Below are 111590 nucleotides of genomic sequence, written 5' to 3'. Positions count from 1 at the left end.
CGAGATCACCCGCAGCGATCCGTCCGGCAGTTTCAGACGCAGCGAACCGTCCGCCTCCACCCCGTCGGCCACGCCAGTCAGGGTCTCATTGGTCAGCCGCGCCGTGCAGGGACCGTGCAGACCCGGCGTCCGCGCGGTCCAAGCGTCGAGAATGGGTTGGAAGCCCAGGGTCGTCCAGCGGTCCAGCCAGACGCCGAAGGTCTCGGCCAGGGCCTGGGCCGCCTCATCGACACTCGGGGCCGAGGCTACGCCCTGGTTCAGGTGTTCGGCGATGCAGGTGGCGGGCCGTTCGGTGTCGCCAGGCGTCTGGTTCAGGTTCACCCCGATGCCGATCGCCAGCCACAGGCCCCCGGCCGACATCCCGAAAGCGGGCGCCGGGCCGGACTCGATCAGGATGCCGGAGGTCTTGCGACCGTCCAGCAACACGTCATTGGGCCATTTGATCGTGACCAGGGCCGGCGGGACATAGCGGTCCAGCAGGTCGGCCACGGCCAGAGACGCGGCGAAGGTCAGCTGCGCCGCCTCGGCGGGAGATTTTTGCGTCAGCAGCAGCAGGGTGGAGGCGAGATTGCCGCTCTCGCTCTCCCATTTGCGTCCGCGACGGCCGCGACCGGCTGTCTGACGCCGCGCCGTGATCCACAGCGGCCCGCCCTCGCCCGCCTCGGCGCGTCGTCGCGCCTCGGCGTTGGTGGAGTCGGTTTCGTCGAGGATCAGGACCGGGGCGGTCAAAGACCCTTACCCGACCCCGACGCCCGAGGCGGCGGCGCGCGTCAGCGGCTCCAGCCAGGTCAGGGCCACGATCACCAGCGGGAAGCAGAAGGCGGCGGCCGCGAGGGCGATCCACTTGGCTTCCAGCGGCGACTTGTCGGTGGCGACATCGGTTTCAGGCGCGTCGAACCACATCACCTTGATGATGCGCAGGTAGTAGAAGCCGGCCACGACCGAGGCGACCAGACCGGCGGCGCCGGCCATCCAGTAGCCCGCGTCGGCGGCGGCGCCGAAGACGAAGAACTTGCCCCAGAAGCCCGACATCGGCGGGATGCCGACAGCCGACAGCGACAGGATGGTCAGGGCCACCGCCGTCAGCGGACGATCCTTCTTCAGACCCGCCAGGTCGGCGATCTTGCGGATCGGACGACCATTGCGGCTCAGCGACAGCAGGACGGCGAAGAAGCCGAACTGATCGATGACATAGAGGGTCATGAACATCAGCGTGGCCTGAACACCCGCCTGGGTGCCCGCCGCCACGCCCAGCAGGGCGTAGCCGATGTTGATGATCGACGAATAGGCCAGCAGGCGCTGGATGTCTTTCTGCATCAGACCGCCGAACGAACCGACGGCGAAGCTGATCAGCGAGATCAGAATGATAACCTGGGCCCACTGACCGTGGGCGACGCCGAAGCCTTCGACCAGGACGCGGATGATCAGCACCATGGCGGCGATCTTGGGCGCCGTGGCGAACAGGGCCACGACCGGGGTCGGGGCGCCTTCATAGACGTCGGGCGTCCACATATGGAACGGCGCGGCCGAAACCTTGAACGCCAGACCGCAGATCAGGAAGACCAGACCGAAGATCAGGCCCGGGCCCGGGTTGGCGGTGGCGAAGGCGGCGATGTCGACGAAGCGCATCGAACCGGCGAAGCCGTAGATCAGGCTGGCGCCGTAGAGCAGCAGGCCCGACGACAGGGCGCCCAGGACGAAATACTTCAGGCCGGCTTCCGAGGCCTTCAGGTTGTCGCGGTGATAGGCGGCCAGGACATAGAGGGCCAGCGAGTGCATCTCGATGCCGATATAGAGCGAGATCAGGTCGCCCGACGAAGCCATCATCGACATGCCGACCGAGGCCAACACGATCAGGACCGGATACTCGAACTTGGCGATGCCGTTGCGGTGGATCCAGCCGTCGCCCAGGACGATGGCGACCGCCGCCGACAGGAAGATGGCGACCTTGCCGTAAACGGCCAGCGGATCGGCCACATAGGCGCCGTTGAAGGCCGTGCCCAGCGGGCCGACCGCGGCCAGCACCGAGGCGACGGCCAGCAGCAGGATCGACAGGCCCGAGATCAGGCGCGTCGACTTCTCGCCGGTGAAGGCGCCGAGCATGAGCAGCACCAGCCCGCCGACCGCAAGGGTCAGCTCCGGGGCGGCGAGTTGAAGGGCGGAAGACAGATCAGTCATTATGCTCTCACCCGCCGATGGCTGCGCGATAGGCGGTCGTCAGGGCCTCAACAGTCGGCCCGGTGTAGTCGAGGACGGCGTTGGGATAGAGGCCCAGCCAGATGGTGCCGACGATCAGCGGCACGAAGATCAGCAGCTCGCGCTTGTCGATGTCCGTGATGGTCTGCAGGGCCGGGTTCTTGATCTCGCCATACATGACGTTGCGGAACAGCGTCAGGGCGTAGACCGCCGAGAAGATGACGCCCGAGGCCGCGATCAGGGCCGTCCAGGTCGAGACCTGATAGGCGCCGGTCATCGTCAGCACTTCGCCGATAAAGCCCGAGGTGCCCGGCAGGCCGACATTGGCCATGGTGAACATCAGGAAGATGGCGGCGTACCAGGGCATCCGCGCGGTCAGGCCGCCGTAGAAGGCGATCTCACGCGTGTGCATCCGGTCATAGACCACGCCGACGCAGAGGAAGAGCGCGCCCGAGATCAGGCCGTGGCTCAACATCTGGAAGACCGCGCCCTGCACCCCGGTGTCGTTGCCGGCGAAGATGCCCATGGTCACGAAGCCCATGTGAGCAACCGACGAATAGGCGATCAGCTTCTTGATGTCGGTCTGACGGAAGGCGACCAGCGAGGTGTAGACCACGGCGATCACCGACAGGGTGAAGACCAGGGGCGTGAACATCTGCGACGCCTGCGGGAACATCGGCAGGTTGAACAGGATGAAGCCGTAACCGCCGAGCTTCAGCAGGATGCCGGCCAGGATGACCGAACCGGCCGTCGGCGCCTGAACGTGGGCGTCGGGCAGCCAGGTGTGAACCGGCCACATCGGCATCTTCACTGCGAACGAGGCGAAGAAGGCCAGCCACAGGATCGGCTGAACAGCCGGATCGAAGGCGTATTTCTTCAGCTCGGGGATGCTGGTGGTGCCCGTCTCATGGGCCATCCACAGCATGGCCAGCAGCATCAGCACCGACCCCAGCAGGGTGTAGAGGAAGAACTTGTATGAGGCGTAGATCCGGTTCGCCCCGCCCCAGATGCCGATGATCAGGAACATCGGCACCAGGGTGCCTTCGAAGAAGATGTAGAAGAGGAAGAGGTCCAGCGAGGTGAAGACGCCGATGACCAGGGTCTCCAGCACCAGGAAGGCGACCATGTATTCGACGACGCGCGTCTCGATCGACTTCCAGCTGGCCACGATGCAGATCGGCATCAGGAAGGCGGTCAGCAGAACGAACAGGATCGAGATCCCGTCCACGCCCAGGTGATAACCGGCGCCGGCGAACCAGGCGTAGTTTTCAACGAACTGATAGGCCGGGTTCGACGGATCGAACTGGGCCACCAGCAGAACGGAAACCGCCAGCACCACCAGGGTGGTGCCCAGGGCGATCCAGCGCGCGGCCGGGGCCGCGGCGTCCTGGCCGCCCTTGTTCATCATGCCGGCCAGAAGCAGCAGGCCGGCGCCGACCAGCGGCAGGAAGGTGACGATGCTCAGAATGTGAGGCACGAGGCTCAGGCTCCCCACGTGAAGATGGCGAAGGCAAGGAACACAGCCACGCCGATCAGCATCACGAATGCATAGAAGTAGACGAAACCGGACTGGAAGCGCGACAGCCAGCCGCCCGATTTCAGCGAAGCCCAGGCCGCGCCATTGGGGCCGAGACCGTCGATGATCTTCACGTCGCCGATCTTCCAGAAGAAGTCGCCGAGGGCCTTGGCGCCCTTCACGAAGACGGCGTCATACAGCTCATCGAAGAACCACTTGTTGTAGAGGAAGGTCCACAGCGGTCCCTTGCGGTCGGCCCACTGCTTGGCGACGCCTTCCTTGAGGACGTAGATCCAGAAGGCGGCGAAGGTGCCCAGCAGGGTCACGACCAGCGGCGCCCACTTCACCCAGGTCGGGACGTTGTGGCTCTCGTGCAGGACGTGGTTGGCGCTGCCGACAAAGATGGCGCCGCGCCAGAACTCGGCCTCATGGTGACCGATGAAGTGCGGGGCGAAGATCATGCCCGCGAACACAGCGCCGATCGACAGCACCAGCAACGGCACGACCATGGGCAGCGGGCTCTCATGCGGCGACAGCGGACCATGGTGATGGTCGTCGTGCGCATGGTCGTCATGACCGTGGCCATCCAGAGGCTCGGAATGCGTTTCCAGCTGGGCATGCGAGGCGTGGTCATCGGCGTGATGCGCGCCCTCCTCTTCCTTCCACTTGGCCGTGCCGTGGAAGGTCATGAAGACCAGACGCCACGAATAGTAGGCCGTCAGCAGGGCCGCCGAGATGCCGATGACGAAGGCGAACATGCCCGCGGCCGAGTGGCCGGTCGTCGCCGCCGCATAGGCGCTCTCGAGAATGGAGTCCTTGGAATAGAAGCCCGACAGCCCCCAGACGCCAGGAATCCCCAAGCCGGTGATGGCGATGGTGCCGATCATCATCACGCCGTAGGTAATAGGCAGCAACCTAGCCAAACCGCCCATGTTCCGCATGTCCTGCTCATGGTGCATGCCGTGGATCACCGAACCGGCGCCCAGGAACAGCAGGGCCTTGAAGAAGGCGTGCGTGAACAGGTGGAACATGGCGGGCTGATAGGCGCCAACGCCGGCAGCGAAGAACATGTAGCCCAGTTGCGAGCAGGTCGAGTAGGCGATCACGCGCTTGATGTCGTTCTGCATCATGCCGACGGTGGCGGCGAAGATGGCCGTGATCCCGCCGATGATGGCGATGAACAGCGACGCCGTCGGGGCGTGCTCATAGAGCGGCGACAGCAGGCAGACCATGTAGACGCCGGCCGTGACCATGGTCGCCGCGTGGATCAGGGCCGACACGGGCGTCGGGCCCTCCATGGCGTCCGGAAGCCAGGTGTGCAGGAAGAACTGGGCCGACTTGCCCATGGCGCCGATGAAGAGCAGCAGACCGGCCAGATCCAGCGCCGACCAGGTGTAGCCGAGGAATTCCCAGCCCGTGCCGACCTTGCCGGCGATCAGCGGGAACAGCTTGGCGAACTCGATCGTGCCGAACATCCAGAACACGGTCATCATGCCGAGCAGGAAGCCGAAATCACCGACGCGGTTGACCACGAAGGCCTTGATGGCGGCGGCCGAGGCGGTGTCCTTCTTGTACCAGAAGCCGATCAGCAGATACGACGCCAGACCCACGCCTTCCCAGCCAAAGAACATCTGCAGGAAGTCGGCGGCCGTCACCAGCGCCAACATCATGAAGGTGAACAGCGACAGGTAGGCGAAGAAACGAGGACGACTGTCGTCCTCGGCCATATAGCCCCAGGAATAGAGGTGAACCAGCGACGACACCGTCGTCACCACGATCAGCATGGTGGCCGACATCGCGTCCACGCGGATCGACCAGTTCGACTGGAAGTCGCCGACGTGGATGAAGGGCGCGATGTGGACGGTGAAGGCGTCGAGCCCCCCCCAGGTCCACTGGCTGAACACGATCCACGAGACCGCGCACGAGAAGAACAGCAAGCCGGTCGTGACCGACTGCGAGGCGATGTTCCCGATCCGGCGACCGAAGAAGCCAGCGATCATCGCCCCCAGAAGGGGGGCGAAGACGCCGAGAGTGACGAGAGTCTGGATAGTCACGGTTCCGATCAGCCCTTCATCACGGAGGCGTCGTCAACCGCGATGTCGCCGCGGTTACGGAAGAAGGTCACCAGGATCGCCAGGCCGACGGCGGCTTCAGCCGCGGCGACGGTCAGGACGAACATGGCCATCAGCTGACCCGACACATCGTTGAGATAGGTCGAGAAGGCGACGAAGTTGATGTTCACCGCGAGCAGGATCAGCTCGACCGACATCAGGATGATGATGACGTTCTTGCGGTTCACGAAGATGCCGAACACGCCGATGGTGAACAGCATGGCGGCGACCGCCAGATAGTGCTGGAGCGAGATGTCCATCACAGAAGCTCCTCGGGGGTGACGCCCTGGCCGGTGGCGACCGACTTGACCTCGACGGCCTTGGCGCGTTCGCGGTTGGCCTGGGCGGCCAGGTCCTGACGGCGGACGCCGGGACGATGACGCAGGGTCAGGACGATGGCGCCGATCATGGCGATCAGCAGCACGATGCCCGCAGCCTGGAAGAAGTAGACGTAGTCCGTGTAGAGGACGCGGCCGATCACCTCGACGTTCGAGGCGTCAGGGCCGGCGACGACCGGCGCGATCGCGGCCTTGGCCGCCCCGCCCTGCACCACGGTGATCGACACCATGATCATCTCGGCCAGCAAGACGCCGGCGACGACCCCGGCCAGCGGCAGGTAGCGGGCGTAGCCTTCGCGGAGGCGGACGAAGTCGACGTCCAGCATCATGACCACGAACAGGAACAGCACCGCGACGGCGCCGACGTAGACGACCACCAGCAGCATGGCCAGGAACTCTGCGCCCAGCAGGACGAACAGGCCGGCGGCCGAGAAGAAGCTGAGGATCAGCCACAGGACGGAGTGCACGGGATTGCGCGCGGTCACGACCAGAAGGGCCGAAACCACGGCGACCGTCGCCAGTAGATAAAACGCTATGCCTTGCAGCATGGGTGGGACAAAGCCCCCTTCAAAGTCTTGCGCAGCGATCCCGTGGCGGAATCGCGGCTCGGTTTAGCGATACGGAGCGTCGAGTTCCAGATTCTTCGCGATCAGCCGTTCCCAGCGGTCGCCGTTGTCCAGCAGTCGGGCCTTGTCATAGAGCAGTTCTTCGCGCGTCTCGGTGGCGAACTCGCTGTTCGGTCCCTCGACGATGGCGTCCACCGGGCAGGCCTCCTGGCACAGGCCGCAGTAGATGCACTTGACCATGTCGATGTCGTAGCGCGTCGTGCGGCGGCTGCCGTCGGCGCGCGGTTCGGCCTCGATGGTGATGGCTTGCGCCGGGCAGATGGCCTCGCACAGCTTGCAGGCGATGCAGCGCTCTTCACCGTTCGGATAGCGACGCAGCGCGTGTTCGCCGCGGAAACGCGGCGACTGCGGGTTGCGCTCGAACGGATAGTTCACGGTGGCCTTGGGCTTGGCCATGTATTTCAGCGACAGGCCGACGGCGCCGAACACGTCGGTCAGCATCGCGCCCTTGGCCGCCTGAACGATACGGGTCAGCATTACGATTTCACTCCGGCGCACTCGCGTTGATAGCGCGCGCTTTCCTTGTCGAGGGTTCCACAGACGCGCTGGCGTTCGGCTTCCTGCCGCTGCACCTGCTCCATCTTGCGTTCCCACTGATAGACCGAGACCGGATCGGCCTCATACGGGGCACAGGCCGACGCCAGCAAGGGCGCGGCCAGGGCAATGATCATGACGACGGCCTGTTTCATCCGCCCACCTGCCGCTTGCAATCGTCGCGATCAAAACGCGGATCGTCGCGCGACAGACGCTGGCAATGGGCCCGCTTGTCCGCCTCGTCCCGACGTTCGCGCTCGACGCGATCCATCCGAGCCGCCGCGCCTTCAGGCGCAGCCGGCTCGATCGGCTTGAAGGTGCAGGCCGACAGGCCGGCGGCGAAGGCCAGCGCAAGCAGTGATGTGGCGCGAACGCCCATCACGCGCCCACCGCGAAGACGCGCCAGGCCGCCACGACCACCACGGCCACCAGCGAGGCCGGCAGGAAGATCTTCCAGCCCAGGCGCATCAGCTGGTCGTAGCGGTAGCGAGGCACGAAGGCCTTCACCAGGGCGATCATGAAGAACCAGAAGACGATCTTGGTCGCCAGGACCAGGAAGTAGAACAGGTTGGCCAGGAAGGTCGGCCAGCTGTCGAGGAAGTCGGTCGGGAAGCCCGGGTTCCAGCCGCCGCAGAACAGCAGGCTGATCATGGCGCACATGAAGACGATGTTGGCGTACTCGCCGATCATGAACAGCAGATAGGGCGTCGAGGAATATTCGACCTGATAACCGGCCACCAGTTCCGACTCCGCTTCGGGCAGGTCGAAGGGCGGACGGTTGGTCTCGGCCAGGGCCGAGATGAAGAAGACGATGGTCATGGGCAGCATGACCACGATGGTCGGCAGGGTGTCGAGGCCGCCGCCGAACATGTTCCACTCGTAGATCCAGCCCGACTGCGCCGTCACGATCTGCGTCAGGTTCATCGTCCCGGCCAGCAGGATGACGTTGATGATGACCAGGCCCATCGAGACCTCGTAGGACACCATCTGCGCCGCCGAACGCAGCGAGCCCAGGAAGGGATACTTCGAGTTCGAAGCCCAGCCCCCCATGATGATGCCGTAGACGCCCAGCGAGCTGATCGCGAGGATGTAGAGCACCCCGACGTTCAGGTCCGAGATCACCCAGCCCGGCGCGAACGGGATCACCGCCCAGGCGATGAAGGCCAGGATGAAGGTGATCAGCGGCGCGGCCAGGAAGACGACCTTGTCGGAGCCCGACGGGACGACGATTTCCTTGAGCACGAACTTGAAGAAGTCGGCGAAGGACTGCAGCAGGCCGAAGGGGCCGACCACGTTGGGGCCCTTGCGCAGTTGGACACCGGCCCAGATCTTGCGGTCAGCCAGCAGCAGGAAGGCCAGCGAGATCAGGATCCCGACCGTGACGATCAGGATGCCGCCGATGGTGGCGAGGGTCCAGCCGATGGGGGTGGCCCAGAAGGAGGTCGCAGCGTCCATGATTTACTCCGCCGCCAGAACGACCGGGGCCGTCCGCTCAGCGGACAGTTGGGCCATGGTTTCGCTGGCGCGCGCGATCGGGTTGGTCAGGTAGGGGTCGACAATGGTCGAGACGAAGGCGACGTCGCCCAGGTCGCCCTTGGCGCCCAGGGCCGCCACGTCGAACGACGCGGCCGGGGCCAGATAGTCGATGCGGCCGAAGGTCGGGTGATCGCCCATCAGCTTGGCGCGCAGTTGCTCCAGGGTGTCGAACGGCAGCTTGCAGCCGAGCCGTTCCGACAGGGCGCGGATGACGGCCCAGTCTTCCTTGGCCTCGCCCTTCGGGAAGACGACGCGTTCGGCCATCTGCACCCGGCCCTCGGTGTTCACGTACAGGCCCGACTTCTCGGTATAGGCGGCGCCCGGCAGGATGACGTCGGCGCCGTGCGCGCCGCGATCGCCGTGCGAACCCAGATAGACGCGGAAGGCGTCCGAGCCCGAGGCGTTCACTTCATCGGCGCCCAGCAGGAACAGAACGTCCAGCGCGCCCGGCTTCAGCATGCCGGCCACGTCCAGACCGCCCTCGGCGGGGACGAAGCCCATGTCCAGACCGCCGACGCGCGCCGCGGCGGTGTGCAGGACGTTGAAGCCGTTCCAGCCGTCCTTGACCACGCCGACCTTCTTGGCCAGCGCGCCTAGGGCGTTCAGCACGGCCGCGCCGGTTTCGCCGGTCAGGGCGCCCGCGCCGATGATGATCGCCGGGCGTTCAGCCTTGGTCAGGAAGTCGACGGCGGCCTTGGGCAGCTTGCCGACGGTCTTCGAACCGGCGCCCAGGTAGTTGTAGTCATAGGTCAGATCGACCTGTTCGCCGATGACGCCGATCTCGGCGGCGCCCTTCAGCCAGGTCTTGCGAATGCGGGCGTTGAGCAGCGGCGCCTCGACGCGCGGGTTGGCGCCCACGATCAGGATGGCGTCAGCGTTTTCAATGCCTTGCAGGCCGGAGTTGAACAGCCAGCCCTCGCGAGCCCCCTGCCCGATCGCCGCGCCGTCCTGACGGCAATCGGTGTTGGCCGAGCCCAGGGCGCGGAACAGGTCCAGCGCGGCCTTCATCGACTCGGCGTCCTGCAGGTCGCCGGCGATGACGCCGATGCGGTCGGCCGAGGCCTCCTTGATCTTGGTCGCGACAGCCGAGAGCGCCTCGTCCCACGAGGCGACGCGCAGCTTGCCGTTCTCACGCACCCACGGACGGTCCAGACGACGCGCCTGCAGGCCGTCAACGGCGTAGCGCGAGCGGTCCGACAGCCACTCTTCGTTGATGCCCTCGTTCACGCGCGGCAGAACGCGCATGACCTCGGCGCCGCGCGCGTCGGCGCGGATGTTCGAGCCCAGGGCGTCCATGACGTCGATGGTCTCGGTCTTCTTCAGCTCCCACGGACGATAGTGGTACTGCCAGGGACGGTGCGTCAGGGCGCCCACCGGGCACAGGTCGTTGACGTTGCCCGACAGCTCGCTGTCGATGTTCTTTTCCAGATAGGTCGTAATCTCGGCGCTTTCGCCGCGCGAGATCATGCCGATGTCCGGGACGCCGGCCACTTCGGTGATGAAGCGAACGCAACGCGTGCACTGGATGCAGCGCGTCATGAACGTCTTGACCGTCGGGCCCATGTTCTTTTCTTCGACCGCGCGCTTGTTCTCGCCATAGCGCGAACCGTCACGGCCGTAGCCGACAGCCTGGTCCTGCAGGTCGCACTCGCCGCCCTGGTCGCAGATCGGGCAGTCCAGCGGGTGGTTGATGAGCAGGAACTCCATCACCCCTTCACGGGCCTTCTTGACCATCGGCGTGTCGGTGAAGATTTCCTGGCCGTCCATGGCCGGAAGGGCGCACGAAGCCTGCGGCTTCGGCGGTCCGGGCTTCACTTCAACCAGGCACATCCGGCAGTTGCCGGCGATGGACAGACGCTCGTGGTAGCAGAAACGCGGGATCTCCTGACCGGCGCGCTCTGCGACCTGCAGAACCGTCATGCCGGGTTCGAACTCGGTTTCGACGCCGTTGACCTTGGCGATAGGCATTACGTTTACTCCGCCGCGATCGCGTGGCCGGCGAAGTTCGCGCGGCGGCTGCGGTAGGTGTTGATGCGGTCTTCAATCTCGTGACGGAAGTGGCGGATCAGGCCTTGAACAGGCCAGGCCGCGGCGTCGCCGAGGGCGCAGATGGTATGGCCTTCGACCTGACCGGCCACGTCGAGCAGCAGGTCGATTTCCGACGGATCAGCGTCGCCCACGGCCATGCGTTCCAGCACGCGCCACATCCAGCCGGTGCCTTCGCGGCATGGCGTGCACTGGCCGCAGCTCTCGTGCTTGAAGAAGTAGCTGATGCGGGCGATCGCCTTAACGATGTCGGTGGACTCGTCCATCACGGTCACGCCGGCCGTGCCCAGCGACGAACGCATTTCGCGCATGGAGTCGAAGTCCATCAGGACGGTTTCGGCCTGTTCGCGCGTGATGACCGGGCAGGACGCGCCGCCCGGAATGATGGCCTTCAGGTTGCCCCAGCCGCCGCGCACGCCGCCGCCGTGATCCTCGATCAGCTGGCGCAGCGGGATCGACATGGCTTCTTCGACCACGCACGGCGTATTGATGTGCCCCGACAGCGACATCAGCTTGGTGCCGGTGTTGTTCGGACGGCCGAAGCTGGCGAACCAGTCCGCGCCGCGGCGCAGGATGGTGCCGACCACGGCGATGGATTCCACGTTATTCACGGTCGTCGGGCAGCCATAGAGGCCGGCGCCGGCCGGGAACGGCGGCTTAAGGCGCGGCTGGCCCTTCTTGCCCTCCAGGCTTTCCAGCAGAGCCGTCTCTTCGCCGCAGATGTATGCGCCGGCGCCGTGGTGGATATAGACGTGGAAGTCCCAGCCGTGGACGTTGTTGTCGCCGATCAGCTTGGCCTCATAGGCCTGCTTGACGGCGGCCTCCATACGCTCGCGCTCCAGCACGTATTCGCCGCGCAGGTAGATGTAGCAAGCGTGGGCCTGCATGGCGAAGGAGGCGATCAGCGCGCCCTCGATCAGCAGTTGCGGATCATGACGCATGATCTCGCGGTCCTTGCAGGTCGCGGGCTCGGATTCGTCAGCGTTGATGACCAGGTAGTGAGGACGATCCTTCACTTCCTTGGGCATGAAGGACCACTTCAGGCCAGTCGAGAAACCGGCGCCGCCGCGTCCGCGCAGGCCCGAGTTCTTGACGTTGTTGATGATCCAGTCACGGCCAAGGTCCAGCATGTCCTTGGTGGCGTTCCACGCGCCGCGCTGCTTCGCCCCCTCCAGGCCCCAATCATGGAAACCATAGAGGTTGGTGAAGATGCGGTCCTTGTCTTCGAGGATTCCGACCATGAGCCCTTAAAGTCCTTCCGCCATGCGGCGTTTATGGTGGCGGGTGCGCATGAAGATCGAACCGATCACCAGCGCCCAACCCACGGCCAGGACGCCATAGGCGACCGTCACCGCATCTTCCGTAAGTCCGAACCGACCCTGACGAGCGAACAGCACCAGTCCCGCCGCCACCACGATCAGCGCCATCCCGCCCCAGCGGAACGGCCAGCCGACGCGGCGCAGCTCGGCCCGGTAAGCCGCCCTGCCTTCATCCGTGTCCAGGTTCGGTCGCGTCATCAGGCCGGAGCCTTCTCAGCCGCCGGCTTGGAGTTCGGCAGCGACTTGATCTTCTTGGCGCGCGAACCGTCGTACAGCGACGGGTCCGTCAGGACCCGGGCGCCGCCCTCGGGCTCGGACGTGTGGCGACCGACGCGCGAACCCGGCTTCGGCGACTTGCCGGCAGCGAAGTCGTCGATGATCTGGGCCATCGTCTCGGGCGTCAGGTCTTCGTAGTAGTAGTCGTTGATCTGGGCCATCGGCGCGTTGGCGCAGGCGCCCAGGCACTCGACTTCCTGCCAGGTGAAGCGGCCGTCGGCGGACAGCTCGTCCTTGGGCCCGATCTTCTCCTTGCAGACGCGCATCAGCTCATTGGCGCCGCGCAGCATGCACGGCGTGGTGCCGCAAACCTGGATCAGGGCGGCTTTCCCCACCGGCTCCAGCTGGAACATGGTGTAGAAGGTCGCGACCTCCAGCACCCGGATGAAAGGCATGCCCAGCAATTCGCCGATGGCGCGGATGGAGGGTTCCGAGACCCAGCCTTCCTGTTTCTGGACCAGCCACAGGATCGGGATCACCGCCGACTGACGGCGGTTCTCAGGGTACTTCTTGATCCACCACTCGGCCTTGGCCTGCGTGTCCTTTGAAAAGGCGAAGGATTCAGGCTGTTCCTTGGCGAGGCGACGAACGCTCATCGGTCCACTTCTCCGAACACCATGTCGAGCGAGCCGAGGATGGCCGACACGTCCGCCAGCATGTGGCCAGTGTTCATCCAGTCCATCGCCTGCAGGTGGCGGAACCCAGGGGCCGACAGCTTGACGCGGTAGGGTTTGTTGGTGCCGTCCGACACCAGATAGACGCCGAACTCGCCCTTGGGCGCTTCGACGGCCGCATAGACCTCACCCTCGGGCGTCTTGAAGCCCTCGGTGTAGAGCTTGAAGTGGTGGATCAGCGCTTCCATCGAACGCTTCATCTCACCGCGACGCGGCGGGGTGATCTTGTGGTCTTCGGCCAGGACAGGTTCGCCGGGGCAGTTGCGCAGCTTGTGGATGCACTGCTCCATGATGCGCACCGACTGCTTCATCTCTTCGACGCGGCAGAGGTAGCGGTCCCAGCAGTCGCCGTTCTTGCCGACGGCGATGTCGAACTCGAGGTCAGCGTAACAGTCGTAGGGCGTGGCCTTGCGCAGGTCCCAGGCGATGTCCGAGCCGCGCAGCATGACGCCCGAGAAGCCCCAGGCCAGGGCCTCTTCCTTGGACACCACGCCGATGTCGACATTGCGCTGCTTGAAGATGCGGTTCTCGGTGACCAGGCTCTCGATGTCCGCCAGCTTGGCCGGGAACTCGGCGCACCAGCGGCCGATGTCGTCGACCAGCTCCGGCGTCAGGTCCTGATGGACGCCGCCGGGACGGAAGTAGTTGGCGTGCAGACGGGCGCCGCAGGCGCGCTCGTAGAAGACCATCAGCTTCTCGCGCTCTTCGTGACCCCACAGCGGCGGGGTCAGGGCGCCCACGTCCATGGCTTGCATGGTCGTGTTCAGCAGGTGGTTCAGGATGCGGCCCATTTCCGAGTACAGGACCCGGATCAGCTGGCCGCGATACGGCACGTCGACTTCCAGCAGGCGCTCGATGGCCAGGCAGAAGGCGTGCTCCTGGTTCATCGGCGAGACATAGTCCAGCCGGTCCAGGTAGGGGATGTTCTGCAGATAGGTGCGCGACTCCATCAGCTTCTCGGTGCCGCGGTGCAGCAGACCGATGTGCGGGTCGACGCGGGTCACCAGCTCACCGTCCAACTCCAGCACCAGACGCAGCACGCCGTGCGCGGCCGGGTGTTGCGGGCCGAAGTTGATGGTGAACTTGCGGTCGTCCATCGCCCGCGCGTGCGGGGTCAGACCGTCTTCATAGTCCTCGAACGGGTCGATCGCCTTGGGAGCGGCCGTCGCGGGGGTGTTGTTGCCGTCAGCCATTACTTGGCTCCCGCCTTCTCGTCGCCCGGCAGGACGGTCGGATATTCAGCGCCTTCCCACGGAGAGAGGAAGTCGAAATTGCGGTATTCCTGGGCCAGCTTCACCGGCTCATAGACCACGCGCTTCTGTTCTTCGTCGTAGCGGACCTCGACATAGCCCGTCATCGGGAAGTCCTTGCGCAGCGGGTGCCCCTGGAAACCGTAGTCGGTCAGGATGCGGCGCATGTCGGGGTGATCCGAGAAGATCATGCCGTACATGTCGAAGGCTTCGCGCTCGAACCAGCCCGCCGACGGATAGACCGAAACCACGCTGGGCACCGGCTTCACCTCGTCGGTCGAGACCTTGACGCGCACCCGCGCGGCGCGGGTCAGCGACAGCAGGTGATAGACCACCTCGAAGCGCTCGGCGCGGTCCGGGTAGTCGGCGCCGCAGGCGTCCATCAGCAGTTGGAAGCCGAATTGATCGCGCAGGGCCGTCATGACGGCGACGATGTTCTCGCGCGGGGCGATCAGGGTCAGCTCGCCATAGGCGACGACGGCCTCGACACCGAGAGCCGCCACCATTTCGGTCCCCAGCGGGGTGAGGGCGGATTCGCGTTCCGCGACGCGCACCAGTTCGCTCATCGCTCGATCGTCCCCGTGCGGCGGATCTTCTTCTGCAGCTGCAGGATGCCGTACAGCAGGGCCTCGGCGGTCGGCGGGCAACCCGGGACATAGACGTCCACCGGCACCACGCGGTCGCAGCCGCGCACGACGCTGTAGCTGTAGTGATAATAGCCGCCGCCGTTTGCGCAGCTGCCCATGGAGATGACGTAGCGCGGGTCCGGCATCTGGTCATAGACCTTGCGCAGGGCCGGAGCCATCTTGTTGGTCAGGGTGCCAGCGACGATCATCAGGTCCGACTGGCGCGGCGAACCGCGCGGCGCGGTGCCGAAGCGCTCCAGGTCGAAGCGCGGCATCGACAGGTGGATCATTTCCACGGCGCAGCAGGCCAGGCCGAACGACATCCACATCAGCGAGCCGGTGCGGGCCCAGTTGATGACGTCGTCCAGCGACGTCGTCAGGAAGCCCTGCTCGCCGAGTTCGGTGTTCACCGCCTCGAAGAACTTGTCGTGAATCTTGGGATCGTAACCCTCGACGGTCGAGCGCGCGGCCGAGCCGGCGGGGACCAGGGGCGACGCCAAAGGCGACGATGGCGCGATTATTGCCATTCCAGCGCTCCCTTCTTCCATTCGTAGATAAAGCCGACCGTCAGCACGCCGAGAAAGACCATCATCGACCAGAAGGCGAAGACCATGCCGCCGGTCGACAGGTCGAACATCGACACCGCCCACGGGAACAGGAAGGCCACTTCAAGGTCGAAGATGATGAAGAGGATCGACACCAGATAGAAGCGGACGTCGAACTTCATGCGTGCGTCGTCAAAGGCGTTGAAGCCGCACTCATAGGCCGACAGCTTTTCAGTGTCGGGGTTTTTCGGCGCCAGAGCCCATGCGGCCAGCATGAAGCCGAGCCCCAGGACGGCGGCGATCGCCAGGAAAACGACGATCGGGAGGTATTCTAGAAGAAATGCGTTCATTCGAGCTGCCTCGCCCGCCGAGGGAGGGGGCGGATTCGGGGCTTCTTAGACCCAACCATCGACAGGTTCAAACCCATGTCGGCAAAGGTTTTTTGTTGAGAATGGTTCGCAAGCCCGCGCGCGTTTTGCCGCAGGCCGCGCCGTTGCCAGCCGCACCAACGATACGCGTAAATGGAGGCTTTCCAGTACCTCTGTAATCAAGGTCGCAGCATGAGCCTGGCAGCCCGCTTGCTGAACACCATCGAACGCGTCGGCAATCGCCTGCCCGATCCCGTATTTCTCTTTCTCTGGCTGATCCTGGGCCTGATCGTGCTCAGCCTGGTCGGCGCGGGTCTGGGCTGGTCGGCGGTCAATCCGGTGACCGGCGACGTGCTGCAAGCCGAGAGCCTGTTGTCGCCCGCCAATCTGGAGCGGCTCTTCATCGGCATGCCGCGCACCCTGGCCGATTTTCCGCCCCTGGGGATCGTGATCACAATTATTTACGGCGCCTCGGTCGCCGAGCGGACAGGCATGTTCTCGACCGCCATTCGGGGCGCCCTGCTGAACGCGCCGCGATTCATCCTGACGCCGATCGTGGTGGTGACCGGCATGGTGTCCCACCACGCCTCCGACGCCTCCTACGTCGTGGTCATTCCTCTGGCCGCCGTCATCTTCGCCGCGGCGGGCCGCCATCCCCTGGCCGGTCTGGCTGCTGGTTTCGCCGCCGTCTCGGGCGGATACGCGGGCAATCTGTTTCCCGGCGCCAGCGACGCGCTGATTCTGGGCATCACCGAACCCGCCGCCCACCTGATCGATCCGTCCTACGCCGTCAGCATCGCCGGCAACTGGTTCTTCATCGTCGGGGTCGTCATCGTCTTCACCCCCATTGTCTGGTTCCTGACCGACCGGGTCATCGAGCCCCGCCTCGGGCCCTGGATCCCGTCCTCGGCCGCGCCCGCCACCGCGGAAGAAAAGACGCCCCTGTCCAGCGCCGAAAAGCGCGGCCTGCTGTTCGCGGGCCTGACCATCCTGGCCATGATCGCCACCTGGACCCTGATCACCCTCCTGCCCGGCTCGCCCTTCGTCGATGCCGACGCCGAGCCCGCCCAGCGCTTCAACCCGCTGTATCGCTCGCTGGTCGCCTTCTTCGCCCTCACCTTCTTCGGCGCGGGCGCAGCCTTCGGCGTCGGCTCAGGCTCGATCAAGTCGCACCATGATCTGGTGCGAATGATGCGCGAGGGAATCAGCCAGCTGGCCCCCTATATCGTTCTGGCCTTCTTCGCCGCCCACTTCGTCGCCATGTTCAACTGGTCGGGCCTGGGCCCTATCCTGGCGGTCAACGCCGCCGCCTCCCTGCGCGAACTGGCCCTGCCGACGCCCCTGCTGCTGATCGTGGTGGTGCTGGTGTCCTGCGTCTTCGATCTCTTCATCGGCTCGGCCTCGGCCAAGTGGTCGGCGCTTGCCCCCATCGTCGTGCCCATGTTCATGCTGCTGGGCATCAGCCCGGAAATGACGACCGCCGCCTATCGCATGGGCGACAGCGTCACCAACATCGCCACCCCGTTGATGAGCTACTTCCCCCTGATCCTGACCTTCGCCCAGCGCTGGGACCCGCGCTTCGGTCTCGGCTCCCTGATGGCCACCATGCTGCCCTACGCCGGGGCCTTCCTGGTCGCGGGCCTCGTCATGGTGGCGGCCTGGGTGGCCCTGGACCTGCCGCTGGGACCAGGCGTCGGCGTCCACTATGAACCGCCCCCGCCCGCCGTCGCCTCGCACCTGCCGGCGGACGGCGGAATCGCCGGTCCCGTCGCCCCGCCGCAAGCCGCCGCAGCCGCCAAGTAACGGAGGTCTTGCGATATTTTCGCTTATCCACAGCAGGGCCGCTTGACGGGCGCGGCGGCCCCGCCTAAACGACGCCCCTCGCCGCGGCGCACAGCGCTTCGGTTCGGGAAACGCGGGTGTAGCTCAGTTGGTTAGAGTGCCGGCCTGTCACGCCGGAGGTCGCGGGTTCGAGCCCCGTCACTCGCGCCATTCCTTTCAGCGAAGGGAATGGCGCACACCGCCCCCCCCTTCTTTCATACATTATGAATTAGGCGCCGCTTAGCGATCGCTCCGCTTTGCGCAGTGGAAGCGACCTGGCCAATCGGCATTGCCGCTTCAAAGCGCCGACACGCCCACCGCCACCCTCGACAGCACTTTACCGCCCATTGGACACGCCGCCCCTTGGCGCCGACCAGAAACGTCAAAGGCCGCCGGAGCAGTCCAGCGGCCTTTTGCTTTTGACGTGGCGATTTCCGTCGCGACACAACAGCGATGGCGAACAGCCAGCCCGACTGGCTCACTATACTGTACAGATGAAGGAGAAGCTTGAGCCGGTCGATACTCGAACCCGAAAGGGCGGTGGCTGGGGAACTAGGACTCGAACCTAGAATGACGGTACCAAAAACCGTAGTGTTACCATTACACCATTCCCCAGCAGGACCAGTGCGCCGCCGCAGTTCGTTGCGGCGAGGAGCGGTGAGATACGCCAAGCTTTTCGGGGATGCAACACTGAAAACAAAAGAATTTTCATCGAGCAGCGACTTTTTAAAAACCGCAAATTCCCCGCTTGCGAGGTCCGAAACGGGTGGCTATAAGCCCCCTCCTCGACGCAACGACGGCCTCTGGCCCGCGCCGAGAAAAATGTCGGAGTGTGGCTCAGTCTGGTAGAGCACTGCGTTCGGGACGCAGGGGTCGGAGGTTCGAATCCTCTCACTCCGACCATTTTTCCTTACATCGTCAGATGATTTCCCCCTCGCGGGGTCGTGCACTTGCACGCGCGCAAGCTTAAGCTTTGCAGCATGAACACCCTGCTTACCCCCGCCCAGGTCATCGCCTTCTGGATCGAAGCCGGCCCCGAGAAATGGTTCGCCAAGGACGCCGCTTTCGACGCGGTCTTCACCGAACTGTGTCGCGAAACCCATTTCGCCGCCGCACGCCGCGAACTGGACGCCTGGTCCGGGACGCCCGAGGGCGCTCTGGCCCTGATCATCCTGCTGGATCAGCTGCCGCGAAACGCCTTCCGCGACACCGCGCATATGTTCGCCACCGATTCCCTGGCTCTGATGTTCGCCAAGGCCGCCATCGCGCGCGGCGACGACCGACAGGTGGCTCATGACCTGCGCCCCTTCGTGCTCATGCCGCTGATGCACTCCGAGTCCCTGGCGGATCAGGAGACTCTTCTGACCCTGCTGGACGAAGCCGATCAGCCCAACACCTACAAGTTCGCCGTGATCCACCGCGACATCATCGCCCGCTTCGGGCGATACCCGCACCGCAACGCCTGCCTTGGTCGCGAGACCACGGCGGACGAATCCGACTTCCTGGCAGGGGACGGATTCAAGGGCTGACTCGGCCCGTCGTCTTGGGCTTATTGCAAAGCTGGGTTAGGCAGACCCCCTTCAGCTTATCCGAAGGGGGATCTGTCTCGTGAAAATCGCCAACCTCATCGCGGTCGCCGTCGCGGCTTCCACCACTCTGGCCGCCGCCGCGCCCGCAGAAGCCCAGGCGCGCCGCAGCAGCGCCCAGCGCACCCAGGACGCGCAAATGGCCCAGATCCCGCGCTGCGCCCGCAGCCTGGGCACGGTCACCCTGGCCGACGGTCAGTCCGACTACTGGCGCGAGCTGCAGCTTTCGCCGCCGCAAAGCCTGCTGCGCGTGGTGATCCAGCGTTCTGGCTGCTTCACCCTGGTAGACCGCGGCACGGGCATGAGCGTCGCCCAGCGCGAGCGTGAACTGGCGTCCGGCGGAGACCTGCAACGCGGCTCCAACGTCGGCGGCGGCCAGATCCGCGCCGCCGACTTCGTCCTGGTCGGCGAAGTCGCCAGCCAGAACGCCAACTCGGGCGGCAATGCCCTGGCCGGTCTGGCCGGCGCCGCTCTCGGCGGTCGCGCCGGCGCCATCGTGGGCGGCATTCGCACGCGCAACATGGAAGCCAACACCGTCCTGTCGCTGACCAATGTCCGCACCTCGGAGACCCAGCTGGTCACCGAAGGCTACGCCTCCAAGCGCGACATGAGCTGGGGCCTGGGCGCCGGCGGCTTCGGCGCGGGCGCGCTGGGCGGCGGCAGCTATGAGAACACCGAGATCGGCCGCATCGTGGCCCAGTCCTTCATCCAGGCCTACACCGACATGGTGACCCAGATGGGCGGGCTGGAAGGCGGTTCGGCGGCCCAGGAAGCGCCGATCCAAACCTATACGGTTCAGCAGGCCGCCACGCTTCGCTCGCGCCCCAACGGCGGCTCGGTCGTGCGCGCCCTGCCCGCAGGCCTGCGCCTCTACCCGACCGGCAACCGCGAGGGCGTCTGGTGGGAGGTCATGGACGACAACGACAACCTGGGCTGGGTCCAGAACGAGCGCCTCGCGCCCGGTCGCTGATCTTGGCCGAAACGACTGAATGAAGCAGCGCCCGCCGATCGCATCGGCGGGCGCTTCTCTTTTCTGTGAGCAAGCGAATCAGGCGCCTGCCCCGCACCGCGAATCAGGGGCATCCTCACTTCCCATGAACGCCGCCGTCGCCCTCGCTGATCTCGAAGCCCGCACGGCGGCCGTCCCCGCCGACCATCCCGAATGGCAGTATCTCAATCTGCTGCGGGACATCCTCGACAACGGCGTGCGCCGCGACGACCGCACCGGCACCGGCACCCTGGGCGTTTTCGGCCGTCAGATCCGCTTCGACCTGTCCAAGGGCTTCCCTCTGCTGACGACGAAGAAGCTGCACACGCGCTCGATCTTCATCGAGCTGCTGTGGTTCCTGCGCGGCGAGACCAACATCGCCTGGCTCAAGGACAACGGCGTCAGCATCTGGGACGAATGGGCCGACGCCGAGGGCGACCTGGGCCCCGTCTACGGCAAGCAGTGGCGCTCCTGGGCCGCCCCGAACGGCGCGAGCATCGACCAGATCAGCAAGCTGGTCCACGGTCTGAAGACCAACCCCAACAGCCGCCGTCATATCGTCAGCGCCTGGAACCCGGCCGACGTGGACGACATGGCCCTGCCGCCCTGCCACTGCCTGTTCCAGTTCTTCGTCGCCGACGGCAAGCTCAGCTGCCAGCTGTACCAGCGCTCAGCCGACGTCTTCCTGGGCGTGCCGTTCAACATCGCCTCCTACGCCCTGCTGACGCACATGCTGGCCCAGGTGGTCGGGCTGGAGCCCGGCGACTTCGTCCACACCTTCGGCGACGCCCACCTCTATCTGAACCACCTGGAACAGGCCGAGCTGCAACTGACCCGCCAGCCCCTGCCCCTGCCGACCCTGACCGTCGCGCCCAAGTCCGACCTGTTCGCCTACGAGCTGTCGGACTTCGTCATCAGCGACTACGCGCCCTGGCCGCACATCAGGGCCGAAGTGTCGAAGTGATCCGCCGACCGCCCCTCTTCATCGGCTCCTCGGTCGAGGGGCTGGAGGTGGCCTACGCGCTGCAGGAAAATCTGGAGTTCGACTGCGAGCCGACCGTCTGGCCGCAGGGCGTGTTCCAGCCGTCTAGCGCCGCCCTGATCGACCTCTACGCCTGGAGCCGGAAGGTCGAGTTCGCCGTCTTCGTCTTCACGCCCGACGACGTGGTCCGCATCCGAGGCCGGACGGTTCAGACCGTGCGGGACAATGTCGTCTTTGAACTGGGCCTGTTCATCGGCGCCCTGGGGCCGCGTCGCTGCTTCTTCGTCATGCCCCACGGCGCCGAGCTTCACCTGCCGTCCGACCTGATCGGGGTCGAGCCGCTCCGCTACGTCGCCGACCGTCGCGACCAGAACTTGAGAGCCGCGCTCGGTCCCGCCTGCAACCGCGTTCGACAGGCCTTGCGGCTGGAACCCGCCGCCGTCCCCTCGGCCGCCAGCGAGGCGACCGCCCCGTCCGAAACGCCTCTGCAACTGGCCGCGCAACTGGTCGCCGCCTGGGACGACGAGCCGGTGCTGGGCGCCCGCCAGGTCCTTCGCGACGGCGTCCCCTTCTACATTGCCGACGACCACGACGGCGAGGCCACGGCCGCCCTATCCACGGTGTTCAACTTCCTGAACAGCATGGCGGACGGGGTCCTGAGCGGGCGTATCGACGCCGCCGTGGCGCGCGACGCCTTCCAGCAGCCGGTCATCGAGATCTGGACGCGCGCCTACGGCTATTTCGTGCCAGCCGGCGGCGATCCCGAGGAGGCTTGGTCGCCCGCCCCGCCTCTGGCCGTTCCCGCCAACCAATGGGCCTCGATCCGCACCTGATGAAACTGACCGACCTCAAGGCGGACGTCCTCCGCATCTCCGACATCTATGCCCGCGAGCACACCATCGACCGCGACCGCGACTGGGCCCTGCTGAAGCTGCAGGAGGAGCTGGGCGAACTGACCAAGGAACACCTGAACCTCACCGGCCGCGCGCGTGGCGCGCCCGACCCGATCGCCCTCGGCGACGAAGCCGCCGACGTTCTGGGCATGCTGCTCATCTACTGCGACCGCGCCGGCATCGATCTGGAAGCCGCCATGCAGCGCAAATGGCTGAAGTGGCTCAAGGCTGACGCGTAAACTCCCGTAACATCGTATGGCGAAGCGTCGGGACTCGGCGCACCCTCCCCTGATCCGCGTCTATGCGGGCGCATGAAATGGGAGGGTTGTCGTGTTGAAGAAGTTTGCGGCCGAACTGGTCGGGACGATGGTGCTGGTGCTGTTCGGGTGCGGTGCCGCCGTCCTGGGCGGGTTCGATCATGTGGGGCAGCTGGGCATCGCCCTGGCCTTCGGCTTCGCCATCATCGCCATGGCCTATGGCATCGGCCCGGTGTCGGGTTGTCACGTCAACCCGGCGGTCAGCCTGGGCGTCTTCGTCGCGGGACGGATGAGCGCCAGGGACATGCTGATCTACTGGGCCGCCCAGTTCATCGGCGCCATCGTCGGCGCCGCCATCCTCGGCATGATCGCCAAGACCGGCTTCGCCAACCTGGGCCAGAACGGCTTCGACGCCGGATCGCCGGGCGGATACGGCCTGCATGCCGCCCTGATCTTCGAGATCGTCGCCACCGCCATCTTCATCATCGCCATTCTGGGCGTGACCGGGGCCAAGGGGCACGGCGCCCTCGCCGGCGTCGCTATCGGCATCACCCTGGCCGTCATCCACATCGTCGGCATTCAGGTGACGGGCGTCTCGGTCAATCCGGCCCGCAGCTTCGGCCCGGCCCTGCTGGTCGGTGGCCAGGCCCTGAGCCAGGTCTGGGTCTTCTTTGTCGCCCCGGCCATCGGCGCAGTCATTGGCGCGGCCTTCTTCCGCTTGAAACTCCTCGAGCCAGAGGCCTAAGTCCGGATAAGGGGGCGGTGTTCAGCCGCCCCCGTCTTTCGGAGCCTGCCCTGTGTCCATTCCCAAGATCGCCCTCGTCGTCGCCCGCGCCCGCAACGGCGTCATCGGACGCGACGGCGACCTGCCCTGGCGGCTGCGGTCGGACCTGCAACGCTTCAAGGCCGTCACCGTCGGCAAGCCCTGCATCATGGGCCGGAAGACCTGGGAAAGCCTGCCGCTCAAGCCCCTGCCCGGCCGCCTGAACATCGTCCTGACCAAGGACGGCTCCTATGAATCCGAAGGCATGGCCAAGGGTGCCCTGGTCTGCTCGAACTTGAGCGAGGCCCTGTCTATCGCGCGCGAAACCGCCGTGGAGGACGGCGTGGACGAGGTCTGCGTCATCGGCGGCACCGCCCTGTTCGAAGCGATCCTGCCGCGCGCCCAGCGCCTCTACATCACCGAGGTCGAGGCCGAGCCCGAGGGCGACGCTCATTTCCCTGCCTTTGACGAGGCCGCCTTCGTCGAGACCCTGTCGGAACCTCATCCGGCGGGCGAGAAGGATGATCACGCCTTCACCTTCCGCACCCTGGACCGTCGCTAATTCGGAGACACGACCATGCTCGTCACGACCACCAACGACCTAGCCGGCCACCGCATCGTCCGCCATCTGGGCATGGTGCGCGGCGTCACCGTGCGCTCGCGCAATGTCGTTTCCGACGCCATCGGCGGGGTGCAGTCGATGATCGGCGGCCGCGTCGGGGCCTATGTGAAACTGGCCGAGGCCGCGCGTCAGGAAGCCTATGACGAACTGGTCGTCCATGCGCGCGACATGGGCGCCAACGCCATCCTGGCCATGCGGTACGACGCCAACGAGATCATGCCCGGCGTGACCGAGGTTCTGGCCTACGGAACCGCCGTCGTGGTCGAGCCGGCCTAGAGCCCCAGCCCTTCAGCCACCTTCGCCGCCACCGCAGCGAAGCGCTGCGCCACCTCGCCGTCGGGTTCAGCCGAGACCAGCGGTCGCCCAGCGTCGCCCGCCTGACGCAGAGCCGCATCCAGCGGCAGGTCGCCGAGGAAGGCCACGCCCAGCCGCTCAGCTTCGGCCTCGGCCCCGCCCTGACCGAAGACCGGGCCGCTCATGTTCTCGATCAGGCCCAGGGTCGGGACATTGACGCGCTGGAACAGGGTGTGGGCCCGGCGCGCATCGGCCAGCGCCACCTCCTGCGGGGTCGAGACGATGACCGCCCCGTCCAGCGGCGTCTTCTGGATCAGAGTCAATTGCACGTCGCCGGTGCCCGGCGGCAGGTCCACCACCAGCACGTCCAGCGGCGTGTCCTCCGTCCCCCAGCGCGTCTGGGTCAGCATCTGGGTGATGGCCTGCGACGCCATCGGTCCGCGCCAGATCATGGCGTCGTCGGCCTTGGTCAGCAGGCCGACCGACATGGCCTTCAGGCCGTGCGCGACATGAGGCACGATGGCCCCGTCCACATAGTCCGGCTGGCCCGCCAGCCCCAGCATGGTGGGCAGCGAGGGACCATAGACGTCCGCGTCCAGCACCCCGACCGACAGACCGCGCGCCGCCAGCGCTGCAGCCAGGTTCACCGCCACCGTCGACTTGCCGACCCCGCCCTTGCCGCTGGCCACCGCCAGGACACGCTTCACATGAGCCGGACGCTCGGTCGGCACCGGCGCCTTGGCCCGGCCTTGATCTGTGGCGGCCTTCGACAAACCCGCCGTTCGGCGCGGCGGGGCGGCGGGCGCCGTCTCGGCGGTCAGGACGACCGAGACCCGCGCCATGCCCGGCATGGCCTTCAGCGCCGCCTCGGCCGCGTCGCGCACCGGGGCGTAGATCGCCGTCTCGCCCGCCGGAACTTCCATGACGAAGCCCGCGCGGTCCTCGGCCACTGTCAGTCCCTGGACCAGACCGGCGGCGACCAGCCCCTGTCCCGATTTCGGGTCCACAATGGCGTCGAGGGCGGTGATTACGGCGGTGCGGTCGATCAAGGCTTTGCTCCTTGGCCCTTGCCGGGCCGGTCGCCGGCGTTCTATCGCCGTCCGGTCCTGTTCGCGAGCCTGTTCCTTTGACCAAAACGCCCCGTCTCACCCTGATCGCTGGCCCCACCGCCTCGGGCAAGTCGCGTCTGGCGCTGGAAATGGCCGAGAAAACGGGCGCCGTCGTCATCAACGCCGACAGCCAGCAGCTCTATGCCGACCTGCGCGTCCTCAGCGCCCGTCCGTCGCTTGAGGACGAGGCTCGCGCCGAGCACCGCCTTTACGGCGTGGCCGACGCGGCCGAATCCTGGTCGGTCGGCCGCTGGACCCGCGCCGTCATGCCGCTGCTGGAGGAACTGGCGGCGCAGGAGCGCCCGGCCCTGCTGGTCGGCGGCACCGGCCTCTATTTCAACGCCCTGACACGCGGCCTGGCCGACATTCCCGCCGTGCCTGAGGTCGTGCGCGACGCGGTCCAGGCCGACTATGACGCTGAAGGCGAAGTGGCCTTCCGCCGCCGTCTGGCCGAGGTCGATCCCGCATCCGCCGCCGCCATCACCCCCGGCGACCGCCAGCGTCTGATCCGCGCCCTGGCCGTGGCCCAGGCGACCGGCCGTTCGCTAAGCGCCTGGAAGGCCGACACCAAACCCCTGCTGGCGCCCGGCGACTGGAAGGGCCTGGTGCTGGAGCCGGATCGCAACCGGCTCTACGCCTCATGCGATCTCAGGGTCGCCCAGATGATCGAACAGGGCGCGCTGGACGAAGTGAAGGCTCTCGCCGACCGTCGTCTCGATCCGGACCTTCCCGCCATGAAGGCGGTCGGAGTGCGGGAACTGATGGCCCACCTAGGCGGCGAGGCCTCGCTGAAACAGGCCATGGAGCAGACGCGCCAGGCCACCCGCAACTACGCCAAGCGCCAACTGACCTGGTTCCGCAACCAGACGCCTGACTGGGCGCGCGCCTAGGCCAGTCGCGACGGGTCGAGAACTACGTGCCGGATGCGGGTCCGGTCGTGCGTATAGGTGACATGCACCAGCCCGTTCGAGGCTTGGACCACGGCCGGATAGGCATAGCCGTGCGTCAGGGGCTCGCTCTCCAGCGTCAGCACGTTGCGCCACGACAGACCGTCGGCTGACAGACCTACATTGAGCGGATACCGCGGCCCTCGCCCCGGTCGATCCGGCTCGTGCCCCGCGTGATTGTAGATCATCAGATGACGCCCATCCTTGAGGGTCGAGGCGTCCGTTCCCGAATTGGGATTGGGCAGATCAACAGCCCCTATGGCGCTCCACGTCCGTCCGCCGTCGCGTGACCAGCTGGACGCCAGCGCCCCCTGACGCGCGCGCGCCACGGCCTGCAAGGCGCCGTCCGGATGGATCAGGATGCTGGGCTGTATGGCGTCGATGTTCAGCGGCGAGGCGACCGGATCGGTCAGGGTCCAGCGACGTCCCTGATCCGTGCTGATCTCGAAGTGCAGCTGCCAGCCCGCGCCGGCCGCGGCGCCCATGCCTTCGCCCGCCTCGGTGCTCGAGGGGCACAACCAGGTTCCGTCGGCCAGCACGACCGGCTTGTTCTTGATCGGTCCGAGCACGCCGTCAGGCAAACGACGCGGCGACGACCATGTGCGGCCTCCGTCCGGCGAGGTCATCATCATGCCCCACCAGCTGAAGGGATCGGGACCGACCTTGTAGAACAGGATCAGATCACCCTGCGCCGGCTGGAACAGGACGGGATTCCAGGTCGGATGTCGCGAGCCGTCCGGTTGCACGCCGTCGGCGACCTGAACGCCCTCGCTCCAGACGCCGTTCTCGAAGCGCGCGAACCAGATGCAGACGTCAGGGTGCTTCTCATGCGTGCCGCCGAACCAGGCCGCCGCCATGACGCCGCCCGTGGTCTCCACGATGGTCGAGGCATGGCACTGCGGATAGGGCGCCTGGTCATAGATGAAGCTCGAGTGGACCACAGTGAGCGGCTCTTCGCGCGCCTTCTCCCCGGCGGCGACAGCCGTCGTCGCCAGACCTGCGCCCAGTCCGACGCCCAGGCCAAGCCCCAATCGTCTGCGTGTGATCTCACCCATGCGTCATCCTCCCGCGCTCCATGCTCACGGTCATGTCTACCGGTGTCAATCGACGTGGCCAGCGACATTTCGACTGGGAATCCAGACACTCCGCCGCCATCCCTCTTGGATACGGCCGCAGGAGGCCCTATATCGAAGCTGTTCGGGTTCGCCCGGACTATGGCGATAAACGCGCTTGTAATAAGCGGACCGGACCCGGGTGCGATTCCCGGCGGCTCCACCAACTTCTTCCCCGCGTTATCGGCGGAGGCAGCATGGGGCCGACTAGCATCGACGGACGTGTAAAGAAGATGCTTTCGCTCGTCCTGGCCCACCGTATCGGGCCATATTCTAACTGCGAACGATAACTTCGCTGGAGAAGTCCGCCTCGCCGCGTAATGCGGTTCGGTTGATTTCGAACACTTAAGTCCTGGGGGTTCAGATCCTCAGGCGGGGCCCGGAGGGCGCCTGGCAACAGAAGCCCTCCTCTTCCTCAGAGACATTGCAGGAGCCTCGAGCCAGAATCCCGGCGCTTTCCTCAATCGGTATCTTCCGTCACTCGCCTGTCGCGGGTAACAGTCGCCCGTTCCCAGTTTCGAGGCGCCTGATGACGGATCAATCTCCCCCGGTCGACGAGATGCACTATGAGCAACTCGCCCAGGACGCCCTGCGCGGCGTGATCCGTTCCGCGCTGGAACGCGCGGCCCAGCCGGCCGGCATTCCCGGTGCGCACCACTTTTACATCACGTTCAAGACTCGCGCGCCGGGCGTCTCGGTGCCGCCGGACGTCCTGGCCAAATACCCGGACGAGATGACCATCGTCCTGCAGCACCAATATTGGGACCTTGAGGTCCAGCACGACCGTTTCTCGGTCATGCTGAAATTCGGCGGCATGCCCAAGGTTCTGGCCATGCCCTATTCGGCCGTGACCCGCTTCTACGACCCCAGCGTCCAGTTCCTGCTGCAGTTCGAAGAGCCGGAAATCGTCGAGGCCGAGGTCGCGCCGCTCACGCCCCCTGCCCGCGATCCGAACGCCGCCCCGCCGCCCTCGGGCGACGACGACGGCCCCAAGGTCGTTTCGCTGGACCAGTTCCGGAAGAAGTAGGCGCGGAGGGCACCGCCCTCATAGCCGGACGCGTTGCGCGTCCGCTAAGGGTGGACAGCGGAAGGTCAGCGCCGCACGGTGAGGTATGCGGTCTTCAGCCATCACAACCCTCGCGGTCTCCATTGCAGCACTCGCTGCGTGTTCTGCTTCGGTTGCCAACGCGCAACCAGCTTTGGAGCAAGGCTTCTCTGGCGCCCTGCGTGGCTGTGAGGAATGGATTCTAAACCCAGAAAGCTGGATCAACGGCCCCGCTCCCTTCATCGCAACGGTAGGCCTGGGCGACACGATGGGGCTGGTTGCTAAAGTCGATGAGGCGTCGCTCCCGCCTCCGGCCTTGCGCCGCGGGAACCGCTACTGGCGCATCAACTCGACCGAGACCGCCGGCTATGTCCTAGTCGTCTCGGACCAAGCCCCCATGTGCCACATCACCGGCGGCGGGAATGTCGATCTGCAGCCCGTGGTGGAAGCCGTCCTGACGTCAGCAGCCTTCGCCAGCCGCTGGGAAACGGTTCGGCAGACCGAGCGGCGCGACATGGCGGCGACCACGTTCAGGAACCGGACCGATCCGTCCCTGTCAGCAGTCGTCAGTCGGGCGAAACGGCCGGGCGAGAGGCTAGACCGCGTCCAGGTCTTGGTGACGACGACGTACGAAACGCAGAACTAAGACTCTGCTTCGATGCCGCGTGCCAACGCCCGCGCTGCCCCCCCCTACCGCCTCGGGAAGACCCGGATCATGATGCGCTCCCGCTCGCCTTCATGGCGCTCGACCAGCAGGCGCGCGACCTGGCTGTCATCGTGGAACAGATAGCCCTTGATGGCGTCCAGCAGGGCCTTGGCCAGGTTGTCCAGGTCCATCCACGGCGCGTCCCCGACGTGCTCCATGGTGATCTCAACGACATAATCACCCCACGCCGGGCGGGCGCTCCACTCCTTGCGGAAGAACTCATAGGCCAGCGGCTTGTAGTATTTGGCCTGGGTGGTCAGGCCGTCGATGGTGATTTCCACCGTGTCGTCGACCTCGCGTCCGCGCACCTTTCCCGTGCCGATCCAGCCTTCCACGCGCGCCTCGTTCTCTTAGCCAATGGTCGGGCCGCCTTGCCCCGCCGTGTCCGCGTGCTACACCGCCCGGCATCTTCCCGCCACGTCTGAGAACGAGCCCGCGATGAGCAACGTCCGCATTGAAACCGACACCTTCGGCCCCATCGAGGTCGCCGCTGATCGCTATTGGGGCGCACAGGCCCAGCGCTCGCTCGGCAACTTCAAGATCGGCTGGGAAAAGCAGCCCCTGCCGGTCGTCCGCGCCCTGGGCGTCGTCAAGCGCGCCGCCGCCGAGACCAACCGCGATCTGGGCAAGCTGGACGCCAAGCTGGCCGACGCCATCATCGCCGCCGCCAATGAGGTGATCGAAGGCAAGCTGAACGACCACTTCCCCCTGGTCGTCTGGCAGACGGGGTCGGGCACCCAGTCGAACATGAACGCCAACGAGGTCATCTCGAACCGCGCCATCGAGATCCTGGGCGGCGAGATGGGCTCCAAGAAGCCGGTCCACCCCAACGACCACGTCAACATGAGCCAGTCGTCGAACGACACCTATCCGACGGCCATGCACGTCGCCTGCGCCGAGCAGGTGGTCAACGACCTGCTGCCCGCGCTGAAGCACCTGCACGCCGCCCTGGACGCCAAGTCCAAGGCCTGGGCCCACATCATCAAGATCGGCCGCACCCACACCCAGGACGCCACGCCCCTGACCCTGGGTCAGGAGTTCGGCGGCTATGCGCAACAGGTCGCCAACGGCATCGAGCGCATCGAGCAGACCCTGCCCAAGTTGATGGAGCTGGCCCAGGGCGGCACCGCCGTCGGCACCGGCCTGAACGCCCCCGTCGGCTTCGCTGAAAAGGTCGCCGAGCAGATCGCCGCCATCACCGGTCTGCCCTTCACCACCGCCCCGAACAAGTTCGAGGCCCTGGCCGCCCACGACGCCATGGTCTTCAGCCACGGCGCGATCAACACGGTCGCCGCCTCGCTGTTCAAGATCGCCAACGACATCCGCTTCCTGGGCTCCGGCCCGCGTTCGGGTCTGGGCGAACTGGCCCTGCCGGAAAACGAGCCGGGTTCGTCGATCATGCCGGGCAAGGTCAACCCGACCCAGTGCGAAGCCCTGACCCAGGTCTGCGCCCAGGTGTTCGGCAACAACGCCGCCCTGTCGTTCGCCGGCTCGCAAGGCCACTTCGAGCTGAACGTCTATAACCCGGTCATGGCCTACAACTTCCTGCAGTCGGTCCGTCTGGTCGCCGACGCGGCCATCAGCTTCACCGACAACTGCGTCGTCGGCATCGAAGCGCGTGAAGACAACATCGAGCGCGGCCTGAACAACTCGCTGATGCTGGTCACGGCCCTGAACGGCAAGCTGGGCTACGACACCTGCGCCAAGATCGCCAAGACCGCCCACAAGAACGGCACCACCCTGCGCCAGGAAACCGTCGGCGGCGGCTACCTGACCGACGCCGAGTTCGACGAAGCCGTCCGCCCCGAGAAGATGATCTCGCCGGGCTGAGGATCATGAGCATGCGCCACGTCCTTGTCGCAACTGTCGCCGCCATTGGCTTGGCTGGTTGCGAGGGGGCGTGGCAATCGCAAGACGACCAAACGCCGTGGCCGATGCTGCGAGATACCTGCGATTATGATCAGATCGCTGTTGCGGCCATTAAGGAACGCTATCCGTGGTTCGTCCCGCCCGGAAAGCTGGCTTCCGCTCAGTATCGGGACGTTATCATCGCCTTCTACCCGCTGCCCCAGGTGATGCCCGGCGGCACGGCTCACGCCACGATCGGTGTCCGCGACTGCAAGGTCAAAGAGGTCTGGATCACGCAGTAGCCGCGGCTACTTGTCCCTGATCGTCCGCCCCACCGGCGCCAGCGACAGCTTGGCCAGTTCGACATTCTTCAGCGCGAACGGGATGCCGATCAGACTGACGAACTGCGGCACGGCGATCAGGATATGGGCCAGGGCGATGTACCAGCCGGCCAGAACCAGCCAGATGACGTTTAGCCCGACGCCCAGACAGCCGACGCCCAGATCGGCGGGATTGGGCTCGCGCCAGACGATTTCTCGCCCGAACGGCCAGAAGGAATAGCTGGCGATCCGCCAGGCCGAAAACGCCCACGGCAGCCCCACCACCGTCAGGGCCAGCAGCAGCCCGCCGAACAGCCAGGCCAGGCCCGAGGCGAAGCCGCCCAGGACGAACCACAGCAGGTTCAGGATCAGTCGGATCAAGGTCGTCTCCCCATGCGCCACGCGGCGCAACGTCCCTGATATGGCCAAAGGCCCCGCCTGTGAAAGCGGGGCCCGAGTGAAATTCGCGGTAAGGCGGCGCCTAGTGCTTCACGACCCAGCGCGCCTTGGCCTCGTCCTTCGTCATGTTCAGGTGAACATGCTCATCGACATGATCGACCCAGCTGACCGGGATCATGTGGTGCTTCAGGCCGGAGCCGAGATCCATCTTGGCCAGCTCGATCTGATCGCCCATTACATGGTCCACACGGCCGACGTGCTTGCCGTCCGAACCGACGACTTCCAGATGTTCCTTGATCATCGAGGTGTCTATCATGACGCTCTCCATTGCTGTTCGAGGTCAGGGTGAAACGGCCCGCGCCACGAACGGGTTCATCACAATCGCCGTCCAAGGGAGTTCACGATGTCGCTGACCATCCATCACGCGCCCCAGTCCCGCTCCACGCGCCTGCTCTGGCTGCTGGAGGAATTGGGCGCCGACTATGACATCCACTACGTCGACATCGAGCGACAGGGCGGCCACGGCCACGCCGATCCGACCAACCCCCACCCGCTGAAGCAGGCGCCCGCCGTCAGCGTCGACGGCCAGTTGCTGATCGAGTCGGTGCTGATCTTCCTCTTCCTCACCGACCGCTTCCCCGAGGCGAAGATGGCGCCCGGCCCCGATGATCCCCGCCGCGCCGAGTATCTGTCGTGGCTGGGCCTTTACAACAATGTGCTGGAAAGCGTCCTGACCTCCGGCGCGCCCGATAGCTGGAATGATCTGAGAAAGGCCGGCTACGCGACGCTGGACCACCGCTGGCGCGCCGCCATCAAGGACGGCGGCTACATCCTGGGCGACTTCTCGGCGCTCGACATCCTGTTCGGCAGCCTGCTGCAGTGGTTCCGGGGCGCCATGCCGCCGGGAGAACCCTATGACGCCTATGCCCAGCGCATCGGCGGTCGTCCGGCCCTCAAGCGCGCCTGGGCCAAGGACAGCCCCGAGGGCCACGTCTGATGGGCGAGGTCGTCAATCTGAACAAGGCGCGCAAGGCCCGCGACAAGGCTGACGCCAAGCGCGCGGCAGAAGCCAACCGCCTGACCTTCGGCCGCACCAAGTCCGAACGCCAGATGACGCAAAAGGAGCGCGACCGCGACGCCGCGCGCCTGGACGGCCACAAGCTGGACGAGCTGGAGTAGACCCTCTCCCCCCGTCATCCCGGCCGTAGCGAGCGGAGAGCCGGGACCGCCGCAGACGCCGCGCTTGATGCGGCCCGGATAGCCCCCATGGGCTTCCGGGATGACGCTTCGCCTAGGCCGCCGACCGCTTCGGCGCCCGGATCAGGAACAACTGGCCCGCCAGCACCAGGGCCAGCCCGACAAAGGCGATCAGGCCGAACCTGGCCCCCTCGAACAGCACCGACACCAGCATGGCGATCGGCGGCGTCAGGGCCGAGATATAGCTGGCCAGCGCATAGCCGCGCGCCCGGGCGATAGTGAAATACAGGCCAAACGCGATCACCGAGCCGAACAGCGACAGATACAGCAGCGAGATCACATAGGCCGGGCTCCACGCCACGGACCACGACACCCCGGTCGCCAGGCCATAGAGAGCCAGCGCGCCCGTGCCGTAGGCCATGGCCCAGGCCGTGCCGGGAAGGACTTGCGCCCCCACCTGCTGCCCCTTCCAGGCGAACCAGTTGCCGAAGGCCGAAGCCACCACGGCGATGACGGCGAAGGTCACGCCCTCGACCGCGTGCAGGCCCAGGCCCGCGCCCATGACCTCGCCGCCCGACAGGACCGCCACCCCGATCACCCCCATGCCGGCCCCCAGCCAGGCCGCCGGCGCCGCCTTCTGCTTGGAGGCCACCCGGAACAGGATCAGGTTGAGGAAGGCCAGGGCCGCGAAGATCACCGCCACCACGGCCGAGGCGATCCTCTCCTCCGAGGCATAGACAAAGGCGTAGCTGATCGCGAACGAGAACAGCCCCTGCCCCATGGCCATCAGATGCTGCGGCCGCGTCATGGCCAGCTTTCCGCCCGTCGCCTTGACCACCAGGGCCAGCACCGCCGCCGCGATGGCGAAGCGCAGCACCACCGACACCACCGGATCGACCGCGCCGAGTTGAAAGGTGATGGCGTACCAGGTCGTGCCCCAGATCAGGGCGCAGACGCCGATCCCGCCCAGAGCCAGGGCGGCCGGGGACATCAGGGGCTTGGACGCGGGCTCGGTCACGGGCGGGGCCTCAAGTCGACTCAATGAAAACGAAAGCGGAACCTCCGTTAGCATCGGATCGCGACCGCTGCGCCTCACGTCTTGCAGCCTTATGTGACGCTCGCGCGTTTCTGCTAAGCTATCCCCCTCACAGGACTCCCGCCATGCGCTTCCTTCCGCTGATCGCCCCGCTTGCCCTTGTGGTCGCCGCCTGCTCCAGCATGCCGGGCGGCGAGGCCGCCTCCACCCAGGTCGATGTCACCGCCGCCTATCGCGAGCGCATCATGCTGCCGCCCGGCCATGTGCTGACGGTCAAGGTCGAGGATGTCAGCCTGATGGACGCGCCCGCCCGCGTTCTGGCCCAGACCACCCAGCCGCTGGACGGTCGCGGCCCGCCCTACGCCGTCACCCTGACGGTGCCGAACAGCCAGATTGACGCCCGTCACACCTATGCCGTTCGCGCCGAGATCCGCGACCCGGCCGGGGCCCTGCGCTTCACCACCGACACCCGCCATTCCGTCCTGACACAAGGCGCGCCGAACAAGGTCGATATCATGATGGTCGGCGTCCGCTAACCGTGAGCAGCCTCGCCAAGCGATCCGTCCTCCTGTCCGGCCACGCCACCTCGGTGGCGCTGGAGCCGGAGTTCTGGACCGTGCTGGACGCCATCGGGGCTGAGTTGAACCTGGGCCGCGCCGCCCTGTTGATCCGTATCGACGCCTGGCGCGGCCGTCGTCCCCTCGCCTCGGCCTGCCGGGTTCTGGCCTTGCAGTGGGCCGGCGGCGACCGCAGCTTCGCCGGAGAAGACGCATGACCACGGACAGCCGCCTGATCCCCGCCGCCGTAATCGGGGGCCTTCTAGCCGTCGGCCTGATCGGCGGCGGCGCCCTGATCGGTCAGGGCGTGGTCAACGCCCGCGCCGGCGACCGCTCCGTCACCGTGCGCGGTTTGGCGGAAAAGGACGTGAAGGCCGATCTGGCCGTCCTGCCGATCCGCTTCACCGCCTCGGGCGACGTCCTGTCCGAGGTCCAGGCTCGCATCGACGGCGACCTGGCTATCGTGCGCCAGTTCCTCAAGGCCCAGGGCTATCCCGACAGTTCGGTCGATCTGGGCCAACTCGGCGTCGCCGACACCCGCTCACGCGAATACGCCAGCCAGACCGGCGGTCCGCGCTTCATCCTGACCCAGACGGTCGTCGTGCGCACCAACGACGTTGACCGGGTCCAGACCACCACCCGCAACCTGAATGACCTGGTGCGTCAGGGCGTGGTGCTGCAGGACTTCCAGGGGCCGTCCTACATCTTCACCAAGCTCAACGACGTGCGTCCCGCCATGATCGCAGAGGCCACAGCCGCCGCCCGCACGGGCGCCGTCCAGTTCGCCAAGGACTCCGGCGCGCCGCTGGGGCCGATCAAGTCGGCGGGACAGGGCTCGTTCGAAATCCTGCCCCGCGACGGCTTCGGCGACGAGGCGACCTCGCTGAACAAGAAGGTCCGCGTCGTCACCACCATCAGCTACAGGCTGAAGTAGCCCCTAGAGATCAACCCTGCGGCTCAGGGTTGCCGGGGGCAGCGACGGTCGGCGGTTCGGCAGGACGCGGCACGTCCGGCAGCCTCGGCGCCTCCGGCAACTTCGGGGCCGGGACGTTGATGTCCAGGTTGACCTCAGGCGCTTCCGGCGCGGCAGGAACGCGACCACCCGAATAGACGAACCACGCGATCACAGCGACCGCGACGATCAATCCGCCGAGGATGAAGGCCATCATGCCGCCGCCGCTCCTTCTTTCGGGCGCAGCGGTATTGATGGTCGTTTGATGCACCACCCGTTCCGGCGGCGGGATGTTGGGATCCGTCATTGAGCGCGCCTCTCTACTGATTGCCCGGCACGGCCGGCGCCGAGACTTCAGGCAGCTTCACGTCGATATCGACATTCTTGGTCTCAGGCGCCCCGCCTCGTCCCAACAGGAACCAGGCCAGAATCGCCACCACGACCACCAGGCCGCCGACGATGAAGGCCAATCCCGCGTTGCCTCCCCCGCTTGAACTCTCCGCCATCTGTTTCCCTTCCATGACTTCCCTGAGGTCGAGAGAACGAGGGTCAGGCTTGGCGGTTCCCGCAAGCCATTTTCCATCGGGGCCTGACTTTGGCCTCTGTGCTGCTTATGTTCTCCTCCGAATCCGCCTTGCGTGAGCCGCTTATCCAGTGACCGACCTGCCCGCCCCCCGCATTTCCGACCTCGCGCGCAGCCAGTCGCCGCAAGGCGCGGCCGATTACCTGTCCGGTCTGAACCCCGAACAGAGGCTGGCGGTCGAAACGACCGAGGGGCCGGTCCTGGTCCTCGCCGGCGCCGGCACGGGCAAGACCCGCGTCCTGACCACCCGTCTGGCCCATATCCTGGCGACGGGCCGGGCCAAGCCCTGGGAACTGCTGGTCGTCACCTTCACCAACAAGGCCGCGCGCGAGATGCGCGAGCGGATCACCCACCTGATCGGCCCGTCGGCCGAGGGCCTGCGCTGGCTCGGCACCTTCCACTCGGTCGCGGCCCAGATCCTGCGTCGGCACTCGGAGCTAGTCGGGCTGAAGTCGAGCTTCACCATCCTGGACACCGACGACCAGGAGCGGCTGCTGAAACAGCTGCTCGAAGCCGCCAACATCGACACCAAGAAGCACACGCCCAAGTCGCTGGCCCACCTGATCGACCACTGGAAGAACCGCGGCTGGACGCCCGAGAAGCTGCCGCCGGGCGAGGACTTCGCCAACGGCAACGGCCATGCTCTCTACGCCGCCTATCAGAAACGGTTGGTCACGCTGAACGCCTGCGACTTCGGCGACCTGCTGCTGCACAACCTCACCATCCTGTCGCAACACGCTGACCTGGCTGAGGAATATCGCCGTCGCTTCCGCTACATCCTGGTGGACGAGTATCAGGACACCAACGTCGCCCAGTACCTGTGGCTGCGGCTGCTGACTTCCTCGACCGGCAATGTCTGCTGCGTCGGCGACGATGATCAGTCGATCTACGGCTGGCGCGGGGCCGAGGTGGACAACATCCTGCGCTTCGAGCGCGACTTCCCCGGCGCGAAGATCGTCAAGCTGGAGCGCAACTACCGCTCGACCAAACATATCCTCGGCGCCGCCTCGGCCCTGATCTCGACCAATCAGGACCGACTGGGCAAGACCCTGTGGACCGAGGACGACAGCGGCGACAAGGTGCGCGTGCGCGGCGTCTGGGACGGCGAGGCCGAGGCCCGCCTGATCGCCGACGAGATTGAAACCGCCCGCAAGCAGGGCATGAAGTACAGGGGCATGGCCGTCCTGGTCCGCGCCTCCTTCCAGATGCGAGCCTTCGAAGAGCGCTTCGTCATGCTGGCCGTCCCCTATCAGGTCATCGGCGGCCCCCGCTTCTTCGAGCGCGCCGAAATCCGCGACGCCCACGCCTATTTGCGCCTGATCCAGTCCGAGGACGACGACCTGGCGTTCGAGCGCATTGTCAATGTCCCCAAGCGCGGCATAGGCGACACCAGCGTCCAGAAGATCCTGCACATCGCCCGCGAGAACGGCGTCTCGGCCATGCAGGCGGTCCGCCATCTGATCACGACCGACGAGCTTCAGGCCCGCACCCGCACGCCCCTGGCCAACTTCGTGCGCGACCTCGACCGCTGGCGCGATCTGGCTAGCATGGGCACGCCCCACTGGCAGGTGACCGAGACCTTGCTGGACGAGAGCGGCTACACCGATATGCAGAAGGCCGACCGCACAAGCGGCCAGACGCGCCTGGACAACCTCAAGGAACTGACCCAGGCCATGCAGGCGTTCGACACGCTGCAAGCCTATCTAGAGCATGTCTCACTGGTCATGGACCTCGACCGGGCCGCGCCTGAGTCCGAAAGCGGCGCTGTACAGATCATGACCCTGCACGGCGCCAAGGGGCTGGAGTTCCCGCTGGTCTTCCTGCCGGGCTGGGAGGAAGGCGTCTTCCCCAGTCAGCGCAGCATCGACGAGAAGGGCATGAAGGGCCTCGAGGAGGAGCGCCGACTGGCCTACGTCGGCGTCACCCGCGCCAAGCGCGACGCGCGCATCAGCTTCGCCGCCAACCGTCTGGTCTATGGCCGCTGGACCTCGCAACTGCCCAGCCGCTTCGTCGACGAACTGCCTCTGGCCCACGTCGATCCGCAGTCCGACACCGGCTACTATGGCGCCTCGACCGGCATGAAAGAGGCCAAGAGCCGTTGGGACGACACCCCCTCCTTCGGCAGCGGCTACTCGAGCCCAGGCTGGAAACGCGCACAGAGCTTCACCTCCAGCCAGCCGGCGCGCTCCACATCCACGCCGGCCCGCAAGGCGATTATCGAGGGCGACGGCCGCCTGATCGCCACCACCGTCCCCAAAGCCGGCTCCAACTGGTCGCGCGGTGACCGCGTCTTCCATCAGAAGTTCGGCTATGGCGCCGTTCGCGCGATCGAGGGCAACAAGCTGGTCGTCGCCTTCGACAAGGCAGGCGAGAAAAAGGTCATCGACAGCTTCGTAGAGAAAGCTTCCTAAGCCTTCTTTTCGCGGCCCTCGACAGACTCCCAGATCGCAGCAAGCACCAGAACAACCGTCGACACCAAAGTCAGAACCAGGGGCTGCAGCAGCGGAGCGACCACGGCCGCCGCCGCCAGCAAGCCTATGCCCGCGACGCGCGGCCAGGCGATCCTGCCCCAGATCGCCAGGATCGACAGACTGGTCCCCAGCAGGAACAGCAGCGGGCCGCCGAGCAGCACCGCAGTTGTCGCCATGGTCGTGGCCCCCAGCGGGTGCGCCAGCGCCAGTTCGTCGCCGACCGCTGTCACCACGATCCCCGCCACCACGATGATCGGACAATAGGTATAGACCCGACGCGCGATCGCGCCGGGATCGGAGGCGTGAACAAAGGTTTCTGCCGCCGCTTCGTGCGCCTCGTTAAAGAACAGCCACCACATGGTGATGGCCGTGGTCAGGGCCGAAGCGAAGGCGACCACGACCGGCGCCGTCCATGTCAGGCCCGCGAACGTCGCCCCGGTGACGACGATCGACTCGCCCAGGCAGATAATGACGAACAGCCCAACCCGCTCGGCCAGATGCGCGCCCTCGACATCCCACTCCGCTGTGTTTGACCGCCCCAGCCCCGGCACGACATAGCCGACCGCCGGCGCGGTGAACTCCAGCAGCAAGGCGACCAGCCAGATCAGCAGCCGCGTCTGCCCCTCCGCCAGCCCGCCGCCGATCCAGAAGATGGCGCCCAGCAGCGACCAGGCTGAAATTCGCAGGAAATTCGCCTTCTGCACCGGCGAGCCGCGCACGGCCCACAGGGTGAACAGGCTGCGCCCGACCTGAATGGCCGCAAAGGCGCAGGCGAAGGCCAGCCCCTTGTCGCCAAACGCCGAGGGCAGCGAGGTCGACATGACCAGGCCCGCCGCCATCAGGCCGAACAGCATCAACCGCACCGGCCCGCGCTCAGGGTCCAGCCAGTTGGTGATCCAGCTGGTGTCGATCCACACCCACCACACCGCCGCCAGCAGGATCGCCGCCTCCAGCGCCCCCAGCGGCGTCAGATGCGCCAGCAACAGGTGACTGACCTGGGTGATGGCGAAGACGAAGACCAGATCGAAGAACAGCTCGACGAAGCCGACCTTGGCGTGTTCACCCGCCCTGCGGGCGCGCATGAGGCTGGCGTTCATGGTCGGCTCCGGGGCGTCGTTTCCGTCAAGCTTGCGACCAGCGGTCTTGTGCGTCCAGCCAATCAGTGGATAGCGGGTGTAAAAGGTCGCAAAGCTTGCTCCGGCGCGGCGCGGGGCCTACCTGTCCGGTCCCCGAATCATCGCAGACTGCGTAGATGGCTGACCTTTTCTCCACGCTCGACGACGCTGAACCCACCCAACCGAGCGTTCCTGAAAAAGCGCCCGCTCCTGCGCCGGTCGCAGCGCCCGCGCCGGCCCCCGTCACGCACGAACCCAAGGTCGAACTGGCCAGCCACGCCAGCACGGCGACAGCGGCCGCCACCGGCTATTCCGCCTCCTCGATCGAGGTGCTGGAGGGGCTGGAGCCCGTCCGCAAACGCCCCGGCATGTATATCGGCGGCACCGACGAGCGCGCCCTGCACCACCTCTTCGCCGAAGTCCTCGACAACGCGATGGACGAGGCCGTCGCCAAGCACGCCAAGCTGATCACCGTCGATCTGGACGCCGACGGCTTCCTGTCGGTCCGCGACGACGGCCGCGGCATTCCTGTCGACCCCCACCCCAAGCACCCCGGCAAGTCGGCGCTGGAAGTGGTCATGACCGTGCTGCACTCGGGCGGCAAGTTCTCGGGCAAGGCCTATGAGACCTCGGGCGGCCTGCACGGCGTCGGCGTCTCGGTGGTCAACGCCCTGGCCGAACAGCTGGACGTCACCGTCTGGCGCGACGGCTTCGAATGGCGTCAGTCCTTCAGCCGCGGCCACGTCCTCGGCCCCATCCAGCAGGTAGGCCCGTCAAAGAAGAAGGGCACCCTGATCCGCTTCAAGCCGGACGAGCAGATCTTCGGCGTCGGCGCGGCCTTCAAGCCTGCGCGCCTGTTCCGTATGGCTCGCGCCAAGGCCTATCTGTTCCGCGGCGTTGAGATCAAATGGACCTGCGCGGCGGACCGCATCACCGACGCCACGCCTGAACAGGCCCTGCTCCACTTCCCCGGCGGCCTGGCCGACGCCCTGGCCGAGCGCGTGGGCGAGCTGGAGACCGTCACCCCCGTCTTCGCCGGCCGCGCCGAGCGCAAGGGCGAGGCGGGCGCGCTGGAATGGGCCGTCACCTGGTCGCCCATCGGCTTCGGCGACGCCGACAGCTTCATCGGCTCCTACTGCAACACCGTCTCGACCCCCGACGGCGGCACGCACGAAGCTGGCTTCCGCGCCGCCCTGGTCAAGGGCCTCAAGGCCTATGGCGAGCTGACCAACGAGAAGCGCGCGGCCCAGATCACGGCCGAGGACGTCATCGCCAACGCCGGCGCCCTGATCTCCATCTTCATCCGCAACCCGGAATTCCAGGGCCAGACCAAGGACCGCCTGTCCTCGCCCGAGGGGCAGAAGCTGGCCGAGCAACTGCTGCGCGACCCCTTCGACCACTGGCTGACCGAAAGCCCCAAGCAGGCCAACGCCCTGCTGGGCTTCGTCATCGACCGCGCCGAGGACCGCCTGCGCCGCCGCAAGGACAAGGAAGTCCAGCGCGCCGCCGCCACCCGCAAGCTGCGCCTGCCCGGCAAGCTGTCGGACTGCAGCCGTCAGGCCGCCGAAGGCACTGAACTCTTCATCGTCGAAGGCGACTCGGCCGGCGGCTCGGCCAAGCAGGCCCGCGACCGCACCACCCAGGCCATCCTGCCCCTGCGCGGCAAGATCCTGAACGTCGCCTCGGCCACGGCGGACAAGCTGCGCGCCAACGTCGAACTGTCCGACCTGGCCCTGGCTTTGGGCGTCCAGCCCGGCAGCCGCTTCAACATTGAAGACCTGCGCTACGAGCGCATCGTCATCATGACCGACGCCGACGTGGACGGCGCCCACATCGCGGCCCTGCTGATCACCTTCTTCTACCGCTCCATGCCCGAGACGATCCGCCAGGGCCGCCTCTTCATGGCCCTGCCGCCGCTCTATCGGATTTCGGCGGGTCCTCTGTCGGAATACGCCCGCGACGACGCCCACCGCGACGAGCTGATGGCCACTGTCTTCAAGGGCAAGAAGGTCGAGATCGGGCGCTTCAAGGGCCTGGGCGAGATGATGGCCTCCCAGTTGAAGGAGACCACGATGGATCCGAAGAAACGGACCCTGGCGCGCGTCTCCCTGCCCGACAGCGAGGAAGAGATCGAGGATCTGGTGGAGCGCCTGATGGGCCGCAAGGCCGAGGCCCGCTATCAGTTCATCCAGGACAACGCCCGCTTCGCCATGGCGGATCTGGACGTTTAACCTAGCAATCCTCCCCCGTTTACGGGGGAGGGGGACCGCCGCAGGCGGTGGAGGGGGCGGAACCAGACACCGCCCTCGCCTCTCGAACCACCCGTAGCCTAACCTCGAAGCGAAGCGCGTGGCGCTCGCCCCCTCCACCATGCTTCGCATGGTCCCCCTCCCCCGCTTCGCAGGGGAGGATCGGGTTCAGCTTTTCAGCAGTCGATCCCGTGCGGCGTTGACGCGCGCGGCCAGCCCCTCCGTCCCGCCTTGGTCGGGATGCGCACGCGCCATCAGGCGGCGCCAGGCGGCCTGAACCTCTTGCGGCGTCGCCTCGGCGGATACGCCCAGAATAGCCCGTGCCTCGGCCTCAGACAGCCGTTCAGCCACAGGCGCGCGCGGCGGCACGGTGCGAACCCGCGACTGCACCGCCAGCCAAAGCCCGGCCCCCGCCATGCCCACGGCCGCCAACCAGACCCCGCGTGACGCAGCCAGAACCGCGCCTCCGAACAGGGCCGTGCTGAGGATGGTCGCGGAAATGCGCCAGTGACCACGCCGCGCGCGTTCGGTCTGGCGGCCCAACCGCACCAGCGCCCAGACCGCCACGGCGGCCAGCGCCAGCCAGATCAGGCCCATGAGGAAATCAGGCCGCCGCCGCGTCCAGCGGAGCCAGCGATCCGCCCGCCGCGTCGTCCAAGCCCATGGCCTGCATCAGATTGCGCATTTCCTGACGCGCGGCGACGTGGGCCAGCGACACCGACACCGGCCGGATGTCGTTCGACAGGTCGGCGACCGTCAGGCCGAACGGGAACAACTCGCGATAGATGACCCGGTCGCGCAGACCCGGACCGACCCGGAAGCCGACGCGCTTGGCCAGCTTCATCATCCGTTCTTCCAGACGGCGACGGTTGCGCGCCTCGGCCACGGCCAGACGGTTGGTGACCACGATCCAGTCGATGGTCACCTGACGCCCCTCGGTGATGGCGCGATGCTTGCGCGCCTCCCAGACGCTCTCGGAATAGATGGAGGGCTTCTTCAGCTCCAGCGTCACCGGATCGACCTCGCCCAGCAGATCGAAGTCGACGAAGCTGTCGTTCATCGGCGTCACGATCTGGTCGGCGCGGCCGTGCGCGGCGCGCGACAGGGCCGTGTCGCCGCCGGGCGTGTCGATCAGGATGACGTCGGCCACGGCCTGCGCTTCGGCATAGGCCGCCTCGAACTTCGCCAGTTGCTCGGCCTCATCGGCCTTGGCCAGGGCCTTGCCGTCGCCCATGTCGGGCACGATCGGCAGGGGCAGGTCATGACCGTTGGCCGCCGTCCAGGCCGCGCGGTTCGAGAAGAAACGCTCCATCGACCGTTGGCGCAGGTCCAGATCGATGATGGCGACCTTCTTGCCCGCATGCAGCAGGCCGGTGACGATGTGAATGGCCAGGGTGGACTTGCCGGCCCCGCCCTTTTCATTGCCGATGACGATGACCTGAGGCTGCGCCATGTTGGACCCCGATGTTTCGACGGCCGCGACTCAAGCGGTCGCGATCCATCCCAGACGCCCTAGATCGGGCCAAGGGCGTCAGTCGTCAACGAAACCTTAAGCCGCGCCTGTGGACGACGCCGCCTCTGCGGCCCGCACGCACCACGGGTCGGACGCCGCCGCGCGCTCGCACAGCGCCTGGGCCTGAGCCGATCCGGCGCGAACCTTCAACCGGACCAGACGCCGACCATTGACCTCGACCGGCTCGAAGACCGGGTTCAGACCCTTGCTCCCCTGCCCCAGACGCTCCCACGCCGCCTGGGCCGAAGCCTGACTGGCGTAGGCGCCCAACTGGATCAGGACGGCGGGCGCGGCCGAGGCGGCGACTGCAACGGGCCGCGACGGCCGGGCCTCAGCTCGCTGTGCGGCCTGCACGTCCGCCGGGGCCTCGGGGTCGTGGAAGACAGCCGGCATGGCGGGCAAGACAGCCGCAGCCTTGGCGGTCAGCCCGTCGCGGGCGTCCCAGAGTTGATGCGGGGTCAGCAGTTCGACTTTCAACGGCCTCAGCCCCGCCTCTTCGGCGTTGCGCGGCCCCGACGGTTCACGTCGAGGTTCGGCGTCGCGGGACGACAGAGGAATGGCCGCGATGTCCTTGGCCACGCCCTCGAACCGATGGGGATCAGCCTCCGCCATACCGCAGCCGGCCAGCAGCGCCGCAAGGGCGCCGACCGATCCGAACCGCAGGATGACGGAAGCGTTCATACCGTCATGCTGAACCCAGTCTTTTGAGACAGGGTTGAGGAACAGGCTTAACGCCCGTTCACACCTTCATCAGCCGATGGCGCCGACGCAGCCTTCGACGTCGCCCGGCGCCACGTCGGCGTCGGTCAGGGCCAGGGTCCAGCCGTGGTTGGTGTTCAGGCCCCAGCGCCGCGCGCCCGAGCCGTCGCCGGCGTCGCCGCCGACCGTCACCACCACGCGGCGGCCCGTCGGCAGGGCCGGCGGATCAATCTTACCCACGGCCAGCGAGGTCGGCGTCTCGCCGCCGTAGCCGTCGAAGACGCTCAGCATCGACCATTCGCGGCGCAGACCCATCCACCAGGCGTCCTCGGTGTTGATGGACAGCACCGACACGCCATGACCTTCGGCGGCGTGGGCCAGAGCGGCCTGAGGATCGCGCACCAGCTTGATGTCGGCGGCGGCTCCGAAACGCAGACGGGCGCCGTCCACGGCCTTGGATGGATCGATGGGAGCCCAGACGTGGACCTGCAGCCGGCCCTGACGGGCCAGACCCCAGCCGACGATCTCGCGCCACAGGTGCTCGACCGCCTCGCGGTTCTCGGGTTCGCACTGCTTAAGGACGCGGGCCTGAACGGCCTGTTCGCGGTCGGGACGCAGCTTGGTGTGGGGACCGGTCGGAGCGTCCTTGGCCTTGCCCACCTGGGCGGCGACGGCCAGACGGCGCTCGAACAGTTGAAGAATCTGGTCGTCCAGGCTGTCGATCTCGGCCCGCAGGGCGGCCAGCGCCTTCTGCTCGGGGCTCAGGTCGGCGGTTTCAGCGGGCCAGACTTGCTGGATGTTGGATTGCGGCATGGGATCAGGCTTTCGGCATGGGATTTCGATGGGAGATCGCGTCCGCCGAACATCAGGCAGGGACGCGTGCAGGGGCCGCTCGGGAGAAGCGGTCGCCAGCGAGACTGTCAGGGTTGGTTAGAAGCCCGACGCCTCAGCCGGCGTATCGAAAGCCGTAATAGCCGTAGCCAAAATAGAAGCCGGCCACCGCGCGCGTGGTGGTTTCAAGGGTCAGTTGTGCGCGCAGCGAGGACATGAATCCGGTCCGGTTTCAGGATCAGGGTCGATCCGATCAGACCTTAAAGACGCAAACTTCGTGCGCGGTCAACCTTCAGAGCGAAATCGGTTCGAATGTTTTCACATTCGAACCCGGATATTCGCGCCAGAATTATCCGAAAGCCTGTTTCGCCGATCAGGCTTGAGGGGCCGTGAACAGGACAAATCGCGTCCGGTTGTCGCTGAAATCCTGCAGATCGTTGCGCAGGACCGTCAGGCCGTAAACCTCGGCGGCACGGGCAGGCGCCACGGCGGCGCGGGTCAGGTCCTCGGCCTCGGCCACGGCGGCGGCCGCCCCGCCTGTGTCGAACACCTCGACCGGGGTGATCCGCATCTCCCCAAGAGCCTTGGAGCATTGTTGCAGGGCGACCGGATGGCTCTCCGCCGTCTTGATGTCCGACAGTCGAGCGTCCGGCAGGCCCAGCAGAGCCAGCCGGATCGGCCGCCAGGCCTCGCTGACCACCGTCAGCCCCGCCTCGCGCACCAGGGTGGCGGCGGGCTCGACCACGCCGATGGTCGAGTTCTCGACCGGGATCAGCGCCGACTGGCAGTCGCCGGAGAGCAGGGCCTCAATGGCCCCCTGAAAGGTCTCATAGCCGACCGCCTCGTCCCACGGACGCAGGTCGAGGCAGGCTTCATGGCTGAAGGCGCCGGGCGCGCCCTGATAGGCGACGCGGCCCGGTCCTTCGTCTTCGGTCGGCGTGGTCACGCGGCCTCGGCGCGGGCCTGACGCCCGGCCTTGAGGCGCTCGGCGACCAGGAAGGCCAGCTCCAGCGCCTGATCCGCGTTGAGGCGCGGATCGCAGTGGGTGTGATAGCGGCTCGACAGGTCGTCCTCGGTCACGGCCTGGGCGCCGCCCAGGCATTCGGTGACGTTCTGACCGGTCATCTCCAGGTGGACGCCGCCGGGGTGGACGCCCTCGGCCTCCGCCACGTCGATGAAGGTGCGAACCTCGCCCATGACGCGGTCGAACGGCCGGGTCTTGTAGCCGTTGGCGGCCTTCAGCGTATTGCCGTGCATCGGGTCGATCGACCAGATGACGCGCTTGCCCTCGGCCTTCACCGCCCGCATCAGGGCCGGCAGTCGATCGCCGACCTTGTCGTGACCGAAGCGGCCGATCAGGGTCAGACGGCCCGGAACATTGTTCGGGTTCAGGGCGTCGATCAGCGGCAGGATGTCCTCCGCCGTCATGGTCGGTCCGCACTTGACCCCAATCGGGTTCGAGATCCCGCGCATGAACTCGATATGCGCCCCGTCCAGCTGACGGGTGCGCTCGCCGATCCACAGCATGTGGGCCGACGTGTCGAACCACTCGCCCGACGACCCTTCCAGGCGCGTCAGGGCGCTCTCGACGTTCAGCAGCAGGGCCTCGTGGCTGGTGAAGACCTCGACGCGCGACAGGTCGGGATGGGTCTCGGGCGTGACGCCGACCGCTTCCATGAAGGCCAGAGCCTCAGTGATCTTGTCGGCCAGCTCGCGATAGGCCGCGCCCGCGCCGTTGTCGGCGAAGCCCAGGGTCCAGCGATGGATGTTGTAGAGGTCAGCATAGCCGCCACCGGCGAAGGCGCGCAGCAGGTTCAGCGTCGAGGCCGACTGGTTGTAGGCCTTCAGCAGGCGCTGCGGATCGGGCACGCGCTCTTCAGCAGTGAAGCCCATGCCGTTGATGATGTCGCCGCGATAGGAGGGCAGCTCGACGCCGCCGATCTCTTCCAGCGGGGACGAGCGCGGCTTGGCGAACTGACCGGCGATACGGCCGACCTTCACCACAGGCTTGCGCCCGGCGAAAGTCAGAACCACCGCCATCTGCAGGATCAGGCGGAAGGTGTCGCGGATGTTGTCGGTCGAGAACTCCTTGAAGCTCTCGGCGCAGTCGCCGCCCTGAAGCAGGAAGGCGTTCCCCGCCTCCACCTGCGCGAGATGCTGGGTCAGTTTGCGGGCCTCGCCGGCAAACACCAGGGGCGGCATGGCCCGCAGCTCGTCTTCGACACGGGCCAGTTCGGCCATGTCAGGATAGTCCGTCGGCATATGCACGACGGGCTTGTTTCTCCAGGATTCAGGGGTCCAGCGCTTACTCATGCCGCCTAGATAGCCCTACAGGCGTCTAGGAACAACAAATGTTGCGCCGCAGCGACCTTTTCAGAGCGGCGACCAAGCCTCGTCGGCGGGCAGAGGCGCGAACAGGGTGTCCAGCGTCGCGTCGCTGACGCCCGAAAGCTGAGCGGGCGACCACTTCGGCGCATTGTCCTTGTCGACGATGACCGCGCGCACGCCTTCCTGGAAGTCGTGAGTGCGCACCACCCGACCGCCCAGCGCATACTCCATCGCCATGTTCTCAGCGAAGGAGGCCAGCGTCGCGCCGGTGCGGATCTGGCGCAGGCTGACCTTCAGCGACTGCGGCGACTTGGTCTTAAGGATGTCGAGTTGCTTCAGCGCCCAGTCCGAGCCCTCAGCTTCCAGCGCGGCGAAGATCGCCTCCACCGTGTCGAATGCGAACAGCCGGTCGATAGCCTCGCGGTGCGCGTCCAGCGGCGCCGGCCCTGCCTCGCCCGACACGCGGTCAGCCACGGCCTTGGGATCAGACGGATTGGCGAGAAGTTCGTCCTTCAAGGCCGCCGTCGCCCCGCTCTCGACGAAATGGGTGTGGATGCCCAGGGCCACCGTATCCGCCGCCTTCAGCCGCGCGCCCGTCAGCGCCAGCCAGACCCCCGTCTGCCCCGGCAGGCGCGGCAGGAACCAGCCCCCGCCCACGTCAGGGAACAGGCCGATGCCCGTCTCCGGCATGGCGTAGGTGGTGCGCTCGGTGGCGATGCGAACATCGGCCGGTTCGCTGATGCCCACGCCGCCGCCCATGACGATGCCGTCGACGACGGCCGTGATCGGCTTCGGGTATTCGAACATCAGATGGTTCAGCTGATACTCGGTCTTGAAGAAGGCCTTGGCCTCCGACGCGTCCCCGGCTCCGCTCTCGGCGATCATGCGGATGTCGCCCCCGGCGCAGAAGCCGCGCTCGCCCGCATGGTCGATCAGCACCGACGACACGGCCTCGTCGCCGCGCCAGGCCAGCAAAGCCTCGATCATCGCCTCGCACATGCCCCGGTTCAGCGCATGGATCGCCCTGGGCCGGTTCAGCGTGATGCGGCCGACGCCGTTCTCGACGCGGGTGATGACTTCAGCGTCGCTCGCTTGATCGCTCATCGCGCCAGCTCCCGCGCGATGATCACCCGCATGATCTCGTTCGTGCCTTCCAGGATGCGGTGGACGCGCAGGTCGCGCACGATCCGTTCCAGCGGATAGTCCTTCAGATAGCCGTAGCCGCCGTGGATCTGCAGCGCCTCGTCGGCGATGTGGAAGCAGGCGTCGGTGGCCAGGCGCTTGGCCATGGCGCACCACTTGGTCTTTTCCGGGTGGTCATTGTCGATGGCCCAGGCCCCGCGCAGCACCATCAAACGCGCCGCCTCCAGGTCCGTCGCCATGTCGGCCAGACGGAACTGCAGGGCCTGGAAGTCGCCAATCGCCTTGCCGAACTGCTTGCGCGTGGCGACGTAGGCCTGGGCCGTTTCCAGCGCCAGCCGCGCTCCGCCCAGCGAACAGGCGGCGATGTTCAGGCGCCCGCCGTCCAGACCGGCCATGGCGTATTTGAAGCCGGTGCCTTCCTGACCCAGCAGATTGGCGATCGGAATGCGGCAGTCGTCGAACTGGACCACGGCCGTCGGCTGTGCGTTCCAGCCCATCTTGCGTTCCTGCGCGCCGAACGACAGGCCGGGCGTTCCGGCCTCGACCACCACGGCGCTGACGCCCTGGGCGCCTTCGCCGCCGGTGCGGACCATGACGACGTAGACATCCGACGTCCCGGCGCCCGAGATGAAGATCTTGGACCCGTTCAGCACCAGATGATCGCCGTCGCGCACCGCCGTGGTCCGCAGCGCCGCCGCGTCCGACCCCGAGCCCGGCTCGGTCAGGCAGTAGCTGGCGATCTTGTCCATCGTCGTCAGCGACGGCACGAAGCGCGAGCGCAGGTCGTCAGACCCGAACTTGTCGATCATCCAGGTCGCCATGTTGTGGATCGAGATGAAGGCCGCCGTCGCCACGTCGCCGCGCGACAGTTCCTCGAAGATCACCGCCGCCTCAACGCGGCCCAGGGCCATTCCGCCGTGCTCTTCGCCCGTATAGATGCCGCAGAAACCCATCTCGGCCGCATGACGCATGACATCGACGGGGAAGTGCTTGTCCTCGTCCCACTTCGCCGAGTTCGGCGCCAGTTCGGCGTCGGCGAAAGCCCGCGCGGCGTCCTGAATCGCGCGCTGGTCGTCGTTGAGGGCGAAGTCCATGATCAATACTCCCGACTGTGGTCTGCCCTCTGACGGGGCGTTCATGCTGCTTTTATCCAAGCGGTTGAGAAACGTCACCCCGCCAGCGCCCCGCGCCGCATCTTGCGCCCGCCGATGACGCAGACAAGCGCTAGTCTCTGCCTCTCGACGCCGCGATTTCAGACGATTCAGACGAATTGGACTCTGTTTTTTCCGACCCTGGGTCCGATATGCGACCTCCAAGGTCGTTTCCCTGCCCCGCCTACCGGACTATGAGCCCTGCATGACCATGCCGTTCCAGCCCGCCGCCTTCCCCTACGCCCGCCCGCGTCGCCTGCGCTCGCAGCCCTGGGTGCGCCGTCTGGTCGCCGAGACGACCCTGACGCCCGCCGACCTGATCTGGCCGATCATCGTCCATGACGGCGCCGAGGACCGCGTTCCGGTCGCCTCCATGCGCGGCGTCTTCCGCCTGTCGCCGAAGGAGGCCGCCAAGGCCGCGGTCGAGGCGCGCGATCTGGGCATCCCCATGATCGCCCTCTTCCCGAACGTGAATGACAGCCTGAAGGACAACGTCGGCACGGCCGCAAGCGACCCGGACGGCCTGATCCCCGACTGCATCAAGGCCATCAAGGACGCCGCGCCCGAGATCGGCGTCATGACCGACGTCGCCCTCGACTGCTACACCGACCACGGCCACGACGGGGTTCTGGAGAACGGCCGCATCGTCAACGACCCGACGCTGGAGCGCCTGGCCGAACAGGCCTTCATCCACGCCCACGCCGGCGCCGACGCCGTGGCCCCCTCCGACATGATGGACGGCCGGGTTCAGGCCATCCGCGAAGCGCTGGAAGCCAACGGCCTCTCGGACACCCTGATCATCAGCTACGCCGCCAAATATGCCTCGGCCTTCTATGGCCCCTATCGAGACGCGGTGGGCTCGTCCAAGTCGCTGACCGGCGACAAGAAGACCTATCAGATGGACTACGCCAACGCCGACGAGGCGCTGCGCGAGGTGGCGATGGACATTTCCGAAGGCGCCGACGCCCTGATCGTCAAGCCGGGCCTGCCCTATCTCGACATCGTCCGGCTGGTGTCCGACACCTTCAAGGTGCCGACCTTCGCCTATCAGGTGTCCGGCGAGTACGCGATGATGCAGGCCTCCATCGCCAACGGCTGGCTGGAGGAAGACCGCGCCATCCTGGAAACCCTGCACGCCTTCAAGCGCGCCGGTGCCTCGGGCGTCCTCAGCTATTTCGCGCCCAAGGCGGCGAGGCTGCTGGGCTGATCTTTTCCTTCTCCCCTTGCGGGAGAAGATGGGCCCGAAGGGCTCGGATGAGGGGTGTCGGCTCGACACAAGACATGAGGCCATGCGGTAATTTCCTCGCACCCCTCATCCGTCAGCCTCCGGCTGCCACCTTCTCCCACAAGGGGAGAAGGGACATCTCACGCCGTCGGATCGACGGCCTGTCCGTACTTGCCCCGGAAATAGGTCAGGGCGTCGCCGGGATGAGTTTCGAAGGCGGCGACCCGCCCGACGATGACCAGGTGATCCCCCATGACGATGCGGTCGTGGGCCGTGCAATCCAGCCGCGTCACGGCGTTGCGCAGGCGCGGCGGGGCCGGGTCACCGACCTCGAACTCGTCGTTTGACAGGGTGCATACGCCCCAGGCGAAGCGGTCCGACATGGCCTGATCTTCGACCGGCAGCATGTGCACGGCGAAGCGCTCGGCCCCGGCGAAGGCGTCGTGGCGGTCCGACTTCACGTCCAGGCACCACAGCACCAGCGGCGGGTCCAGCGACACCGAGGTGAAGCTGTTCACGGTAATGCCCAGCGGCCCTTCGGCCGTATGGGCCGTCACCACGCAGACGCCGGTGGCGAAGCCGCCCAGCGCCTTGCGATAGGCCTTGGCGTCGAATTCGGAAGGAGAAAAGGTCACGGACACAAGCCTGACCTAAGGCGTGGTGCGCCGGCGGGCAAGGCCGGACGGACGCTGCCAGGCGCCGTCAAGGGAAGACGGCGCCCTCGCGTTTGCCGTGCTGTGTCAGACGATCATATTCACGGCTTGCGGCGCTGACCTCCTCCGAAACCCGGGCGACCGCCGCCTGCATGCCTTCACAGTCTGAGGCGACCTTCATGGCCCTCTCGATCTCCTGCCGCCCATGCAGCGCGATCCGGGCGTGGTTCATCTCGTGGGTCGCCAGGGCCTTGAAGTAGCGATCCCAGGCTTCACGATCCCGACGCCCCAGACGGTCGGCCTCGGCCAGGTCCGGCAGAATGACGGTGATGGCCACGATAGCCTCGGCCGTCTCGGGCACGCAGCGCACGTCGCCCCGCCCTCGCCAGCGCGTTGAATAGCGCCACCGCGTTACCGCATCGAAGCGTTCGCCGCCGTCAGCCTCGGCCGGACGCACCGCGTTCATGGCCGTCCGAATGGCGCGCGGATTGCGGCCGCCGACCAGATAGGCCTCAAGCGTGACCTCGGGCATGGCCGCCAGCTCAGGCGCCGCCTCCCGCAGCCGCAGGGCGCCCTCCGCATCGGCTCGCGCCAGCGCAGCGTCTTCCCCATGGCCGCCCAGCGCCGCCATTATCGCCAGTTCAAGAAACATCGCGCCCCTCCCGGATTTTTCGCTTGAACAACACGACGCGGCGGCAAGGCAACCGCTTCTTAACGGCCGCATGGGATTCACAGCTAACAAACGACGTTAAGATTGGCCTGCCCATGTCCGCGAGCGATCGCCCGATCCTTATCAAGAAGGTGAAGAAGGTGACCGCCGGCGGCCACCACGGCGGCGCGTGGAAGGTCGCCTACGCCGACTTCGTGACCGCCATGATGGCCTTCTTCCTGCTGATGTGGCTGATCAACACGACCGACCCGGAACAGAAACGCGGCATCGCCGAATACTTCGCCCCGGCCAACGTCTCGGCCTCGACCTCCGGTTCGGGCGGCATTCTGGGCGGCACGGCCCTGGGCGACGACGGAGCCAAGAGCTCGGGCTCCATGTCGGTCATCGAGCAGCTCGCGCCCGAGGCCCCTGATTCTTCCGAGACCGCAGGCCAGAGCGCCAACCTGGCTGCCGCCAGCGAGTCCGCGCTGCGCGCCGAGATCGCCCGACGCGAGGCCGCCGACTTCGCCAGCGCCGCCGAGAGCCTGCGCCAGGCCATGCAGGCCATGCCCGAGCTGGCCGAGCTGTCGAAACAGCTGATCATCGACCAGACGCCCGAGGGCCTGCGCATCCAGCTGGTCGATCAGGAAGGCCGCTCGATGTTCGAAAACGGCTCCTCGCGCCCCAACCCGCGCGCCCAGATGCTGCTGAGGGCCATCGCCAAGGTCATCAACCAGCTGCCCAACCGCATCTCGATCACCGGCCACACCAGCGCCGTCGCCGGCTCCAGCCGCGCCAGCGGCGCCGGCGACTGGGCGCTGTCCTCGGCGCGCGCCGACGCCTCGCGCCTGACGCTGCAGGCTGCGGGCGTGAACGCCGACCGGGTCTATTCGGTGGCGGGCAAGGCGGGCTCGGACCCCCTCTACCCTGACGATCCGTCTCTCGCCGGCAACCGCCGCATCGCCATCGTCCTGCTGCGCGAGGCGCCGGTCCTGCCCACGGACACCAGCCTGTGATCGCGCGCGCCGGGCCTCTCGGCGCTTGCGAATTCCTCCGGTTGCGCGCCAAATCGGGACATGACGATCCGCTCGCAAATCCGCCGACACGATCGGGACCGGACGTAAGGCCGTGACCCAGCACTTCCCGACCCGGCAGTTGCGGTTCTTCATGACCGCCAATGCGCCCTGCCCCTATCTGCCGGGTCAGTTCGAGCGCAAGGTCTTCGCCAACCTGCCCTTCAGCGACGGCGCCGACGTCAACGACGCCCTGACCCAGGCCGGTTTCCGCCGCAGCCAGAACATCGCCTATCGCCCCGCCTGCGAGGCCTGCGCCGCCTGCGTTTCAGTTCGAATCCCGGTGGCCGAGTTCGTCTTCTCGCGCTCCCAGCGCAAGATTTTGAACCGCAACGCCGACCTGTCGCGCGATCTGGTCGAGGCCGAGGCGACGATGGAGCAGTTCGACCTGCTGCGCCGCTACCTGACCGCCCGCCACCCCGGCGGCGGCATGAGCGACATGGGCTGGTCCGACTATGTGTCGATGGTCGAGGACACGGCCGTCCGCACCCACCTGATCGAATATCGCCTGCCCGCGACCGACGACGGCCCCGGCGACCTGGTCGGGGTCTGCCTGACCGACCTTCTGCACGACGGTCTGTCCATGGTCTACAGCTTCTTCGACCCTGATCTGGACCGGCGCAGCCTGGGCCAGTTCGCCATCATGGATCACCTGCGCCAGGCCGCCATGGTCGGCCTGCCCTTCGTCTATCTGGGCTACTGGGTCCAGGGCTCTCCCAAGATGGACTACAAGGCGAAGTTCCGCCCCATGGAGGCCCTGCGCCCGCAGGGCTGGGAACGGCTGCCCTAAGCCTCAGGTCGTTGGAACGGCCGTACTGGATGTAACCGAAGGCGCAGGGCCCCACGGCCCCTCGTCACGACCGCCCGCGAACTTCACCAGGGCCGCGATCCGCTTCTCGATCGGCGGGTGGGTGGCGAACAGGCCGGCGAAGTCCGCCTTGTCCGCCGTGTTGTCGAGGAACATGCCGCGCAGTTCGTCGGGCGCCTCGATCTTCGACTGGCCCGACACCTTGCGCAGGGCCGAGATCATGGCGTCGGGGTTCTTGGTCAGTTCGACCGCCCCGGCATCGGCCACATATTCCCGCGTCCGCGACAGGGTCATGCGAATGACCGTCGCCAGACCAAAGCCGATCACGCCGATGGCCAGACCGATCAGGATCAGCGGCATGGCGTTCTTGTTGTCCCGGCTGCGCCCGCCGCGCATGTAGAAGAGGCTGCGGAACACCAGTTCCGCGATCACGCTGATGATGCCCGCGAAGATCGAGGCGATCACCATGGTCCGCACGTCCTTGTTGATGACGTGGGTCAGCTCATGCGCCAGGACGCACTCCATCTCGTCGCGGCTGAGCGTCTGCATCAGGCCGCGGGTGACGGTGACGCTGTAGTTGCCCTCGTGCAGGCCCGAAGCATAGGCGTTCAGCGACGGGCTCTCGATGATCCGCAGCGTCGGCGTCCGCAGACCACGCGAGATCGCCAGGTTTTCCAGAAGATTGTAGAGCTCCGGCTCTACGCGCCGTTCGACCTTGCGCGCCCCCGTCATGGCGTCGATCATCGCCTGATTGCCGAAGTAGGCGATGACGAACCAGACGGCGGCCGCAACCAGGGCCGCCGGCACGGTCCAGCCCAGCATGGACGCCGCCAGCGCCAGATCCTGCGACAGACCGCCGCCCGAGTTGGGCAGCAGGCCGAACCCCATCATCAGCACCTGAACGCCGAACAGCAGGCCGACCAGCAACACCGGAAACCCGGCCAGCAGGATCGTCGACCGGGTGTTGTTTTGCCAGATGTGGGTCTTGAGGCCGACGGCCTGACCGAAAACCGCCATTGGGGCTTAGAACTTCACCGTCGGCGGGGCCGCATTCAGCGCGGCGCGCTCGCCTTCGCCCACGTCGAAGAAGGGCTTGTCCGAGCCAAAGCCGAACAGACCGGCGAACAGGACCGTCGGGAACTGGCGACGCACGGCGTTGAACTCACTGACCGCGTTATTGAAGAAGCGGCGTGCGGCGGCCAGCTTGTTCTCGATGTCCGACAGGTCCATCTGCAGCTGCTGGAAGTTGGTGTTGGCCTTCAGGTCCGGATAGGCCTCCGACACGGCGAACAGGCGGCCCAGAGCGCCGGTCAGCATGTTCTCCGCCTGCACCTTCTCATCGACCGTGCGAGCGCCGGCGGCGGCGGCGCGGGCCTGGGTCACGGCGTCCAGGGTGCCGCGCTCGTGCGTGGCATAGCCCTTCACCGTCTCGACCAGATTGGGGATCAGGTCCTGACGTTGCTTCAACTGCACGTCGATGTCGGCGAACGACTGATTGGCCGTCTGATCCAGCGCCACCAGCTTGTTGTAAGCGCCGACGACGACGAACAGCAGAACGACGACGATGACGCCGATGATGATCCAGGTGATCATTGAAATCTCCAACCCCGGCCGGATCGGCCTTGGGCAGGATTATCGCAAGGGTTGACGGCGACCTCCAATGAAATCGCCGTCACCTTGCATCAGCGGAACTTGCGCATCCCGCGCGGTCCCTGGCGTCCGGCGCCGGCGCGTTTGCCCAACCAGTCCTTCCAGTCGGGCCAGTTGCGGCGACGGCCGCCGCCGTCGGCCCATTCCGGCCCAGCCTCGGCGTTGAACACCGCCACATCGACCAGACCGCCCTGCTTGTAGTTCTGCAGCTTGACGCCCTTGCCGCGGCCCATTTCGGGCAGTTCAGCGATGGGGAAGATCAGCGCCTTGATGTTCTCGCCAATGACCGCGACGTGGTCGCCGGTCACGCGCAGCATGGCCAACATATCGCCGTTCAGCACCTGCTTGCCGCCGCGCTTCTGGGCCAGAAGGTCGTTTTCCGGTGCGACGAAACCGTAGCCGGCCTTCGATGCCACCAGAAGCTTGGCATTCGGTTCGTGCGCCACGACGTTGATGATCTCGGCCTTTTCGTCGAGATCGATCATCAGCCGCAAGGGTTCGCCGTGGCCGCGCCCAGAGGCCAGCTTGTCGGCCCCGACAGTGAAGATGCGTCCGTCCGAGGCCCCGATCAGCAGCTTGTCAGTCGTGAAGGTCGGCACCAGGAAAGCCAGGCTGTCGCCTTCCTTGAACTTCAGCTCCGAGGGATCCTCGACCTTGCCCTTGGCGGCACGGATCCAGCCGCGCTCCGACAGGATGACGGTGATGGCTTCGCGCGGAATGAAGGCCTCGGGCGCGACGAAGGCCGAAGCGTCCACCGCCTCGCCGATGGTTGTGCGACGCGGTGAGATCAGGGCCTTGCGGACCGCCTCCAATTCCTTGGAAATGGCCTTCCACTGCTTGCCTTCGGACGATGTCAGCGCCTTCAGCGCCGCAAGTTCTTCCGACAGCGCATTGAATTCCTTTTCGATCGTCATTTCCTCGAGCCGCGCCAGCTGACGCAGACGGGTGTCGAGGATGAAGTCGGCCTGGATTTCGGTCAGGCCAAAGCGCGCGATTAGGACGGCCTTGGGTTGCTCCTCCTCACGGACGATGCGGATCACCTCATCCAGGTTCAGGAAGACGATGCGCAGGCCCTCCAGCAGGTGCAGGCGCTTCTCGACCCGCTCAATCCGCCACTGGCTGCGACGGTTCAGCACCTCGCGGCGATGATCGAGGAAGGCGCGCAGGCAGTCCTTCAGGCCCATGACGCGCGGCGTGCCCGTGGCGTCCAGCACGTTCATGTTGATCGGGAAGCGGACCTCCAGATCGGACAGCTTGAACAGGCTCTCCATCAGCATCTCGGGCTCGATGGTGCGGTTCTTGGGCTCGAGGATCAGGCGAATGTCTTCCGCCGACTCGTCGCGCACGTCGCCCAGCAGCGGCGCCTTCTTGTTCTCGATCAGGTCGGCCAGACCCTCTATCAGGCGGCTTTTCTGCACCTGATAGGGCATCTCGGTGACGATGATGCGCCAGACGCCGCGGCCCAGGTCCTCGGTCTCCCAGCGGGCGCGCAGACGCACGCCGCCGCGACCGGTCTCATAGGCGTCCAGGATGGAGGCGTGACCCTCGACCGACACGCCGCCAGTCGGGAAGTCCGGCCCCGGCACAATCTGCACCAACTCCGAGGTCGTCGCCTCGGGTCGTTCCAGCAGCAACTGGCAGGCGTCGATCAGTTCGCCGACGTTGTGCGGCGGGATCGAGGTCGCCATGCCCACGGCGATGCCCGACGAACCATTGGCGAGCAGGTTGGGGAAGCCCGCCGGCAGAACCAGCGGCTCTTCGTCCTGATCGTCGTAGGTGGGGCGGAAGTCGACCGCGTCCTGATCGATTCCGTCCAGCAGCAGCACGGCGGCGGGCGTCAGCTTGCACTCGGTGTAACGCATGGCGGCGGCGCTATCGCCGTCGATGTTGCCGAAGTTCCCCTGTCCGTCGACCAGCGGATAGCGCTGGGCGAAGTCCTGGGCCAGACGGACCAGAGCCTCATAGATGGAGGCGTCGCCGTGCGGGTGATAGCCGCCCATGACCTCGCCGACGACCTTGGCGCACTTGCGCGCCGCCGCCTGCGGGTTCAGCCGCATCTGGTGCATGGCGTACATGATGCGCCGGTGCACCGGCTTGAAGCCGTCACGCACGTCGGGCAGCGCCCGGTTGGTGATCGTGGACAGAGCGTAGGCCAGGTAGCGCTTGGACAGCGCATCGCCCATCGGCTCTTCAACGATGCGGCCGCCTTCGGGCGTCGGGGTGTGGATGGTCATGCGACTTCGAATCGGTGATCTGAACGACAAAGTCTAGCGCAGCGCGCGGCTGACGCGGGGACGATCCGCGCCTATCTGTGGAGCGCCGTCGTCGAAAAGGCAGGAACCGCGCATGAAGACCGCCCTCACCGACCGCCTCAAGCTGGACCTGCCCATCGTTCAGGCGCCCATGGCCGGGACCTCGACGCCCGAACTGGCGGCGGCCGTGTCGAACGCCGGGGCGCTGGGCTCCATCTCCATCGCCTCGGTCGATGCCGTCGAGGGGCGACGCCAGATACAGGCGTTGAAGGCCCTGACGACGCGTCCGTTCAATGTGAACGTCTTTTGCCATGCCCCGACGCCGCCCGATCCGACGCGCGAGCGCGTCTGGATCGACAGCCTGCGGCCCATCTTCGCCGAGTTCGGCGCCACGCCGCCCGAGACCCTGAGCGAGATCTACCAGAGCTTCCTGACCGACGACGCCAAATTCGCCGTTCTGCTTGAGGAAGGGCCCGCCGTGGTCAGCTTCCACTTCGGCCTGCCTCAGCCCGAGAAAATCGCCGCGCTGAAGGCCGCTGGGTGCATCCTCCTCGCCAGCGCCACCACGCCGCAGGAAGGCCATCAGGCCCAGGCGGCGGGGATCGACATGGTGGTGGCGCAAGGGTTCGAGGCCGGCGGCCATCGCGGCGTCTTTGATCCGACCGATGATCCGCGCTTCGCGACCCTGCCTTTGACCCGCCTGCTGGCGCGCGAACTGGACATCCCGGTCATCGCGGCGGGCGGGATCATGGACGGCGCCGGGATCGCAGCGGCGCTGGCGCTGGGCGCGGCAGGCGCGCAACTGGGCACCGCCTTCGTCTCCTGCCCGGAGTCCGCCGCCAATCCCGCCTATCGCGCCGCCCTGGCCGGTCCGCGCGCCGAGCGCACCCGCGTCAGCCCCGTCATCTCCGGTCGCCCGGCGCGCGGGATCGACAACGCCTTCATGCAGCGCGCCGACGAGGCCCTCGCCGCCGCCTATCCCTATGCCTACGACGTGGGCAAGGCGCTGAACGCCGCCGCCAGTCTGCAGGGCGACGACGGCTACGCCCCGCAATGGGCCGGTCAGGCTGCGCCCCTGACGCGCGCCCTGCCCGCCGCCGAACTGGTTGAGGTCCTGACCCAGGAAACCCGCGCCGCCGTCCGCGACCTGCAACGGCTCTTGTAACCGGACCCCATCCGACACGTTCCGGACTGCGTAACATCAGGGTCTGAGGCCCAAGGACGACGCCATGCTCCTGATCCTGCTGTCCTATCTGGCCGGAGCGCTGACCATTCTCAGCCCCTGCATCCTGCCGGTCCTGCCCTTTGTGTTTGCACGCGCAGGACAGCCCTTCGTCAAAAGCGGCCTGCCCCTACTGCTCGGCATGGCGCTGACCTTTGCCGGGGTGGCGACGCTGGCGGCGGTCGGCGGCGGCTGGGCGGTGCAGGCCAACCAGGTCGGACGCTGGATCGCCCTGGCGGTCATGGCGGTGCTGGGCCTGACCCTGGTGTTTCCTTCTCTGGCGGACCGGCTGACCCGGCCTCTGGTCGCGCTCGGCTCACGCCTGACCGAGAGGGCCAGCGCGGAGCAACAATCCGGCGGCGGCGTCTGGCCTTCCTTCCTGCTGGGCGTGGCGACGGGCCTGTTGTGGGCGCCGTGCGCGGGACCGATCCTGGGCCTGATCCTGACGGGCGCGGCGCTTCAGGGGGCCAGCATCGGCACGACCCTGCTGCTGGTCGCCTACGCCGGCGGGGCCGCCACCTCCCTGGCCCTGGCCCTGCTGATCGGCGGCAAGGTCTTCCAGGCGATGAAGAAGTCGCTGGGCGTCGGCGAATGGGTGCGCCGGGGACTGGGCGTTCTGGTCCTGATCGGCGTCGCCGCCATTGCGCTCGGTCTCGACACCGGCCTGCTGACCCGGCTGTCGAGCAGCAGCACGAACCGGATCGAGCAGAGCCTGCTCAGCCGCTTCGGCGCGGGTCAGCCGACCAACGCCCCCGCCGCGCCCCTGAACGCCCTGCCGGTCGAAGGCGCCATGCCGCCGCTGACCGGCGCGACCGAGTGGATCAACAGTCCGCCCCTGACCACCGAACAGCTGCGCGGCAAGGTCGTGCTGGTCGATTTCTGGACCTACTCCTGCATCAACTGCGTGCGGACCATCCCCTACGTCCGCGCCTGGGCCGAGAAATACCGTGATCAGGGCCTGGTGGTGATCGGGATCCACACGCCCGAGTTCGCCTTCGAGAAATCCCCCGCCAACGTCCGCGACGCCGTGCGCCGGTTTGGCGTCACCTACCCCGTGGCCATGGACAACGACTTCGCCATCTGGCGCGCCTTCGACAACCGCTACTGGCCCGCCCACTACTTCATCGATGCCAAGGGAAACATCCGCTACCACCACTTCGGCGAGGGCGACTACGAGCACTCGGAGCGGGTCATCCAGCAATTGCTGAAAGAGGCTGGGGCCACGGGCGTCGATCAGGCTGTGGTTCAGGTGCGCGGCCAAGGCGCTGAGGCCGCCGCCGACATGGCCGAGGTCGCCTCGCCCGAAACCTATGTCGGCTATGCCCGCGCCGAGCATTTCGTCTCGCCCGGCGGCTTCGGCTTCGACGTGCGCAAGACCTATGCGGCCGCGCCGCTGAAACTGAACGACTGGAGCCTGAGCGGCGACTGGATCGTGCGGTCCGAACACGCCGACCTGCAGACGGCGGGTGGAAAGCTGGCCTTCCGCTTCAAGGCCCGCGACCTGCATCTGGTCATGGGGCCAAGCAACATGGGCAAGGCGGTCCGCTTCCGCGTCCGCATCGACGGCCAGGCGCCCGGCGCCGACGCCGGCGTGGACATCGACGCGCAGGGGCTGGGCCGGATCGACAGCCAGCGCCTGTATCAACTGGTGCGCCAGTCGGGCGGCGCCCGCGAACGGACGTTCGAGATCGAGTTCCTCGACCCCGGGGTTCAGGTCTTCGCCTTCACCTTTGGCTAGAGCCGTCCCGCCTCGGCCAGTCGCTCGATCATCCAAACGCGGGCGGGCGGCAGCGGCTTGTTCAGGGCGTGGAAGACGAACTGTTCGAGGAAATGCCCGGTCAGGGCCAGCCCCGCCTTCACGTCGCCTTCGCTCAAGCCCGCCTGCGCCCCAAGCATGAAGGGCGGCAGGTTCAGCAGCTTGTCGGCATAGGGCGCGCCTGCGTCACGACTGACGGCGCGGCCCGTCCGGGGGCTGACATAGATCAGGTCGTCCATCGACCCGGTGGCGGCGCAGCGCGACAGGTCCAGACCAAAGCCGAGGTCTTCCAGCAACCCCGCCTCGAACCGCACGAAGATGGCGGGCCAGACTTCGGGCAGAGCAAACGCCCCCATCATCGCCTCAAAGGCCAGAAAGGCTCCCGGATGCGGCTCACGCTCAGGCAGGGCGCCCTGCGCCACCGCAGCCGCCGCGTTCAGCCCCACTAACGCCAGAGGATCGTCGAACAGGGCCGCCGGCCCCTCGCCCACCGGCTCCAGCCGCGCAGACCCTAGTTGGTCAGACGTTCGCGACCGCAGATCGGCCACCACCCGCGCCCCGGCCTGCAAGAAGGGCCGCATCTTGCGCGACGCCCCGCCCGCGACATAGGCGGCGCGGCGTCCGTGCCGCTCGGTCAGCAGTTCGACCACGGCTCCGGTATCCCCATGCGCCCGCGCCGACAGGACGAAGGCGTCGTCCTGAACCTCCATCAGTCGGCCTTGATCACGCCGACGACGGCGCGCGCCTTGTCGTTCGGCACGGGGAAGCTGAGGACATATTGCTCGATCTTCCAGCCGTCGTCCGTCAGCCGCAGCACCCCCGAACCGCGCGTCGTGCCATAGGCGTCATTGTCCAGCACCTCGTCGAACCAGGCGACGCAGCGGCAGTCGATCGCGGCGATGGTCACGGTCCGCGTGACGGGCCGATAGGTCCAGCCCTTGCCCTGCGAGAAATAGGGCATGGCGTAGGCCCGGAACTCCGGCAGGGTCCAGCGCTCGGTCGCGTCCGTGCCGATGAAGCGGCCATCCGTCGTGAAGGTCGCGAAATAGGCCTCGCCGTCGGCCTTTGACGCCGCGGCGTGCATGGCGTCCAGCGTGCGCTCGACAGAGGCGGTTTCGGCTTCGACGGCAGCCACAGCCTGAAGCGGCGCGGCGGAAACCTGGAGCATCATCAGGGCGGCGGTGATCATGGATTTGTTCTAGTCCTGTTCCTGCAGCGGGGGAAGCGCCCACACATCCGCTCATCCCGGCGAAGGCCGGGATCCAGTTTGTAAGACGCGGGGCTTGTTGCAGATGGCGCAATCCCGCCCTTGGACCCCGCTGATCCGTCATATGATCTGGATCCCGGCCTTCGCCGGGATGAGCGTGGAGGGGGTTAGCCTAGGAGGCTAAGGGAAACGACGACCGCCCCGCGCGTTCAGACCTCCATCCGACAACCCGGAGAGGTCGTCATGAAGATCGTCACCAGCCTCAGCTTCCAGGGCCAGTGCCGCGAGGCGCTGGAATTCTACGCCCGCGTGCTGGGCGGCAAGGTCACGGCCGCCTTTCCCTTCGGCGACGGCCCGCCCGACATGCCGGTGGATGCCAAATACAAGGACTGGCTGATGCATGGCTGGCTGGAGGTCGGAGATCAGGCCATCATGGGGGCCGACATGCCGCCCGAGTTCGCCCCGAACATCGACAAGCCCAAGAACGGTTTCGACGTGTCGTATCACACCGACGACCTCGCCAAGGCGCGGCAGGTCTTCGACGCCCTGTCCGAAGGCGGTAAGGTCGGCATGCCTTTCGCCGAGACCTTCTGGTCGCCAGGTTTCGGGACCTTCACCGACAGGTTCGGCATCCCATGGATGATCAACACCAACCCTGCGACGGAGTGAAACCGGGCGGCTGACGCCTTTGTGATCACGGACTGTTACGACCAAAGCCGTATTGGAATCAGGGTGATGCGGCGCCTATGTCCGCCTCACTTCCCCGCGCCCTCACTGGGCCGCAGCCGTCAGGTTTCCGATGTCCCGCGTCCGCAACGCCGCCCTGCAGTCGAAGATCATGTCCGCCCAGGACGCCGCCTCCCTGATCCCGGCCAACTCGACCGTGGGCATGAGCGGCTTCACCGGCTCGGGCTATCCCAAGGTCGTGCCGATGGCCCTGGCCGAGCGGATCGAGGCCGAGCACGCGGCGGGCAATCCCTTCAAGCTGAAGGTCTGGACCGGCGCCTCGACCGGGCCCGAGCTGGACGGCGCCCTGGCCAAGGCGGACGGCATCGAATTTCGCCTGCCCTACAACTCCGATCCCATCGCTCGCGAGAAGATCAACAGGGGCGAGATGGAATACCTCGACATGCACCTGTCGCAGGTGGCGCCGGTCGCCTGGCAGGGCTTCCTCGGCCCGCTGGAGACGGCAGTGGTCGAGGTCTCGGGCATCCGCGAGGACGGATCGCTGATCCCCTCGTCGTCCATCGGCAACAACAAGACCTGGCTGGACCGCGCCGACCAGATCATCCTGGAGGTCAACAGCTGGCAGAACGCGGCGCTGGAGGGGATGCACGACGTCTACTACGGCACGGCCCTGCCGCCCGCGCGAGTGCCCATCCCGCTGACCAAGCCGACCGACCTGATCGGCGAGACCGTCTTCCGCGTCGATCCGTCCAAGATCGCCGCCATCGTCGAGACCGACAGCCCTGACCGCAACCTGCCCTTCGCAGCTCCGGACGCCAGCGCCACGGCCATCGCCGGGCACCTGATCGAATTCCTGCAGCACGAGGTGAAGCTGGGCCGCCTGCCCGCCCATCTGCTGCCGCTGCAATCGGGCGTCGGCAATGTCGCCAACGCCGTGCTTGCGGGCCTGCAGAACAGCCCGTTCGAGAACCTGACCGCCTATACCGAGGTGCTGCAGGACGGGATGCTGGACCTGCTGGACAGCGGCAAGCTGACCGTCGCCTCGGCCACCGCCTTCTCGCTCAGCCCCGAGGCCGCCGCTGATCTGAACAGCCGCATGGAGCAGTTCCGCGGCAAGATCATCCTGCGCCCGCAGGAAATCTCGAACCACCCGGAAATCATCCGCCGCCTCGGCTGCATCGCCATGAACGGCCTGATCGAGGCCGACATCTACGGCAACGTCAACTCGACCCACGTCATGGGCTCGCGCATCCAGAACGGCATCGGCGGCTCGGGTGACTTCGCTCGCAACGCCTATATTTCCTGCTTCGTCACGCCGTCGACGGCCAAGGGCGGCAAGATTTCGGCCATCGTCCCCATGGCCAGCCACGTCGACCACATCACCCAGGACGTCCAGGTCATCGTCACGGAACAGGGCCTGGCCGACCTGCGCGGCCTGTCACCCAAGCAGCGCGCCCAGGTCATCATCGCCAACTGCGCCCACCCCGACTATCGCGACGCGCTGAAGGACTATTACGCTCGCGCGCTGAAGGGCTCCTACGGCCTGCAATCCCCGCACCTGCTGACCGAGGCCCTGTCCTGGCACCAGCGCTTCATCGAAACGGGGTCGATGAAGGGGTAAGTCCTCTTTCCTCCCCATTCCATGGGGAGGTGGCGCGGAGCCGCAGGCGACGTGACGGAGGGGGCGACTCGACAGTTGCCCTTTGCGTCGCCCCCTCCACCACTTCGTGGTCCCCCTCCCCACGAGTGGGGAGAAAATCAGTTGCCCTAGCGGTTCATGCTCGTCGGGAACTCACGCCCCAGAGCCTCGGCCATGGCCTGCTGGCTCAGCATGAAGACCAGGTCGCGCTGGTGGTAATTGTTGGACAGGACCACCACGGTCACATCGGCCTCGGGCTGATAGAGGACCAGGTTGCGGAACCCGGCCCAGCTGCCCGTGTGATAGATCTGCCTGTCGTCAAAGGCGGGCTTCACCTGCTCGCCCAGGCTGTTGACGTAGATGCCGTAGCCATAGGCCCGGTGCGCGCGGCCCCGCTCCTTGGGCGTGCCCTCGGGCGCATGGTCGGCGATCATCTGGGCATAGGAGGCGTCGCTGAGGACATGGCCCTTATGCAGGGCCTGGTTCCACACCAGCATGTCGTCCAGCGTCGAATAAAGCGCCCCGGCGCCGAAGACGACGCTGACGTTGGCGATCGGCTGAGCCGCCAGTCCGGCGGGGAAGTTGGCGTAGCCCATGGCCAGACCCTGCGCGTCGGCGTGGGCGTCGGAACCGGTGTCCTTCAGGCCCAGAGGCTTCAGGATGGCGTCGTTCAGATAGGTCTCGAACGGCTTGCCGCTGGCCTTGCTGACGATCTCGGCGGCCAGGTTATAGGCGGCGTTATCGTAGCGGATCTTGGTGCCCGGCTCGAACTGCAGGCCATAGCGGGCCGAGGTCTCGGTCAGTTCCTGCGGCGTACGCGGGGTGACGCGGATACGGCCCCACTCGGACTGCGCCATCAGGTCGGGAATGCCCGAGGTATGCGACAGCAGGTGGTGGATGCGCAGCGGCTTCCACGCGTCCGGGCAGGCCTCGATCCATCTGCAGACTGGGTCATTGACCGACAGCCTGCCCTCGTCCTGAAGCTTCAGGATCGCGGCGGCGGTGAACTGCTTGGACACCGAGGCCAGACGGAAGCGGGTGTCCAGCTTCAGCGGCTGATCGTTTTCGTAGTTCGCCTTGCCATAGACCTGACGGAACAGGACCTGATCGCCCTTGGCCACCAGAATGGCGCCCATGAACTGCTTGCGCTCGCCCAGATAGTCCAACCGCGCCTTCAGCTGCGGCAGGGCCTCGACCACCTCGACCGGCGGGCGCTCGGGCAGCCGGACCTTGGTCGCCGTCGCGGCCTGGCTCTCAGGCGCGATGGCGTGGACGATCCAGGCGCCGGCGCCGGCGGAGGCAAGGGCGACCGCGGCCAGGGATCCGAGGAACCAGGGCCGCCCGCCTGCGGACTTGGGAACTACAAACACGATACTAAACCAGTTTTTTAGACGTCGAACTCCAGCCCGAACTGGGCGTAAAGGGCGCGGCTGTCCTGCCACTTGGGATCAACCTTGACGGTCAGGAACAGGTGGACGGGGCGGTCGAGCAACTCGATCAGCTCCTCACGCGACTTCTGGCCGATCCACTTCAGGGTCTGGCCGCCCTTGCCCAGAACGATTGGGCGCTGGCTCTCACGCTCGACATAGATGGTCTGCTCGATGCGCACCGAACCGTCGGGCTTCTCGTCAAAGGCCGTGGTCTCGACCGCCGCCGAATAGGGCAGCTCTTCGTGAACGCGCAGATAGACCTTCTCGCGGGTGATCTCGGCGGCCAGAACGCGCACCGGCACGTCCGCCGACTGATCTTCCGGATACAGCCACGGCCCGGCGGGCATGGAGCGCGCCAGGCGCTGCTTCAGGTCGTCCACGCCGTCGCCGCTGAGGGCCGAGATCATATAGACCTCTTCATAGACGCCGGTCTCGAACAGGCGGTGCGACAGAGCCAGCAGGGTGTCGCGGCGCATCCCGTCGATCTTGTTCAGCACCAGGATGACCTTGGTTCCCGTCGCCTTCAGATTGGCGATGATGGTCTCGGTGTCCTCGGCCGACTTGCGGTCGGCGGCGGTGCCGTCACGACCTTCGGACGCGATGTGCGAAGGGGCGTCGATCAGATGGACCACCACGTCGGCGTCCTCGGCGCCGCCCCAGGCCGAGGCGACCATGGCGCGATCCAGACGGCGACGGGGGGTGAAGATGCCGGGCGTGTCCACCAGAACGATCTGGGCGTCGCCCTCGATGGCGATGCCGCGCACGGGAAAGCGCGTGGTCTGGACCTTCTGGGTCACGATCGAGACCTTGGAGCCCGTCAGGCGGTTCACCAGCGTCGACTTGCCGGCGTTGGGCGCGCCAATGATGGCGGCGAAGCCCGCGCGCTGGTTCGGGTTGAGGGTCTCGGTCAAATTACGCCTTCTCGTTTCAACAGCGCCGTGGCGGCGGCTTTCTCCGCCTCCTGACGCGAACGTCCTGTTTGTTTCACGGGGTCGAAGCCGACCACCGTCGCTTCGACCACGAAGGTCGGAGCATGATCTGATCCGGTGCGTTCCACCACCCGATAGGTCGGCAGCGGACGCCCTTGCGCTTGGGCCCACTCCTGAAGAGCGGACTTGGGATTGGTCACGGCCGGCGCCGGGGGCGACGCGAACTCCTCGGCCCAGGCGATGTCGAACATGGCCTTGGCCGCCGTCAGGCCGCCATCGCGATAGACAGCCGCCAGAATAGCCTCGACAGCATCGGCGATGACTCCGGCCTTTCTGCGGCCGCCCGTCTTGGTCTCGCCCGCCGACAGGCGCAGGGCCGGGCCGACGCCCAGACGTTCGCCGACCCGTGCGCAAGCGCTCTTGTCGACCAAGGCGTGCAGCCGCGCGGACAGCTGGCCCTCGTCGGCCGAGGGAAACTCGCGCGTCAGGCGGTCGGCGACCAGCAGGCCCAACACCCGGTCGCCCAGAAACTCCAGCCGCTCGTTGTCAGCGGGACGGCGGCCGTCGGCCTGTCCCCCGCCCTCGCCCACGCTGGCGTGGGTCAGGGCCCGTTCCAGCAGGGACGGGTCGCTGAACTCATGGCCCAGCCGACGCCGGAGCGCGGCGACGGCCTCGGCCCGCACGTTCGCCATCAGTCCAGGATCTTGAAGAACCGGCTGGGACGCAGGTTCGCGAACCAGCTGACCGGGTTGAACAGCGACGCGCCCGGCGACCAGGAGAACATGATGATCTCGGCCTTGCCGACCAGATTCTCGGCCGGGACCATGCCCACGCCGGCCGACATCTCGACACGGCTGTCGATCGAGTTGTCGCGGTTGTCGCCCATCATGAAGAAGTGGCCGGCCGGAACCTCATAGACCGGGGTATCGTCCAGATCGCCGCCGGGGCCGAAGTCCTGGGTCATGAAGCTCTTGCCGTTCGGCAGGGTCTCGCGGACCTGGGTCACGGGACGCGGGCCGAACATGTCGGCCATCTCGGCGCGGCTGACCACGACGTCCTTCACCGGGGCCCCGTTGATGTAGAGCTTGTTGGCGATCATCTGCACCTTGTCGCCCGGCAGGCCGATCACGCGCTTGATGTAGTCGGTCTTGTTGTCGCGCGGCAGCTTGAAGACGACGATGTCGCCGCGCGTGGGATCCTTGCCCATGATCCGGCCGTCGAACAGCGGCGGGCTCCACGGGATCGAGTGTTTCGAGTAGCCGTAAGACCACTTCGACACGACGATGTAGTCGCCCTCATAGAGGTTGGGCTCCATCGACGCCGACGGGATGGTGAAGGGCTGGAACAGCAGCACCCGCAGCACGAAGGCGATCAGCAGGGCGAAGACGATGGTCTTGATGATCTCGACCGTCTCGTTGCTCGCGGACTTCTCTTTTTTCACACGTTTGGCTTTCTTGGGACGCGGCGTGGCGTAGATCGGCTTGTCGCTGTCGAGGGCTTCGGGATCGTCGCCCATGTCGAAGGGGGCGTCGCCGTCGTCGCTCCAGATCGGTCGCGGATCGGTCGGGTCGATGGCAGGATTGCCGGCGCCGCCGTTCGCCTTGGGGTCGTCGCTCATGGTCTGCTCGAATCCCCCGCAGAACGCGGGGTTGGATGCCTGAGGCGTAAAGGCTGATTACGCCACGGGCAAGGCTTCGATGACCACGAAAGCGAGAGCATAAGGGTGTTCGTCGCTGAGGGTCAGGTGGATGCGCGGCTCATGCCCCGGCGGGGTCAGCCGGGCCAGATGCTCGGCGGCGTGCCCCGTCAGGGCCAGGGTCGGCTGACCCGACTTCAGGTTCACCACCCCCATGTCGCGCCAATAGACGTCTGCGCGCATGCCTGTGCCCAGGGCCTTGGCGCAGGCTTCCTTGGCCGCGAACCGCTTGGCGTAGCTCCAGGCCGGGTCCGGCTTGCGGTCCGAACGGGTGCGCTCGATCTCGGTGAAGACGCGGTTCTTGAAGCGATCGCCAAAGCGATCCAGCGACGCCTCGATGCGCCGGATGTCCGACATATCGGCGCCGATGCCGATAATCACCGGTTCGCTCCCGAAGTGGCCTCGTCCATCGCCGTCCGCATTCGGCGGATGGCGGCGTCCAGACCGACGAAGACCGCCTCCCCGATCAGGAAGTGGCCGATGTTCAGCTCCTTGATCTCGGGGATGCCCAGGACGACGCTGGCGGTAGCGTAGTCGAGGCCGTGGCCGGCGTGGACCTCCAGGCCCAGAATGTCGGCCTGGGCGGCGGCGGCGGCCAGGCGGTCCAGCTCGAAGGCGCGCTCGGCCGGATCAGTCAGGTGGCAATAGCGGCCGGTGTGGAACTCGACCACCTGCGCGCCCACGGCGGCGGCGGCCTCGACCTGGGCTTCCGAGGGTTCGATGAACAGGCTGACGCGGATGCCCGCCTCGGACAGCGCCTTCACCACGGGGGCGATGCGCGCCTCGTGACCGGCGACGGCCAGGCCGCCCTCGGTCGTGACCTCCTCGCGCCGTTCCGGCACCAGACAGGCGGCGTGCGGGCGGTGGCGCAGGGCGATGGCCAGCATCTCCTCCGTCACCGCCATCTCGAAGTTCAGCGGCTTGCCCGCGCGGCGGCATAGGGCCGTCAGAACGTCAATGTCGGCGTCGGTGATGTGACGGCGATCCTCGCGCAGGTGGGCGGTGATGCCGTCCGCCCCCGCCGCCAGCGCAGCCTCGGCCGCACGAGCCGGATCGGGATGAGCGCCGCCGCGCGCGTTACGAACCGTGGCGACGTGATCGATATTGACGCCCAGACGAACCCGCTCGCGCTTCATCTCGATCCCTTTCTTATCATGCACTCAAAAGCTATCCCGGTGCACCGTTCCATGATCATCAAGAAGAGCCCATAGTCCTGGGTGGATCAGGCTGCCAGCAATCAGCAAGCGTTGCCTTGAACCGGTTCGCCCAATCAGCCAGCGGCGACCCGAAGTTACTCTCGAACGCGACCTCGTAGCCATATGCAGTCGGCCAGGTTGGCCCACGGCTCCACAGTTTGAACGAGCCCCCGTCCGTGCCGGGACCTTGCTCATCATCTCGACCAAACCCCGGGATGTCTATCGCTGGAGCAGGCAGGCGCTCCAGCTCCAGAACTACCTCTTGCGCGCCCGGACACTCGCTAATGACCGCCCACGAAACACGCTGGCCTCCGCGCATGTTGATCGCCCGACGAGCGGCCAAATGACGGCGCCCACCCGCTTGTGCGAAATAGGGGTAGATGCTGAAGGTTTCCAACGCCGACAGGGGGTGACGGGAGACCTCTATCACCACCACCGGCGCCAATTGGTCGAATTTCACATCTCGCGCATCTTCGACTTGCGATTGCGGCGCCGTTTGAAGGCCAACGGCCAGAAACGTCACTAGCCCAATCATTCACGCCTCCCCTGAGGTTTGGCCGCTTGAATCGTCAATCGGACTACGCTCGCCTAATCTGGCTTACTTGGCCAGCCGTCGGCTGCCCGGGTCCTCGACCGGCAGGGCGGCCAGTTCGGGCGGCAAGGCGTCGGCCGGATAGGCCGGCACGTCCAGCGTCGCCAGGGCGATCAGCGGCACGCCCACGTCGGCGCGACCGCCCGACCGGTCGACGATGCAGGCAGCGGCGACGACTTCGCCCCCGGCCTTCTGGATGGCGGCGATGCATTCGCGCGACGACAGGCCGGTGGTGACGATGTCCTCGACCATGACGACCTTCTCGCCCGGCTCGACAGTGAAGCCGCGGCGCAGCTTGAACTCGCCGCCTTCGCGCTCGACGTAGAGCGAGCGCACGTTCAGGTGCCGCGCCGTCTCATAGCCGGGGATGATGCCGCCGACGGCGGGCGAGATGGCCACGTCGACCGGACCGACCGTGGCCACGATCTTCTCGGCCAGGGCCTTGCACAGGCGCTCGCAGCGGCGCGTGTCCATGAAGACCAGGTTCTTCTGCAGGAAGACCGGGCTGTGCAGGCCGGACGACAGGACGAAATGGCCTTCGCGCAGGGCGCCAGCGTCGCGGAATTCGTTGAGGACGTCTTCAGTGTTCATGAGAGCGTCCCTTAGACCCTGCATCTCCGCCCCTCAAGCCGAGCGACCTACTTGATGTCGCAGTTCGGCTTCAGCCCGCCTTCCAGCAGCTTGGTCCAGACGGTTTCGGCGTCGTCGGCGAAGGCGAACAACTCCATGTCCGAGGCCTTGACCATGCCGTGCTCGATCAGGGTGTCGAAGTTGATGACCGACCGCCAGTAGGCCTCGTCGAACAGGACGATGGGGATCGGCGGCGCCTTGTCGGTCTGACGCAGGGTCAGGATTTCGAACAGTTCGTCGAGTGTGCCGAAGCCGCCGGGGAAGACCACCAGACCATTGGCCCGCATGGCCAGATGCATCTTGCGCATGGCGAAGTAGTGGAACTGGAAGGTCAGCTCCGGCGTCGACCAGGGATTGGGCACCTGCTCGTGCGGCAGCGTGACGTTGAAGCCGATCGACGGCGCGCCCGCTTCATGCGCGCCCTGATTGGCCGCCTGCATGATGCCCGGGCCCCCGCCGGTTGCGATGACGTTGTCGCGCACCTCGCCCGGCGAGCCGCGGAAGGCCCCGCCCCGCTCCGAGGCGATGCGGCCGAACAGACGCGCTTGCTCGTACCAGTAGCTGTGCCGACCGCCGCCGTTGGCGCCGACGCGGGCGCTGCCGAACACCACCAGGGTTGAGCGCACGCCCCAGGCCTTCAGCGCCTCCTCGGCCTTCTCGTACTCCATCAGGAAGCGCACCCCCCGCATGGACTCGCCCAGCAGGAAGTCCTGATCCAGGGCGGCCAGACGATAGGAGGGCGACGCCAGCTGAGCGGCGTTGGCGAGTGCTTGTTGTTCGGGAGACATTTCGGCCTTCAGTCAGACGCGCCGGCGATCAGCCGCGCGCGCGGTCCACGGTGTCGACGGACGGATTGGCGCGTAGCGCCGCGATGATCATGGTGGCGTGCCGGGCGTCCTCGACCTCCACATCGATGTCGACGTCGAAGAAGTCCTGCTGACGATGGGCCATCGACAGGTTGAGGATGTTGCCGCCGGCCTCGCCGATGATGGTCGCCACCTGCCCCAGCACGCCCGGCGCATTGCGGATGGTGGCGCGCAGGCGGGCCGAGGCCACCGCGTCCTGCTCGGCCTGCGGCGTCCATTGCAGGTCCTGCCAGACGCTGTCGTCGTCGGCGAAGTCGGCCAGGGTCTGGCAGTCGATGGTATGGACCGTCAGTCCCTTGTCGGGCTCCAGGATGCCGACGATGCGATCGCCCGGCACCGGGCTGCAACAGGCGCCGAAGTGAATGCTGACACCCGGCGTCAGGCCGCTTCCGCGCACGAACAGGCGGGCCTGGTCATTGCCGATCCGCTTGCGTTCGGGGCCCGCCTTCAGCTGGCCCTTCAGCGCCGGGAACATGGTCTCGGCGATCTTGGTCGCGGCAAGACGGCCCCGCCCGATGGCGTCGAACATATCCTCTTCGGTGGCGATGGCATGGGTTTCCAAGACCGGCTTCAGCGAGACCTCGGCCAGCGACTTGCCCGCCCGCTCCAGCGTCTGCTCCAGCGTCGCCTTGCCCAGGCGCACAAACTCGTCGCGCTCCGAAGTGCGGATATGACGGCGAATGGCCGAACGCGCCCGGCCGGTGACGGTCAGGCTGCGCCAGTCGGTCGGCACCTCGCGCTTGGTCCCGCGAATGATCTCGACCACGTCGCCGTTCTGCAGCGCCGTGCGCATGGGCTTCAGTTCGCCGTTGATCTTGACGCCCACGGCCGTGTCGCCGACCTCGGTGTGGACCGCATAGGCGAAGTCCAGGGCCATGCCGCCGCGCGGCAGGGTGATCAGCGCGCCCTTGGGCGTGAAGACGAAGACCTGATCCAGGTACATTTCGAGCTTGGCGTGCTCGACCCAGTCCTCGCCGCCCTCGCCGTGCTCGATGACCTGCACCAGATGGCGCAGGTTCAGCAGCGGGTCGCGTCCGCCGTCGGCTTCCATCGCCTCGCGGTCGAAGCCGTAGGAGTGGTTCTTGTAGGCCCAGTGCGCGGCCACGCCGTCCTCGGCCACGCGGTCCATGATCTCGGTGCGGATCTGCATCTCGATGCGCAGGCCGCCGGGACCGACTACCGTGGTGTGCAGCGAGCGATAGTTGTTCGACTTGGGCGTCGAGATGAAGTCCTTGAACCGCTCCGGCACCATGGGCCAGGCGCGGTGGATGACGCCGAGCGCGCGGTAACAGTCGTCTTCGGCCTCGACGATCACCCGGAAACCGTAGATGTCCGACAGTGACGAGAAGCCGACCGACTTCCTCTGCAGCTTGCGCCAGATCGAATAGGGCGTCTTTTCGCGTCCCTTCACATGGGCGGTGATGCCGGCCTCGCTGAGGACCGTCTCGATTTCGCGCGACACGCCCTCGATGGCGCGGCCGTGCTCCAGCTTCAGGGCCTCCAGACGCCGCTGGATGGCGACGCGGGCCGTGGCGTTCAGATGCTCGAACGCCAGTTCTTCCAATTCCGAGGCAATGGAGTGGATGCCGATGGAGCGGCCCAGCGGCGCATAGACTTCCAGCGTCTCGCGGCTGATGCGCTCGCGCTTCTCCGGCTTGACGTACTGGAGGGTGCGCATGTTGTGCAGGCGGTCGGCCAGCTTGACCAGCAGGACCCGCACGTCCTTGGAAATCGCCAGGATGAACTTACGCAGGTTCTCGGCCTGGCGCGTGTGCTCGGCCTGAAGCTCCAGCCGCGACAGCTTGGTCACGCCCTCGACCAGGACGGCGATCTCCTCGCCGAACATGGCGGCGATGTCGTCACGCGTGGCCGAGGTGTCCTCGACTACGTCGTGCAGCAGGGCCGTGACGATGGTCGCCGTGTCCAGCTTGTAGTCGGTCAGGATGCCGGCAACCTGAATCGGGTGCGCGAAATAGGGATCGCCCGAGGCCCGCAGCTGCGAACCGTGCATCTTCATCGCATAGACGTAGGCGCGGTTCAGCAGAGCCTCGTCGGCTGTGGGGTCATAGGCCTTGACCGCTTCGATCAATTCGAACTGGCGCATGATCGGCGCGCGCTTGGCTTCAGACACTTGGGACACGGACGGCAGGGACTCGGCGACTTCAGACGACAACGGCGTCGCCCCGGTCAGGGGCGACGCCGTCTGGTCTATCTGATTCGCGACTTGATCCGGCGACGGGCCCGCGGGGGACCGCGCCGGAAGAATGGTTACGCCGTTGACTGGCTCAGCCGTCAGTAGCGTTCCTCCTGGCCGCCGTCCCGGTCGCTTTGCAGCGCGCGGATCAGCTCGGCTTCAGCCATGTTCATGTGCTGCGGCTCGGCCAGCAGGGCCACGACTTCGGCTTCGTCCTCAGCTTCGGTACGCTCATCGACGCGTTGCAGCGTGGTGATGATGTTTTCGCGCAGCTCTTCCGGGACGACCGTCTCGTCGGCCAGCTCGCGCAGGGCCACGACCGGGTTCTTGTCGTTGTCGCGGTCGATGGTCAGGGCGGCGCCGTTGGCGATGTTGCGGGCGCGGTGACCGGCCAGCAGAACCAGACCAAAGCGGTTCGGAACCTTCTCGATGCAGTCTTCGACAGTGACGCGGGCCATGAAATTCCTCTGGCGGCAGGGAGAACCGCACAAAATATAGGGTTAGGCGTGATTGTGCAACGCCGCGAAGGCCGGAATGCGGCGCAAAACGCCTCAGTTCTTCCTTTGGGCCAGCGGATAGCTGATGATCAGCACCAGGTCCACCTCTCCGGTCTGGCGGATGCCCACGACATTGCCGTCGAACAGGTAGGCCGCGTCGCCCGCCCGCATCGGCGTCGTCACCCCGTCCGACGTCACCTCGCCTTCACCGCTGACGACGTAATAGACCTCGTCATGAGCGATGGGGTGCAGACCGATGGCCGCGCCGGGATGCAGCACCCGCTTGCGGAACTCCATCGCCCGATTGGGGACGCCGTCGGAAATGCGATAGGCCGTGCTCATCCCCTCGCCGTTATGCGGCGGAACCTGATGCACCATGGTGTCGGCTTCGCGGATCACCACCCCCGTCCCGGCGGGCGGCGACGCTGGTTGGGTCTGCACGACGAGCAGCGCAAGAGCGGTCAGCAGCACAAAATGTCCTCCGGTGTCATCTCGAAGAACCTAACCGGCCGCAAGCCGGCGTCAACGGGGCAAAGGACGCGCGTCGGTTCCGACAGATGCTTGCTTCGCCAGCGTCGCAGCGTCGCCCTCGACCGTCGGATGCCTCCAGTCCGGCGCAATCTCAGCCAGAGGCCCCATGACGAACAGACGTTCGGCCGCGCGCGGATGCGGCAGGATCAGCCCGTCCAGATCACCGCTCAGACGACCGTAGGCGATCAGGTCCAGGTCCAGGGTCCGCGGCGCATTGCGAACACTGCGCCGACGGTCGAACACGTCCTCCATCCGTGACAGCTTGCTCATAAGCACGCCGGGATCATGCTCGGTCCGCACGATCACCACCCCATTCAGGAAGGGGGGATCGGAAGGGTCCGGCCAGGCCTTGGACGACCACCAGGACGAGCGGGCCAGAATGTCGACGCCCTCGGCCCGGAAGCGCGCCAGCGCCGCTTCCAGCGACTCCTCGCAGGACCCCCAGACGCCCTTGTCATTGCAGCCCAGGGCGACGATGACTGCCCCGTCCAGATCGAGGTCGCCTTCGGGGATTTCGGTCGGGACGCTCATATTCTCGACCATTTCCACGGACTCATATTCATGACCGGCCATACGGGCGACCGCATCGCCTTGTTCATCGACGGCGCCAACCTCTATTCCGCGGCCCGCGCGCTCAACGTCGATCTCGACTTCAGAAAGCTGTCCGACTGGTTCGGCCAGAAGGGCCAGCTGGTGCGGGCCTATTATTACACGGCGGTGGTCGAGGGCGAAGAGTTCTCGCCGGTCCGTCCGCTGGTCGATTGGCTCGACTACAACGGCTTCACCGTCGTGACCAAGCCGGTCAAACGCTTCACCGACGCCCAGGGTCAGTCGCGCATCAAGGGCAATATGGACATCGAGATCGCGGTCGACATGCTGGAGCTGGCGCCGCGGCTGGATCACATGATCCTGTTCTCGGGCGACGGCGACTTCCGCCGACTGGTGCAGGCTGTTCAGGCGAAAGGCGTGCGCGTCACCGTCGTCTCGACCACCAGGACCCAGCCACCCCAGATCGCCGACGAATTGCGGCGTCAGGCCGACGCTTTCGTCGAACTGGCCGACGTCATGACCCACTTCAGCAAGCCCAAGACCACCATGAATCAAGGCGTCGCCCGCACTCTCGACCGGAACGACCGTTCATGAGCCGCCCCCTGAACCCCGAACCTGCGCGCGACTGCCCCCTGTGCCCGCGCCTGGTCGCCTATCGTCAGGAGAACATCCGCCAGAACCCGGACTGGTGGAACGGCCCCGCGCCTTCCTTCGGTGACCCGAACGCACGACTGCTGGTGGCTGGCCTTGCGCCTGGGCGAATGGGCGCGAACCGCACCGGCCGCCCCTTCACCGGCGACCATGCCGGCTGGCTGCTGTTCGACACCCTGAGGAAAGCCGGCTTCGCACAGGGGACCTACGACCCCGACGGAAACGACGACCTGACGCTGGTCGACTGCATGATCACGAACGCGGTGCGCTGCGCTCCGCCGCTGAACAAGCCGACGGGCGATGAGGAAAACACTTGCCGCCCCTTCCTGATCGATCGGCTGGCCGCCCTGCCCCGGCTCAAGGTCATCGTGACCCTGGGCGACGTGTCCCGGCGCAGCATCCTGCGGACGCTCGGCTACCCCGGCACGGCCATCCCCGCCGGACATGGCGTCGAGGGCAAGGTCGGCGGCTACACCATCATCAACAGCTATCACTGCTCGCGGCTGAACACGAACACGGGGCGCCTGACGCCGGAAATGTTTGAGGAGATCTTCCACCGCGCCAAGCTGGCGCTGGACGACTAGGTCAGCCGCCGCCCGTGACATCGCCGGCCACCATCACCGGCGCCGAGGGTTCGCGGAAGTAGCGGTCGATGCCCTCGGCGACCGAGCGCATCAGGCGGCGACGCGCACGCTCGTCGGTCAGGACGCGCTCGTCCTCCGGATTGGTGATGAAACCCATCTCCAGCAGGATGGCCGGAACGTCGGGCGCCAGCAGGACGGCCAGACCGGCGTCGCGGTGGCTGCGACGCAGCAGCGGATGATTGTCGCCCTCCAGATGGGTCAGCAGGACCCGCGCGAACTGGGCCGAGCGGTTCTGGGTGGCGCGCTGGGTCATGTCCAGCAGGATGCGGTCGACCGAGGGGTCGCGGCCCGGCAGGCGCAGGTCGCGCTGCCAGTCGTCGCCACGCGTGTACTCGCGTACCGCACGGCCTGCTCCCTGTTCCGACAGGGTGTAGACGCTCGCCCCGCGCAGGGCCGGATCGGTCCCGGCGTCGGCGTGCAGAGAAATAAAGAGGTCGGCCCCGGCGTCGCGGGCGATCTGCACCCGGCGGCCGTGGATGACATAGACGTCGCTGTCGCGGGTCAGGCGTACGCGATAGCGGCCGGTGCGCTCGATCGCGGCCTTCAGTTCACGCGCGGCGGCCAGGGTGACGGCCTTTTCCTGAGCATGAACGCCCTGGGCGCCCGGATCGCGGCCTCCGTGGCCTGCGTCGATAACGATAAGCGGCTTTTCCTTGCGCGCCTGCTCGCGGCGCGGCGGCGTGCTGGCGGCGACCGCAGCGGCGGCGCCTGTGGCCTTCAGGTCGATGACATAACGATAGTGCTGGACCCCGTCGCCAGGCGGCAGCAAGAAGCGGCGCTCGATCTCGGCGCCCCGCGCCAGGTCCAGCCGGATGCGCGACGACGTGCCGGCCGACGCGACCTCATAGCCGCGGACGAGGCCGGAGCCGTTGCCGTCCAGACCCCGGCCCGGCGCCACGTCCGACAGGGCGACGATCACCCGCCCGGTCGTGCCGTCCTCGATCACCTGTCCGCGCGTGGTCTTGCCCAGGTCCAGCACCACCCGCGTGCGCTGAGCGTCGCCGCCGAAGCGGATGCCGGAAATCTGACCGTCCGGTCCAAAGGCCAGGCCGCGCCCAGCCGTCAGCACGACGCCGCAGATCACGACGAAGGCCAAGCCCGTCATCGCCCATTCGCGCACGCCCCAACGGGCCAGATTGTCACGCCACCGGCCATACATGGACGGACTTCACCCTTCTGGTTCGGATGGCAGCATGCACCGAGCGATTAAGGATTTCGTTAAGACCTGTAACGGCGGTGGTTCTTTTATTTTCCGCTACATATGCCTATGATCTGGTCCGCAAGCGAATGATCGCGCCCTCTGTATTTCCTGCAGAGCCGGGCGCGCCCTCCTCGCGGCGCTGACTTTCACCTCATTCCGAGGATCGCCCGGCCTGGCCGACGATTCGAAGAACGGGTCCGGGACGCGGCCTTGAACGGCGCGTTCGGATCCAGGACCGACAGAACCTCATGGGCCGACCCGCCTGCGCTCCCGACCGGCAATTTGATGCCGCTCTCGCCATTCGCGAGGGGATGACGCGCGCCCTGGCCCCCATTTCCATTCGGCGAGCCGCCCCCTTGTCCGCGGATGTATCCGCAGGGCCCGGCCTGGCGCGCCAGAGAGAGACTTTTGATGTCAAAGACAATGCTGATCGATGCGGCGCACGCGGAAGAAACCCGCGTCGCCATCGTGGACGGACGCCAGGTTGAGGAATTCGATTTCGAATCCACGGCCCGCCGCCAGCTTCGCGGCAACATCTATCTCGCCAAGGTCACTCGCGTAGAGCCCAGCCTCCAGGCGGCCTTTATCGAGTACGGCGGCAATCGTCACGGCTTCCTGGCCTTCAACGAGATCCACCCCGACTACTATCAGATCCCGGTCGCCGACCGCGAAGCCATCATGGCCGAAGCGAACGCCGACGACGACGATCACGACGATCTGGGCCGTGAAGGCGACGACGAGTCCGAAGGCGGTCTGGCCGACGAGGAGCGCCTGAAGCGTCGCCTGATGCGTCGCTACAAGATCCAGGACGTCATCAAGCGCCGCCAGATCCTGCTGGTGCAGGTCGTCAAGGACGAGCGCGGCGCCAAGGGCGCGGCCCTGACCACCTGGCTGTCGCTGGCCGGCCGCTACTGCGTCCTGATGCCGAACACCGGCAAGGGCGGCGGCATTTCGCGCAAGATCACCAACACCTCGGACCGTCGCCGCCTGAAGTCCGCCGCCGCGGCCCTTAAGGTGCCCAAGGGCATGGGCCTGATCATCCGCACGGCCGGCGCCAAGCGCACCCGCGCCGAGATCAAGCGCGACTATGAATACCTGCTGCGCCTGTGGGAGACGATCCGCGAGACGACTTTGAAGTCGAACGCCCCGGCCGTCATCTATGAAGAGGAAAACCTGGTCCGTCGCGCCGTGCGCGACATGTACGACAAGGACTTCGACGGCATTCAGGTCGAGGGCCTGGAAGGCTTCAAGGAAGCCCGTGACTTCATGCGCGTGCTGATGCCGTCGCAGGCCAAGAAGATTCACCTCTATCAAGGCTCCAAGCCCCTGTTCGCGGCCAACGGCATCGAAGAGGTGCTGACCCAGATTCACCAGCCGGTCGTGCCGCTGAAGTCGGGCGGCTATCTGGTGATCAACCAGACCGAGGCCCTGGTCGCCATCGACGTCAACTCGGGCCGCTCCACCAAGGAGCGTAATGTCGAGGCCACCGCCACCAAGACCAACCTGGAAGCCGCCGTCGAGGCCGCTCGCCAGCTGCGTCTGCGCGACCTGGCCGGCCTGATCGTCATCGACTTCATCGACATGGATGAAGGCAAGAACAACCGCGCCGTCGAGAAGGCCCTGAAGGACGCCCTGGCCAAGGATCGCGCCCGCATCCAGATGGGCCGCATCTCGGGCTTCGGCCTGATGGAGATCAGCCGCCAGCGTCGCCGCCTCGGCGTGATCGAAGGCGCCACCGAGGTCTGCGCCTGCTGCCAGGGGGCCGGTCGCATCCGTTCGGCGGAAAGCGCCGCCCTGACCACCCTGCGCGCCGTGGACATCGAGGCCGGTCGCAACGGCGCCGGTTCGATCAACCTGCGCGTCTCGACCGCCGTCGCCCTCTACATCCTGAACCACAAGCGCAGCTATCTGCAGCGCCTGCTGGACCAGCGCGGGCTGAACGTGGTCATCCAGATCGACGACAGCCTGGCCCAGGGCGAACACGCCATCGAGCGCACCTCGACCAACGAGGACTTCATCCCGGTCGTCACCCACATCTCGGCCGCCGAGCTGGACGACGGCTTCGACGACAGCGCCTTCGACCATGAGGACGAGGACGAGGACGACGAAGTCATCGAAAGCGATGACGAGGACGACGTCGACCTGGACCGCGAAGACGGCGACGACGACGAAGCCCGTGAACGCGCCGAGCAACACGACGGTGAAGGCCGCGGCCGCGGCCGCCGTCGCCGCCGTCGCGGCGGCCGCCGTGACGAGGAAGGCTTGGACGAAGGTTCGGTCGATACGGTTTCCGCCGACAGCGAGGACGAAGACGGAGATGCTGGTCGTCGCCGCCGTCGCGGCCGTCGTGGCGGTCGCCGGATGCGCGAGGACGGCGAACGCGACGCCTTCACCTGGGTGCGCGGCCGCACGCCGTCGCTGGAAGACCCCTACGTCTGGTTCGACCCGATCAACCCCGCACCGCGCGCCGAGCGCGCGCCGGTCGAAGTCTCGGAAGCTCGTGAAGTTGAAGCCCTCGCCAGCGAACGTCCGGAAGGCGAACGCGCCGAACGTGAAGGCGGCCGTTCGCGTCGTCGTCGCGGTCGCGGTCGTGGTCGGGACCGTGGCGGCCTGCCGCACGAAGCCAAGGTCGAGGACCGCGCGGTCAACGAAGGCCTGCCCCCCGTCGGCTCGCCGGACACGCCCATCGCCACGGTCATCCCGACCGAGGAAACGGCGGTTGACGCGCCTGAAATCGTCGCCGAAGCCGCCGAGGCGCCGAAGCGTCGCCGCGTCCGCCGCAAGGTCAGCGCCGATGTCGCCGCCGAAGCCGTGATCGAAGCCCCTGCCGAGGCCGAGGCTGAAGTCGTGGCCGAGGCTGAGCCGGTCGTCGTGCCCGCTCAACTGGACGTGGAACCGGTCTTCGCCGCCAAGGTCGAGGCCGCCATCGAGCAGGCCCTGAGTCCTGAACCCGCGCCCCAGCCGGCCGCTGAACCGACGCCTGCGCCGATCACAGTCGCCGAGCCGACGCTCGCGCCGACGCCGGAAGTCGACGTGGCCGCCATGATCGCCGAAGATCCCAATCAGATCGTCGCTCCGCCCGAGAAGCCGAAGCGCGGCTGGTGGCGCCGTTGATCGGACACGATTAGGCTTGAAGACACGGGGGAGACTGTCGCTCTGGAGCACGCCATGACCAGGCTTCCCCGTGTCGCATCCCGCATCCTTGCCACCGCCACGGCCATCGTGGCGGTGCTGGGTGCGGCTGGATCAGCTTCGGCCCAGAGTCTGATCCGCGACACCGAGATCGAAGGGATCATCCATGACTGGTCCGAACCGGTCTTCGTCGCCATGGGGCTGGACCCGACCGAGGTCGAGATCCTTCTGGTCAACGACAACGACCTGAACGCCTTCGCCACGCGCGGGCGGATCATGGGCCTGAACACCGGCCTGATCCTGCAGACCAAGACCCCCAACCAGCTTCTGGGCGTGATCGCCCATGAGGCCGGTCACATCAAAAACCGCCACACCTTGCGCGACGGCGCCCAGAACGCCGGCATGCAGCCCATGATCATGACCATGGCCCTGGGCGCCCTGGCCGCGATCGCGGGCGCGCCGGACGCCGGCGCAGCCCTGCTGGCCTCCAGCCAGTATTTCGGCACCCTTGGCGCCCTTCGCTATATGCAGAGCCAGGAAGGAGAGGCCGACATCACCGGCGCCCGCGCTCTGGAGCGCGCCGGCGAGTCCGGCAAGGGCATGGTCGAGTTCTTCGAGAACTTCCGCTCGCAGGAAGTCTTCTCTGACCAGCGCCGCTATCCCTATTTCCGCAGCCACCCCCTGTCATCGCAGCGTATCGAATCCCTGCGTCGCCCGGTTGAAGCGGCCGCCCATTACAATCACCAGGACAGCCCCGAGCGGATGGCCCAACATGCCTTGGTCGTCGCCAAGATCCGCTCCTTCATGGACACGCCGAACGCGACCTTGCGCGACTATCCATCGTCCAACACCTCCCTGCCCGCCCGCTACGCCCGCGCCATCGCCTGGTATCGCGACGGCCAGACGGACAAGGCCCTCGGCACCGTTGACGACCTGCTGATCGAGCAGCCCGCCAATCCCTACTTCTGGGAACTGAAGGGCCAGATCCTGTTCGAGGAAGGCCGCCCGGCCGAGGCCATCGGCGCCCATCAGAAGGCGGTCGAGTTGAAGCCCGACGCCCCCCTGCTGAAGATCAACCTGGCCCACGCCCTGATTGAAACCAGTGACGCCGCCAATCTGGACGCCGCAGTCGATCAGCTGAAGCGCGCCGTCGCGTTGGAGAGGGATAACACCCTGGCCTGGCGCCTGCTGGGCCAGGCCTACGCCAGCCAGGGCAAGGAAGGCGAAGCGCGTCTGGCCTCGGCCGAATACTGGTTCGCCCTGGGCCGCACCGAACAGGCCAACCAGTTCGCCATGCGCGCTCGCGACATGCTGGACCGCAACTCCATCGAATGGCGACGCGCCACCGACATCGTCTTGTCGTCGGGCGCCTCGGAAAAAGACATCACTGATGCGGAGCGCCGCAACGAGCAGCGCAACAGTCGCGGCGTCATCCTGCCCAACGGCTGACGCCCGCCCACCTTTCCCGATACCGAGACCTTTAATGACCAACGACGCCCGCCCCGACGCCCCTCAGACCCAAACGCCTGCGCCGAAGGGCAGCATCCTGTCGTCTCTGTCCGGCAAGACCGTGGCGGGCGCGGCTCTGGCCGTCTCGGTTCTGGCTCTGGGCGTGTCGGTCGCACCCTATCTGACTGGCGGTGATTTCGGCGGGCGCGTCCGCGCCTATCTGATCGAGAACCCGCAGGTGCTGGACGAGGTCCTGGCCGCGCGTCAGGCGAATGAAGAACAATCCCGCGTCCAGGCCATCAACGCCGCCGTCAAGGCAAACCCGGCTCTATTGGCCCATGACGCCCGCGACCCCAGCTTCGGCCCCGCCGACGCCAAGGTGACGGTGATCGAGTTCTTTGACTTCCGCTGCCCGGGCTGCAAGGCCGTCGCCCACGACTACCGCGCCCTGATGGCCGCCCACCCAGACGTCCGCTTCGTGTTCAAGGACTGGCCGATCCTGGACCGTGGCGACGACGTCACCTCACAATACGCCGCCCGCGCCGCTCTGGCCGCGCATCAGCAGGGCAAGTATCTGGAGGTCTATGACGCCCTGATGACCGAGCGCGCCCTGGACCGCGCGGCCATCGACGCCATCCTGGCCGCGCACGGCGTCGACATGACCAAGGCCCAGGCCGCCATCGCCTCGCCCGAAATGACCCGCCACGTCACCGACATCCACACCACGGCGGCGACCCTGGGCCTGCAGGGCACCCCGACCTTCTTCATCAACGGCAAGGCCAGCGCCAGCATCGAGCCTGCCGCCGTCGCCAAGCTGATCGAAGAAGCGAAGGGCGGATCGCGCCCCTCTGCCAACCACAAAGAACAGGCGCCATCGAGACCAGCGGACCAAGCGGCGGATGCCCCAGCCTCCGCCTAACCTTCGATACGTTTAGGCCGCCGCCAGCGTCCGTTCGCCGCCGATCCACTCGACGTTCGAACGTCGGGTCGCTTCGGCGGCGGCGTCGGCGTTCCCCAGCTTCCGCTCAGCCTCAGCCAGCACGAAGTAGCTGTAGGGGTCGCTGGGCCAGTCTTTCAGCAGCTCCTCGATCTTGGCTTTGGCCCCGGCGGCGTCGCCGCTGGCCAGCATCGCTGCCGCCAGACTGCGGCGCGTCGGATACCAGATGATCGGCGGATCGCCGCCCTCGTCGTCCATGGCCTGAATCTGGGCGGCACGGGTGAAGGCGGCGACGGCCGCGCTCGCATTGCCCTCGATCATGGCCGCCCGGCCTTCCAGAATGCGCTGGGACAGTTCGGTGAAGACCGCCCGCTGCTCCGCCATCGGCCCGGTGAAGGGCGTGGCTTCGCGCAGGGCCTTGATGGCCTCCGCCTCGGCCCGCACGGCGGCGGCGGCGCCCGCCCTCGCGGCCGCCTCGCCCCGCGCATAGCGCCAGCTGATGCGCAGCAGAGGATGGGTCGCCGGCGGCTCCTTCAGCGCCGCCACCTGTTCCGGCGCGCCGAACCGGCCATAGAGGGCATAGGCGTTGTTGGCGACGATCTGGCGCCAGTATTCATGGGTCCCGATGTTCGGATAGGTGGCTAGGAACCAGTCGGCGAGCTTCAGCCCCTCCTCGCCGCCCCCGGCCATCAGGGCGCCGCCCATGCCGAAGTGGATGTTGTGGGCGTGCAGCCGCATCGCCGGCACCCCGCCCGGCGGCTTGGCCAAGGCGTCATAGCGCCGGTCCAGCGCCACGGCGTTGACGTTGCTCTCCATCGCATCGCGATAGCGGCCGACGCGGTAATAGGTATGCGACGGCATGTGCACCAGGTGGCTGGCCGCCGGGGCCAGAAGCGCCAGCTTTTCGCCGTAGGGGATGGCCTGGTGCGGGTCGTCAGACCATTCGGTCAGATGGATATAGAGGTGGATCGCGCCCGGATCGTTCGGGTCCTTGGCCAGCGCCTGTTCCAGCAGGCCCATGGCGCGCGGGATGGCCGGATCGGCCGCCTTGCCCTCGTCGTCCCACCATTCGTCGGCGGCCAGCAGCCAGGCGTCGGCGGTGATGTTGGCGATGGCGCCGTCATCGGGGTTTTGACGCGCGATCCGGTCCATGCGCTGGGCGAAGCGGTCGGCGCGGCTCTTTTCCGAACCGGAATAGCGCTGGATCAGGGCGTCGATCATCTGGCGCTGCACGGGCGTCGCGTCGTGGGCCAGTCGGCGGGCGTCGCGGGCGGCCTGACGGGCGGCGTCTATGGAGGCCTTGTCCTGACCGCCGCCGTTCAGGTTGGGACCGATGGCCCAGGCCTCGCCCCAGGCGCACATGCCGCACGACGGATCCAGCGCCCGCGCCTTGCGGAAGGCGCGCACCGATTCGGTGTGCTCGAACGCCCAGCGCAGCCGCACGCCGTGGTCGAACCAGGCCTGGGCCTCGGGGTTGGCCGTGTCGATCTTGAAGCCGCCGGTTCCGAAGCCCTCGACCATGACGATATCATTGGTCGGCACCGCCTCGATGGCCGAACCGCCGGGACCGCAGACCTGCGGCTGGTCCAGCAGATCGCGCACGGCCTTGTCCGCCGTCGCGTCGGCCACCGCCATCGGCCCGATCATGCAGGCCGCCAAGGCCGAGCAGGCCATCAATCCGAAACGCATCGTCCCACTCCCTCAATCACGGGGAGAGTGCGCGTCCGACAGCTAGGCCGCAAGCGGCCCCAAGGTCGCGGACTTACGTCGTGGTCTAGATCAGGCCCGCCAGCGGCGAAGACGGATCGGCGTAGAGGCGCTTCTTCATACGCCCGGCCAAATAGGATTCCCGACCGGCGATGACCGCGTGCTTCATGGCGCTGGCCATCAGGATGGGATCGCGGGCTTCGGCGATGGCCGTGTTCATCAGCACCCCATCGCAGCCCAGCTCCATGGCGATGGCGGCGTCCGAGGCCGTGCCCACGCCCGCGTCGACCAGGACCGGCACCTTGGACTGCTCGACGATCAGGCGGATGTTGATGGGGTTCTGCACGCCCAGGCCCGAGCCGATCGGCGCGCCCAGCGGCATGATGGCCACCGCGCCGGCGTCTTCCAGCTTGCGCGCATAGACCGGATCGTCGGTGCAATAGACCATGACCTCGAAGCCCTCTGCGGTCAGCAGCTTCAGCGACCGCAGGGTCTCTTCCATGTCGGGGAACAGGGTGCGCTGGTCCGACAGGACTTCCAGCTTCACCAGGGTCCAGCCGCCGGCCTCGCGCGCCAGGCGCAGGGTCCGCACCGCGTCCTCGCCGGTGAAGCAACCCGCCGTATTGGGCAGATAGGTGTATTTCTTGGGATCGATGAAGTCCGTCAGCACCGGCTGGTTCGGATCGGTCAGGTTCACCCGTCGCACGGCCACGGTGACGATCTCGGCGCCCGAGGCCTCAGCTGCCGCTGCATTCTGTGCATAGTCCCGGTACTTGCCGGTGCCCACGATCAGGCGCGAGTTGAAGGTGCGGCCGGCGACGGTCCAGCTGTCGGTGCGGGGGGCTGTATCGGTCATGCTCCTGACCTAGCGCCGCCATGCGCCGGGGGGAAGCGGCGTTGCCGGATTTGATCGTTCAGCCGCCCCCCACGAACTGCACCAGCTCGATCTTGTCGCCCTCGGCCAGCGCCGTCTCGCCGTGCAGCGAGCGCGGCACGATCTCCAGATTGCGCTCGACCGCCACCTTCTTGGGGTCCAGCGACAGCTCCTGAACCAGGCCCAGAATGGTCGTGGCGGCGGTGTCCCGCCCCTCGCCGTTGACTTCGATACGCAAACTGTTCGCTCCAAGGGTGCGTGCGGAGGCCTAGCCTCTCTCAAGTGACGCGCATAATAATGAGGGTTCAGGCCAGAGACATCAAATCCCCGAGCCTATGTCTGCTTTCGACCCGTTGCAGACATTCGCCCTTTGGCGTTCACTCAAGCGATGGCCGATAACATCGCGCGATCAGGAGAGGCTATCCGCAACCATGTGATCAGCGCGCTGCAGCGCATCACGATGCGAGGGGATGCAATCACAGAAACGACGGAACTCTATTACGATCTGGGTCTCGCCGGTGAGGATTTGAGCGATGCCATAGACTCGATTAGGGAGCCGTTCGGCACCGACTTTAGCCTGATGGACCTGAGACATTACGCACCGAACGAGGTGACAAATAACTTCGGGCTAAACCTCTTTCGAGCCTTTCGCGAATGGCGCGGCGAGCGAACCTATCGCAGCCTGACCGTTGGCAACCTCATCGCGGCGGTTCAAGCCGGATCATGGTACGTCCGCTAACCACCCACGGCGGTCGCCCGCTCCTGCCCTTACGTCATCCTTTTCAACCACCCGCTTTGCGCCGCGCGCCACCTGAGCTACAACGCGCGCTCGATTCCGCGCGGACACGGCGCGCCTGTTTTGCGAGCGAATGCCCGAAACCCTGACCCTGTATGTCCTGAACGGGCCCAACCTGAACCTTCTCGGGGTTCGGGAGCCGGACATCTATGGCCATGAGACCCTGGCCGATGTTCAGGCCATGTGCGAGGCGGCGGCCGAGGGCGCGCGCGTGGTGTTCAAGCAATCAAACCACGAAGGCCAACTGGTCGACTGGATTCAGGAAGCCCGGTCCGAGGCCGACGCCCTGGTCATCAATCCGGCCGCCTTCACCCATACCTCGGTGGCCCTGCTGGACGCCCTGAAGACGCTGAGCATCCCCGTCGTGGAGTGCCACCTGTCGAACCCCGCCGCGCGCGAGGCGTTCCGGCATCACTCCTATGTTTCCCTGGCCGCGACCGGCGTCATCGCCGGCTTCGGCCCTCGCAGCTACGAACTGGCCGTCCGGGCCGCTCTGGATCTGGCGCGCCGCGCCGGAGCCAAGGGCTGACCCCCTCGCGCCGAACGAAGATCAAGTAGAAGAGACCCCCATGTCCGACGACAAGCACAAGAACGACGCCATCGACGCAGGCCTGATCCGCAGCCTGGCCGACATCCTGAACGACACCGACCTGACCGAGATCGAGGTCGAGCGCGGCGAACTGCGCATCCGCGTCGCCCGTGAAGTCACCGTCGCCGCCGCCCCGATCCAGTACGCCGCCGCCCCGGCCCCGATCGCCCACGCCGCGCCGGTCGCCGCCGCCGCCCCGGCCTCGATGCCGTCGGACCCGGCCACGATCGTTTCGCGCAAGGGCGAAGAGGTGAAGTCGCCGATGGTCGGCACCGCCTACCTGCAGCCCTCGCCGGAAGCCCCGCAGTTCGTGAAGCCGGGCGACAAGGTCAAGAAGGGCCAGACCCTGCTGATCGTCGAAGCCATGAAGACCATGAACCCGATCCAGGCCCCGCGCGACGGCGTCGTGTCGGAAATCCTGGTCGGCGACGCCCAGCCGGTCGAGTTCGGCGAAGCCCTGGTTCTGCTGGAAGCCTGAGACCAGCCATGTTCACCAAGGTCCTGATCGCCAACCGCGGCGAAATCGCCCTGCGCATCCACCGGGCGTGCAAGGAGATGGGCATCTCCACCGTCGCCGTGCACTCGGAAGCCGACCGCGGCGCCATGTGGGTGCGGCTGGCCGACGAAAGCGTCTGCATCGGCCCGGCCCCGGCGGCCAAGTCCTATCTGAACATCCCGCAGATCATCGCGGCGGCGGAGATCACCGGCGCCCAGGCGATCCACCCGGGCTATGGCTTCCTGTCGGAAAACGCCCGCTTCGCCGAGATCATCGAGGCCCACGGCCTGACCTTCATCGGTCCCAAGCCCGACCACATCCGCGTCATGGGCGACAAGATCACCGCCAAGCAGACGGTCAAGGACGCGGGCATCCCCGTCGTCCCCGGCTCTGACGGCGAAGTCGAGACGGTCGAGGCCGCCATCGAGGCGTCCAAGTCGATCGGCTTCCCCCTGATCGTCAAGGCCGCCGCCGGCGGCGGCGGTCGCGGCATGAAGGTGGCCATGACGCCCGACGACCTGGTCGAGGCCGTGCAGACGGCCCAGACCGAGGCCAAGGCCGCCTTCGGCAACGGCGCCGTCTACATGGAGCGCTACCTCCAGAAGCCGCGCCACATCGAGATCCAGGTGATCGCCGACAGCCACGGCAACGTCGTCCACCTGGGCGAACGCGACTGCTCGCTGCAGCGCCGCCACCAGAAGGTCCTGGAAGAGGCCCCCTCGCCCGCGCTTTCCGCTGAAGGCAGAAAGAAGATCGGCGAGACGGTCAACAAGGCCATCGCCGCCATCGGCTACCTGGGCGCCGGCACCATCGAGTTCCTGTGGGAAGACGGCGAGTTCTTCTTCATCGAGATGAACACCCGCCTGCAGGTCGAACACCCGGTCACGGAAATGATCACGGGCGTCGATCTGGTCCGCGAACAGATCCGCATCGCCGCGGGCCTGCCGCTGTCCTTCACCCAGGAGGACATCCACTTCGAAGGTCACGCCATCGAGGTTCGGGTGAACGCCGAGAACGCCGAGACCTTCACCCCGTCGCCGGGTACGATCACGGACTTCCACGCCCCGGGCGGCCTGGGCGTGCGTCTCGATAGCGCCATCTACGCCGGCTATTCGATCCCGCCCTATTACGACAGCCTGATCGGCAAGTTGATCGTTCACGGCCGCGACCGCGAGGAGGCCCTGGCCCGCCTCAAGCGCAGCCTGAACGAAATGGTCATCGGCGGCATCGACACCACCATCCCCCTGTTCCAGAAGCTGCTGCAGGAGCCGGACATCCTGTCGGGCGACTACGACATCCACTGGCTGGAGAAGTGGGCCGCCGCCCAGAAGGCCAAGGCCTAACCCCTCTTGGACGAACCCGAGTTCAGCGCCAGCAGCCCCTCCAGCGTCTTCGGACCCGAGGAGTTGCTGGCCTGCTACGCTCGCGGCGTCTTTCCCATGGCGGAGGCGCGCGACGACCCGCGTGTCTTTCTGGTCGAGCCGGACCAGCGGGGCGTCATCCCGCTCAATCGCTTTCACATTCCCAGCCGTCTGCGTCGCACTGTTCGGGGCGAGCCGTTTCAGGTGCGCGTCGACACGGCCTTCGACGCCGTCCTGAGCGCCTGCGCCGCGTCCGCCGAGGGTCGCGAGGACACCTGGATCAATGACCCGATCCGCTCGCTCTACCTGCAGCTGCATTTGCGCGGCTGCGCCCACAGCATCGAGTGCTGGCGGGACGAGGTTCTGGTCGGCGGCCTCTATGGCGTGACGCTGGGCGGCGCCTTCTTCGGCGAGAGCATGTTCAGCCGGGCGCGCGACGCATCCAAGGTCGCTCTGGTGCATCTGGTGGCGCGACTGCGCAAAGGCGGCTGGAGCCTGCTGGACGCCCAGTTCCTGACCGAGCACCTGAGCCAGTTCGGTGCGGTGGAGACGCCGCAAGCGGCCTACCTGCGGTTGCTTAAGCCGGCGCTGCGTCTGACGCCGGACAAGTCCCTCCTGACCGCACCCATGACAGGCGCAGAGGCCGTGGACTATGCCTTACAGCCAATCACCCAGGCGTCGTAGATTGGGTGTTGCAGACCGCTAACACCGGGCGATGAGGCGAACATCCAGCCCTTGAAGATCTGACGCGCCTCGGTCGGCACGACCACGCCGCGCGGCTGAACCCCGACTTCCAGATAGGCGATGGCGTCCTCGGTCTGCTCGTCCGAGGCCGAGACCTCGCAGGCGCGGGCGCTGAAGATCAGGGTCTTGTTGAAGCGGACCGGACGACCGCCGACCTCGACTTCGAATCGCATGGATTCGGCCGTGACCTTGTCGATGGCGTGAATGATGGCGACCGGGCGACGTTGGCGACGGCCAGGCGTGACGACGGGCCCGGAAGCGGCCTTGGGCGTCTCGGCTTCGGCCTCGGGCGGCACATCTTCCTGAACAGCGGCGATCTCAGCCTCAGGCGTCACCACGACGACCGGCGTGCCAGGCGCGGCCACGGGAGCGGCCGTCGATGGCGTAGCGCCCTGCGGCGTCGTGGCAGGAGCAGGGGGCGTGGCCTGCGGATTCTGCAAGGGCGTGCGGTTGGTGTCGCGCAGCAGATCGCCGACCGGATCCTGAACCGGCACGGCGTCCTGCGGCAGATCCATCAGGGCGCTGGTCATGCCGGCGCCCGCGACCGCCAGTCCCGCTGCGGCCACGCCGACGAGCAGGAGGCGGCGTGCGGTCATTCCGGGCTCCAGGCCTGATAGTCGCCGGTGGCGGCGGGGCGCTTGCCTTCGTTGGCCAGCGAACCCTGCGGACGCCAAGCCATCGGCGTGCCGGTCAGGTTGGGCAGGTGATCCTTTTCCCAGGCGCGGCGCGGCAGCGGCTTCTCGACCGGGGTCTCGTCATAGGTGTAGCGCAGCCAACCCTGCCATTCCGGCGGAACCTTCGACGCCTCGGCATAGCCGTCATAGATGACCCAGCGACGCTGGCGGCCGTCATAGCTGACGCTATCGCGCGACTGATAATAGCGGTTGCCGAACTCGTCCGTGCCGACCAGTTGGCCGCGTTTGCCGACGGTGAACAGGGTGCCGATCGTGGCGCCGTTCCACCAGGTGAAGATCTTGCTCAGCACGTCGTCGAACCTACTCGAATCCCGTCGCCCAGGGAGGTCCGGCGACGCGGCGCGATCATAGAAACCGGAGCCGCCCGCGTCCAGCCCGAGACCGGTTTCCGGTATCCCTGCCCGACATCAACATCTTGGGGGTAACCCGCGCCAAGGCCCCAAGATTTATTGAAACGCCGTTCGAGGCGTCGTTAATGTCGCGATCAGGACACGCGCGGAGACGTCAGATGCGCATCAAGCCCCGTTTTTCCGAGCTCGCCGACCTCGTCGCATTGGAGCTGCGCACCATCGAACGTCCGGGCGTCGTGACGTCCGTTGTCGCTCCCGCGAACTGGAGCGATGTTCGCGTCGAGGCCTGGTTGGACTGGTGCGAAGGCCTCCCGACCGACCTGCCCGTCGGCGTCTTCCCCCTCGGGGAAGCCCCCGACGCCTGGCTGGGCGGAGCCGCCGAGCGCTGGGCGCATCGCCTCGGCGCATGGGGACTGGCGCAAGGGCTGTTCGTGGCGACCGAGGACGCCGACACCTTCGCCAGCGAGCTGTCCGCCACTCTCCTTCTGGGCGTCGCCGCGCCGGGCGCTGCGAACCTTGGAGAGGCAAGCGCTCCGGGCGTCGTCGCCCTGGACGACCCCGGCTCGGCCAAGCGGCTGGCCGATCTAACCGCCGCTCGACGCGGCGAACGCCTGTCGGCGCACGCCGCCGAGGCGCTGTCCGACGCCCTGCGGGGCGTTGCAGACGCAGTTGATCGTTGCGAAGGCCCGCCGGCGGCCTGCGCCGATCCCGCCCGCAATCCGGCCTTGGCCCGCGCCGCCCTGACCGCCCGTCGCTGTGGCGCGAGCGACGCCGACATCATCCGCGCGGCTGAAGGCCAGAGCTTCACCATTGCCCTGCCCGAACGCGCGCCCCCTCCGGTCCAACCCGTTCTGGCTCATCGCGACGCCGTCGCCTCGGGAAGCCCCGAAGCCCTTGCCGTCGCTGCGGCGGCGCTCGAAGGCGATCTGGCGCTGACCTTCTCCCCGCGCGACGCCGACGCTCTGGCGGACGCCGCACTAGAGGCTCGGGCCGCACTAGATCTGCAGACCTTGGCGTCCGTCGCCGGCGACGCCTTCAACGCTGCCCTGGATGACCTGACGCGGCTCTGGGTCATCGCTCTCGAGATTGAGACCGGCGGCGACATCGGCTCGAACACCGCCAACACCGGCCGCCGCGACGCGGCGCGCCCGATCGGGCTCGGCCTGTTCGGCCTGACCGACTGGGCCGTCGCGAACGACGCCGAGAACGCCATCCCCCTGGCGGCATCGGCCGGAGCCCGCGTCTCGGCCGCCGCCAGCGCCGTCTCGGTCGAAATCGCCGCCGAACGCGGCTCCTGCGCCGAATGGGACGTCATTGGCGACGAAGTCATTGAAATGGCCAGCCAGCGCGGGTTCGACACCAAGGTCATGAGACAGCATGGGCGTCGACATGCCGCGATCAACCTGTTCGTGCGCGATGCGGAGCTGGAGTTGCGCCTCGGCGCCTCGCCCTTTGGCGCCACCGACCTCTTCCAGACGGAAGACGGCGAGCCCGAGCGTCGATTGCGACCTTCGCTGGCTCGGGCCATCGCCCGCGCGGGCGGCGACATAGAGGACGCCGAGCGCCAACTGTTCGGCCGCCGCAGTCTGATGGGCGCGCCAGGCGTCAACCACTCGGCCCTGCGGGATCTAGGCTTCACTGATGTCGAGCTTGAAGCGGTCGAACTCGCGCTGTCGCAAACAAATCAACTGGCCGCCGCCTTTACCCCGCCCGTTCTGGACGCGGGATTCATAGGCGACGTTCTGGGCCTTTCAGTCGAAGACGGGGACGACCTGTTGCCGCGCCTGGGCTTTGACGACGAGGCGATCGAAGAGGCTCGAACCGCCGCCTTCGGCCATTCCGACCTGTCCGGCTGGGCGGCGGTGCCTGAGGCGCTACGTGACCTCCTGACCGCCGACCCCGCACATTTCGAAGCCGAGCTGCGTCGCGCCATCGAACCTTATAGCGATGCGCCCGACGTCACGCCGGACCTGATCGACTGGCGCTCCGGACCTCTTCAGGCCGCCCGCGCCCTGGGTCAGGCCGCCCGCGACGGTCGCCGCGCCGTGGTCCTGCGGCGCGCCGCGCCGCCCGCCGACTTCCGCCTCGAGCTGGTCGAGGCCGACGCGCCTGTGCAGCGCCGTATCGAGCCCGAGGCGCAGCTCGTCGAACGGGTGATCGAGAAGGTCATCGAGCGCGACCGCACCCGGCGCAAGCTGCCGGACCGCCGCAAAGGCTATATCCAGAAGGCGGCCGTCGGCGGGCACAAGGTCTATATCCACACCGGCGAGTACGAAGACGGCGAACTGGGCGAGATCTTCATCGACATGCACAAGGAAGGCGCCGCCTTCCGCAGCCTGATGAACAACTTCGCCATCGCCATCTCCATCGGCCTGCAATACGGCGTGCCGCTGGACGAGTTCGTCGACGCCTTCGTCTTCACCCGCTTCGAGCCGGCGGGCCGCGTGACGGGCAACGACTCGATCCGCTCGGCGACCTCGATCCTCGACTACATCTTCCGCGAACTGGGCGTCTCCTATCTGGAGCGACAGGAACTGGCCAACGCCGAACCCGAGGGCCTCAACCCCGACGGCCTGGGCGCCGCCGCGACCAACGACGCCGAGCCGGTGCCGGCGGCGCGCTTCATCTCCAAGGGCTTCGCCCGCGGCGCCGCGCCCGACAACCTCGTGGTCGTCCCATTTGGGCGCAAACCCGAGCCCCTTCGCGCCGCCACGCCGACCGAGGCCGTCGCCTGTCCCCAATGCGGAGACTTCGCCTTGCAGAACCGCGGCGGGGGCTGGATTTGCGACACCTGCGGCGCGGCTCCGCAGATGCAGGGGTGATTGAGACGCTGTTTCGGCCCGCTTCTTGCTGAGGCGATGTCAAAGCCCGGAGTCTTCGCATGAACCGTCTCGCAATCGCACTCGTCGCCTCGCTGGTGGCCGCCACGGCCCTGCCCGCCGTCGCCCAGAACGCCTCGCAGATCACCCGCGTGCGCGGCGGCGCCAGCTGCCCTGGCTGCAACCTTTTCCAGGGCGACTTCTCGGGCATGGAGGTGCGCGGACTCAACCTGGCGGGCGCCCGGCTGCGTCAGGCCGATCTCAGCCTGTCGGTCATGAACCGCACCCGCTTCTCGCGCGCCGACATGCGCGACGTGGAAGCCTATGGTGGCGTCTTCTCGGGCTCCAACTTCGCCGGCGCCGACCTGACCAACGCCAGCTTCGTCGGCGCCCATCTGGACGGCTCCACGATGTCGGGCGCCAAGCTCAACGGGACCAATCTGTCGGGCGCGCAGCTCGCGCGCGTCGTCGGCCTGACCCAGGGCCAGCTCAATCAGGCCTGCGGCGACGACGCCACGGTCCTGCCGCGCGGCCTGCGCATTCCGGCCTGCTGACGGTCTCCATCGTTACCACGATTTAAGTAGGGTTTTTCAGGCGACAGGCGCATCTAGGTATCGTGATGAAACGCCCGCTCGCCCTTCTCCGTCCCCTGGCTCCCGCAGCCGCCGCCCTCTCCGGGCTGCTGGTCGCTGCGCCCGCTTTCGCCGGGACGATGACCCTGTCTCAGATGCAGGATCGCGACGTCGCCCGCATGGTTTCGCTGGGCGGCAGTTGCAATCGCTGCGAACTGTCGGGTCGGGACCTGTCGGGCGCTACCTTCACCGGCGCCAGCTTCACCAACGCCACCCTGGTCGGCGCCACCCTGCGCGGGGCCGAGCTGCTCGGCTCGAACTTCGCCGGCAGTGATTTCAGCCGCGCTGACATGCGGGGCGTGGAAATGATGGGCGCCAACTTCACCAACGCCGTATTCACCAGCGCCAATCTGACCGGCGCCGAGGCCACAGGCGCCAATCTGATCGGCACGAACTTCCAGGACGCCAACCTCTCTTCGGCCGAGCTGAACGGCGCCAATTTCAACCGCGCTGTCCTGACCCGCGCCAAGTTCAACAGCAGCGAGATGTTCGGCTCGACCCTGGCCAATGTCCGCGCCAACGGCGCCGACTTCTCCAATGCCGAGATCAACGCGTCCAACCTGAGCAATGGCGTGTTCGACGGCGCCAAGTTCAACAACGCCTCACTGGACAGCGCCCGCCTGACCGGCGCCAGCTTTGATCGCGCCAACTTCTCCGGCGCCTCGATGAACCGCACGGACATTCGCGGCGCCGACCTGTCGGGCGCGCGCGGCCTGACCCAGGATCAGATCCACGACGCCTGCGGCGACGGCGCGACCCGCTTGCCCAATGGCCTGACGGTGCGGTCGTGCGGCGGCGTCGGCGGCATCCGCGTCATTCGCAAGCCGCCAGCGCCTCCGGCCCCGCCTGCGCCGCCCATCCCGCCGCGCCAGCGCAACCTGGTCATCGCCTCGGGACACTAGGCCTACCGAACAGACCAACAAAAAGGGCGGCTCTCGCGAGCCGCCCTTTTCAATTCAACGCCGCGACACCGCCTATTTGAGCGGCAGAGCCGTGCGGATCGACAGTTCCTTCAGTTGCTTGTCGGCGGCCTCCGCGGGCGCGCTCATCAGCAGATCCTGGCCCTGCTGGTTCAGCGGGAAGGCGATGACCTCACGGATGGCCGTCTGGTTGGCCAGCAGCATGACGATGCGGTCGATGCCGGGGGCCAGACCGCCGTGCGGCGGGGCGCCAAAGCGGAAGGCGTTCAGCATGCCGCCGAACTGCTCCTCGACCACCGAGGCGTCGTAGCCGGCGATCTCGAAGGCCTTGAGCATGATCTCGGCCTTGTGGTTCCGGATCGCGCCCGAGCACAGCTCATAGCCGTTGCACACGATGTCGTACTGATAGGCGCGGATGGTCAGCGGGTCCTGGGTCTCCAGCGCCTCCAGGCCGCCCTGCGGCATCGAGAAGGGGTTGTGGCTGAAATCGACCTTCTTCTCCTCTTCCGACCATTCGAACATGGGGAAGTCGACGATCCAGCAGAACTTGAACTGGTCTTCATCGACCAGCTTCAGCTCGGTGCCAACGCGGGTGCGGGCCAGGCCGGCGAACTTGGCGAAGACGGCGGGGTCGCCCGCGGTGAAGAAGGCGGCGTCACCCTTGCCCAGACCCAAGGAGGCCATCAGGGCCTCGGTCGGCTCCTGCCCCAGGTTCTTGGCGATCGGACCGCCCCAAGCCTGCTGATCGTCCGACCAGAAGATGTAGCCCAGACCCGGCTGGCCCTCGCCCTGCGCCCAGGAGTTCATGCGGTCGCAGAAGGCGCGCGAACCGCCGGTCGGCGCCGGGATGGCCCAGACGGCGTTCTTGGCGTCAGCGCCCAGGATCTTGGCGAACAGGCCGAAACCGCCGTCACGGAAGTGCTCGGACACGTCCTGCATCTTGATCGGGTTGCGCAGGTCCGGCTTGTCCGAACCGTACCACTTCATCGACTGGGCATAGGTCAGACGCTCGAAGCCCTTGTGCTCGAAGGTCTGGCCGAAGTCGTTGGTGAAGGTGTGGGTCCCGTCGATGGGCGAAACCGGCTTGCCCTCGCCGAACTCATTGAAGACACCGTTCATCAGCGGCTCGATGGCGGCGAAGACGTCTTCCTGCGTCACGAAGCTCATCTCGACGTCGAGCTGATAGAATTCCAGCGAGCGGTCAGCGCGCAGGTCCTCGTCGCGGAAGCAGGGGGCGATCTGGAAATAGCGGTCGAAGCCCGAGACCATCAGCAGTTGCTTGAACTGCTGCGGGGCCTGCGGCAGGGCGTAGAACTTGCCCGGGTGCATACGGCTCGGCACCAGGAAGTCGCGCGCGCCTTCAGGCGACGAGGCCGTCAGGATCGGCGTCTGGTACTCGAGGAAGCCCTGCTCGACCATGCGCTGGCGGATCGAGTGGATCACCTTGGAGCGCAGGACGATGTTCTTGTGCAGGGTCTCGCGCCGCAGGTCGAGGAAGCGGTTCTTGAGTCGAATCTCTTCCGGATACTCCGGCTCGCCGAAGACCGGCAGCGGCAGCTCGGCGGCTTCAGACAGAACCTCGACCGACAGGACGCGCACTTCGATCTCGCCGGTAGGCAGGTTGGCGTTGGTGGTTTCGGCCGAGCGGCTGACCACTTCGCCGTCGATCTTGATGACGCTTTCGGCGCGCAGACGCTCAACGGCCTCGAAGCCCGGCGTCTCCGGGTGCAGCACCAGCTGGGTCAGGCCGTAGTGGTCGCGCAGGTCGATGAACAGCAGGCCGCCGTGGTCGCGCTTGCGGTGAACCCAGCCCGACAGACGAACATTCGCGCCCGCATCCGTCGAACGGAGGGCGCCGCAGGTATGGGTGCGATAGGCGTGCATGATCGGATATCGTCTGAAAACGGCTGCAGAACAGCGTGAATTAGGAGGGGCGAAAGGCCCATCATCGCCCCGGAAAGTCAAGGCTGGCGGCTAAATCCACAGCGCCGCGCGGTTGTCCACCGCCGCCGGGAACCTGCCCACAGCGCGTCCGATGGCCTCTGCTATGGTTCAGTTCATGACCGCCCTCGGTTCCGACATCCAGCAATTGCGCCTGCCGCTGCGGCAGGAGGCGTCGCAACGCGCGGCGGATTTCGCGGTGTCCGATTCCAATGCCGCCGCCACATCGGTGCTGGCGACCTGGCCCGAGATGGCGGGCTCGATCCTGTCGATCTTCGGACCGCCCGGCAGCGGCAAAAGCCATCTGGCCGCCGCCTGGGTCGAACGCACGGGCGCCCTCGCCCTGCACGGCGCCGAGGCCGCCCTGGTCGATCCGCTTGAACTGGAAGGCCAGTTCGTCCTGCTGGATCGAGCCCAGGACGCCGATGACGAGAGCCTGTTCCACCTGATCAACCTGACGCAGTCGGGCGGCGGCGCCCTGCTGCTGGTGTCACGCGATCCGCCTGGGGCCTGGGCCTGCGATCTGCCGGATCTGCGCTCGCGCCTGAACGCCATCCGCACTGTGGGGATCGAAGCGCCCGACGACGTCGTGCTGGGGGCCATGCTCAAGCGCGCCTTCGCCACCCGCAACATCACGCCGGGCGAGGAAGTCGTGGACTATCTGGCGCGTCGCATCGACCGCTCGGCCGACGCGGTCGAACGCATTGTCGATCAACTGGACGCCTACCATCGCCCCGTCACGCGCGTTCTGGCCCGTCAGGTTCTGGGCGACAGCGACGAACTGTCTGACGGATAACTTCATATCGCGGTTGCAGCCGTCACAGGCCCGCGCGACAACAGTCAAATGACTGAAATCGCGCCCATCGCCGTCGATAACACCGGTGAGGAAGTCCCCTCCTCGCGCGCGCCCCAGCTGGAGCTGTCCGAGGCGTTGATGAACTCGCCCGAGCGCTTCATCAATCGCGAACTGTCCTGGCTGGCCTTCAACGGGCGCGTGCTGGAAGAAGCCGCCAACGAGGGTCATCCGCTGCTGGAGCGGGTCCGCTTCCTGTCGATCTCGGCCAACAACCTCGACGAGTTCTTCATGACCCGCGTGGCGGGCCTGAAGGGTCAGGTGCGCGAGCGCGTCCGCGTCGTCTCGCCCGATGGTCTAACCCCCGCCGAACAGCTGGAACAGGTCAACGCCGCGGCCGGGGGCCTGATGGCCGAACAGCAGCGCCGCTGGCGCGTCCTGCGCAAGGAAATGGCCGCCGGGGGCATCGAGGTGGTCGAGGCCGCCAAGATCACCCGCACCGAACGCGAGCGTCTGGAACCCGAGTTCCTGAATCAGCTGTTCGCCGTGCTGACGCCGATGGCGATCGATCCCGCCCACCCCTTCCCCTTCCTGCCCAACCTCGGCTTCTCGCTGGCGCTGAAGCTGCGCCGGAACAGCGACCACCGCGTCCTCTACGCCCTGGTGCCGGTGCCGACCCAGGTGCGGCGCTTCTGGGCTCTGGCCACCGACGGCCGTTCGGCGCCGGGCCGCAAGCGTTACGTCTCGCTCGAGAACATGCTGCTGCTGTTCATCGACCACCTCTTTCCGGGCTGTGAGATTCTGGAAAAGGGGTTGTTCCGCCTGATCCGCGACTCGGACATCGAGATCGAGGAAGAGGCCGAAGACCTGGTCATGGAGTTCGAGGAGGCGTTGAAGCAGCGCCGCATGGGCTCGGTCGTCCGCATCAAGATCCAGGCCTCCATGCCCGAGGACCTGCGCGATTTCATCATCGCCGAACTGCACGCTCAGCCGCAGGACGTGGTTCTGGTCGAGGGCATGCTGGGGCTGGCGCAACTGGCCGAACTGATCCCCGGCGGGCACCCGGACCTGAAGTTCAAGGGCTATGAGCCGCGTTACCCCGAGCGGGTGCGTGACAACGGCGGCGACATCTTCGCGGCGGTCCGCGAAAAGGACATGCTGATCCACCACCCGTTCGAGAGCTTCGACGTGGTGGTCCAGTTCCTGCGACAGGCCGCGCGCGATCCCAATGTCATCGCCATCAAGCAGACGCTGTACCGTACCTCCAAGGACAGCCCCATCGTCGCCGCCCTGATCGAGGCGGCCGAGAACGGCAAGAACGTCACCGCCCTGATCGAGCTGAAGGCGCGCTTTGACGAAGAGGCCAACCTGCGCTGGGCGCGACAGATGGAGCGGGCCGGCGTCCACGTCGTCTTCGGCTTCGTGGAATACAAGACCCACGCCAAGCTGAGCGTGGTGGTGCGTCGCGAAGGCGACGCCCTGCGCACCTACTGCCACTTCGGCACCGGCAACTACCACCCGACGACGGCCAAGATTTACACTGACCTCAGCCTGTTCACCTGCAACCCCGTCCTGGGTCAGGACGCCACGCGGGTGTTCAACTACATCACCGGCTATGCCGAGCCGGATGAGTTGGAAGCCCTGGTCGTCTCGCCGCTGAACATGAAGACCTCTCTGCTGGAGATGATCGGCAAGGAGATGTCCGCCGCCGCCAAGGGCAAGCCCGCCGCCATCTGGGCCAAGATGAACGCTCTGGTCGATCCGGAGATCATCGACGCCCTGTACCGCGCCAGCCAGCAGGGCGTGCGCATCGAACTGGTCATTCGCGGCATCTGCTGCCTGCGCCCCGGTGTGCCGGGCCTGTCGGAGAACATCCGCGTCAAGTCGATCGTCGGCCGCTTCCTGGAGCACAGCCGCATCGTCGCTTTCGCCAACGGCCACGACCTGCCCAGCAACAAGGCCAAACTCTACATCTCGTCCGCCGACTGGATGCCGCGTAATCTGGATCGCCGCGTCGAACTGATGACACCCATCCTGAACGCCACGGTCCACGATCAGGTGTTGGATCAGATCATGGTCGCCAACCTGAAGGATGACGCCCAGAGCTGGACCCTGGCCGCCGACGGAACCTATCACCGCGTGACGCCCTCCGGTCCTGAACGTCCCTTCTCGGCCCACAAGTACTTCATGACCAATCCCAGCCTGTCGGGCCGCGGCCGCAAGGTGAAGACCCTGCCCGGCGCCTTGTCCTACGCAGGGCTCAAGCCCCGGAAGCATCGCTGATGGGCGTCGAGGCCGAATACCCCTCGCGCCAGATCGCCGTCATCGACATCGGCTCCAACTCGGTGCGCCTGGTCCTGTATCGGCTGGAAGGCCGGGCGGTCTGGACCATGTTCAACGAGAAGGTCCTGGCCGGTCTGGGTCGTGATCTGGCCGCGACCCGGCGCCTGTCCGTGCCCGGCGTCGTCGCGGCTATGACGGCGCTGCGCCGCTTCGCCGCCGTCATTGAGGGCGTCCAGCCGGACCAGACCATCATCGCCGCCACCGCCGCTGTGCGCGAAGCGGAGGACGGCGGCGAGTTCTGCGCCCGCGTGGCCGCCGAGACGGGCCTGCAGGTTCGTGTGCTCAGCGGTGAGGAGGAAGCCCGCTATTCGGCGCTTGGCGTTCTGGCAGGCGCACCGGGGTCGCACGGCGTGGCCGCCGATATGGGCGGCGCCAGCCTGGAGCTGACTCGGATCGGCAACGGCGGACGCAATCGCCCGCTCGATAAGGGCGTGACCCTGCCGCTAGGCCCCTTCTCACTGGTCGACCCCAAGGGATTCGACGTCGACCGCCTGCGTGGCCGCATCGCCAAGCGGCTGGCGCCCATCGCCGATGCCTACGCCACGACCGAACTGCACGCCGTCGGCGGGGCCTGGCGCAGCCTGGCCCAGATGCACATGGCCCAGACGGACCATCCGCTGCGGATCGTCCACGAATACGCCATGACCGCCGCCGATGCGCGTGATCTGGCCCGGTTGGTGGCGCGTCAGTCCAAGGCCTCACTGGAGAAGCTGCCGGGCGTGTCCAAGCGCCGGGCCGAAACCCTGCCCTACGCCGCCCTGGTGCTGGACGGACTGATCGAGGCGCTGGGGCTGAGATCCATCACCTTTTCCGCCTGGGGCGTGCGCGAGGGTCTGCTCTACGCCGGTCTGTCGCCTGAGATGGCGGCGGTCGATCCCCTGCTGGCTGGCTGTTCCGCCTGGGGCGGACGGCAAGGCGTGGACCCGGCCCTGCCGCGCGCCCTGGACGGATGGCTGCAACCCGTCGTCTCAGCCATGCCCGAGGCCTTTGGCGAGGAACGCGACGCCCTGCTGACCGCCTCGGTCTGTCGTCTGGCCGACCTCGGCGCCCGCCTGCACCCTGACCACCGGGTGGATCTGGTCTTCGATCAGGTGCTTCGTTCGCCCATTCCGGGCCAGACCCACGCCGAGCGAGCCTTCCTGGCGGTGGCCATGAACGCCCGTTACGGCGGCGAGGCCAAGACGCCGTCGCCGGACGCCGTCGACCGTCTGCTGTCGGCGCCTGGCCAGAAGCGCGCCCGCGCCCTGGGCCTGGCTATGCGGCTGGCCTGCGACCTGTCGGGCCGCTCGCCGCAGTTGCTGGCCAACGCCGCCGCCACCGTCGAGAAGGGCGCGCTGCGGATCACCGCCGCCGAGGGCTACGCCGACATGCTGCTGGGCGAACAGACTCGCCGCCGCGCCAAGGCTCTGGCCGAGGCCATGAACCTGACGCTGAAAATCTAGAGGAACGATCCCATGCCCGTGACCGGAATCGGCGGTTTCTTCTTCCGCTCCAAGGACGCCAAGGCCCTGGCCGACTGGTATCTGACCCACCTAGGCGTCGGGGCACCGGAAAACGTCTGGATCTGGAACCAGCAGGCGGGGCCGACCGTCTTCGCCCCGTTCAAGGAAGACAGCGACTATTTCGCCGCTGACCACCGCTGGATGCTGAATCTGCGGGTCGAGGGGCTGGACGACCTGATCGCCTCCCTGACCGCAGCAGGAATCGAGGTCATCACCAAACCGGAATGGGACGCCACCCCCGAGATCGGACGCTTTGCGCGCATCCATGATCCCGAGGGCAATCCGATCGAGCTGTGGGAGCCGGCGTCTCCGCCGGCTTGATCCCGACTAGCCCTCGATTTCGACGACTTCGACGCGCGAGCCGTTCAGCACCAGGGCGATCTCGCCCTTCTTGAGCTTGAGAGCGTCGTCGCCGAACAATTGACGGCGCCAGCCCTTCATGGCCTCTACGTCGGCGTTGTCGTCGTTGGCGATCTTTTCCAGATCGGCGACGTTGGCGATCAGCTTGGTCGCCACGCCCGCGTTGTCGCTCTTGGCCTTCAGCAGAACCTTCAACAGTTCGACGACCGAGGGCGGGGCCGGCTGGCTGTGGGCCGGGCGCTCAAGCTTGGGCGCGTGGGCTTCCGGGTCGGCCAGAACGCGCTTCAGCTCAGCCGCCAGCTCCAGACCCAGGCGCGAACCGCCAAAGCCCTTGGGCACCGAACGCAGACGGTTGAAGGCCTCGGGATCGGTCGGCGCTTGAACGGCGATCTCGTCGATGCCCTCGTCCTTCAGGATACGGCCGCGCGGCTGGTCGCGTTCCTGGGCCGCGCGCTCGCGCCAGACGGCGACGGCGACGAAGGCGGCCAGATACTTGGCGCTGAACTTCTTGGGCTTCAGCCTCTTCCACGCGTTCTCGGGCGTGGTGTCATACAGGGCCGGATCGGTCAGGGCGCCCATTTCGGACATGACCCAGTCCAGACGACCTTCCTTCTGCAGCCGGTCGCGCAGCTTGGGATAGAGGGCGGCCAGGTGGGTCACGTCGCCGAGGGCGTAGACCAGTTGCGCGTCCGACAGCGGGCGACGCGCCCAGTCGGTGAAGCGGCTGCCCTTGTCCAGTTCCTGACGCAGCATCTGGCGGACCAGCTGCTCATAGCTGACCTGATCGCCGAAGCCGGCGGCCATGGCGGCGACCTGGGTGTCGAACATGGGTTTGGGCATGGCGCCCAGGCGGTTGAAGATCTCGACGTCCTGACGGGCAGCGTGGAAGACCTTGATGATCGATTCGTCGCGCAGCAGGGCGAGGAAGGGTTCGAGGTCCAGATCCTCGGCCATCGGGTCGATGATGGCGGCGTCCGTGGGCGAAGCGGCCTGGATCAGGCACAGCTTGGGCCAGTAGGTCGTCTCGCGCATGAATTCGGTGTCGACCGTGATGAACGGGGCCTTGGCCAGCCGTTCGCAGAAGTCGATTAGCGCGTCATTGGTGGTGATTGGCGTCATTCCGATGCTATAGCCCCGCGCGACGCCGTCGTGGCAAGAGCGCTGCGACAGATTTTCGCCCCCGATTTCGAGCCGTGACCGATGAGCGACACCCCCGAAGCCCTGAAAAACGGCCTCACCTACGCCGATGCGGGCGTGGATATCGACGCCGGAGAAATGTTGGTCGACGCGATCAAACCCCTGGCCAAGTCGACTCGCCGCCCCGGCGCCGAGGCTTCGCTGGGCGGATTCGGCGCCCTGTTCGACCTCAAGGCCGCCGGTTTTGAAGACCCGCTGATCGTCACCACGACCGACGGCGTCGGCACCAAGCTGAAGATCGCCATCGAGACCGGCCGTCATGACGGCGTGGGCGTCGATCTGGTCGCCATGTGCGTCAACGACCTGCTGGCCCAGGGCGCCGAGCCGCTGATGTTCCTGGACTACTACGCCACCGGCAAGCTGGACGTGGACGCCGCGCGTCGCGTCGTCGCCGGCATTGCCGAGGGCTGCCGCCAGTCGGGCAGCGCCCTGGTGGGCGGCGAGACGGCCGAAATGCCGGGCATGTATTCGGGCGGCGACTATGACCTGGCCGGCTTCTCGGTCGGCGCGGTCGAGCGCGGTCAGGTTCTGCCCTATCTGGACCAGCAGAAGGCCGGCGATATCATCATCGGCCTGGCCTCCTCGGGCCCGCACTCCAACGGCTACTCGCTGATCCGCAAGGTGGTCGAGAAGTCCGGCCTGGCCTGGGGCGACGACGCCCCCTTCGCCAAGGACTGCTCGCTGGCCCAGGCCCTGATGGAGCCGACCCGCATCTATGTGAAGCCCGTCTTGCCGCTGATGAAGGCGGGTCTGGTCAAGGGCGCGGCCCACATCACGGGCGGCGGCCTGATCGAAAACCCGCCGCGCTGCATCGCCGAGGGCCTGCAGGCCGCGTTCGACTGGAACGCCTGGGCTCTGCCCCCCGTCTTCGAATGGCTGGGTCAGGTGGGCGGCATCTCCGACCACGAACTGCGCCGCACCTTCAACTGCGGCGTCGGCTTCATCCTGATCGTCTCGCCCGAGAACGCCGAGCCGGTCCTGGCCGCCCTGCTGAACGCAGGCGAGGAAGCCTTCATCTGCGGACAGCTGGAAGCCGCCTGAGCTTCCCCCGCCTGAAACGACAAAGGCCCCGGTCGCGAGACCGGGGCCTTTTTCTTTGGAGCTGTTGTCAGCGAACCCCGCCGTTCTGGGTCTCGTCGTAGAACTTGGCCAGATCGACGTGCAGTTCCTCCAGCGCCTTGCGGCTCGTGTACATCATGTGCCCGCCCTCATAGTAGGTGAACTCCAGGTTCTGGCGCAGCTTGGGCTCCAGCATCATCTGGGCCAGGTCGAACTCGGTTGAGAAGAAGGGCGTGGCCGCGTCATAGTAGCCGTTCAGCGCCAGCACCTTCAGATGCGGGTTGCGCCGCATGGTCGTGGCCAGATCGACCGCCGTGTTCGGCGTGGTCTGCGGGCCGCCGACCGGCGGACGGTGGCTCCAGTTCCAGTTGAAGCCCGGCAGGCCGCGCGCCGACTGGCGATAGTCCATGTCGGTGCGGAAGTTCAGCGTATTGGCGATGTAGTCGTTGAAGACGCCGAAATAGGCCCCGGTGATGGCGCTGCTCGACGGGTCTTCTTCCGGCTCGCCGCCCACCGCGTCGGCGTCCATGCCCAGATAGCGGGTGTCCAGACGGCCGATGGTCTCGCGACGATCCCGCAGCAGCTCCTTGCGGAACGGCGACAGCTCGACCCGCAGGTTGGCGTTGTCGATGAAGGTCGGCGAGACGCCGATCAGTTCGCTCATCTGCTGGGCGATCTGGGCGCGTTCGACGTCAGAGATCATGTGCCCCTTGGCCAGGGCCGCCGCATAGGGGCCCATGGCGAAGTCGCGGGCGCGTTGGACGTGAGCCTCGACCGTGGCCGGACGGTTCGGCACCTTGTTGTGATACCAGGCCGTCGCCGCATAGGTCGGCAGCAGGGTGATGAAGTTCTGCGCATAGCCCGGCTGGCGCACGCCATAGTTCATGATGGACGACAGCAGAATGACGCCATTCAGGGACATGCCGCGACTTTCCAGCTGATGCGCGACCGCGCCCGTGCGCAGGGTGCCGTAGCTCTCGCCCAGCACATACTTGGGGCTGGACCAGCGGTTGAACTTGGTCGTGTAACGCATGATGGCGCGGGTGAAGGCGTCGGCGTCCTGATCCACGCCCCAGAAGGCCGAACCCGGCGTCTCGGCCAGCGGGCGCGAGTAGCCGGCGCCGACCATGTCGATGAAGACCAGGTCGGTCTTGTCCAGCAGCGTCATGTCATTGGGACCGACGTTGAAGGGCGCCGGACGCTCGACCACCGGATCGTCCGTCAGCACCCGCACCGGCCCGAAGGCGCCCATGTGCAGCCAGACCGTCGGCGAGCCCGGCCCGCCGTTGTAGAGATAGGTCACCGGACGGCGTCCGACCGGTTGACCGTCCAGGGTATAGGCGACGTAGAAGAGGCTGGCCGTCGGCATGCCGGCGTCGTCGCGGATGGTCAGGGTGCCGGCCGTGGCCTTGTAGCGCATGGCGCGGCCGTGGGCGGTGATCGAATGGCTGGTCGTCACCTCCTTCTCTTCCGGCGTGGCGCGAGCCCAATTGCGCTCGATCTGCTCGGCATTGGCGTTGCGCAGGCGGTCCGAAGCCGAGCGAACCGGGCCGGAACCGCCGCCGGAGGCTTCCTGAGCCATGGAAAACATCGGCACGGCCAGGATGGCCGCCGCACAGGCAGCAGTAAGCAGATGACGCATTTTGAAACTCCCCCTCACGCGCCGGACAGCCCGGCGGCGGGACGCTAACGCCAAGCGGGGCCGTCCGGCAACGGACTTTATGACGCCCTGATCAGCGGCATGGGCTTGCCAAGAGGCGACGACGGTCGCATCCCTCCCGCCTCCCCGATCCGTCGCCCGAGCCGCTCCATGACTGAAACCCGCAAGCCCAAGACGCGCGTGGCGGTGCTGATCTCCGGCTCCGGCTCGAACATGGCCTCGCTGATCGCCGCAGGTCAGGCCGCCGACGCCCCCTATGAGGTGGTGGTGGTCGTTTCCAACATCGCCGACGTGGCGGGGCTGGAGAAGGCCCGCGCCGCCGGGGTGGAGGCCCTGACGGTCGAGCACAAGGCGTTCGGCAAGGATCGCGAGGTGCATGAGCGCGCCATCGACGCCTTGCTGGTCGAGCGGAACGTCGAGGTCGTCGCCCTGGCCGGCTACATGCGGCTGCTGACGCCCTGGCTGGTGCAGAAGTGGGCGGTGCGGATGCTGAACATCCACCCGTCGCTGCTGCCTCTCTACCCCGGCCTGAACACCCACGCCCGCGCCATTGAGGCCGGCGACGCAGAGGCAGGCTGCACCGTCCACGTCGTGACTGAAGGCGTTGATGAAGGCCCGGTCTTGGGTCAAGCCCGCGTGCCGATCCTGGCGAGCGATACGGCTGAGACCCTGGCCGAGCGGGTCAAGACTGCGGAGCATGTGCTGTATCCGCAGACACTGGCGGCTTTCGTGACGCACTAGGGCGACGTCCACCTTAACGATTTTTAATGCGACAGGCGGTCGCAGGCAGGAGCAGTTTCCCCGCGAACGATCGGACCGGTCCAGCCTGAGTGGACCGGCGACCGCTTGATGTTGCCATATGGGAAGACCCGATGTCCAAGACCCGCCTGATGGGCGCCGCCGGCCTGGCGCTCGCCTTCACGCTCTCCGCCCAAGCCGCCTCGGCCCAGAACGCCCACTCCGGCCATGCCGGCCACGCCGCCGCTGCTGCCGCGCCGCAAATCCGTCCCTGGGGCTTTGACCTGAACGGGCGCGACCTGGCGGTGAAGCCGGGCGACGACTTCAACGAGTACGCCAACGGGACCTATCTCAAGAACACTGAGATCCCCTCGGACAAGGCCCGTTTCGGCCCGTTCGACGTTCTGTATGAAAACGCCCAGAGCCAGCTGAAATCGATCATCGAAGCCAGCGCCGCCAACCCGACCAACGCCAATGCGCAAAAGGTCGGCGCCCTCTACGCCAGCTTCATGGACGAGGCCCGCGTCAATCAACTGGGCGCCCAGCCCCTGACCGCTGACCTGGCCGCCGTCCGCGCCGTCGCCGACCACAGCGCCATGGCCCGCCTGATGGGCGAAAGCCACGCCGGCTTTGGCGGCTCTCTGTTCGGCGTCGACGTGTTCGAGGACCTGCAGAACCCCAACCTCAACTCGGCCTATATGGGCCAGGGCGGCCTCGGCCTGCCCGATCGCGACTATTATCTGAAGGCCGACTTCGCGCCTCAGCGTGAGGCCTATGTCGCCTACATCACCCGCGCCCTGACGGCTGCGGGCTGGTCGAACCCGGCCCAGGCCTCCTCCGACATCCTGGCCTTCGAGACCAAGGTCGCCGAGAAGCACTGGACCACGGTCGAGCGTCGCCAGATCGACAAGATCTACAACCCGGCCTCGACCGCTGACCTGGCCAAGCTGGCCCCCGGCTTTGACTGGACCGCCTTCCTGCAAGGCGCCCAGATCGCTGATGTGTCGACCGTCGTCCTGATGGAAAACACCGCCATCCCCGGCATCGCCCAGGTCTTCGCCGACACCTCGCTGGACACGCTGAAGGCGTGGGAAGCCTTCCAGATCGTCGATCAGGCCGGCCCCTACCTGTCCGACTCCTTCGTGAACTCGCGCTTTGAGTTCCGCGGCAAGACCCTGCGCGGTCAGCCCGAGAACCGTCCGCGCTGGAACCGCGGCGTGGCCCTGGTCGACGGCCAGCTGGGCGAGGTGCTGGGTCAGGAATACGTCCGCCTGCACTTCCCCGCCTCGTCCAAGACCCAGATGGAGGCCCTGGTCGCCAACCTCAGCGCCGCCATGACCGAGCGCCTGAAGGCCCTGGACTGGATGAGCGAACCGACGCGAGAGCAGGCCCTACTCAAGATGTCCAAGTTCGGGGTGAAGATCGGCTATGCGGACAAGTGGCGCAGCTATGACGGTCTGGAGCTGTCGGCCGGCGACCTCTACGGCAACGTCGAACGCGCCTCGGCCTTCGACTGGGCCTGGAAGCGCGGCAAGATCGGCAAGCCGGTCGATCCGCTGGAATGGGGCATGACGCCCCAGACGGTGAACGCCTATTACAACCCGCCGCGCAACGAGATCGTCTTCCCGGCCGCCATCCTGCAGCCGCCCTTCTTCGACCCCAACGCCGATCCGGCGGTCAACTATGGCGGCATCGGCGCCGTCATCGGCCACGAGATCACCCACGGCTTCGACGATCAGGGCCGTAAGTCGGATGCCAACGGCGTGCTGCGCGACTGGTGGACGCCCGAAGACGCCGCCCGCTTCGAGGAACGCGCCAAGGTGCTGGGGGCCCTCTACGACGCTCAGGAGCCTGTTCCCGGCGTCCACATCAACGGTGCCCTCACCATGGGCGAGAACATCGCCGACCTGGGCGGCCTGCTGATGGCCCTGGACGCCTATCACCGCAGCCTGAACGGCCAGCCGGCCCCGGTCATCGATGGTCTGACCGGCGACCAGCGCGTCTTCCTAGGCTGGGCTCAGGTCTGGCGCGAGAAGTCGCGTGAGGCGGCGCTCAAGGAGCAACTGACGACCGACCCGCATTCGCCGGGCGCCGCCCGCGCCGCCACCCCGCCGCGCAATATCGATGCCTGGTACGCCGCCTTCGGCGTCACCCCGGATCAGGCGGAATACATCGCCCCTGAAAGCCGCGCCCGCATCTGGTAAGCGGCGCGTCCGATAGCGAACGCGAAAACGGCGTCAGCTCCGCAGCTGACGCCGTTCTTGTATCTGGAAGGCTCGGGCGAAATCAGTTCGGCTTCTTGGGGGTCGTCACGGCGCCTGCAACCGCACCGATCGCGGCGCCGGCGACGGTCGCGCCCGTATTGCCGCCGATGGCCTGGCCGGCGACAGCGCCGCCGAGAGCGCCCGAAGCCGCACGTTGTTCCGTAGTGGTGCCGCAGGCGGCCAGAAGGCCCACGAGGCCGATGGCCGGCGCCAGTTTGAGGATCGTCTTCATGGCGGTCTTCCTTGGTGGCTGAACAGGTAACAGGACCGTGAAAACGAAACGGCCCGCCTCCGGTTCCGGAGACGGGCCGTCTTTATGCTCTCGCTAGGCCGCGCAAGGGCGGCCTATTCAAACCTTAGCCAACGATGTCGGCGTCGGTGAAGAACTGGGCGATTTCGATGCCTGCGTTTTCCAGCGAGTCCGAACCGTGGACCGAGTTCTCGCCGATCGACAGGGCGAACAGCTTGCGGATCGTGCCTTCAGCGGCGTCGTTCGGGTTCGTGGCGCCCATGACTTCGCGGTACTTGGCGACGGCGTTGTCGCCTTCCAGCACCTGGACGACGACCGGCTCGGCGATCATCTGGCCGACCAGTTCGCCGTAGAAGGGACGCTCGGCGTGCACTTCGTAAAACTTCTTGGCCTGGGCTTCGGTCAGCTTGATGCGGCGTTGACCGACGATGCGCAGGCCGGCGCCTTCGATCACGGCGTTGATGGCGCCCGTCAGGTTGCGGCGCGTGGCGTCGGGCTTGATGATCGAGAAGGTACGTTCGGTCATGGGAAGTGACTTCTTGTTTGGGAGTTTGAGGGTCGGCGGCTTATAGCGAGCGCCGCACATCTTTCCAATATCCCCGCGCGTAAGCCTTTTTCTTTCCGGTTCCCATGCTGCAGATCAAAAACCTGACCTACAATGCCTGGGGCCGCGAGTTCCTGGACGACGCCTCCGTCAGCCTGCCCCCGGGGTCCAAGGTCGGGCTGGTCGGCCGCAACGGCATCGGCAAGTCGACCCTGTTCAAGCTGATCCTCGGCGAACTGGCCGCCAACGGCGACGAAATCTCCCTGCCGAAGACCGCCCGCATCGGCTCGGTGGATCAGGAACACCCCGCGACGCCGGTCAGCGTGCTGGACACCATTCTGGAAGCCGACGTCGAGCGCCACGACCTGCTGACCCGTCTGGAGACCGCTGAACCGGAAGAGATGGGTGAGATCTGGGGCCGCCTGATCGAGATCGACGCCGACAGCGCCCCATCGCGCGCCTCGGAAATCCTGGTCGGCCTGGGCTTCAGCCAGGACGACATGCACCGCCCGATGGCCGAGTTTTCGGGCGGCTGGCGAATGCGCGTGGCCCTGGCCGCCGCCCTGTTCGCCGAGCCGGACATGCTGCTGCTGGACGAACCGACCAACTACCTCGACCTAGAAGGCGCCCTGTGGCTGGAGCAACGGCTCAAGCGCTATCCGCACACGGCCCTGATCATCAGCCACGACCGCGAGCTGCTGAACGGCGTCTGCACCCACATCCTGCAGCTGTCGAACCGCAAGCTGGACCTCTACACTGGCAACTACGACACCTTCGAAAAGACGCGGGCCGAGAAGCTGCGCCTGATGGAGGCCAACAAGTCCAAGCAGGACGCCGAACGCGCCCACCTGCAGAAGTTCATCGACCGCTTCAAGGCCAAGGCCTCCAAGGCGACCCAGGCCCAGTCGCGCGTCAAGCGGCTGGAGAAGATGCAGCGCATCGAACTGCCGCCGGAAGAGCGCGTCGCCCCCTTTACCCTGCCGTCGCCCGAACGCCCCCTGCCCCCGCCGCTGATCCGGCTGGAGAAGGCCAACGTCGGCTATGAGCCGGGCAAGCCGATCCTGAAAAACCTGAACCTGCGCATGGACCTGGACGACCGCATCGGTCTGCTGGGCGTCAACGGGGCGGGCAAGTCGACCTTCGCCAAGCTGATCGCCAAGGCCCTGACCATCGAGACGGGCGAGTTCCATCGCGACGGCAAGATGCGCGTGGGCTGGTTCCACCAGCACCAGATCGAGGCCATGGATCCGACGGACACGCCGCTGGAGATCATCCGCCGCGCCATGCCGGACGCCTCGGAAAGCAGCCGCCGCAGCCGTCTGGCCCAGTTCGGTCTGCCGTTCGAGAAACAGGAAACCACGGTCGGCTCCCTGTCGGGCGGAGAGCGGGCGCGCCTGCTGCTGAACCTGGTGGCGATGGATGCGCCGCACATCCTGATCCTGGACGAACCGACCAACCACCTGGACATCGACAGCCGCCGCGCCCTGCTGGACGCGCTCAATGAATATACGGGCGCGGTCATCCTGATCACCC

General features: G+C 66.7%; 115 protein-coding genes, 3 tRNA genes and 1 other RNA gene (1 of these 119 cut by a window edge). 52 read left to right on the top strand and 67 right to left on the bottom strand.

The window, feature by feature from the left end; all coding sequences use genetic code 11:
- From B3K53_RS03290 to B3K53_RS03205, 18 genes are all read right to left on the bottom strand, one after another.
- Positions 1-729, bottom strand: the 5' portion of a protein-coding gene (locus tag B3K53_RS03290; RefSeq protein WP_292082656.1) for a biotin--[acetyl-CoA-carboxylase] ligase. The gene continues 33 nt to the left of window position 1, outside the view; only the first 729 of its 762 coding nucleotides appear in the window; it begins with the start codon at positions 727-729; the stop codon falls past the left edge of the window.
- Between the two features lie 6 nt (positions 730-735).
- Complete coding sequence (gene nuoN, locus B3K53_RS03285) at positions 736-2178, bottom strand: NADH-quinone oxidoreductase subunit NuoN (protein ID WP_292082655.1); 1443 nt, start codon at positions 2176-2178, stop codon at positions 736-738.
- A 7-nt stretch (positions 2179-2185) separates the two neighbouring features.
- Positions 2186-3673, bottom strand: a complete 1488-nt coding sequence (locus tag B3K53_RS03280) for an NADH-quinone oxidoreductase subunit M (RefSeq protein WP_292082654.1) — start codon at positions 3671-3673, stop codon at positions 2186-2188.
- A gap of 5 nt (positions 3674-3678) precedes the next feature.
- Positions 3679-5760: an NADH-quinone oxidoreductase subunit L gene (gene nuoL, locus B3K53_RS03275; RefSeq protein WP_292083359.1), complete on the bottom strand. Its 2082-nt coding sequence runs from the start codon at positions 5758-5760 to the stop codon at positions 3679-3681.
- Between the two features lie 14 nt (positions 5761-5774).
- Positions 5775-6083 (bottom strand): NADH-quinone oxidoreductase subunit NuoK, encoded by a 309-nt coding sequence (nuoK, locus tag B3K53_RS03270; RefSeq protein ID WP_105563431.1) that lies wholly within the window; start codon positions 6081-6083, stop codon positions 5775-5777.
- Positions 6083-6709, bottom strand: a complete 627-nt coding sequence (locus B3K53_RS03265) for an NADH-quinone oxidoreductase subunit J (RefSeq protein ID WP_292082653.1) — start codon at positions 6707-6709, stop codon at positions 6083-6085. Before B3K53_RS03265 ends, nuoK begins: the two co-directional genes overlap by 1 nt.
- Positions 6710-6772: 63 nt before the next feature.
- On the bottom strand, positions 6773-7264 hold the full coding sequence (gene nuoI, locus B3K53_RS03260) for an NADH-quinone oxidoreductase subunit NuoI (RefSeq protein ID WP_003170180.1): 492 nt from the start codon (positions 7262-7264) through the stop codon (positions 6773-6775).
- Positions 7264-7476, bottom strand: a complete 213-nt coding sequence (locus tag B3K53_RS03255) for a hypothetical protein (RefSeq protein ID WP_292082652.1) — start codon at positions 7474-7476, stop codon at positions 7264-7266. Before B3K53_RS03255 ends, nuoI begins: the two co-directional genes overlap by 1 nt.
- The gene (locus B3K53_RS03250; protein ID WP_292082651.1) at positions 7473-7700 is read right to left on the bottom strand and encodes a hypothetical protein; all 228 of its coding nucleotides are present in this window, start codon (positions 7698-7700) and stop codon (positions 7473-7475) included. Before B3K53_RS03250 ends, B3K53_RS03255 begins: the two co-directional genes overlap by 4 nt.
- Positions 7700-8776 carry an NADH-quinone oxidoreductase subunit NuoH gene (gene nuoH, locus B3K53_RS03245; RefSeq protein ID WP_292082650.1) on the bottom strand — a complete coding sequence of 359 codons (1077 nt, stop codon included), beginning with the start codon at positions 8774-8776 and terminating at the stop codon, positions 7700-7702. The genes B3K53_RS03250 and nuoH overlap by 1 nt, the downstream gene beginning before the upstream one ends.
- A 3-nt stretch (positions 8777-8779) precedes the next feature.
- Positions 8780-10825, bottom strand: coding sequence for an NADH-quinone oxidoreductase subunit NuoG (nuoG, locus tag B3K53_RS03240; RefSeq protein ID WP_292082649.1), 2046 nt, complete (start codon positions 10823-10825; stop codon positions 8780-8782).
- A 5-nt stretch (positions 10826-10830) separates the two neighbouring features.
- Entirely contained in the window at positions 10831-12144 is a 1314-nt protein-coding gene (gene nuoF / locus B3K53_RS03235) for an NADH-quinone oxidoreductase subunit NuoF (RefSeq protein WP_292082648.1), read from the bottom strand.
- 6 nt (positions 12145-12150) lie between these two features.
- Positions 12151-12420 (bottom strand): hypothetical protein, encoded by a 270-nt coding sequence (locus B3K53_RS03230; RefSeq protein ID WP_207821662.1) that lies wholly within the window; start codon positions 12418-12420, stop codon positions 12151-12153.
- Entirely contained in the window at positions 12420-13094 is a 675-nt protein-coding gene (gene nuoE, locus B3K53_RS03225) for an NADH-quinone oxidoreductase subunit NuoE (protein ID WP_292082646.1), read from the bottom strand. The genes B3K53_RS03230 and nuoE overlap by 1 nt, the downstream gene beginning before the upstream one ends.
- Complete coding sequence (locus B3K53_RS03220) at positions 13091-14269, bottom strand: NADH-quinone oxidoreductase subunit D (protein WP_292083358.1); 1179 nt, start codon at positions 14267-14269, stop codon at positions 13091-13093. Before B3K53_RS03220 ends, nuoE begins: the two co-directional genes overlap by 4 nt.
- A 95-nt stretch (positions 14270-14364) precedes the next feature.
- On the bottom strand, positions 14365-14988 hold the full coding sequence (locus tag B3K53_RS03215) for an NADH-quinone oxidoreductase subunit C (protein WP_105563441.1): 624 nt from the start codon (positions 14986-14988) through the stop codon (positions 14365-14367).
- Positions 14985-15596, bottom strand: a complete 612-nt coding sequence (locus tag B3K53_RS03210) for a NuoB/complex I 20 kDa subunit family protein (RefSeq protein ID WP_292082645.1) — start codon at positions 15594-15596, stop codon at positions 14985-14987. Before B3K53_RS03210 ends, B3K53_RS03215 begins: the two co-directional genes overlap by 4 nt.
- Complete coding sequence (locus tag B3K53_RS03205) at positions 15566-15943, bottom strand: NADH-quinone oxidoreductase subunit A (RefSeq protein WP_207821670.1); 378 nt, start codon at positions 15941-15943, stop codon at positions 15566-15568. The genes B3K53_RS03210 and B3K53_RS03205 overlap by 31 nt, the downstream gene beginning before the upstream one ends.
- A 210-nt stretch (positions 15944-16153) precedes the next feature.
- Between B3K53_RS03205 and B3K53_RS03200 the strand changes: the two genes are divergently transcribed.
- Both B3K53_RS03200 and B3K53_RS03195 read left to right on the top strand, forming a co-directional pair.
- Positions 16154-17764 (top strand): AbgT family transporter, encoded by a 1611-nt coding sequence (locus B3K53_RS03200; protein WP_292082644.1) that lies wholly within the window; start codon positions 16154-16156, stop codon positions 17762-17764.
- A 112-nt stretch (positions 17765-17876) separates the two neighbouring features.
- Positions 17877-17953: transfer RNA gene (locus B3K53_RS03195), tRNA-Asp, on the top strand.
- Between the two features lie 370 nt (positions 17954-18323).
- Here the strand turns inward: B3K53_RS03195 and B3K53_RS03190 are convergent.
- A tRNA-Gln gene (locus tag B3K53_RS03190) sits at positions 18324-18397 on the bottom strand.
- Positions 18398-18608: 211 nt separating this feature from the next.
- On the opposite strand from B3K53_RS03190, the gene B3K53_RS03185 reads away from it, so the two are divergent.
- The 9 genes from B3K53_RS03185 to B3K53_RS03145 all read left to right on the top strand — a co-directional run bounded on the left by B3K53_RS03185 (position 18609) and on the right by B3K53_RS03145 (position 24149).
- Positions 18609-18685 (top strand) — tRNA-Pro (locus B3K53_RS03185).
- Between the two features lie 77 nt (positions 18686-18762).
- On the top strand, positions 18763-19311 hold the full coding sequence (locus B3K53_RS03180) for a DUF924 family protein (RefSeq protein ID WP_292082643.1): 549 nt from the start codon (positions 18763-18765) through the stop codon (positions 19309-19311).
- Between the two features lie 79 nt (positions 19312-19390).
- Positions 19391-20338 carry an SH3 domain-containing protein gene (locus B3K53_RS03175; RefSeq protein ID WP_292082642.1) on the top strand — a complete coding sequence of 316 codons (948 nt, stop codon included), beginning with the start codon at positions 19391-19393 and terminating at the stop codon, positions 20336-20338.
- Positions 20339-20462: 124 nt separating this feature from the next.
- Positions 20463-21320 carry a thymidylate synthase gene (locus B3K53_RS03170; protein ID WP_292082641.1) on the top strand — a complete coding sequence of 286 codons (858 nt, stop codon included), beginning with the start codon at positions 20463-20465 and terminating at the stop codon, positions 21318-21320.
- Complete coding sequence (locus B3K53_RS03165; protein WP_292082640.1) at positions 21317-22171, top strand: nucleotide-binding protein; 855 nt, start codon at positions 21317-21319, stop codon at positions 22169-22171. Before B3K53_RS03170 ends, B3K53_RS03165 begins: the two co-directional genes overlap by 4 nt.
- Complete coding sequence (locus B3K53_RS03160) at positions 22171-22470, top strand: phosphoribosyl-ATP pyrophosphohydrolase (protein ID WP_292082639.1); 300 nt, start codon at positions 22171-22173, stop codon at positions 22468-22470. Before B3K53_RS03165 ends, B3K53_RS03160 begins: the two co-directional genes overlap by 1 nt.
- Before the next feature lie 91 nt (positions 22471-22561).
- On the top strand, positions 22562-23233 hold the full coding sequence (locus B3K53_RS03155; protein ID WP_292082638.1) for an aquaporin: 672 nt from the start codon (positions 22562-22564) through the stop codon (positions 23231-23233).
- Between the two features lie 52 nt (positions 23234-23285).
- Complete coding sequence (locus tag B3K53_RS03150; RefSeq protein WP_292082637.1) at positions 23286-23813, top strand: dihydrofolate reductase; 528 nt, start codon at positions 23286-23288, stop codon at positions 23811-23813.
- 15 nt (positions 23814-23828) lie between these two features.
- Positions 23829-24149, top strand: a complete 321-nt coding sequence (locus tag B3K53_RS03145) for a YbjQ family protein (RefSeq protein ID WP_292082636.1) — start codon at positions 23829-23831, stop codon at positions 24147-24149.
- Here B3K53_RS03145 and B3K53_RS03140 read toward each other — a convergent pair.
- Positions 24146-25216, bottom strand: coding sequence for an Mrp/NBP35 family ATP-binding protein (locus B3K53_RS03140; protein ID WP_292082635.1), 1071 nt, complete (start codon positions 25214-25216; stop codon positions 24146-24148). The two genes, B3K53_RS03145 and B3K53_RS03140, sit on opposite strands and share 4 nt — an antisense overlap.
- Positions 25217-25293: 77 nt before the next feature.
- Between B3K53_RS03140 and miaA the strand changes: the two genes are divergently transcribed.
- Positions 25294-26166 (top strand): tRNA (adenosine(37)-N6)-dimethylallyltransferase MiaA, encoded by an 873-nt coding sequence (gene miaA, locus B3K53_RS03135; protein WP_292082634.1) that lies wholly within the window; start codon positions 25294-25296, stop codon positions 26164-26166.
- Here the strand turns inward: miaA and B3K53_RS03130 are convergent.
- Complete coding sequence (locus B3K53_RS03130; protein ID WP_292082633.1) at positions 26163-27278, bottom strand: sialidase family protein; 1116 nt, start codon at positions 27276-27278, stop codon at positions 26163-26165. The two genes, miaA and B3K53_RS03130, sit on opposite strands and share 4 nt — an antisense overlap.
- A gap of 101 nt (positions 27279-27379) precedes the next feature.
- On the opposite strand from B3K53_RS03130, the gene ssrA reads away from it, so the two are divergent.
- From ssrA to B3K53_RS03115, 3 genes are all read left to right on the top strand, one after another.
- Positions 27380-27747: a transfer-messenger RNA gene (gene ssrA / locus B3K53_RS03125) on the top strand.
- Positions 27748-27864: 117 nt separating this feature from the next.
- The gene (locus tag B3K53_RS03120) at positions 27865-28362 is read left to right on the top strand and encodes an SspB family protein (protein WP_292082632.1); all 498 of its coding nucleotides are present in this window, start codon (positions 27865-27867) and stop codon (positions 28360-28362) included.
- An 85-nt stretch (positions 28363-28447) separates the two neighbouring features.
- Positions 28448-29026, top strand: coding sequence for a hypothetical protein (locus B3K53_RS03115; RefSeq protein ID WP_292082631.1), 579 nt, complete (start codon positions 28448-28450; stop codon positions 29024-29026).
- A 44-nt stretch (positions 29027-29070) separates the two neighbouring features.
- Here B3K53_RS03115 and B3K53_RS03110 read toward each other — a convergent pair whose 3' ends face one another.
- The gene (locus B3K53_RS03110) at positions 29071-29421 is read right to left on the bottom strand and encodes a RusA family crossover junction endodeoxyribonuclease (RefSeq protein WP_292082630.1); all 351 of its coding nucleotides are present in this window, start codon (positions 29419-29421) and stop codon (positions 29071-29073) included.
- A 103-nt stretch (positions 29422-29524) separates the two neighbouring features.
- On the opposite strand from B3K53_RS03110, the gene fumC reads away from it, so the two are divergent.
- Positions 29525-30916 carry a class II fumarate hydratase gene (gene fumC, locus B3K53_RS03105; RefSeq protein ID WP_292082629.1) on the top strand — a complete coding sequence of 464 codons (1392 nt, stop codon included), beginning with the start codon at positions 29525-29527 and terminating at the stop codon, positions 30914-30916.
- 11 nt (positions 30917-30927) lie between these two features.
- Positions 30928-31236 carry a hypothetical protein gene (locus B3K53_RS03100; protein WP_292082628.1) on the top strand — a complete coding sequence of 103 codons (309 nt, stop codon included), beginning with the start codon at positions 30928-30930 and terminating at the stop codon, positions 31234-31236.
- 6 nt (positions 31237-31242) lie between these two features.
- Here the strand turns inward: B3K53_RS03100 and B3K53_RS03095 are convergent, their stop codons facing one another.
- Positions 31243-31635, bottom strand: a complete 393-nt coding sequence (locus tag B3K53_RS03095; protein ID WP_292082627.1) for a YccF domain-containing protein — start codon at positions 31633-31635, stop codon at positions 31243-31245.
- A 100-nt stretch (positions 31636-31735) separates the two neighbouring features.
- Entirely contained in the window at positions 31736-31969 is a 234-nt protein-coding gene (locus B3K53_RS03090; protein ID WP_292082626.1) for a DUF2171 domain-containing protein, read from the bottom strand.
- An 87-nt stretch (positions 31970-32056) separates the two neighbouring features.
- On the opposite strand from B3K53_RS03090, the gene B3K53_RS03085 reads away from it, so the two are divergent.
- Both B3K53_RS03085 and B3K53_RS03080 read left to right on the top strand, forming a co-directional pair.
- Positions 32057-32650, top strand: coding sequence for a glutathione S-transferase family protein (locus B3K53_RS03085; RefSeq protein ID WP_292082625.1), 594 nt, complete (start codon positions 32057-32059; stop codon positions 32648-32650).
- Positions 32650-32832 carry a DUF4169 family protein gene (locus B3K53_RS03080; protein WP_292082624.1) on the top strand — a complete coding sequence of 61 codons (183 nt, stop codon included), beginning with the start codon at positions 32650-32652 and terminating at the stop codon, positions 32830-32832. Before B3K53_RS03085 ends, B3K53_RS03080 begins: the two co-directional genes overlap by 1 nt.
- A gap of 112 nt (positions 32833-32944) precedes the next feature.
- On the opposite strand, the gene B3K53_RS03075 is transcribed toward B3K53_RS03080, so the two are convergent.
- Positions 32945-33868: a DMT family transporter gene (locus tag B3K53_RS03075; RefSeq protein ID WP_292082623.1), complete on the bottom strand. Its 924-nt coding sequence runs from the start codon at positions 33866-33868 to the stop codon at positions 32945-32947.
- Between the two features lie 143 nt (positions 33869-34011).
- Between B3K53_RS03075 and B3K53_RS03070 the strand changes: the two genes are divergently transcribed.
- Genes B3K53_RS03070 through B3K53_RS03060 form a run of 3 tightly spaced genes read left to right on the top strand, consistent with a single transcriptional unit; the run spans position 34012 to position 35377 of the window.
- Positions 34012-34422 (top strand): YbaY family lipoprotein, encoded by a 411-nt coding sequence (locus tag B3K53_RS03070; RefSeq protein ID WP_292082622.1) that lies wholly within the window; start codon positions 34012-34014, stop codon positions 34420-34422.
- A gap of 2 nt (positions 34423-34424) precedes the next feature.
- A complete protein-coding gene (locus B3K53_RS03065; protein ID WP_292082621.1) occupies positions 34425-34661 on the top strand; it encodes a ribbon-helix-helix domain-containing protein in 237 nt (78 codons plus the stop codon).
- Entirely contained in the window at positions 34658-35377 is a 720-nt protein-coding gene (locus tag B3K53_RS03060) for an SIMPL domain-containing protein (protein ID WP_292082620.1), read from the top strand. Before B3K53_RS03065 ends, B3K53_RS03060 begins: the two co-directional genes overlap by 4 nt.
- 10 nt (positions 35378-35387) lie before the next feature.
- On the opposite strand, the gene B3K53_RS03055 is transcribed toward B3K53_RS03060, so the two are convergent.
- Positions 35388-35702, bottom strand: coding sequence for a hypothetical protein (locus B3K53_RS03055; protein ID WP_292082618.1), 315 nt, complete (start codon positions 35700-35702; stop codon positions 35388-35390).
- A gap of 13 nt (positions 35703-35715) precedes the next feature.
- Positions 35716-35901, bottom strand: a complete 186-nt coding sequence (locus B3K53_RS03050) for a hypothetical protein (protein WP_292082617.1) — start codon at positions 35899-35901, stop codon at positions 35716-35718.
- A gap of 148 nt (positions 35902-36049) precedes the next feature.
- Between B3K53_RS03050 and B3K53_RS03045 the strand changes: the two genes are divergently transcribed.
- Entirely contained in the window at positions 36050-38389 is a 2340-nt protein-coding gene (locus B3K53_RS03045) for an ATP-dependent helicase (RefSeq protein ID WP_292082616.1), read from the top strand.
- Here B3K53_RS03045 and B3K53_RS03040 read toward each other — a convergent pair.
- The gene (locus tag B3K53_RS03040; RefSeq protein ID WP_292082615.1) at positions 38386-39546 is read right to left on the bottom strand and encodes a low temperature requirement protein A; all 1161 of its coding nucleotides are present in this window, start codon (positions 39544-39546) and stop codon (positions 38386-38388) included. The genes B3K53_RS03045 and B3K53_RS03040 overlap by 4 nt on opposite strands.
- Before the next feature lie 155 nt (positions 39547-39701).
- On the opposite strand from B3K53_RS03040, the gene parE reads away from it, so the two are divergent.
- Positions 39702-41795 (top strand): DNA topoisomerase IV subunit B, encoded by a 2094-nt coding sequence (parE, locus tag B3K53_RS03035; protein ID WP_292082614.1) that lies wholly within the window; start codon positions 39702-39704, stop codon positions 41793-41795.
- 186 nt (positions 41796-41981) lie between these two features.
- Here the strand turns inward: parE and B3K53_RS03030 are convergent, their stop codons facing one another.
- The 8 genes from B3K53_RS03030 to B3K53_RS02995 form a co-directional block, all read right to left on the bottom strand.
- A complete protein-coding gene (locus B3K53_RS03030; protein ID WP_292082613.1) occupies positions 41982-42410 on the bottom strand; it encodes a molecular chaperone DnaJ in 429 nt (142 codons plus the stop codon).
- 7 nt (positions 42411-42417) lie between these two features.
- Positions 42418-43266 carry a division plane positioning ATPase MipZ gene (locus B3K53_RS03025; RefSeq protein ID WP_292082612.1) on the bottom strand — a complete coding sequence of 283 codons (849 nt, stop codon included), beginning with the start codon at positions 43264-43266 and terminating at the stop codon, positions 42418-42420.
- A gap of 96 nt (positions 43267-43362) precedes the next feature.
- On the bottom strand, positions 43363-44007 hold the full coding sequence (locus B3K53_RS03020) for an SPOR domain-containing protein (RefSeq protein ID WP_292082611.1): 645 nt from the start codon (positions 44005-44007) through the stop codon (positions 43363-43365).
- 69 nt (positions 44008-44076) lie between these two features.
- Positions 44077-44838 carry a chorismate mutase gene (locus tag B3K53_RS03015; protein ID WP_292082609.1) on the bottom strand — a complete coding sequence of 254 codons (762 nt, stop codon included), beginning with the start codon at positions 44836-44838 and terminating at the stop codon, positions 44077-44079.
- Between the two features lie 391 nt (positions 44839-45229).
- Positions 45230-45802 (bottom strand): prephenate dehydratase domain-containing protein, encoded by a 573-nt coding sequence (locus B3K53_RS03010; protein ID WP_292082608.1) that lies wholly within the window; start codon positions 45800-45802, stop codon positions 45230-45232.
- Complete coding sequence (locus B3K53_RS03005) at positions 45799-47169, bottom strand: class II 3-deoxy-7-phosphoheptulonate synthase (RefSeq protein WP_292082607.1); 1371 nt, start codon at positions 47167-47169, stop codon at positions 45799-45801. Before B3K53_RS03005 ends, B3K53_RS03010 begins: the two co-directional genes overlap by 4 nt.
- A 60-nt stretch (positions 47170-47229) precedes the next feature.
- Positions 47230-48288 (bottom strand): enoyl-CoA hydratase/isomerase family protein, encoded by a 1059-nt coding sequence (locus tag B3K53_RS03000; RefSeq protein WP_292082606.1) that lies wholly within the window; start codon positions 48286-48288, stop codon positions 47230-47232.
- The gene (locus B3K53_RS02995; RefSeq protein WP_292082605.1) at positions 48285-49421 is read right to left on the bottom strand and encodes an acyl-CoA dehydrogenase family protein; all 1137 of its coding nucleotides are present in this window, start codon (positions 49419-49421) and stop codon (positions 48285-48287) included. The genes B3K53_RS03000 and B3K53_RS02995 overlap by 4 nt, the downstream gene beginning before the upstream one ends.
- Before the next feature lie 262 nt (positions 49422-49683).
- Between B3K53_RS02995 and hemB the strand changes: the two genes are divergently transcribed.
- Positions 49684-50685 carry a porphobilinogen synthase gene (gene hemB / locus B3K53_RS02990; protein ID WP_292082604.1) on the top strand — a complete coding sequence of 334 codons (1002 nt, stop codon included), beginning with the start codon at positions 49684-49686 and terminating at the stop codon, positions 50683-50685.
- A gap of 158 nt (positions 50686-50843) precedes the next feature.
- Here the strand turns inward: hemB and B3K53_RS02985 are convergent, their stop codons facing one another.
- On the bottom strand, positions 50844-51338 hold the full coding sequence (locus B3K53_RS02985; RefSeq protein ID WP_292082603.1) for a flavin reductase family protein: 495 nt from the start codon (positions 51336-51338) through the stop codon (positions 50844-50846).
- 67 nt (positions 51339-51405) lie between these two features.
- Positions 51406-52008 carry a DUF922 domain-containing protein gene (locus B3K53_RS02980; RefSeq protein WP_292082602.1) on the bottom strand — a complete coding sequence of 201 codons (603 nt, stop codon included), beginning with the start codon at positions 52006-52008 and terminating at the stop codon, positions 51406-51408.
- A gap of 113 nt (positions 52009-52121) precedes the next feature.
- Here B3K53_RS02980 and B3K53_RS02975 point away from each other — a divergent pair, with 113 nt between their 5' ends.
- Together B3K53_RS02975 and B3K53_RS02970 are read left to right on the top strand one after the other, a co-directional pair.
- Positions 52122-53021 carry a flagellar motor protein MotB gene (locus B3K53_RS02975; RefSeq protein WP_292082601.1) on the top strand — a complete coding sequence of 300 codons (900 nt, stop codon included), beginning with the start codon at positions 52122-52124 and terminating at the stop codon, positions 53019-53021.
- A 112-nt stretch (positions 53022-53133) separates the two neighbouring features.
- Entirely contained in the window at positions 53134-53868 is a 735-nt protein-coding gene (locus B3K53_RS02970; RefSeq protein WP_292082600.1) for an arginyltransferase, read from the top strand.
- Between the two features lie 3 nt (positions 53869-53871).
- Here the strand turns inward: B3K53_RS02970 and B3K53_RS02965 are convergent, their stop codons facing one another.
- From B3K53_RS02965 to parC, 3 genes are all read right to left on the bottom strand, one after another.
- A complete protein-coding gene (locus tag B3K53_RS02965; RefSeq protein WP_292082599.1) occupies positions 53872-54903 on the bottom strand; it encodes a M48 family metallopeptidase in 1032 nt (343 codons plus the stop codon).
- A 6-nt stretch (positions 54904-54909) separates the two neighbouring features.
- Positions 54910-55479 carry a LemA family protein gene (locus tag B3K53_RS02960; protein ID WP_292082598.1) on the bottom strand — a complete coding sequence of 190 codons (570 nt, stop codon included), beginning with the start codon at positions 55477-55479 and terminating at the stop codon, positions 54910-54912.
- A gap of 89 nt (positions 55480-55568) precedes the next feature.
- On the bottom strand, positions 55569-57770 hold the full coding sequence (gene parC, locus B3K53_RS02955; RefSeq protein ID WP_292082597.1) for a DNA topoisomerase IV subunit A: 2202 nt from the start codon (positions 57768-57770) through the stop codon (positions 55569-55571).
- A gap of 112 nt (positions 57771-57882) precedes the next feature.
- Here parC and B3K53_RS02950 point away from each other — a divergent pair, with 112 nt between their 5' ends.
- Both B3K53_RS02950 and B3K53_RS02945 read left to right on the top strand, forming a co-directional pair.
- Entirely contained in the window at positions 57883-58953 is a 1071-nt protein-coding gene (locus tag B3K53_RS02950; protein WP_292082596.1) for an NAD(P)H-dependent flavin oxidoreductase, read from the top strand.
- Positions 58954-59017: 64 nt separating this feature from the next.
- Positions 59018-60748 carry a cytochrome c biogenesis protein DipZ gene (locus B3K53_RS02945; RefSeq protein WP_292082595.1) on the top strand — a complete coding sequence of 577 codons (1731 nt, stop codon included), beginning with the start codon at positions 59018-59020 and terminating at the stop codon, positions 60746-60748.
- Here B3K53_RS02945 and recO read toward each other — a convergent pair.
- Positions 60745-61476 (bottom strand): DNA repair protein RecO, encoded by a 732-nt coding sequence (gene recO / locus B3K53_RS02940; RefSeq protein ID WP_292082594.1) that lies wholly within the window; start codon positions 61474-61476, stop codon positions 60745-60747. The two genes, B3K53_RS02945 and recO, sit on opposite strands and share 4 nt — an antisense overlap.
- Positions 61476-61955: a nuclear transport factor 2 family protein gene (locus tag B3K53_RS02935; RefSeq protein WP_292082593.1), complete on the bottom strand. Its 480-nt coding sequence runs from the start codon at positions 61953-61955 to the stop codon at positions 61476-61478. The genes recO and B3K53_RS02935 overlap by 1 nt, the downstream gene beginning before the upstream one ends.
- A gap of 261 nt (positions 61956-62216) precedes the next feature.
- Between B3K53_RS02935 and B3K53_RS02930 the strand changes: the two genes are divergently transcribed.
- Both B3K53_RS02930 and B3K53_RS02925 read left to right on the top strand, forming a co-directional pair.
- The gene (locus B3K53_RS02930) at positions 62217-62642 is read left to right on the top strand and encodes a VOC family protein (RefSeq protein ID WP_292082592.1); all 426 of its coding nucleotides are present in this window, start codon (positions 62217-62219) and stop codon (positions 62640-62642) included.
- 130 nt (positions 62643-62772) lie between these two features.
- Positions 62773-64281 (top strand): acetyl-CoA hydrolase/transferase family protein, encoded by a 1509-nt coding sequence (locus B3K53_RS02925; protein WP_292082591.1) that lies wholly within the window; start codon positions 62773-62775, stop codon positions 64279-64281.
- 146 nt (positions 64282-64427) lie between these two features.
- Here B3K53_RS02925 and B3K53_RS02920 read toward each other — a convergent pair whose 3' ends face one another.
- The 13 genes from B3K53_RS02920 to folK form a co-directional block, all read right to left on the bottom strand.
- On the bottom strand, positions 64428-65669 hold the full coding sequence (locus B3K53_RS02920; protein ID WP_292082590.1) for a serine hydrolase domain-containing protein: 1242 nt from the start codon (positions 65667-65669) through the stop codon (positions 64428-64430).
- A 17-nt stretch (positions 65670-65686) separates the two neighbouring features.
- Complete coding sequence (era, locus tag B3K53_RS02915; protein WP_292082589.1) at positions 65687-66640, bottom strand: GTPase Era; 954 nt, start codon at positions 66638-66640, stop codon at positions 65687-65689.
- Positions 66637-67350 (bottom strand): ribonuclease III, encoded by a 714-nt coding sequence (gene rnc, locus B3K53_RS02910; RefSeq protein ID WP_292082588.1) that lies wholly within the window; start codon positions 67348-67350, stop codon positions 66637-66639. The genes era and rnc overlap by 4 nt, the downstream gene beginning before the upstream one ends.
- Positions 67350-68276 carry a signal peptidase I gene (gene lepB, locus B3K53_RS02905; RefSeq protein ID WP_292082587.1) on the bottom strand — a complete coding sequence of 309 codons (927 nt, stop codon included), beginning with the start codon at positions 68274-68276 and terminating at the stop codon, positions 67350-67352. Before lepB ends, rnc begins: the two co-directional genes overlap by 1 nt.
- 57 nt (positions 68277-68333) lie before the next feature.
- The gene (gene acpS, locus B3K53_RS02900) at positions 68334-68735 is read right to left on the bottom strand and encodes a holo-ACP synthase (RefSeq protein ID WP_292082586.1); all 402 of its coding nucleotides are present in this window, start codon (positions 68733-68735) and stop codon (positions 68334-68336) included.
- A complete protein-coding gene (locus B3K53_RS02895) occupies positions 68732-69490 on the bottom strand; it encodes a pyridoxine 5'-phosphate synthase (protein ID WP_292083357.1) in 759 nt (252 codons plus the stop codon). Before B3K53_RS02895 ends, acpS begins: the two co-directional genes overlap by 4 nt.
- Positions 69491-69548: 58 nt before the next feature.
- The gene (locus tag B3K53_RS02890) at positions 69549-70073 is read right to left on the bottom strand and encodes a hypothetical protein (RefSeq protein WP_292082585.1); all 525 of its coding nucleotides are present in this window, start codon (positions 70071-70073) and stop codon (positions 69549-69551) included.
- A gap of 75 nt (positions 70074-70148) precedes the next feature.
- Entirely contained in the window at positions 70149-70733 is a 585-nt protein-coding gene (pyrE, locus tag B3K53_RS02885) for an orotate phosphoribosyltransferase (protein WP_292082584.1), read from the bottom strand.
- A gap of 47 nt (positions 70734-70780) precedes the next feature.
- On the bottom strand, positions 70781-71560 hold the full coding sequence (locus tag B3K53_RS02880) for a TIGR00730 family Rossman fold protein (RefSeq protein WP_292082583.1): 780 nt from the start codon (positions 71558-71560) through the stop codon (positions 70781-70783).
- 28 nt (positions 71561-71588) lie between these two features.
- Entirely contained in the window at positions 71589-73742 is a 2154-nt protein-coding gene (locus B3K53_RS02875) for a RelA/SpoT family protein (RefSeq protein ID WP_292083356.1), read from the bottom strand.
- Positions 73743-73930: 188 nt separating this feature from the next.
- Complete coding sequence (rpoZ, locus tag B3K53_RS02870) at positions 73931-74290, bottom strand: DNA-directed RNA polymerase subunit omega (protein WP_292082582.1); 360 nt, start codon at positions 74288-74290, stop codon at positions 73931-73933.
- Positions 74291-74383: 93 nt separating this feature from the next.
- The gene (locus B3K53_RS02865; protein ID WP_292082581.1) at positions 74384-74800 is read right to left on the bottom strand and encodes a cupin domain-containing protein; all 417 of its coding nucleotides are present in this window, start codon (positions 74798-74800) and stop codon (positions 74384-74386) included.
- A gap of 51 nt (positions 74801-74851) precedes the next feature.
- Positions 74852-75391 (bottom strand): 2-amino-4-hydroxy-6-hydroxymethyldihydropteridine diphosphokinase, encoded by a 540-nt coding sequence (gene folK, locus B3K53_RS02860; RefSeq protein WP_292082580.1) that lies wholly within the window; start codon positions 75389-75391, stop codon positions 74852-74854.
- Positions 75392-75421: 30 nt separating this feature from the next.
- On the opposite strand from folK, the gene B3K53_RS02855 reads away from it, so the two are divergent.
- Both B3K53_RS02855 and B3K53_RS02850 read left to right on the top strand, forming a co-directional pair.
- Positions 75422-76003 carry an NYN domain-containing protein gene (locus tag B3K53_RS02855; protein WP_292082579.1) on the top strand — a complete coding sequence of 194 codons (582 nt, stop codon included), beginning with the start codon at positions 75422-75424 and terminating at the stop codon, positions 76001-76003.
- Positions 76000-76644 carry a uracil-DNA glycosylase gene (locus tag B3K53_RS02850; RefSeq protein WP_292082578.1) on the top strand — a complete coding sequence of 215 codons (645 nt, stop codon included), beginning with the start codon at positions 76000-76002 and terminating at the stop codon, positions 76642-76644. Before B3K53_RS02855 ends, B3K53_RS02850 begins: the two co-directional genes overlap by 4 nt.
- A 1-nt stretch (position 76645) precedes the next feature.
- Here the strand turns inward: B3K53_RS02850 and B3K53_RS02845 are convergent, their stop codons facing one another.
- Complete coding sequence (locus B3K53_RS02845; protein WP_292082577.1) at positions 76646-77863, bottom strand: N-acetylmuramoyl-L-alanine amidase; 1218 nt, start codon at positions 77861-77863, stop codon at positions 76646-76648.
- A 453-nt stretch (positions 77864-78316) separates the two neighbouring features.
- On the opposite strand from B3K53_RS02845, the gene B3K53_RS02840 reads away from it, so the two are divergent.
- The 3 genes from B3K53_RS02840 to B3K53_RS02830 are packed head-to-tail and all read left to right on the top strand — an operon-like array spanning position 78317 to position 83405.
- On the top strand, positions 78317-81019 hold the full coding sequence (locus B3K53_RS02840) for an Rne/Rng family ribonuclease (RefSeq protein ID WP_292082576.1): 2703 nt from the start codon (positions 78317-78319) through the stop codon (positions 81017-81019).
- Positions 81020-81073: 54 nt separating this feature from the next.
- The gene (locus B3K53_RS02835; RefSeq protein ID WP_292082575.1) at positions 81074-82486 is read left to right on the top strand and encodes a M48 family metalloprotease; all 1413 of its coding nucleotides are present in this window, start codon (positions 81074-81076) and stop codon (positions 82484-82486) included.
- A 34-nt stretch (positions 82487-82520) separates the two neighbouring features.
- A complete protein-coding gene (locus tag B3K53_RS02830) occupies positions 82521-83405 on the top strand; it encodes a thioredoxin domain-containing protein (RefSeq protein ID WP_292082573.1) in 885 nt (294 codons plus the stop codon).
- 12 nt (positions 83406-83417) lie between these two features.
- Here the strand turns inward: B3K53_RS02830 and B3K53_RS02825 are convergent, their stop codons facing one another.
- From B3K53_RS02825 to thiS, 3 genes are all read right to left on the bottom strand, one after another.
- Positions 83418-85112, bottom strand: a complete 1695-nt coding sequence (locus B3K53_RS02825; protein ID WP_292082572.1) for a tetratricopeptide repeat protein — start codon at positions 85110-85112, stop codon at positions 83418-83420.
- Between the two features lie 85 nt (positions 85113-85197).
- The gene (locus B3K53_RS02820; RefSeq protein WP_292034120.1) at positions 85198-85986 is read right to left on the bottom strand and encodes a thiazole synthase; all 789 of its coding nucleotides are present in this window, start codon (positions 85984-85986) and stop codon (positions 85198-85200) included.
- A gap of 58 nt (positions 85987-86044) precedes the next feature.
- Complete coding sequence (thiS, locus tag B3K53_RS02815; RefSeq protein ID WP_292082571.1) at positions 86045-86242, bottom strand: sulfur carrier protein ThiS; 198 nt, start codon at positions 86240-86242, stop codon at positions 86045-86047.
- Between the two features lie 150 nt (positions 86243-86392).
- Between thiS and B3K53_RS02810 the strand changes: the two genes are divergently transcribed.
- From B3K53_RS02810 to aat, 5 genes are all read left to right on the top strand, one after another.
- Entirely contained in the window at positions 86393-86743 is a 351-nt protein-coding gene (locus B3K53_RS02810) for a DUF1493 family protein (protein ID WP_292082570.1), read from the top strand.
- A gap of 130 nt (positions 86744-86873) precedes the next feature.
- Positions 86874-87329, top strand: a complete 456-nt coding sequence (gene aroQ / locus B3K53_RS02805) for a type II 3-dehydroquinate dehydratase (protein WP_292082569.1) — start codon at positions 86874-86876, stop codon at positions 87327-87329.
- A 40-nt stretch (positions 87330-87369) separates the two neighbouring features.
- Positions 87370-87867 (top strand): acetyl-CoA carboxylase biotin carboxyl carrier protein, encoded by a 498-nt coding sequence (gene accB / locus B3K53_RS02800; RefSeq protein WP_292082568.1) that lies wholly within the window; start codon positions 87370-87372, stop codon positions 87865-87867.
- An 8-nt stretch (positions 87868-87875) separates the two neighbouring features.
- Entirely contained in the window at positions 87876-89228 is a 1353-nt protein-coding gene (accC, locus tag B3K53_RS02795; protein ID WP_292082567.1) for an acetyl-CoA carboxylase biotin carboxylase subunit, read from the top strand.
- 6 nt (positions 89229-89234) lie between these two features.
- A complete protein-coding gene (gene aat, locus B3K53_RS02790; protein ID WP_292082566.1) occupies positions 89235-89930 on the top strand; it encodes a leucyl/phenylalanyl-tRNA--protein transferase in 696 nt (231 codons plus the stop codon).
- Here the strand turns inward: aat and B3K53_RS02785 are convergent.
- The gene (locus B3K53_RS02785; RefSeq protein ID WP_292082565.1) at positions 89897-90586 is read right to left on the bottom strand and encodes a DUF2155 domain-containing protein; all 690 of its coding nucleotides are present in this window, start codon (positions 90584-90586) and stop codon (positions 89897-89899) included. The two genes, aat and B3K53_RS02785, sit on opposite strands and share 34 nt — an antisense overlap.
- Positions 90583-90975 (bottom strand): NADH:ubiquinone oxidoreductase subunit NDUFA12, encoded by a 393-nt coding sequence (locus B3K53_RS02780; protein WP_292082563.1) that lies wholly within the window; start codon positions 90973-90975, stop codon positions 90583-90585. Before B3K53_RS02780 ends, B3K53_RS02785 begins: the two co-directional genes overlap by 4 nt.
- Positions 90976-91193: 218 nt before the next feature.
- Here B3K53_RS02780 and B3K53_RS02775 point away from each other — a divergent pair, with 218 nt between their 5' ends.
- The 3 genes from B3K53_RS02775 (at position 91194) to B3K53_RS02765 (ending at position 95388) form a co-directional block, all read left to right on the top strand.
- Entirely contained in the window at positions 91194-93857 is a 2664-nt protein-coding gene (locus tag B3K53_RS02775; protein WP_292082562.1) for a TSCPD domain-containing protein, read from the top strand.
- A 59-nt stretch (positions 93858-93916) separates the two neighbouring features.
- Complete coding sequence (locus tag B3K53_RS02770) at positions 93917-94408, top strand: pentapeptide repeat-containing protein (RefSeq protein ID WP_292082561.1); 492 nt, start codon at positions 93917-93919, stop codon at positions 94406-94408.
- Between the two features lie 65 nt (positions 94409-94473).
- Positions 94474-95388 (top strand): pentapeptide repeat-containing protein, encoded by a 915-nt coding sequence (locus tag B3K53_RS02765; protein ID WP_292082560.1) that lies wholly within the window; start codon positions 94474-94476, stop codon positions 95386-95388.
- 72 nt (positions 95389-95460) lie between these two features.
- Here B3K53_RS02765 and aspS read toward each other — a convergent pair whose 3' ends face one another.
- The gene (gene aspS / locus B3K53_RS02760; RefSeq protein WP_292082559.1) at positions 95461-97290 is read right to left on the bottom strand and encodes an aspartate--tRNA ligase; all 1830 of its coding nucleotides are present in this window, start codon (positions 97288-97290) and stop codon (positions 95461-95463) included.
- A 175-nt stretch (positions 97291-97465) separates the two neighbouring features.
- Here aspS and B3K53_RS02755 point away from each other — a divergent pair, with 175 nt between their 5' ends.
- The 4 genes from B3K53_RS02755 to B3K53_RS02740 are packed head-to-tail and all read left to right on the top strand — an operon-like array spanning position 97466 to position 102306.
- Positions 97466-98143, top strand: a complete 678-nt coding sequence (locus B3K53_RS02755) for a DnaA ATPase domain-containing protein (protein ID WP_292082558.1) — start codon at positions 97466-97468, stop codon at positions 98141-98143.
- A gap of 48 nt (positions 98144-98191) precedes the next feature.
- Positions 98192-100423: an RNA degradosome polyphosphate kinase gene (locus B3K53_RS02750; RefSeq protein WP_292082557.1), complete on the top strand. Its 2232-nt coding sequence runs from the start codon at positions 98192-98194 to the stop codon at positions 100421-100423.
- Complete coding sequence (locus B3K53_RS02745; RefSeq protein ID WP_292082556.1) at positions 100423-101925, top strand: Ppx/GppA phosphatase family protein; 1503 nt, start codon at positions 100423-100425, stop codon at positions 101923-101925. The genes B3K53_RS02750 and B3K53_RS02745 overlap by 1 nt, the downstream gene beginning before the upstream one ends.
- A 12-nt stretch (positions 101926-101937) precedes the next feature.
- Positions 101938-102306 carry a VOC family protein gene (locus B3K53_RS02740; RefSeq protein ID WP_292082555.1) on the top strand — a complete coding sequence of 123 codons (369 nt, stop codon included), beginning with the start codon at positions 101938-101940 and terminating at the stop codon, positions 102304-102306.
- 6 nt (positions 102307-102312) lie between these two features.
- Here the strand turns inward: B3K53_RS02740 and rnd are convergent, their stop codons facing one another.
- The gene (rnd, locus tag B3K53_RS02735) at positions 102313-103464 is read right to left on the bottom strand and encodes a ribonuclease D (protein ID WP_292082554.1); all 1152 of its coding nucleotides are present in this window, start codon (positions 103462-103464) and stop codon (positions 102313-102315) included.
- Positions 103465-103545: 81 nt separating this feature from the next.
- Here rnd and purM point away from each other — a divergent pair, with 81 nt between their 5' ends.
- Positions 103546-104583, top strand: coding sequence for a phosphoribosylformylglycinamidine cyclo-ligase (purM, locus tag B3K53_RS02730; protein WP_292082553.1), 1038 nt, complete (start codon positions 103546-103548; stop codon positions 104581-104583).
- Positions 104584-104650: 67 nt separating this feature from the next.
- Here purM and B3K53_RS02725 read toward each other — a convergent pair whose 3' ends face one another.
- On the bottom strand, positions 104651-106243 hold the full coding sequence (locus B3K53_RS02725) for a S10 family peptidase (RefSeq protein ID WP_292082552.1): 1593 nt from the start codon (positions 106241-106243) through the stop codon (positions 104651-104653).
- A 168-nt stretch (positions 106244-106411) separates the two neighbouring features.
- Between B3K53_RS02725 and purN the strand changes: the two genes are divergently transcribed.
- Together purN and B3K53_RS02715 are read left to right on the top strand one after the other, a co-directional pair.
- The gene (gene purN / locus B3K53_RS02720; protein WP_292082551.1) at positions 106412-107002 is read left to right on the top strand and encodes a phosphoribosylglycinamide formyltransferase; all 591 of its coding nucleotides are present in this window, start codon (positions 106412-106414) and stop codon (positions 107000-107002) included.
- A 131-nt stretch (positions 107003-107133) separates the two neighbouring features.
- Positions 107134-109203, top strand: coding sequence for a M13 family metallopeptidase (locus B3K53_RS02715; RefSeq protein ID WP_292082550.1), 2070 nt, complete (start codon positions 107134-107136; stop codon positions 109201-109203).
- A gap of 82 nt (positions 109204-109285) precedes the next feature.
- Here the strand turns inward: B3K53_RS02715 and B3K53_RS02710 are convergent, their stop codons facing one another.
- Both B3K53_RS02710 and ndk read right to left on the bottom strand, forming a co-directional pair.
- Positions 109286-109495: a glycine zipper 2TM domain-containing protein gene (locus B3K53_RS02710; RefSeq protein ID WP_292082549.1), complete on the bottom strand. Its 210-nt coding sequence runs from the start codon at positions 109493-109495 to the stop codon at positions 109286-109288.
- A 124-nt stretch (positions 109496-109619) separates the two neighbouring features.
- On the bottom strand, positions 109620-110039 hold the full coding sequence (gene ndk, locus B3K53_RS02705; RefSeq protein ID WP_292082548.1) for a nucleoside-diphosphate kinase: 420 nt from the start codon (positions 110037-110039) through the stop codon (positions 109620-109622).
- Between the two features lie 104 nt (positions 110040-110143).
- On the opposite strand from ndk, the gene B3K53_RS02700 reads away from it, so the two are divergent.
- Positions 110144-111590: ABC-F family ATP-binding cassette domain-containing protein (locus B3K53_RS02700; RefSeq protein ID WP_292082547.1), on the top strand; the 1447-nt coding region annotated here is incomplete at its 3' end.

This window comes from Brevundimonas sp. UBA7506 (assembly GCF_002479495.1).
Taxonomy (GTDB): Bacteria; Pseudomonadota; Alphaproteobacteria; order Caulobacterales; family Caulobacteraceae; genus Brevundimonas.
Note: the sequence above shows the minus strand (reverse complement) of the source record. Positions and strands in the feature narration are given on the sequence as shown.

Bases quoted from the DNA above. Each gene is read 5' to 3' on its own strand.
- nuoN (WP_292082655.1), bottom strand. From the start codon at position 2,178: ATGACTGATCTGTCTTCCGCCCTTCAACTCGCCGCCCCGGAGCTGACC.
- nuoK (WP_105563431.1), bottom strand. From the start codon at position 6,083: ATGGACATCTCGCTCCAGCACTATCTGGCGGTCGCCGCCATGCTGTTC.
- B3K53_RS03265 (WP_292082653.1), bottom strand. From the start codon at position 6,709: ATGCTGCAAGGCATAGCGTTTTATCTACTGGCGACGGTCGCCGTGGTT.
- nuoI (WP_003170180.1), bottom strand. From the start codon at position 7,264: ATGCTGACCCGTATCGTTCAGGCGGCCAAGGGCGCGATGCTGACCGAC.
- B3K53_RS03255 (WP_292082652.1), bottom strand. From the start codon at position 7,476: ATGAAACAGGCCGTCGTCATGATCATTGCCCTGGCCGCGCCCTTGCTG.
- B3K53_RS03250 (WP_292082651.1), bottom strand. From the start codon at position 7,700: ATGGGCGTTCGCGCCACATCACTGCTTGCGCTGGCCTTCGCCGCCGGC.
- nuoH (WP_292082650.1), bottom strand. From the start codon at position 8,776: ATGGACGCTGCGACCTCCTTCTGGGCCACCCCCATCGGCTGGACCCTC.
- nuoG (WP_292082649.1), bottom strand. From the start codon at position 10,825: ATGCCTATCGCCAAGGTCAACGGCGTCGAAACCGAGTTCGAACCCGGC.
- nuoF (WP_292082648.1), bottom strand. From the start codon at position 12,144: ATGGTCGGAATCCTCGAAGACAAGGACCGCATCTTCACCAACCTCTAT.
- B3K53_RS03230 (WP_207821662.1), bottom strand. From the start codon at position 12,420: ATGACGCGACCGAACCTGGACACGGATGAAGGCAGGGCGGCTTACCGG.
- nuoE (WP_292082646.1), bottom strand. From the start codon at position 13,094: ATGAGCGTTCGTCGCCTCGCCAAGGAACAGCCTGAATCCTTCGCCTTT.
- B3K53_RS03220 (WP_292083358.1), bottom strand. From the start codon at position 14,269: ATGGACGACCGCAAGTTCACCATCAACTTCGGCCCGCAACACCCGGCC.
- B3K53_RS03215 (WP_105563441.1), bottom strand. From the start codon at position 14,988: ATGAGCGAACTGGTGCGCGTCGCGGAACGCGAATCCGCCCTCACCCCG.
- B3K53_RS03210 (WP_292082645.1), bottom strand. From the start codon at position 15,596: ATGGAAGAAGGGAGCGCTGGAATGGCAATAATCGCGCCATCGTCGCCT.
- B3K53_RS03205 (WP_207821670.1), bottom strand. From the start codon at position 15,943: ATGAACGCATTTCTTCTAGAATACCTCCCGATCGTCGTTTTCCTGGCG.
- B3K53_RS03200 (WP_292082644.1), top strand. From the start codon at position 16,154: ATGAGCCTGGCAGCCCGCTTGCTGAACACCATCGAACGCGTCGGCAAT.
- B3K53_RS03180 (WP_292082643.1), top strand. From the start codon at position 18,763: ATGAACACCCTGCTTACCCCCGCCCAGGTCATCGCCTTCTGGATCGAA.
- B3K53_RS03170 (WP_292082641.1), top strand. From the start codon at position 20,463: ATGAACGCCGCCGTCGCCCTCGCTGATCTCGAAGCCCGCACGGCGGCC.
- B3K53_RS03160 (WP_292082639.1), top strand. From the start codon at position 22,171: ATGAAACTGACCGACCTCAAGGCGGACGTCCTCCGCATCTCCGACATC.
- B3K53_RS03145 (WP_292082636.1), top strand. From the start codon at position 23,829: ATGCTCGTCACGACCACCAACGACCTAGCCGGCCACCGCATCGTCCGC.
- B3K53_RS03130 (WP_292082633.1), bottom strand. From the start codon at position 27,278: ATGGGTGAGATCACACGCAGACGATTGGGGCTTGGCCTGGGCGTCGGA.
- B3K53_RS03120 (WP_292082632.1), top strand. From the start codon at position 27,865: ATGACGGATCAATCTCCCCCGGTCGACGAGATGCACTATGAGCAACTC.
- B3K53_RS03115 (WP_292082631.1), top strand. From the start codon at position 28,448: ATGCGGTCTTCAGCCATCACAACCCTCGCGGTCTCCATTGCAGCACTC.
- fumC (WP_292082629.1), top strand. From the start codon at position 29,525: ATGAGCAACGTCCGCATTGAAACCGACACCTTCGGCCCCATCGAGGTC.
- B3K53_RS03100 (WP_292082628.1), top strand. From the start codon at position 30,928: ATGCGCCACGTCCTTGTCGCAACTGTCGCCGCCATTGGCTTGGCTGGT.
- B3K53_RS03090 (WP_292082626.1), bottom strand. From the start codon at position 31,969: ATGATAGACACCTCGATGATCAAGGAACATCTGGAAGTCGTCGGTTCG.
- B3K53_RS03085 (WP_292082625.1), top strand. From the start codon at position 32,057: ATGTCGCTGACCATCCATCACGCGCCCCAGTCCCGCTCCACGCGCCTG.
- B3K53_RS03080 (WP_292082624.1), top strand. From the start codon at position 32,650: ATGGGCGAGGTCGTCAATCTGAACAAGGCGCGCAAGGCCCGCGACAAG.
- B3K53_RS03070 (WP_292082622.1), top strand. From the start codon at position 34,012: ATGCGCTTCCTTCCGCTGATCGCCCCGCTTGCCCTTGTGGTCGCCGCC.
- B3K53_RS03060 (WP_292082620.1), top strand. From the start codon at position 34,658: ATGACCACGGACAGCCGCCTGATCCCCGCCGCCGTAATCGGGGGCCTT.
- B3K53_RS03055 (WP_292082618.1), bottom strand. From the start codon at position 35,702: ATGACGGATCCCAACATCCCGCCGCCGGAACGGGTGGTGCATCAAACG.
- B3K53_RS03050 (WP_292082617.1), bottom strand. From the start codon at position 35,901: ATGGCGGAGAGTTCAAGCGGGGGAGGCAACGCGGGATTGGCCTTCATC.
- B3K53_RS03040 (WP_292082615.1), bottom strand. From the start codon at position 39,546: ATGAACGCCAGCCTCATGCGCGCCCGCAGGGCGGGTGAACACGCCAAG.
- parE (WP_292082614.1), top strand. From the start codon at position 39,702: ATGGCTGACCTTTTCTCCACGCTCGACGACGCTGAACCCACCCAACCG.
- B3K53_RS03030 (WP_292082613.1), bottom strand. From the start codon at position 42,410: ATGGGCCTGATCTGGCTGGCGCTGGCCGCCGTGGCGGTCTGGGCGCTG.
- B3K53_RS03025 (WP_292082612.1), bottom strand. From the start codon at position 43,266: ATGGCGCAGCCTCAGGTCATCGTCATCGGCAATGAAAAGGGCGGGGCC.
- B3K53_RS03020 (WP_292082611.1), bottom strand. From the start codon at position 44,007: ATGAACGCTTCCGTCATCCTGCGGTTCGGATCGGTCGGCGCCCTTGCG.
- B3K53_RS03015 (WP_292082609.1), bottom strand. From the start codon at position 44,838: ATGCCGCAATCCAACATCCAGCAAGTCTGGCCCGCTGAAACCGCCGAC.
- B3K53_RS03005 (WP_292082607.1), bottom strand. From the start codon at position 47,169: ATGAGTAAGCGCTGGACCCCTGAATCCTGGAGAAACAAGCCCGTCGTG.
- B3K53_RS03000 (WP_292082606.1), bottom strand. From the start codon at position 48,288: ATGAGCGATCAAGCGAGCGACGCTGAAGTCATCACCCGCGTCGAGAAC.
- B3K53_RS02995 (WP_292082605.1), bottom strand. From the start codon at position 49,421: ATGGACTTCGCCCTCAACGACGACCAGCGCGCGATTCAGGACGCCGCG.
- hemB (WP_292082604.1), top strand. From the start codon at position 49,684: ATGACCATGCCGTTCCAGCCCGCCGCCTTCCCCTACGCCCGCCCGCGT.
- B3K53_RS02980 (WP_292082602.1), bottom strand. From the start codon at position 52,008: ATGTTTCTTGAACTGGCGATAATGGCGGCGCTGGGCGGCCATGGGGAA.
- B3K53_RS02975 (WP_292082601.1), top strand. From the start codon at position 52,122: ATGTCCGCGAGCGATCGCCCGATCCTTATCAAGAAGGTGAAGAAGGTG.
- B3K53_RS02965 (WP_292082599.1), bottom strand. From the start codon at position 54,903: ATGGCGGTTTTCGGTCAGGCCGTCGGCCTCAAGACCCACATCTGGCAA.
- B3K53_RS02960 (WP_292082598.1), bottom strand. From the start codon at position 55,479: ATGATCACCTGGATCATCATCGGCGTCATCGTCGTCGTTCTGCTGTTC.
- parC (WP_292082597.1), bottom strand. From the start codon at position 57,770: ATGACCATCCACACCCCGACGCCCGAAGGCGGCCGCATCGTTGAAGAG.
- B3K53_RS02950 (WP_292082596.1), top strand. From the start codon at position 57,883: ATGAAGACCGCCCTCACCGACCGCCTCAAGCTGGACCTGCCCATCGTT.
- B3K53_RS02945 (WP_292082595.1), top strand. From the start codon at position 59,018: ATGCTCCTGATCCTGCTGTCCTATCTGGCCGGAGCGCTGACCATTCTC.
- recO (WP_292082594.1), bottom strand. From the start codon at position 61,476: ATGGAGGTTCAGGACGACGCCTTCGTCCTGTCGGCGCGGGCGCATGGG.
- B3K53_RS02935 (WP_292082593.1), bottom strand. From the start codon at position 61,955: ATGATCACCGCCGCCCTGATGATGCTCCAGGTTTCCGCCGCGCCGCTT.
- B3K53_RS02930 (WP_292082592.1), top strand. From the start codon at position 62,217: ATGAAGATCGTCACCAGCCTCAGCTTCCAGGGCCAGTGCCGCGAGGCG.
- B3K53_RS02925 (WP_292082591.1), top strand. From the start codon at position 62,773: ATGTCCCGCGTCCGCAACGCCGCCCTGCAGTCGAAGATCATGTCCGCC.
- rnc (WP_292082588.1), bottom strand. From the start codon at position 67,350: ATGGCGAACGTGCGGGCCGAGGCCGTCGCCGCGCTCCGGCGTCGGCTG.
- lepB (WP_292082587.1), bottom strand. From the start codon at position 68,276: ATGAGCGACGACCCCAAGGCGAACGGCGGCGCCGGCAATCCTGCCATC.
- B3K53_RS02895 (WP_292083357.1), bottom strand. From the start codon at position 69,490: ATGAAGCGCGAGCGGGTTCGTCTGGGCGTCAATATCGATCACGTCGCC.
- pyrE (WP_292082584.1), bottom strand. From the start codon at position 70,733: ATGAACACTGAAGACGTCCTCAACGAATTCCGCGACGCTGGCGCCCTG.
- B3K53_RS02880 (WP_292082583.1), bottom strand. From the start codon at position 71,560: ATGTCTCCCGAACAACAAGCACTCGCCAACGCCGCTCAGCTGGCGTCG.
- B3K53_RS02875 (WP_292083356.1), bottom strand. From the start codon at position 73,742: ATGCGCCAGTTCGAATTGATCGAAGCGGTCAAGGCCTATGACCCCACA.
- rpoZ (WP_292082582.1), bottom strand. From the start codon at position 74,290: ATGGCCCGCGTCACTGTCGAAGACTGCATCGAGAAGGTTCCGAACCGC.
- folK (WP_292082580.1), bottom strand. From the start codon at position 75,391: ATGAGCGTCCCGACCGAAATCCCCGAAGGCGACCTCGATCTGGACGGG.
- B3K53_RS02855 (WP_292082579.1), top strand. From the start codon at position 75,422: ATGACCGGCCATACGGGCGACCGCATCGCCTTGTTCATCGACGGCGCC.
- B3K53_RS02850 (WP_292082578.1), top strand. From the start codon at position 76,000: ATGAGCCGCCCCCTGAACCCCGAACCTGCGCGCGACTGCCCCCTGTGC.
- B3K53_RS02845 (WP_292082577.1), bottom strand. From the start codon at position 77,863: ATGTATGGCCGGTGGCGTGACAATCTGGCCCGTTGGGGCGTGCGCGAA.
- B3K53_RS02840 (WP_292082576.1), top strand. From the start codon at position 78,317: ATGTCAAAGACAATGCTGATCGATGCGGCGCACGCGGAAGAAACCCGC.
- B3K53_RS02835 (WP_292082575.1), top strand. From the start codon at position 81,074: ATGACCAGGCTTCCCCGTGTCGCATCCCGCATCCTTGCCACCGCCACG.
- B3K53_RS02830 (WP_292082573.1), top strand. From the start codon at position 82,521: ATGACCAACGACGCCCGCCCCGACGCCCCTCAGACCCAAACGCCTGCG.
- B3K53_RS02825 (WP_292082572.1), bottom strand. From the start codon at position 85,112: ATGCGTTTCGGATTGATGGCCTGCTCGGCCTTGGCGGCCTGCATGATC.
- B3K53_RS02820 (WP_292034120.1), bottom strand. From the start codon at position 85,986: ATGACCGATACAGCCCCCCGCACCGACAGCTGGACCGTCGCCGGCCGC.
- B3K53_RS02810 (WP_292082570.1), top strand. From the start codon at position 86,393: ATGGCCGATAACATCGCGCGATCAGGAGAGGCTATCCGCAACCATGTG.
- aroQ (WP_292082569.1), top strand. From the start codon at position 86,874: ATGCCCGAAACCCTGACCCTGTATGTCCTGAACGGGCCCAACCTGAAC.
- accB (WP_292082568.1), top strand. From the start codon at position 87,370: ATGTCCGACGACAAGCACAAGAACGACGCCATCGACGCAGGCCTGATC.
- accC (WP_292082567.1), top strand. From the start codon at position 87,876: ATGTTCACCAAGGTCCTGATCGCCAACCGCGGCGAAATCGCCCTGCGC.
- B3K53_RS02785 (WP_292082565.1), bottom strand. From the start codon at position 90,586: ATGACCGCACGCCGCCTCCTGCTCGTCGGCGTGGCCGCAGCGGGACTG.
- B3K53_RS02775 (WP_292082562.1), top strand. From the start codon at position 91,194: ATGCGCATCAAGCCCCGTTTTTCCGAGCTCGCCGACCTCGTCGCATTG.
- B3K53_RS02770 (WP_292082561.1), top strand. From the start codon at position 93,917: ATGAACCGTCTCGCAATCGCACTCGTCGCCTCGCTGGTGGCCGCCACG.
- B3K53_RS02765 (WP_292082560.1), top strand. From the start codon at position 94,474: ATGAAACGCCCGCTCGCCCTTCTCCGTCCCCTGGCTCCCGCAGCCGCC.
- aspS (WP_292082559.1), bottom strand. From the start codon at position 97,290: ATGCACGCCTATCGCACCCATACCTGCGGCGCCCTCCGTTCGACGGAT.
- B3K53_RS02755 (WP_292082558.1), top strand. From the start codon at position 97,466: ATGACCGCCCTCGGTTCCGACATCCAGCAATTGCGCCTGCCGCTGCGG.
- B3K53_RS02750 (WP_292082557.1), top strand. From the start codon at position 98,192: ATGACTGAAATCGCGCCCATCGCCGTCGATAACACCGGTGAGGAAGTC.
- B3K53_RS02745 (WP_292082556.1), top strand. From the start codon at position 100,423: ATGGGCGTCGAGGCCGAATACCCCTCGCGCCAGATCGCCGTCATCGAC.
- B3K53_RS02740 (WP_292082555.1), top strand. From the start codon at position 101,938: ATGCCCGTGACCGGAATCGGCGGTTTCTTCTTCCGCTCCAAGGACGCC.
- rnd (WP_292082554.1), bottom strand. From the start codon at position 103,464: ATGACGCCAATCACCACCAATGACGCGCTAATCGACTTCTGCGAACGG.
- purM (WP_292082553.1), top strand. From the start codon at position 103,546: ATGAGCGACACCCCCGAAGCCCTGAAAAACGGCCTCACCTACGCCGAT.
- B3K53_RS02725 (WP_292082552.1), bottom strand. From the start codon at position 106,243: ATGCGTCATCTGCTTACTGCTGCCTGTGCGGCGGCCATCCTGGCCGTG.
- purN (WP_292082551.1), top strand. From the start codon at position 106,412: ATGACTGAAACCCGCAAGCCCAAGACGCGCGTGGCGGTGCTGATCTCC.
- B3K53_RS02715 (WP_292082550.1), top strand. From the start codon at position 107,134: ATGTCCAAGACCCGCCTGATGGGCGCCGCCGGCCTGGCGCTCGCCTTC.
- B3K53_RS02710 (WP_292082549.1), bottom strand. From the start codon at position 109,495: ATGAAGACGATCCTCAAACTGGCGCCGGCCATCGGCCTCGTGGGCCTT.
- ndk (WP_292082548.1), bottom strand. From the start codon at position 110,039: ATGACCGAACGTACCTTCTCGATCATCAAGCCCGACGCCACGCGCCGC.